Source organism: Sphaerisporangium dianthi, assembly GCF_042654065.1.
GTDB lineage: Bacteria > Actinomycetota > Actinomycetes > Streptosporangiales > Streptosporangiaceae > Sphaerisporangium > Sphaerisporangium dianthi.
Genome location: NZ_JBHSFP010000011.1, coordinates 113,424 through 227,256, shown reverse-complemented (window position 1 = coordinate 227,256; position 113,833 = coordinate 113,424). Strand labels below are relative to the sequence as shown.

Below are 113,833 nucleotides of genomic sequence, written 5' to 3'. Positions count from 1 at the left end.
GCCATCGGCATCGTGCTCGGCAGCACAGTGCTGAACGCGCCGCTGGTCGCGTCCACCGAGGCGATCACCGCGCAGTTGCGCGCCCGCAACAACGAACTGCAGGCGCAGGTGACCGGGGTGCAGGCGCAAGAGGGCGCCGGCGACTCCTTCATCGCCGACCGGCTCCCGCAGCTCGTCCAGGGCGCCCTGACCGGCGAGCGGGTCCTGATCGTCGAGGCGCCCGGCGCCGACTCCAAACTCCGCGACCCGATCGAGCACGTCGTCACGGCGGCCGGGGCCGTGGTCACCGGCCGTGTCACGCTCAGCGAGAAGTACCTCAACGCCGAGCAGGCAGGCGTGCTCGACGAACTGGCGACCACGTCCAAGCCCGCCGCCGTGGAGTACTCCCTCAACGCCACGCCCTACGACAAGGCGGCCGCGGTGCTGGCGAACGCCCTGATGACCTCGGACAAGACGCAGGCCGGGAAGGAAGAGCCCGCGGCGGCCGGCGTGCTCGACTCCTTCCAGAGCGACGGCCTGCTGACGGTGGAGGGCGACCCCGCCAAGCGGGCGACGCTGGCGCTGGTCATGGCCCCCGCCGTCCCGTCCGAGGGCGACGGAGCCGAGGCGCAGAACACCGCCATCGTGTCGCTGGTCACCGGGCTCGACGAGCGCGGCGAAGGCGCCGTCGTCGTGGGCGCGGTGCCCGCTTCGACCGCCGCGGGCGTCGTCGCGACGCTCCGCGCCGACAGCGACGCGGCGGCGAAGGTCTCCACCGTCGACAATCCCGATATGGCCTTCGGGCAGGCCGTCGTGGTCTACGCTCTGCGGGAGCAGGCGGCCGGGGAGGCCGGGCATTACGGTCTCGGCTCCGACGCCACGGCCCTCGAGCCGACTCCCACTGCCGCCTCCACGCCCACCCCCTCGGCGGGCGCGGGCGGCTGACAGGCCGTCCCGCCCGGCTCGCCGGCCCGCCGCTCCACGCGGCGGCCGTCCGCCACACGGCGGGCGGGGAGCGGCCACGCGCCGCCGGCAGGGGCGGCCGACCGGCCCTGACGACCATGCTCTCCGGCGTTCGCGCCGGGTGCTCCTGACGAAGAGGGATCTGCTGTGGCCCATCGCACCTGGCTCGGCGCCCTGGCCGGCGCGGCCCTCGGCGCCGTCGCCGCCCGCGTCGCCTACTCGGCGTTCACCCGCCGCCCGCCGATCGGCGAGGAGAAGACCTGGACGCGCACCAACCACCGGGGCGAGCCGATCACCCTGCTTGAGGGCCCGGCGTTCGTGGCGGGCGCGGGCGCCGCGGCCGCTCTGGCGCCGGGCCTGCCGGCGCGGGCCCGCGCGGCGGCCGTGCTGGCCACCGTGGGCAGCGGCGCCCTCGGCGCGTACGACGACCTGTGGGGGGCCACCACCTCCAAGGGGTTCAAGGGGCACCTGACCGCCCTGGCGCGCGGTGAGGTGACCAGCGGCGCGGTGAAGATCCTCGGCATCGGCGCGGCGGGCCTGGCCGCCGCCGCGCTCCTGCCCCGCCACCCCGCCGCGGCGCGGCGCGGCGCGTTCTCCTCCACCGTGGGCACGCTGGCCGACGGCGCGCTGATCGCCGGCAGCGCCAACCTGGCCAACCTGTTCGACCTGCGCCCCGGGCGCGCCATCAAAGTCGGGCTGCTGACCGGCGGGCCCCTGCTGGCGGCGTCGCTGGCGAGAGGCACGACCGCCGGGACGGGCGCCGCCCTCGCCGCGGTGCCCCTCGGCGCGGGCCTCGCCCTGCTGCCGGAGGACCTGGGCGAGCGGGCCATGCTCGGCGACGCCGGGGCCAACGCCCTCGGGGCACTGCTCGGCGTCGCCGCGGTCGCCGGGCTGCCCCCCCGGTCGCGGCTGGTGCTGCTCGGCGCGGTCGCCGCGCTCACCGCCGCTTCGGAGAAGGTCAGCTTCACCAAGGTCATCGCCGCGAACCCGGTGCTCAACCGGCTCGACATGCTGGGCCGCCGTCCCGCATGACCGCACGGGCAGGCCGGGGCCTCGCCGCCGCGGCGGTCCTCATCGCGGCCGTCACGATCCTGGCGCGGGTGGTCGGCTTCGCCAAGCAGGTCGTCCTGGCCCGCACGGTCGGCGCCGACTGCCTGGCCACGGCCTACTTCACGGCCAACCAGGTGCCCAACATCGTCTTCGAGGTCGTCGTGGGCGGTGCGCTGGCCGGGATGATCGTCCCGGTGCTCGCCGGCGCGGCCTCCCGCTCATCGGCGCCGGTCCCCGCCGGCCCGCGCGCCCCCGCGCCGCCTTCCCCGGCGGCCGGCGCGCACGAGACGGGGCCGGCCGAGACGGCCGAGCAGGCCCGCGCACGGGTGGGGTGGATCACCTCGGCGCTGCTGAGCTGGGTGCTGGTGCTCCTGGTGCCGCTCGGCGTCCTCACCGCCCTCGCGGCCCGCCCGGTGATCGGGCTGTTCGCCGGGCAGGTGCGAGGATGCGCCACCGGAGACCTGCTGGACACCGCCACCCGGATGCTCGTCGTCTTCGCCCCGCAGATTCCCCTGTACGGGGTGGCGGTGGTGCTGTACGGGGTGCTGCAGGCCCACCGGCGCTTCACCGGCCCCGCGCTGGCCCCCCTGGTGTCCAGTCTCGTGGTCATCGTCGCCTATCTGCTGTTCGTGCCGTTCAGCCACGGCGTCACCACGCCACTGCCGGCGGTGCCGCGCCCGGCCGAGCTGGCCCTGTCCGTGGGCACCACTCTCGGCGTCCTCGCCCTGGTGGTCACCGTGATCGGCCCGTCCTCGCGGCTGGGTCTGCGGCTGCGGCCGACTCTGCGCTTCCCCGAAGGCGTAGCCGCGCGGGTGCGCCACCTGGCGGCGGCCGGGCTCAGCGCGCTGATCGCCCAGCAGGCGGCCACGGCGCTGGTGGTGTGGCTCGCCAACCGTCACGCCGGCGCCGGAGGGCTGGCCGGGTACAACTACGCCTGGGCGATCTACCAGGTGCCCTATGCCGTCCTTGCGGTGCCCATCGCCACCAGCGCCTTCCCGGCGCTGTCCGCGCGGGCCGAAGGCGGTGATGGCGCCGGGTTCGCCGCCCTGTCGGCGCAGACGACCCGCGCGGTCGTGCTGGTGTCCGGGCTGGCCGCCGGCGCGCTCGCGGCCGTGGCGGCGCCGCTGGCCGTGGTGTTCGTCGGCGGCATGCCCGGCCAGGTGGACGCGTCCGAGCTGGCCCGGGCCATCGCCCTGTTCGCACCCGGCCTGGTGGGATACGGCCTGATCGCGCACCTCGGCCGCGTCCTCTACGCGCGAGGGAGGGGACGGGCGGCCGCGGCGGGCACGGTGGCCGGCTGGCTGGTGGTCATGGTGGCGCAGACGGCGTTCGCCGTGGCCTTCCCCGCCGGATGGAAGCTCGGCGGCCTCGCGCTCGGCAGCGCCGCCGGCATGACGGCGGGCGGCGCGCTGCTGATGGCGGCCGTGGTCCGCGGCAGCGGCGCCGCGGCTCTGGTGGGCGTGGCGCGCGCGTCGCTCACCGCGGTGCTCGGCGGCGGGGCGGGTTTCCTCGCCGGCTCGTGGATCGGCTCGCTGCTGCCCGTCCAGGGCCCGGTGGCCGGTGCGGGCGTCACGGCGCTGGCGGGGGCGGCGGCACTCGCGGTGTCCCTGGCCATCGCGCTGGCCGTGGACAGGCGTGATCTGATGTCGGCGCTGTCTCGCGCGCGGGGCGGCGGTGGAGGGGGAGGGACCGGTGGAGATGGCTGAGACGGCGCGGCGGGTGATCCTCGTGCTCGGGACGAGCACCGGCGGGGTGGGACGGCACGTGCGCATGCTCGCCGCCGGGCTCGCCCGGGAAGGGCGCCAGGTCGTGGTGGCCGGACCGGCGAGCACCGACGCGGCGTTCGGCTTCTCCGGCGTGGCGCGTTTCGCGCAGGTGCCCATCGCCGTCCGGCCCCGCCCGGCGGCCGACGCGCGCGCCGTGGCGCGCCTGCGGAGGCTGGTGTCGGGCGCGGACGTGGTGCACGCGCACGGCCTGCGCGCGGGGGCGCTGGCGGCGCTGGCGCTGACCGGCCGCCGTACGGCCCTGGTGGTCACCCTGCACAACGCGCTGACCACCGGAGGGGCGATCGGGGCGGTGTTCGGGCTCTTGGAGCGCATCGTCGCCAGGAGGGCCGATCAGGTGCTGGTCGTGGCCCCCGATCTGGGCGAGCGGATGGCCGCCCTCGGCGCGCGCGGCATCGCCCCGGCGGTCGTGCCGGCGCCGCCGGTGCCGCCCGCCGCCAGGACGGCCGCCGAGGTCCGCGCCGAACTGGCCGGTGCCGCCGCGGCCTTGCTCCACGAGGCCGCCGCCGGGGCCGGGCCGGCCGGGACCGCCGGGGCCGGGCCGGGGGCGGCCGGCGGGGCCGCCGAGGAGGACTGGAAGGGCGACCGGCCGATCTTGCTGACCATCGCCCGCCTGGCGCAGCAGAAGGGTCTTGAGACGCTCCTGGACGCCGCCCGCGGGCCGTACGCGAACGGAGCCGCCCCGCTGTTCGTGATCGCGGGGGACGGGCCGCTGCGCGGCGAACTGCAGGCGCGCGTCGACGCCGAAAGGCTCCCCGTCCTGCTCCTCGGGCACCGGGAGGACGTGGCCGACCTGTTGCGGGCGGCCGACGCCGTGGTGGTGCCGAGCCGCTGGGAGGGGCAGCCGCTGAACGTGCACGAGGCGCTCAGGGCCGCCAGGCCGATCGTCGCGACGGCCGTCGGGGGGATCCCTTCGATGGTCGGCGACGCCGCCCTGCTCGTCCCCGCGGGGGACGCGGCGGCCCTGCGAGCCCAGATCGCCCGGCTGCTCGGCGACCGGGCGCTGGCGGCCCGCCTGTCCGCCGCCGCGGCGGCACTCTCGCTGCCGGACGAGCAGGCCGCGCTGCGCTCCGCCGCCGCGGCGTACGAGGCCGCCCAGAGGTCCGCGCGCGACCACGCCTGACCGCCTCCCTCGTTCGAGCGGGTCTCGCGTGGCCCGGGGACGGCCGTGACGGACGGCGTCGGCCGGCGCGGGACGAACCGGTCCCGAACACGGCCGTCACCCCGTTGATCAGCGGCTTCTGCGGCACCCGGCGGCCGTGACGGCCACGCCAGCGTAAACGTTGATTAGGTGAGGCTTATCCCCTCGCCTATACTCCTCGGCGAGGGGGGGAGTATCCCTTCGCGACAGCCTCGTCATCACGGAACGTCCCTTACGGCGCGCCCGGGGCTGCCGGTTCGCGCCACCGCGCGGGCGGGAGAGACCTCCGGCACTTTGACGCGGGCCGGAGGTTTGTCTTGGAGATTTCCGTGTGGGCATGGGCTGCGGTCATCGGCGGGCTGCTGGTGGTCCTGGCGTTCGATCTGTGGATCGTCGACAGAGGTGAGCCACGCGAGTTCTCGCTTCGGCAAGCGGGCTTCTGGGTCGGTTTCTACGTCACGCTGGCCGTCTTGTTCGGCATCGGCATGTGGATCTTCGCGGGAGTCGACAAGGCGGGGGAGTTCTTCGCCGGCTATCTCACCGAGTACAGCCTGAGCGTCGACAACCTGTTCGTCTTCTACATCATCATGGGCCGTTTCGCGGTGCCCAAGATCTACCAGCACAAGGTGCTCCTGGTAGGCGTGCTGATGGCGCTGGCGATGCGCGGGGTGTTCATCCTGGTCGGCTCGGCGGCCCTTGAGCGTTTCAGCTGGCTGTTCTACGTGTTCGGCGCGTTCCTGCTGTACACCGCCGTGAACATACTGCGCGGCCACGACGAGGAGGAGTTCAAGGAGAACCTCCTCCTGCGCTGGGTGCGCCGCATCTTCCCGACCACCGACGGCTTCGTCGGCTCGAAGATCACCACCCGGGTGGACGGGCGCCGCATGGTCACCCCCATGCTGATCGTCATGGTCGCGATCGGCACCACCGACCTGCTGTTCGCCCTGGACTCCATCCCGGCCATCTTCGGCCTCACCAAGGATGCCTTCGTCGTCTTCACCGCCAACGCGTTCGCCCTGATGGGCCTGCGTCAGCTGTACTTCCTCCTCGGCGGTCTGCTGCAACGGTTGGTGTACATCAGCTACGGTCTGTCGTTCATTCTGGGCTTCATCGGAGTTAAGCTCATCATGGAGGCCTTGCACAACAGTGGCGTCTCCTGGGCGCCGGAAGTGCCGATCTCGGTCTCCCTTGCGGTCATCGGCGTCACGATGGTGGTCACCACCGTGGCCAGTCTCATCAAGGCCAGGCGCGACAAGCGATCCGGTGACTCCACCGCCCCGGCGAAGGTGTCCCAGGGGTAGCTAATTGGTGCATGAGGCGATTTGCTTGTCTCGTATCGCTATGCAATGGCGATGGGATGGGTAACATTCGGCGACAAGTCACGAACCGGTCTCTGGCCGCAAACATCACAAAAGGTTCCCCGTGTCCAACGATTCGCCAAGCCACAGTCGCCGCCGCGTGCGGCTGGCACGTGGCGTCTCCCCCTGGCTGGCCCCCACCGCCATCGCGGCCGCCGCCTCGGTGGCCCTGGCCCGGCGGTCCCGTCCGTGGATGCTCGCGGCGGCTCCGCTGACCGCTCTCACCGGCGCCATGCTGTGGTTCTTCCGCGATCCCGACCGAGAGCCGGGCGCCGGGCTGGTGCTGAGCCCCGCCGACGGCGTCGTCCAGAGCATCGATCCGCAGCCGGACGGGCGCACCCGTGTGGCGATCTTCATGAGCCCGCTGGACGTCCACGTGAACCGGGCGCCGCTCGACGGCACCGTCACCTCGATCCAGCACGTGGCCGGAGGCTTCCGGCCCGCGTTCAACAAGGACAGCGACCAGAACGAACGGGTCGTGTGGCACTTCGACACCGAGATCGGCGAACTGGAGCTCGTGCAGATCGCCGGGGCCGTGGCGCGCCGCATCGTGCCGTACGTCGGCACTGGGGCGAAGGTCACGCGAGGAGAGCGCATCGGGCTGATCCGGTTCGGCTCGCGCGTGGACATCTACCTTCCAGAAGGGATCGCCCCTGCGGTCGGCGTGGGGGAGCGGACGACGGCAGGAGTGACTCGCATTGACCGCGGCTGACGCAGGCTGGTCCATAGAGGGCGTGGACGAAGACGAAGAACCCCGGGGGCCGGTCGGCAAGGCCTTCCGGCTGTCGGCGGCCGACTCGCTCTCCATCGGCAACGCGGTGTGCGGGTTCCTCGCGGTGTGCGTGCTGGCGTGGTCGGCGATCAACCAGCTGCAGACCCAGAGCGAGTTCCAGTCCGACCCGCGCTACTTCGCCACCGCCGTGGTGCTGCTGCTCATCGGCGCCACGTGCGACCTGTTCGACGGCCTGGTCGCCAGGAAGTTCCGCGCCTCGGCCATGGGCGCCGAGCTGGACAACCTCGCCGATGTGATCAGCTTCGGCTTCGCGCCGGCGTTCATGGTGGTGGCCTGGGCGGGCTTCTCCCACAAGCTCCCGCTGTGGCTGGTGCTCTGCGCGGCCGTCTCGGTGCTGGTGGCCGGTGTCGTCCGGCTCGCGCGCTTCGCCTGCGTCAAGACCAAGAGCGGCGACTTCATGGGCCTGCCCATCCCGATGGGCGCCATGACGGTGGTGTCCATCGTGCTGCTCTTCCAGCCTTCGTACGCCACCCTGCTCGGCATCTTCGCGGTGGCCTGGCTCATGGTCAGCCGCATCGAGTACCCCAAGCCCAAGGGCAACCTCGCGGCCGTCGTGCTCGGCTGGGTCATGATCAACGTGGTCTGCCTCATCGTCTGGGCGGCCGATCTGTCCGGCGGCGACCTGCTCATCCAGATCGGCGCCTGCATGCAGATCGCCCTGGTCTCGGCGATCCCGCTGCGTGTGCTCATGTTCAAGCGCGAACAGCGCAAAGAGCGCAAAGAGGCCGACTCCTCCGTCCGGTAGCCTCCGGCGGCCCCCGTGAACGTCCGGACGGCCCGGTCCCTCGAACGCCGAGGGACCGGGCCGTCTCGCGTGCGAGGCCGCCGGCTACCAGCCGCGGGCGCGCCACTCGGGCAGGGACGGGCGCTCGGCGCCGAGCGTGGTGTCCTTGCCGTGGCCCGGGTAGACCCACGCCTCGTCGGGCAGCCGGTCGAAGACGCGCCGCACCACATCGGTGTAGAGCTGCTCGAACCGGGCCGGGTCGCGCTCGGTGTTGCCGACCCCGCCGGGGAACAGCGAATCGCCGGTGAACAGATGGCCGTCCTGGAACAGCAGCGCGATCGACCCGGGCGTGTGGCCGCGCAGGTGGATCACATCGAGGGTGACCACGCCGACGGTGACCTTGTCGCCGTGCTCCACGGGCAGGGTCACCGGCACCGGCAGGTGCGGGGCGTCCAGCGGGTGGGCGACGGTCTCGGCTCCGGTGGCCTTGGCGACCTCGGCCAGCGCCATCCAGTGGTCCTGGTGGCGGTGCGTGGTGACGATCTTGCTGATGGGCCGGTCGCCGATCAGCTCCAGCAGCCTGCCGGGCTCGGCGGCGGCGTCGACGAGCACGCCGTCGCCGGTCTCCCGGCAGCGCAGCAGGTAGGCGTTGTTGCCGAAGTCGCCCACCTCGACCTTGCTGATCGTCAGGTCGGGCAGTTCGCGTACTTCGGCGGGGCCGCCGGCGGTCACATCACCGGTGTAGCTCATGGATACTCCTCAGGTGGCGTCGCCGGCAGGCCTGGCGGAACCGTCGTCGGCCACCGCGGCGCGGCCGGAGGCTTTGCCGTCAGCCTAAGCCCCTCGGGCGCCGGCTGATCGTTCCCCTCCGCCTGTCCCGCCCGCCCGTCGCGCAGGCGCACCGGCACCCCTGCCTCGCCGGGTGCCAGGCGGCCGGTCACCCAGGCGAGGACGGCCGCGGGCGCGCCCTCCACCTCGGGACCCTCACCGAGGCCGGCCCAGCTCCGGTCGCCGGCGTGGACGGCCGCGACCGGGCTCTGGTCGCGCGGCCAGGTGGCCAAGGCGTCGTGCAGCTCGCGCCACACGAAGGCCTCGGGCCAGCCGGCCCATGTGCGGCCGGCGTCGAGGTCGACGTGGTGGATCTCCACCTCCCTGATCCTGCGCACCAGGATGTACCAGGCGGGGTGCTCGCCGCCGCTCATGTCGCGCACGGAGGCGGCCCAGGCCTCTTCGGGCATCGCCGCGATGGCGGCCTCCAGCCGTGCCGCGCTCTCGGCGATGTCCGCGTGCTGCTCTTCGGCGCTCCTGCCCGCTCCTTGGGCTATCTCGGTCTCTCTGGCCTCACGCGTTGGGTACTGTGGTGTGTACACACCCGTCTTGGCCCACGTCACGAGGTTGACGTGGCTGTCGGCGTTGCGCGCGATGTGGGTCAGCACGTGGCCGCGCGTCCAGCCCGAGAGCAGGGAGGGAGCCGTGATGTCCGAGCCGGGCAAGGCGGCCGTGGTGGCGAGCAGACGGTTCGTGGCCGCGGTGAGTTCGGTCCGCAGTGCGTCCAAAACGGTCATGCATCACATCATTTCTCCGAAATCCTTCGCCTGCGCGATCTTCCACGGGTTCCGGACGCCCATCGTCTCGTACGTCCTTCGCCGGGGAGCGGGGAAACTGTCGGACCCCGTCGTTACAGTGGCGGCGACTAGTCAGAGGTGGCCCTTTCCGGCCGCCGTGGATCGCAACCCCAACATGAGAGATCTGCTGTGGCCGACCGCTTGATCGTTCGTGGCGCGCGCGAACACAACCTCAAAGACGTCTCGCTCGACCTGCCGCGAGACGCCCTTATCGTCTTCACCGGGCTGTCCGGCTCGGGCAAGTCCAGCCTGGCCTTCGACACCATCTTCGCCGAGGGCCAGCGGCGCTACGTCGAGTCGCTCTCGGCGTACGCCAGGCAGTTCCTCGGGCAGATGGACAAGCCCGACGTCGACTTCATCGAGGGCCTGTCTCCGGCCGTCTCGATCGACCAGAAGTCCACCTCCCGCAACCCCCGGTCCACGGTCGGCACCATCACCGAGGTCTACGACTACCTGCGCCTGCTCTGGGCCCGCATCGGCAAGCCCCACTGCCCCTCCTGCGGCCGTCCCATCGCCCGGCAGACCCCGCAGCAGATCGTCGACCGCGTGCTCGAGCTGCCCGAGGGCACGCGCTTCCAGGTCATGGCCCCGGTCGTCCGCGGGCGCAAGGGCGAGTACGGCGAGCTGTTCCGCGAGCTGCAGACCAAGGGCTTCGCCCGGGCCCGGGTCGACGGCACGATCATCCGGCTCGAAGAGCCGCCGGTCCTGAAGAAGTACGAAAAGCACGACATCGAAGTGATCGTCGACCGCCTCTCGGTGAAAGACGGCGCGCGCCGCCGCCTCACCGACTCGGTGGAGACCGCGCTGCAGTTGTCCGGCGGCACGATCACCCTCGACTTCGTCGACCTTCCCGAGGGCGATCCCGGGCGTGAGCGGTTCTACTCCGAGCACCTCTACTGCCCCTACGACGACCTGTCGTTCGAGGAGCTGGAGCCCCGGTCGTTCTCGTTCAACTCGCCGTTCGGCGCCTGCCCTGACTGCACCGGCCTCGGCACGCGCATGGAGGTCGACCCCGACCTGGTGGTGCCCGACCCTGAGAAGTCCCTGGGCGACGGCGCGCTGTCCCCGTGGGCGGGCGGCCACACCAGCGACTACTTCATCCGGCTGGTCGAGGCGCTCGGCCACGCCATGGGCTTCGATCTCGACACCGCCTGGGAGCGGCTGCCCAAGCAGGCGCAGAAGGCCCTGCTGCGCGGCCACGAAGAGCAGGTCCACGTCCGCTACAGCAACCGCTACGGCCGGCAGCGCTCCTACTACACCACTTTCGAGGGCGTGATCCCCTGGGTGCAGCGGCGGCACGCCGAGGCCGAGAGCGACTCCTCGCGCGAGCGCTACGAGGGCTTCATGCGCGAGATCCCCTGTCCCACGTGCAAGGGGGCCCGCCTCAAGCCCGTCTCGCTGGCGGTGACGGTCAGCGACCACTCCATCGCCCAGGTGTCGTCCATGTCCATCGGCGAATGCGCCAAGTTCCTCGGCGGGTTCGCCCTCTCCGAGCGCGACATGCACATAGCCGAGCGGGTCGTCAAAGAGATCAACGCCCGGCTGGGCTTCCTGCTCGACGTCGGCCTCGACTACCTCACCCTCGACCGCGCGGCCGGCACCCTCGCCGGCGGCGAGGCGCAGCGCATCCGCCTGGCCACCCAGATCGGCTCAGGTCTCGTCGGTGTGCTCTACGTCCTTGACGAGCCGTCGATCGGCCTGCACCAGCGCGACAACCAGCGCCTGCTCGACACGCTGATCCGCCTGCGCGACATGGGCAACACGCTGATCGTCGTCGAGCACGACGAGGACACCATCGCCGCCGCCGACTGGGTCGTCGACATCGGGCCGGGCGCCGGAGAGCACGGCGGCCAGGTCGTCGTGTCCGGCACCGTGCAGGACCTGCTCGCCAGCGAGCACTCCCTGACCGGCGCCTACCTGTCCGGCCGCAGGAGCATCGACGTGCCCGGCACCCGGCGCAAGCGCGACACCAAGCGCAAGCTGGTGGTCAAGGGGGCCCGCGAGCACAACCTCAAGGGCGTCGACGTCGAGTTCCCGCTCGGGGTGTTCACCGCGGTGACCGGCGTGTCGGGATCGGGCAAGTCCACCCTGGTCAACGACATCCTGTACAATGCCCTGGCCAAAGAGCTCAACGGCGCCAAGACCGTGCCGGGCAGGCACTCGCGGGTCACCGGCACCGACCTGGTCGACAAGGTCGTGCACGTCGACCAGAGCCCGATCGGCCGCACCCCGCGGTCCAACCCCGCCACCTATACCGGGGTCTTCGACCACGTCCGCAAGCTGTTCGCCCAGACCACCGAGGCGAAGATCCGCGGTTACCAGCCGGGCAGGTTCAGCTTCAACGTCAAGGGCGGGCGCTGCGAGGCGTGCTCGGGCGACGGCACCATCAAGATCGAGATGAACTTCCTGCCGGACGTCTACGTCCCGTGCGAGGTCTGCCACGGCGCCCGCTACAACCGCGAGACCCTCGAGGTCCACTACAAGGGAAAGACGATCTCCGAGGTCCTCGACATGCCGATCGAGGAGGCCCTGGAGTTCTTCGACGCCATCCCCCCGATCAAGCGGCACCTCAAGACGCTCAACGACGTCGGCCTCGGGTACGTCCGGCTCGGCCAGCCCGCCACCACGCTGTCCGGCGGCGAGGCCCAGCGCGTGAAGCTCGCCTCCGAGCTGCAGCGCCGCTCCACCGGCCGCACGGTCTACGTGCTCGACGAGCCCACCACCGGCCTGCACTTCGAGGACATCCGCAAGCTGCTCGGCGTCCTCGGCCGGCTGGTCGACGGCGGCAACACCGTCGTCGTGATCGAGCACAACCTCGACGTCATCAAGACCGCCGACTGGATCATCGACATGGGCCCCGAGGGCGGGTCCAGGGGCGGCGTGGTGCTGGCCACCGGCACCCCCGAGCAGGTCGCGCGCATCGAGGACAGCCACACCGGCCGCTTCCTCAGCAAGGTCCTGGGCGACTGAGCCCTCCGCGAGGGCCGGCGAAGGCCGCGCACGACCGAGGGTGAGGTCGTGGGCGGCCGGGTGGGCTCCGGGCGTTCGAGGCGGGGGCGATCACGGCCGGCGGGGACCGTTCGCCCGCCACGGACGTACGGGGCGGGCGGAAGCTGACCCGCCTCTTACATGTAATTCTTCATACTCTCTGTGTCGCGTACGGCCCATGCTGAACCACGTCGAGGCGCGAGCCGTAGCAGAGATGACGGAACTTGAGGAAGGCAAATATGACCGAGACGGATACGACACGGCGTGCGGCGATGCTCGGCGCGAGCGGCGCGGGGCTGGCCGTCGTGCTGACCGCGTGCGGCGGATATGGGACGCCGGCCACCTCCGGCGGCGACTCCTCTTCTTCTGAGCCCGCTCCGGCGTCCTCGTCGGGCGAGGCCGGCGGCGACGCCGGCTCCGAGGGCGGCGGTGGCGACGCGCTGGCCAAGACCAGTGACATCCCCAAGGGCGGTGGCAAGATCTTCAAGGACGAGAAGATCGTCATCACTCAGCCGAGCGACGGTGAGTTCGTGGCGTTCAGCGCCATCTGCACCCACCAGGGATGCCCGGTCGGCTCGGTATCGGGCGGAACGATCAACTGCCCGTGCCACGGCAGCAAGTTCAAGATCGCCGATGGTTCCGTGGCCGACGGCCCGGCGAGCCGGCCGCTGGAGAAGAAGGAGATCACGGTCAAGGACGGTTCCATCAGCCTCGCCTGACACCACGGCGAGGCCGGCGCGAGCGGGCGGGGACGGAGGCATCACCTCCGCCCCCGCCCGCGGCGTGTGCGCCACGGCCCGTCGCCAGAACGGCTCACGCGTGAGCCGGCCCGGAGGCGATCTGGGCGGTTATGCCGTCGAGGAGGTAGCGCAGGCCGTGAGTGAACGCCTCGTCCCAGTCTTCGCCGACCAGGTGGCCGCGTGCCGCGAGCGTCGGATAGCGCTCGCGCTCGGCCCGCAGGCGCTCGTCGGCGGCCCGCCGAGCCCCGGCCTCGTCGCGTGACCGCCAGGCGGCCTGCATCATGGCCGAACCGATGACGAAGTTGGCCAGACCGTAGGCCGCCGCGGTCAGATGGGGGTCGCGGAGGCCCGCGCCGACCAGCGCCGCGTGCAGGAACTCCGTGCGCGCAAGGACGTTCGGCCCCATGAGGGGGCGGCCGAGCACGGTGGCGGACCACGGGTGCCTCAGCAGCGCGGCGCGCCATTCGCCGGCCAGCGCGGCGGCGTCCGCCCGCCAGTCGCCCGAATGCTCAACCGGCAGCGCGACTTCTCCGAACACGGCGTCGAGGGCGAGGTCGAGCACGTCGTCCTTGGTCTCGACGTGCCAGTACAGCGTGGTGGAGCCCGTGCCGAGGCGCTCGGCCAGACGGCGCATGGTCAGCCGGGCCTCGCCCTCCTCGTCCAGCAACGCCACCGCCGCGGCGACGATGCGGTCGCGGGTCAGCGGCGGCGTCTGGCGGTGCGCCCGCTGGGGCCGCAGCCACACCTCTCCGCCGCTCCCACCGCTCCGTGACGCCTTCCCGCCCGTTCCCGCCCCATCCGCCGCGCTCGCTCCCATGGGTCCGATCCTAGTATGGTGAGCGAGTACCGGATCGTTGGTCCAGTACTCGACCGACGATCCGGCAGTCGAGGACAGGGGAGGCGGGCGATGGGCCACATCGAGGTGAGCGAGCTGACCTACGCCCTGCCGGACGGGCGGCCGCTGCTGGACGGGGTGTCCTTCCGCGTCGGCGAGGGCGCCAAGGCGGCCCTGGTCGGCCCGAACGGGGCCGGCAAGACGACGCTGCTCAGGTTGATCGCCGGGGACATCGCCCCGGCCGGGGGCCGGGTGGCCCGCTCCGGCGGCCTCGGCGTCATGAGGCAGTTCATCGGCGGGGTGCGTGACGGCCGCACCGTGCACGACCTGCTGCTGTCCGTCGCCCCCGAACGCGTGCGCGCCGCGGCCGCCGCGGTCACCCGTGCCGAGACCGCCCTGGTGCGCGCGGACGACGAGCCGGCGCAACTGGCCTACGCCCAGGCCCTGGCCGACTACGCCGACGCCGGCGGCTACGAGGCGGAGGTCGTCTGGGACACCTGCGCGACCGCCGCCCTCGGCCTGCCCTATGACCGCGTCAGGGAGCGGCCGGTGAACACCCTGTCAGGGGGTGAGCAGAAGCGTCTGGTACTGGAGGCCCTCCTGCGCGGGCCGGACGAACTGCTGCTGCTGGACGAGCCGGACAACTACCTGGACGTGCCCGCCAAGCAGTGGCTGGAGGAACGCTTGCGCGCCGCGGGGAAGACCGTCCTGCTGGTCTCGCATGATCGCCGGCTGCTGGCGAACACCGCCGACCGCATCCTCACCGTGGAGGACCGGGGGGTATGGGGCCACGGCGGCGGCTTCGCCTCCTACGCCCAGGCCCGGCACGACCGCGTCGAGCGCCTGGACGAGCTGAAGCGCCGCTGGGAGGAGGAGCACGCCCGGCTCAGGCACCTGGTGACCACGCTGCGCCAGACCGCCGCGAACAACGACGCGGTGGCGTCCTCCTACCGCGCCGCCCGCACGCGGCTGCAGAGGTTCGAGGAGGCCGGCCCGCCGGAGCGGGCGCCGCGACGGCAGAACGTGCGCATGCGGCTGCGCGGTGGCCGCACCGGCAAGCGGGTGGTCGTCTGCGAGTCGGTGGAGCTGCCCGGTCTGGTGCGGCCGTTCGACCTGGAGATATGGCACGGCGAGCGCGTTGCCGTCCTCGGCTCGAACGGATCCGGCAAATCCCATTTCCTCCGCCTGCTCGCCGACGCGGCACCCAGTTCGGCGTCCGGTTCAGGCTCCGGCGCGGATCCCGGTTCGGTGCCCGACCCGGGTCCGGGCGCCAGACCCGGCTCACGGGCCGGTGCGGATCCGCGCTCGGCGTCCGGGCCGGGGGCCGGCGCGCATCCCGGCTCAGGGCGCGGCTCCGGAGGCGGCGGGTATCCAGGTGCGGAACCCCGCCCGGAGGCCGGTCGCCCGCACAATGGCGTGGTCCGGCTCGGCGCCCGGGTGGCGCCCGGGCACTTCGTGCAGACGCACGCACGTCCCGAACTGCACGGGCGCACCGCCGCCGACCTGGTCACGGAAGGTCATGCGCTGACGCTGAACGAGGCCATGGCGGCGCTCGCGCGCTACGAACTCGCGCCTGCCGCCCGCCGGCCGTTCGACACGCTGTCCGGCGGCCAGCAGGCGCGCCTGCAGATCCTGCTGCTCGAACTGTCGGGCGCCACTCTGCTCCTCCTGGACGAACCCACCGACAATCTCGACCTGGCCAGTGCCGAGGCCCTGCAGCAAGGGCTCTCGGCGTTCGAGGGCACGGTCGTCGCCGTCACGCACGACCGCTGGTTCGCCGCCGACTTCGACCGCTTCCTGATCTTCGGCGCGGACGGCCGCGTGCGGGAGTCCGCCGAGCCGGAATGGACCGCTTGATCGAACGTCCTGACGTGCGCCCGGCGGCGGGCGGCCGGCCGCCGGCGCGGGACCGAGGTGGCGCGGGCGGCCGATGGCCCAGGGCGGGGACGGAGGGTGAACGGGCGGCGGCCGCCCGACAAGGAGCCCCTGCGCGTGGTCGGATAGCCCTGTTCTGTCGGCGGGGCCGGATAGGCTTTTCCTTGTGGCGAGACCCGCGAACAGCCCCCTGAGTTTCCGTCCCGAGCCGGGGGCGATCCCTGAGTCACCAGGGGTGTATCGCTTCAGGGACGCCCAGAGCAGGGTGATCTACGTCGGCAAGGCCAAGAGCCTCCGGCAGCGGCTCAACTCCTACTTCGCCGACTTCGCGGGGCTCCATCCGCGCACGCAGACCATGCTCACCACGGCCGCGAGCGTCGACTGGACCGTCGTCGGCACCGAGGTCGAGGCGCTCCAGCTCGAATACTCCTGGATCAAAGAGTTCGACCCCCGGTTCAACGTCAAGTACCGCGACGACAAGTCCTACCCGTTCCTCGCCGTGACCATGGGCGAGGACTTCCCCCGGGTGCAGGTGCTGCGCGGCGCCAAGCGCAAGGGCACCCGGTACTTCGGTCCCTACTCCCACGCATGGGCCATCAGAGAGACCGTCGACCTGCTGCTGCGCGTGTTCCCCGTGCGCACCTGCTCGGCGGGGGTGTTCAAGCGGGCCGGGCAGATCGGCCGGCCCTGCCTGCTCGGCTACATCGACAAGTGCTCGGCTCCGTGCGTCGGCAACGTCACCCCCGACCAGCATCGCGAGCTGGCCGAGGATTTCTGCGACTTCATGGCCGGCAACACCGGCCGGTTCATCAAGCGGCTCGAGCGGGCCATGCGCGAGGCCGCCGCCGCCGAGGAGTACGAGAGGGCGGCCCGCCTCCGCGACGACGTCCAGGCCCTGCAGCGGGCCCTGGAGAAGCAGGCCGTGGTGCTCGGCGAGAGCATCGACTGCGACGTGATCGCCATGTCCGAGGATCCGCTGGAGGCCGCGCTCCAGGTGTTCTACGTCCGCGCCGGCCGCATCCGCGGCCAGCGGGGCTGGGTCGTCGACAAGGTGGAGGAGTCCTCGACGGGTGAGCTGGTCGAGCACTTCCTGCTCCAGATGTACGGCGAGGCCGCGCCTGAGGCGATCCCGCGCGAGGTGCTGGTGCCGGCCCTGCCGCCGGAGGCCGAGGCGGTCGCCGAGCTGCTCACCGAGCAGCGCGGCGCCAGGGTCGAGGTGCGCGTGCCGCAGCGCGGCGACAAGAGGGCCCTCATGGAGACCGTCGAGCGCAACGCCAAAGAGTCGCTCGCCCAGCACAAGCTGCGCAGGGCCAGCGACCTGACCACGCGCAGCCGCGCGCTTCAAGAGATCGCCGACGCGCTCGACCTCGACCAGGCCCCGCTGCGCATCGAGTGCTACGACGTCTCCCACCTGCAAGGTGACGACGTCGTGGCCTCGATGGTCGTCTTCGAGGACGGTTTGGCCCGCAAGAGCGAGTACCGCCGGTTCGCCATCCGCGGCACGGCGGGGCAGGGCGACGTCGCCTCCATCTACGAGGTGATCCACCGCCGCTTCAAGCGGCATGTGGAAGAACGCGCCGAGAGCGGCGAGCTCGACCCCGAGCCGATCGACCCCGAGACCGGCAGGCCGCGCAGGTTCGCCTACCCGCCCAACCTGGTGGTGGTCGACGGCGGCCCCGCCCAGGTGGCCGCGGCCCGGCGGGCGCTGGACGAGCTGGGCGTCGACGACGTGTCGGTGAGCGGGCTGGCCAAGCGGCTGGAGGAGGTCTGGCTCCCCGGCGACGACCAGCCGGTGATCCTTCCCAGAACCAGCGAGGGCCTTTATCTCCTCCAAAGGGTGCGTGACGAGGCACACCGCTTCGCCATCACCTACCATCGGTCGAAACGTTCGAAGTCTGTCAAGGAAAGCGTTCTGGACGAGATTCGTGGGCTCGGTTCAGCGCGCAAGCAGGCTTTGCTGAAGCGCTTCGGCTCCGTCAAACGGTTGCAGGGGGCGACCATCGACGAGATCCGCGAGGTTCCCGGCATCGGTCTTTCGACCGCCGAGGCGATCGTTGCGGCGCTGAAGGGGGAGAGCACATGACCGAGCAGACCGGCGGCGGCGAGCGCGACACCTCGCGTTCGCCGCGGAGAGAGGCCCGAGGCCGCGGCGGCGCGGTGGGCGACACCGCGTTCGTCATCGTCACCGGCATGTCCGGAGCGGGGCGCAGCACGGCGGCCAAGGCTCTGGAGGATCTCGGCTGGTTCGTGATCGACAACCTGCCGCCGGGCATGCTCTTCGCCATGGCGGAGGAGGCCGGGCGGGTCAAGCTGGACACCGACAAGGTCGCCGCCGTCGTCGATGTGCGCAGCCTGGCGTTCACCACCGATCTGAACACCGCCATCGAAGAGCTCGAGGCACGCGGTGTCGGGGTCCGCGTGGTGTTCCTGGAGGCCAGCGACGAAGAGCTCGTCCGCCGCTTCGAGAACGTCCGCCGCCCGCATCCGCTGCAGGGCGAGGGGCGGCTGGTCGACGGCATCGCCCGCGAGCGGGGCATTCTGCGCGAGGTGCGTGCCAACGCCGACCTGGTCATCGACACCTCCTCGCACAACGTGCACGAGCTGCGCGGCAAGATCGCCTCGTTCTTCGGCGGCGAAGACCGCCCGGGCCTGCGCGTCAACGTGGTCTCCTTCGGGTTCAAGTACGGCCTGCCGGTGGACGCCGACCTGGTCGTCGACTGCAGGTTCCTCCCCAACCCCCACTGGGTGCCCGAGCTGCGCCCGATGAGCGGCCTGGACACCCCGGTGCGCGAGTACGTCCTCAGCCAGCCGGGCGCCAAGGAGTTCCTGGACGCCTACGAGGAGGTCCTCGGCGTCGTGGCCGCCGGCTACGTCCGCGAGGGCAAGGGGTACGCCACCCTGGCGGTCGGCTGCACCGGTGGCAAGCACCGCAGCGTGGCCATGTCCGAGCAGATCGGCGCCCGGCTGCGCGATCGGGGCATGGAGGTTCAGGTCAGTCACCGGGATGTGGGCCGCGAGTGAGCGTAGAAGACGGGGATTCCGCGGGCGGCGCCCGCTCCGAGACCCCGGCGGGCCGTCCGGCGGCCCGCGGCACCGAAGAAGGCGATCGTCCCGGCCCTGCCGGGGCCGGCCACGAGGGGGGAGGGACGCCGGCGCGCGTGGTGGCCCTGGGCGGCGGGCACGGCCTGTACGCGTCCCTGTCGGCTCTGCGCAGGGTGACCGGCGAGCTGACGGCCGTGGTGACCGTGGCCGACGACGGTGGCTCCAGCGGCCGTCTCAGGCGTGAGCTGGGCGTGCTGCCGCCCGGCGACCTGCGCATGGCCCTGGCGGCCCTGTGCGGCGACGACGACTGGGGCGAGACCTGGAGCAAGGTCGTCCAGCACCGCTTCCGCAGCGAGGGCGAGTTACACGGTCACGCCGTCGGAAACCTCCTGATCGTGGCGTTGTGGGAGCTGCTCGGCGACCCCGTCGCAGGGCTCGACTGGGTGGGCCGGCTGCTCGGCGCGCACGGGCGGGTGCTGCCGATGGCCTCGGTCCCCCTCGACATCGAGGCCGAGGTCGAGCTCGACGGCATGGTGACCGTGGTGCGGGGCCAGGTGGCCTGCGCGCTCACGCCGGGCAGCGTCCAGGCCATCTCCCTGGTGCCCGCCGACCCTCCGGCCTGCCCTGAGGCGGTCGAGGCGGTGCGCGAGGCCGACTGGGTGGTGTTCGGCCCCGGGTCGTGGTTCACCAGCGTGCTGCCGCACCTGAAGGTGCCCCAGCTCGCCGCGGCCCTGCACGACACCCGCGCCAGGCGGCTGGTCGCACTCAACCTGGCTCCGCAGCCAGGGGAGACCGACGGGTTCTCCGCCGAGAAGCACCTGCACGTCCTGCGCGAGCACGCGCCCGGTCTCACGGTCGACGTGGTGCTCGCCGACCACCAGGTGGTGGGCGAGCGCGACGAGCTCGAGAAGGCCGCCGACGCGCTCGGCGGGCGCCTGGTGCTCGCCGACGTGGCCGCCGCGGACGGCTCGCCCAGGCATGATGCACGACGACTTGCCTCGGTCCTGGACGAGATTTTCCGTGGGAAGCGTTGATCCTGGTCAGCGCGCCCACGGGGTGCGAGAGACTTGCCGGGGGCCGATGGAGCCGCGCCGGGCGCGGGAGACGTCCGCGTGGCGCGACGAGGCCGGCTCGACCGTGAGAGGCGTCTGTATGGGGGAGGACACAGGCACATGGCCATGACGGGTGTGGTGAAGGACGAGCTGAGCCGGCTCTCGGTGCTGAAGCCTTGCTGCCGCAAGGCCGAGGTGTCGACGTTGCTGCGGTTCGCGAGCGGGCTGCACCTTGTGGGCGGCCGCATCGTGATCGAGGCGGAGCTGGACACCAACGTCACCGCCCGGCGCCTGATCAGGGACATCGGCGAGGTGTTCGGGCACAAGGCCGAGGTGCTGGTCCTGGCGCCCGCGGGCCTGCGCAAGGGGTCGAGGTACGTCGTGCGGGTGTACCGCGACGGCGAGGCGCTCGCCCGCCAGACCGGGCTCATCGACAACCACGGGCGCCCGGTGCGGGGGCTGCCGCGGCAGGTCGTCTCCGGCGCCACCTGCGACGCCGAGGCGGCCTGGCGGGGCGCGTTCCTCGCCCACGGCTCGCTGACCGAGCCGGGCCGCTCGATGTCGCTGGAGGTCACCTGCCCCGGTCCGGAGGCGGCGCTGGCCCTGGTGGGCTCCGCCCGGCGGCTCAAGATCCACGCCAAGGCGCGGGAGGTGCGCGGGGTCGACCGCGTCGTGGTCAGGGACGGCGACGCGATCAGCGCCCTGCTGACCCGGCTGGGCGCCCACGACAGCGTCCTGGCGTGGGAGGAGCGCCGCATGCGCCGCGAGGTGCGCGCCACCGCTCACCGCCTGGCCAACTTCGACGACGCCAACCTGCGCCGCTCGGCGCGGGCCGCGGTGGCCGCCGGGGCCAGGGTCCAGCGGGCGCTCGAGATCCTGGGCGAGGAGGCCCCCGAGCACCTGGTCGTCGCCGGACGCCTGCGCGTCGAGCACAAGCAGGCGTCGCTCGAGGAGCTCGGCCAGATCGCCGACCCCCCGCTGACCAAGGACGCCATCGCCGGCCGCATCAGGCGGCTGCTCGCGATGGCCGACAAGCGCGCCTCCGACCTCGGCATCGCCAGCACCGACGCCAATCTCACCGCCGAGATGCTCGCGCCCTAGTGCGCCCCTTCGCGAACGCCCGCCGGCCGGGCGGGCCCGGCCGCACCGGCGGGGCGCGTGGCGTCCGACGATGACCAAGGCTTGCGGACGGGATGGGCCTGATCGAGGGCGGGAGGCCTCTCCCGCGCGAGACGGGCCGGCGCGACGGCCCTGCGGGCCGTCGAGAACGGGCCCCCTCCCGGGCGGGAGGGCCGGCCCGGCGGGGCACGTGGCCGCCCGTCATCGGTGGAAGAAGGCGGTCGCGATGGCGTGGAGTGGCCCTGAGCTGCGGGGTTTCCCGGGGCGCGTGACGGCGGCCGCAAAGGGGACGGCCACGTGGTCTACACCAATTGCAACCCGGTAGGGTTGTCTGAGGTTTCAGCCCGCCACGACGCCGGCACGAGCCGGCGCACGACGTTCGAGGAGATCAGGTTCCGTGAGCATCCGCGTAGGCATCAACGGCTTCGGCCGTATCGGCCGCAACTTCTGGCGAGCCGTGGCGGCCGGCGGGAAGGACATCGAGATTGTCGCCGTCAACGACCTGACCGACAATGCCACCCTCGCCCACCTGCTCAAGTACGACAGCATCCTGGGCCGGTTGCCGTACGAGGTGAAGAGCACGGCCGACGAGATCATCGTTGACGGCAAGTCCATCAAGGTCTTCGCCGAGCGCGACCCCGCCAAGCTGCCCTGGGGCGACCTGGGCGTGGACGTCGTCGTCGAGTCCACCGGCCTGTTCACCGACGCCGCCAAGGCCAAGGTGCACGCCGACAACGGCGCCAAGAAGGTCATCATCTCCGCCCCGGCCAAGGGCGAGGACATCACCATCGTCATGGGCGTCAACCACGAGCAGTACGACCCGGCGGCGCACACGATCATCTCCAACGCCTCCTGCACGACCAACTGCCTGGCCCCCATGGCCAAGGTCATCAACGACACCTTCGGCATCGAGAAGGGTCTGATGACCACGATCCATGCCTACACCCAGGACCAGAACCTCCAGGACGGCCCGCACAAGGACCTGCGCCGCGCCCGCGCCGCCGCCCTGAACATCGTGCCGACCTCCACCGGCGCCGCCAAGGCCATCGGCCTGGTGCTGCCCGAGCTGAAGGGCAGGCTCGACGGCTTCGCGCTGCGCGTGCCGATCCCCACCGGCTCGGCCACCGACCTGACCGTCGACCTCAAGCGCGAGACCACGGCCGAAGAGATCAACGCCGCCATCAAGGCGGCCGCCGAGGGCCCGCTGCGCGGCATCCTCAGCTACACCGAGGACGACATCGTCTCCTCCGACATCGTCACCGACCCCGCCTCCTGCATCTTCGACTCCGGCCTGACCAAGGTCATCGGCAACCAGGCCAAGGTCGTCGGCTGGTACGACAACGAGTGGGGCTACTCCAACCGCCTCGGCGACCTCATCGAGCTGGTTGGTTCGCAGTTCTGATGCAGACCATCGATTCCCTCGACGTGAAGGGCCGGCGCGTTCTGGTGCGCGCCGACCTGAACGTCCCCCTCGACGGGGACGTCATCACCGACGACGGGCGCATCCGCGCCTCGGTGCCCACGATCGCCGCGCTCGCCGAGCGCGGCGCGCGGGTGGTCGTCTGCGCCCACCTGGGCCGGCCCAAGGGCAAGGTGGCGCCGCAGTTCTCGCTGACCCCCGTGGCCGCGCGGCTCGGTGAGCTGCTCGGCCACCCGGTGGCCTTCGCCTCCGACGTCGTGGGCGACTCCGCGCGCACCACCGTCGACGGCCTGGCCGACGGCGAGGTGGCCCTGCTGGAGAACCTCCGCTTCGAGCCGGGCGAGGAGTCCAAGGACGACGAGGTGCGCGGCGCCTTCGCCGACAGGCTCGCCGCCCTGGCCGAGCTGTACGTCGGCGACGGTTTCGGCGCGGTGCACCGCAAGCACGCCAGCGTGTACGACGTGCCCAAGCGTCTCCCGCACGCCGCCGGCGGTCTGGTCGTGGCCGAGGTCGAGGTGCTCAAGAAGCTCACCGAGCAGCCCGCCCGGCCGTACGTCGTCGTGCTCGGCGGCGCCAAGGTCTCCGACAAGCTCGGCGTGATCGCCAACCTGCTCGGCAAGGTCGACCGGCTCGTCGTCGGCGGTGGCATGGCCTACACCTTCCTCAAGGCCCAGGGCCACGAGGTCGGCAACTCGCTGCTGCAGGAAGACCAGCTCGACCAGGTGCGCGGCTTCATCGCCGAGGCCGACAAGCGCGGCGTGGAGCTCGTGCTGCCGGTCGACGTCCTGGCCGCGACGACCTTCGCCGAGGACGCGCCGTTCGAGGTGGTCGAGGCCACCGCGATCCCCGCCGACCGCGAGGGCCTGGACATCGGCCCGAAGACCCGCGAGCTGTTCGCCGGCAAGCTGGCCGACGCCGCGACCGTCTTCTGGAACGGCCCGATGGGCGTGTTCGAGTTCGACGCGTTCTCGGGCGGCACCCGTGCCGTGGCCGAGGCGCTGATCGCCTCCGGCGCCTTCACCGTGGTCGGCGGCGGCGACTCGGCGGCCGCCGTGCGCAAGCTCGGCCTCCCCGAGGACGGCTTCTCCCACATCTCGACCGGCGGAGGGGCGAGCCTCGAATATCTCGAGGGCAAGACCCTGCCCGGCCTCGCCGCGCTGGAGGACTGAGCACCCCATGAGCACAGCCCGCAAGCCGCTCTTCGCCGGCAACTGGAAGATGAACCTCAACCACCTCGAGGCCATCGCTCTCGTCCAGAAGCTGGCGTTCACGCTGACCGACAAGGACTTCGACCGTGCCGAGGTCGCGGTGCTGCCGCCGTTCACCGACCTGCGCAGTGTGCAGACCCTGGTGGACGGCGACAAGCTCCGCATCGTGTACGGTGCGCAGGACCTGTCGACGCACGACGCCGGCGCCTACACCGGTGAGATCTCCGGCGCCATGCTCGCCAAGCTGGGCTGCACGTACGTGCTGGCCGGCCACTCCGAGCGGCGGCAGTACCACGGCGAGGACGACCAGCTCGTCAACGCCAAGGTGCAGGCGGCCTACCGGCACTCCCTCACGCCGATCCTGTGCGTGGGCGAGGGCCTCCCGATCCGCCAGGCGGGCGGCCACGTCGCCTACACCGTGTCGCAGCTGGACGCGGCGCTGAACGGCGTGAAGCACGACCAGGCCAAGTCGATCGTCGTCGCCTACGAACCCGTCTGGGCGATCGGCACCGGCGAGGTCGCCACGCCCGAGGACGCGCAGGAGGTCTGCGGCGCCATCCGGGTGCGACTCGCCGAGCTGTACGACGAGGATGTGGCCACGGCCGTCCGTATCCTTTACGGTGGGTCGGTCAAGGGCGGCAACACCGCCGGCATCATGGCACAGCCCGATATCGACGGGGCTCTGGTCGGTGGTGCGTCCCTCGACCCGGCCGACTTCGTTAAGATTAGTCGTTTCGGCGAAATGTCGGGCTAGGTGAGCTGTTCGGGAGGTACAAGTTGATTTTACGACGTACCCTCGAAGAGACACTTCGAATCGTCACCCCGGCGGTCGCCGGGCAGGTCAGGTCGCGCTTCGGCGCGCATAACAGGGAAACAGGTCAACGGTGATTATCGGCATCTCCATCGCCCTCATCCTGTCGAGCGCACTCATGGTGCTGCTCGTGCTGCTCCACAAGGGCAAGGGTGGCGGCCTTTCGGATCTCTTCGGTGGCGGCTTGCAATCGTCCTTCGGCGGATCCTCGGTGGTGGAGCGGAACCTCGACCGACTCACGATCATCACCGGCTCGGTCTGGTTCGTCTGCATCATCGCGCTCGGGCTGCTGCTCCGGCCGGCGTAGACGCCCGTCCCTGAAGCCTGACAGAGATTCTTTTCCCCGCCGCGCGGTGGGGCGATCAAGCGAGGAGTTCATCCGTGGGTAGTGGCAACGCCATCCGTGGTAGTCGTGTCGGCGCCGGTCCGATGGGAGAGGCCGAGCGTGGCGAGGCGGCCCCTCGCGTCCGGGTCTCGTTCTGGTGCGCCAACATGCACGAGACGCGTCCGAGTTTCGCCAGCGACGCGGCCGTCCCGGAGTACTGGGACTGCCCCCGGTGCGGTCTTCCCGCCGGTCAGGACGAGTCGGCCCCGCCCGCGCCGCCGCGCAACGAGCCGTACAAGACCCACCTGGCGTACGTGAAGGAGCGGCGCAGCGACACCGACGGCGCGGCGATCCTCGCCGAGGCCCTCGAGCGGCTCCGCAACAACCGTTCGCCCTGGTAGGTCCACGGCCACAGCGTCATCGACGCGAGAAGGCCCCCGCGGTGATCCGCGGGGGCCTTCTCCTACCCTGTCGCTCTGCCGCCGGTCAGCCCCGGTGTTCGTACACCAGGTCGCCGGCGGCGAAGGTCATGGCGACCCGCGTGGTCCAGATCTCCTCGGCGGGCAGCGCGTACGGGTCGCGGTCGAGCACGACCAGGTCGGCGCGGTTGCCGGTGGCGATGACGCCGGCCTCGTCGTCGTGGTTGATCCACGCCGACCCGGCGGTGTAGGCGGCCATGACCGTGGCCAGATCGAGGCTCTGGTGCGGCAGGAACGGCGTCTGCGCCGTCGGATAGCCGGCGTGCACCGAACCGCCCGGCTCGGTGCGGTTGACGGCGACGTGCATCCCCTGCAGGGGGTCGGCCGAGGAGACCGGCCAGTCGCTGCCCGCGCAGAGCCGGGCCCCGGTGCGCACCAGGTCGGCGAACGGGTACTGCCAGGAGGAGCGTCGCTCGCCCAGGTAGGGGATGCACAGCTCGTCCATCTGCAGGTGGTGGGTGGCCCACAGCGGCTGCAGGTTGGCGGCGACGCCGAGGCGGGCGAAGCGCGGCACGTCCGAGGGCTCGACGATCTGCAGGTGGGCGATGTGGTGCCGGTTGCGCGGCGAGGTGCCTTCGAGCGCGTCCAGCGACTCGCGCACGGCCCGCTCGCCGATGGCGTGGAAGTGCACCTGGAAGCCGCGGCGGTCGAGTTCGGCGACGTGGCCCTTCAGCAACTCGGGGTCGACGTAGGACAGGCCGCGCTGGTCGGGGCCGCAGTTGCAGTAGGGCTCGATGACCGCGGCGGTGAAGTTCTCGGCGATGCCGTCCTGCATGATCTTCACCGAGCCCGCGGAGAACAGGCCGCCTGCCTGCGCCCGGCGCTCGGCCATCTCGTCGATCTGCTCGGCGCCGCGCGCCCTGTCCCACCAGAGCGCCCCGACCACCCGTGCTCTCAGGCGCCCCGAGGCGGCCGCGGACAGGTAGGCGGGGAAGTTGTCGTCGGAACCGGCGTAGGAGCCGACGATGGCGTCCTGCCAGCCGGTGATGCCCAGCGAGAACAGGTGGGACTGGGCGTCCATCAGCGCGTCGTCGAGGTCGGCGGCGGTCGGCCGGGGCGTGAGCAGGCCGGCCAGGTCCATGGCGCCCTCGTGCAGGACGCCGCTCGGGGTGCCGTCCGGGTCGCGTTCGATGCGGCCGTCGGGGGGGTCGGGCGTCTCGGCGGTGACCCCGGCGAGCTCCAGCGCCCTGGTGTTCACCCAGGCCGCGTGGTGGTCGCGCTGGATGAGGTAGACGGGGCGGTCGACGAAGTCGATCTGGGTGCGGTGCGGGAGCCCGCCGGGGAAGGCTGCCATGTCCCAGCCTCCGCCGTCGATCCACGCCTTTCCGGGATGCTTCCCGGCGTAGACGGCGATCTTCTGCACGTACGCCGCCAGGCCGAACACCTCTGACAGGTCGCACTTGGCGCGCTCGAGACCGGCCTGGATCGGGTGGACGTGGGCGTCGGTGAACGCGGGGGTCAGCAGGCGCCCGGCCAGGTCCACCGTCTCGTGGCCGGGGCGCGCCCGGGCGGCGACGTCGGATTCGGCGCCGAGGGCCGCGATGCGCCCGTCGCGTACGAGCACCGCCTGTGAGACGGGCGGGCGCGCGGCGCCGGTGAACACGCGGCCGCCGCGGAAGAGCAGATCGGTCATCGGGCACGATGCTATATCCGCCGCGCTCGCGCGGCACACCAGGGGAAACCGGCCGCCATAGGTGACGCGGCACGCGAAATCAGTGATCTGGCAGCAAACCTGATGAATGGAAACCCCAGGCTCACGTCTATGTAGCAGTTCCGTAACAGCTCGGCGGCATGCTGCTGTTCGGACGACAGGGAGTTTTGATGGGATTTCTGCGGATCCGCACCACGGTGGACGAACGACCGGGCCGTCTCGCCTCACTCGCCGCCGCGCTGGCGGCCAAGGGCGGCAACATCCTCGGGCTGAGTGTTCAACCCGACACCGACGGCACCGTGGACGAGTTCGTCGCCGACATCCCCGCCTCGGCGGAGAGCGTGCGCGAGGCCCTGGAGGCGGCGGGCGGCCGGCGCGTCCAGGTCGTCCCCGCCACCGCCCACGAGTTGACCGACGAGCCCACTCGCGCCCTGCTGCTCGCCGCCCGCCTGCGGGCCATGCCGTGGCGGCTGCCGGAGGTGCTGTGCGAACTGCTGCGCGCGGACGACGCGCGCTGGGTCTACGGCGTGGACCTGTCCTCCGACCTGCCCGATCCCACCCTCCTCACCGTTCCCGTGGCGCCGCGCCGCGCCGTCCGGCTGCGCCGCACCGGGCTGCCGTTCACGCTGACCGAGGCCGCCCGGGCGGCGGCGCTGGTGCGGCTCGCGCAGCCGCCGGCGGAGGCACCCGCCGCGGAGCGGCCCGTGCTGCTGGACGACGGCGTCGAGGTGCAGGTGCGCGCGCTGACCCTGCTCTACCGCGAGGCCGTGCGCGACCTGCACGACCGCTGCTCCCCGGACTCGCGCAGGTTCCGTTACTTCACCTCCATGCCGGCCCTGCCCCCGCGCATGTTCGACCGGCTCTGCGACCGCGACCGCGGCCACTCGCTCGTCGCGGGATACGACGGCCAGGTCGTGGCGCTCGCCAACCTGATCTTCACTCCGGATCCGGGCATCGCCGAGATGGCGTTCCTGGTCGAGGACCGCTGGCAGGGACGGGGACTCGGCGGCGCGCTGGCGCGGATGCTGCTGCAGGAGGCACGCGATCTCGGCTTCGCCGAGGTGAAGGCCGGTCTGCTGTCGGACAACATGCGCATGCGCCGCCTGCTGCTCTCCCTCGGCGCCACGCTCGCCTACACCGACGACCCGGGCGTGCTGGAGGCGAGGATCGCCACCGGCGCCCTGGTGCCCGCGCCGCGCGGCTGAGCACCGGCCGGCCGCCGTGCTCCGGGAGCGCTCGGGGATCGCGGATCACGACGGCCGGCCCGCACTCCCTTACTCCGCGCCGCCATGCCTGCCGGCGTCTTCGGCTTTCTCCCCGGCGGCGGCCGGGGGGACGCCCATGGCGTCCAGCCGCCTCTCTATGCGGTCCAGGCTCTCCTGCATCCGTTCCAGACGCGCCATGAACGACATCTGGGGCGGCAGCGGGATCGGGTCCTCGGCGGGCGGGCCGAGGGGCCGGCTCACCCTGCGGGTCGTCGCTCCTTCGATGAGCCGTCCGCGCATCAGCGTCAGGTCGATCTCGTGCGACTCCAGCACCTTGACGCCGACGCCCCGCCGCTCCTGGATGAGTCCCAGGAGGATGTGCTCGGTGCTGATGTAGTTGTGGTGGAGTTGCAGCGCCTCGCGCAGGGACAGTTCGAGCACCTTCTTCGCCCTGGGGGTGAACGGGATGTGCATCCCGGGGGAACTGTCGCCGCGCCCGACCATCTCCTCGACGTCGGCCCTGGCGCCGTCCAGGCTGATGCCCGACCTGGCGAGCATGGTGGCGGCCAGTCCCCTGCCCTCGCCCAGCAGGCCGAGCAGCAGGTGCTCGGTGCCGATGTGGCCGTGGTCGAGGCGCCTCGCCTCCTCCTGGGCGGCGACCACGGCTCGTCGGGCCGAATCGGTGAAGCGCTCGAACACAGGGAGCCTCCGCATGCGTCGGTGAAGTCGGCCTTTACGTTCTCGCGGAGCCGACTGGGTGCGGCTTCTTCCACTATGCGGCAATTACCCCCTGGGTGAGGGTGCATCCGTCCGAGGGCGCTTCCAATCCGCACGGCGACAAGACGGATGTTCTGGTCTAGGCTGAGTCTGCATATCGAACTCAACCCTGGCCTGGAGGAGGCGACGTGGACACCGAATGGCGGCCTTCGGCGTGCGTGCTCTGCGCGTCCAACTGCGGCATCGAGATCAAGCTCGACGGCCGTCGCTTCGAGCGGATCCGCGGAGACAAGGCCCACCCGTCCTCCCAGGGATACGCCTGCGAGAAGCCGCTGCGCCTCGACCACTACCAGAACGGCGTGGACCGGCTGACCCACCCGCTGCGGCGGCGGCCCGACGGCACGTTCGAGCGCGTCGACTGGGACACCGCCATCGCCGAGATCGCCGCGCGGTTCTCCGCGGTCCGCGACGCCCACGGCGGCGAGTCGATCTTCTACTACGGCGGCGGAGGGCAGGGCAACCACCTCGGCGGTTCCTATTCCGGCGCCTTCATGCGCGCGCTCGGCGCCAGATACCGCTCCAACGCCCTCGCCCAGGAGAAGACCGGCCTGTTCTGGGTGTCGGACCGCATGCTGGGCAACATGGCCACCGGAGACTTCGAGCACTGCGAGGTCGCACTGTTCGTCGGGAAGAATCCGTGGCAGTCCCACGGTCTGCCGCGCGCCCGGCCCACGCTGCGTGAGATCGCCCGAGACCCGGCCCGGTGCATGATCGTCATCGATCCCCGGCGCACCGAGACCGCCGAACTGGCCGACATCCACCTGCGGGTGCGCCCCGGCGCCGACGCCTGGCTGCTCGCCGCCATGGCCGCGGTGCTCGTCCAGGAGGACCTCATCGCCCACGAGTGGCTGGCCGCCCACGCGGTCGGCCTGGAGGAGGTCCGCGAGGCCCTGCGGCCGGTGCCGGTCGCGGCGTACTGCGAGACCGCGGGCGTGCCGGAGGAACTGGTGCGGACGGCGGCGCGCCGCGTCGCCGCCGCCTCGAGCGTGGCCGTGTTCGAGGACCTCGGCGTCCAGATGACGCTGCACTCCACGCTCAACAGCTATCTGGACAACCTGCTGTGGCTGCTGACCGGGAACTTCGGGCGGCCGGGCACCAACAATCCGCCGATCCTGTTCGCGCCGTTCGTCACCTTCAGCCACCACGGGCCCAAACGCGACCGGGTCAGCCCGGTGGCCGGAGCGCGCATCATCTCGGGCCTGGTCCCCTCCAACGTGGTCGCCGAGGAGATCCTCACCGACCATCCGCGCCGCTACCGCGCCATGCTCGTCGAGACGGCCAACCCCGCGCACTCGGTCGCCGACTCCAAGCGGATGCGCGCGGCGATGGAGGCGCTCGACCTGCTCGTGGTGATCGACATCGCGATGACCGAGACGGCACGGCTGGCCGACTACGTGCTGCCCGCGCCCTCCCAGTTCGAGAAGTGGGAGGCCACCTTCTTCAACCTGGAGGCCCCGGCCAACCACTTCCACCTGCGCCGCCCGGTGCTCGACCCGCCGGAGGGCGCCGACCTGCTGCCCGAGCCCGAGATCCACGCCCGGTTGTGCGAGGCCGTCGGCGCCCTCCCCGCCGACCGCGTCCGGCCTCTGCGCGAGGCGGCCGAGCGGGGCCGCGCGGCCTTCGCCGAGGCGTTCATGGCCGCCATGGCCGACCCGCGGCTGGCCAGGGTGGCACCCGCGCTGCTCTATCGCACCCTCGGCCCGACCCTGCCCGGCGGCGCCGCGGCCGCCGCCTCGCTGTGGGCGCAGGCCGTCCGGGTCGCGATGGCCCACCCGGACGCGGTCCGGCGGGCCGGCATCGACGGCGAGGGCGTCGAACTGGGCGACCGGCTGTTCGACGCGATCCTCGACAGCCCTTCGGGCCTGGTGTTCACCGTCGACGAGCCCTCGGACGGCTGGGATCGGCTCGGCACCCCCGACAAGAAGATCCATCTAGCGCTGCCCGACCTGCTGGAAGAACTCGCCGGCCTCGGGGCCGGCCCGGACGAGCACCCGGAGTACCCCTTCGTCCTGTCGGCGGGGGAGCGGCGCGCCTTCACCGCCAACACGATCTTCCGTGACCCCTCCTGGCGCAGGCGCGACGTGGACGGCATGCTGCGGATCAGCCCCAAGGACGCCGCCGAACTCGGCCTGTCCGGCGGATCCCGGGCGCGGGTGACGACCAGACGCGGCTCGGTCGAGGCGACCGTCGAGATCACCGACACCCTCCAGGCGGGGCACATCTCGCTGCCCAACGGTCTCGGCCTGTCCTATCCGGGCGAGGCGGGCGAGGTCACCACGGGCGCCCCGCCGAACGAGCTGACCGCCTCGGAAGACCGCGACCCCTACGCCGGCACCCCCTGGCACAAACACGTCCCCGCCCGCGTCGAAGCCCTCCCGGCCTAGCGCCGCGCCCAGCCGAGCGTCGCCGTGGCCCGGGCGTGAGCCTGCCCGACGAGGTCGCCGAGCATGGGAGGAGTACAGGCGCGGGCCGTCGGGGGCGGGTCCGGGGACGGCTATGCGGGGGTGAGCATCTCGACGGAGATCCGCCACAGCCGGGCGGCCTTCTCGGGGTCCAGCGCGTGGGCGGCGACGCCGCGGCGGACGCCCGGCCGGTACGGCCCGGCCTCCTGGCAGTCCTCGAAGTAGCGGCCGGTGACCCCTTCGACCAGCGGCGAGGCGGCGAGCAGCACCGAGGTCGCCGCGCCCTGCTCGACGTCCTTCCACGACACGTTCGTGCTGCCCGGCTCGAACGAGGCGGGGGCGTCGGCGATGCCGCCCATGTGGCGGCCGAGGTTCGTGGCGGTGATACGGCCCGGGTTCAGCGCGTTCACCGCGATGCGGTCGGCGGCCCAGCGCCTGGCGGCCTCGACGGCGAACAGCACATTGGCGATCTTGGACTGGCTGTAGGCGGCCCAGGGGTCGTAAGGGTGGCGCTCGAAGTTGACGTCGTCGAAGAGCACCCCGCCGTTGACGTGCCCGACCGAGCTCACCACGACCACACGCGCGCCGCCGGCGGCCGCGAGCGCGTCGCGCAGGCCGGTGGTCAGGGCGAGGTGGCCGAGGTGGTTGACGGCGAACTGCAGTTCCCAGCCCTGCGGAGTGCGCGTCTCGGGCGTGGCCATGATGCCGGCGTTGTCGACCAGGATGTGCAGCGGCCCCTCCCAGCCGGCCACGAAGGCCCTGACCGAATCCTGGTCGGCGAGGTCGAGCGGGGCGACCAGGACGTTCTTGTTCCCGGTGGTGGCGATGAGGTCCTCGGCGGTGCGCCGGCCGGCCCCGGCGTCGCGCACGGCCAGGGTCACCTCCGCGCCCGCGGAGGCCAGGGCGCGGGCGGTCTCGACGCCGATGCCGGAGGAGGCGCCGGTGACGACGGCACGCCTGCCGCCGAGGTCGATGCCCGCGACGACCTCGGCGGCGGTGGATCGCGCGCCGAACGGCGTGGTGATGCGCTGAGTGCTCAAGGCGGTGACTCTTTCGGGAATGGACGGTCGCTGGGTGCGTGGCGGACGCGCATGGCGGACATGGCCCTAGACTCCTATGCGGAGCAGGGTCCGCTTAGTTCGACTGTAAGCGGACGCGGCTCCATATAGCAACTCATGCCGGCCATCCGCACGGGCAAGGAGAGAACGTGCCGACCGAGCGAGCCCGACCGCTGCGCGCCGACGCGCGGCACAACCGCGACCGCCTGCTCGACGCCGCCGCGGAGGCCTTCGCCGGCGAAGGAGCCGACGCGTCGCTCAAGGGCATCGCCAAGGCCGCCGGGGTCGGCATCGGGACCTTGTACCGCCGCTTCCCCACCCGCGAGGACCTCATCGAGGCGACCTACCGAAACCAGACGGCGAAGCTCTGCGCGGCGGCGCACGATCTTTTGGAGACATCGGCCGCCGCGCAGGCGCTTCGTGCCTGGATGGACCTGTTCGTCGACTACATGGCGACCAAGCACGGCATGGCGGAGGCCCTGCACGCGGTCCTCGTCCGGGACGGCGAACTGCGCATGCGAACCCGCGATCTGCTCACCGACGCACTGGCGACCCTCCTGGCGGCGGGCGTGGCGGACGGCACGATCCGCTCGGACGTGGAGCCGGACGTCGTCCTCATGAGCCTGGGCGGTACGACGCTCATCGCGGGAACCCCTGAGCAGAGCGATCTCACGGCCGGCCTCCTCGACCTGCTCATCGACGGGTTGACCCCCCGCGCCACCCCGGCGTCCATCCCGCCCGCCTCCTGACGGCCTCGCCCCCGCCGGTCGGGCGGTCGGGCGGGTGCCGATGGTCGGGCGCGGGGACGATTCGCTCGGCAGGCTCGCCGGTCGGTGGTCTCGGGTCGTGGTCGGGGATGCCCGGTCGCCAAGGTCTCGTGGACGGCGTCTGGGCATGAGGGGACGCGATGGGGGTGGTTCGCGGAGGTTCTGGCGGGCCGCGGGCGGGGTGTGCGGCGGCGGGCCGGGGAGGGATCGGTGGGTGCGTCGGCCGGTGCTGCTCACGATGGTCGCCGTCTCAGATTCCGGCGTTCGGTTATTCGTGGCTTCGACGCTGATGTTGCCGTTGAGCGGATTGTTCGATTCGATCCGGGGTGCTGGGTTCGGCGGGCGGGCGGTGTCGTTTTCGTGATGTGCGGTGGTGGTGCCGTGTTTCGCGGGTCAGGTGGCGGGAAGGTTTCTCCTTTCTCTGGTCGTTGGGTTTGTGTCGCTGTTCTGTGTTTTAGTCCCAGGTGGTTCCGGCGGCGCGGGAGTAGCCGTCCCAGGTGGTTCCGGCGGTGCGGGTGAAGGAGTCCCAGGTGGTGCCGGCGGAACGGGCGGTGATGGCGGCGGAGTAAGCGTTGGCGGTCATTTTGTTTCTCTTTTCTTGAGGGCTTGTTGTTTCGTCCTTGTGAGAACAACTCTCCGGCATTGCAAGCCTTTGGAACAGAGAATTCGGCGGCAGCAAGCTGCATGCCCTTGACCGCTTCCTGCCATCAGGAGGGTGGCGTTGGCGCCCGACGGGTCACCGTTCGAGTCGTCGCAGGTCACCGGCGTTTCCGCCGGGCTGTGTGAGCGCCCTGCGGGCGTGCTGCGGGTGGGTTCTCGGGGGTGTGGCGCAGTGCGGACAGCGCGACTTGGTGTGCCGGGTGTCCGGGTTTTCGCGCCGGGTCGTGGGCCGTCGCCTGTGAGGGCCCGCCTGTCGTTCGCGTTCTGGGACGCGTGGCGGTCGCGGCGGTGGCGGATGAGCGTTGGCGTGGGTGGATGGGGCCTGGTGGGTTGGTCGCGTCCAGGTGGTGGAGTGGTGGGTGGCCGGATCGTGGCAAGGAGGTGCCCTGGTGTGAGGGTGTCCGGGAGGGCTGGGTGCCGGGGTGCGGCGGGACCGGGGGAGCGGTGGTTCGCTCGCGTCGCCGGGGCGCCGGTTCGGCAGTGGCCGGTCGGGCGTTGATCGTCCCTGTTTCACGGGTGCCGGGCCGGGGGCGTGCTGTTTCCGCTGTCGTGGCGAAATCGTGGGTTTCGTTTCGCTCGGCGGGGTGGAGCTTTTGTTGCCGTCGTCGGGAGGGTGGGCAGGTGTTCTGGTGTGCGGGTGTTATTGGTCGGCTGTGCGGGTTTTCATGGTCGGGTGGTAGTTCTCAGTGGTTATGTCTTTCGGGGTTTTGGAGATTTAGTCCCAGGTGGTGCCGGCGGCGCGGGAGTGGCCGTCCCAGGTGGTTCCGGCGGTGCGGGTGAAGGAGTCCCAGGTGGTGCCGGCGGAACGGGCGGCGGTGGCGGCGGAGTAAGCGGTGGAGGTCATTTCTTGTCTCTTTTCTTGAGGGCTTGTTGTTTCGTCCTTGTGAGAACAACTCTCCGCCATTGCGGACCCTCGGAACAGACAATTCGGCGGCAGCAAACTGCACGCCACTGACCACTTCCTGCCACTCGGTGGAGCGAGATTCCCTCCCGCGCCTCGGACCGGCGTCACCGCAGGTCAACGCACCTCATCCGCCCCGCCGTCCGCCCCGCGCGGCGCGGGTGGGGCGGGCACGCAGGGGCCAGGATCGGCCACTCACCGGGCCGCCTCCCGCAAGGCCGCCGTCAGCGACTGTTCGTGCTGCTCGCGCAGGTGCGCGAGCGAGGGGTCGAGGCGGGCGTTGACCAGTTCGGCGTGGATGAAGGTCACGTCCTCGACCCTGAAGTGGCCCTTGAAGAAGTCGCGCAGGTAGCGCTCCTGGTGGTCGTACGGCTCGCGGGGGGTGCCGGGGCCGTAGGCGCCACCGCGCGCGCTGGTCACCACGAACGAGCGGCCTTGGAGCGACATCTTGGGGAAGGTGATCTGGTCGAGCCAGGCCTTCAGCGCCGACGGAATCGAGTAGTTGTACATCGGCGTGCCGATGAGGACCACCTCGGCGGCCACCACCTCGTCGAGCAAGGGCTCCACGATGGCCCAGGCCCGGCCCTGGGCAGGGGTGCGGACCGCCTCCCGGTAGCGCGAGATGTCGGTGATCTCGTGTTCCAGGATGTGGTCGCACAGTTCGGTCCATGCCTCGCCGATGTGCGGCACGGGTCGCGCGGCCAGGTCGCGGTAGATGTAGCCGGCCTCAGGATGGGCGGCCCGCCAGGTCTCGGCGTACACGCTCGACAGTCTCCGCGAGAACGACGTGCGGCGGGCGCTGGCGTCCAGGTGCAACAGCATGAGCTCCCTCATCACAGATATGTGGACACGGTGTCCGGATGACTATAACCGGACGGTGTGTCCACATACAATCGGACGCATGGAGAGAGCCGACGCCGCACGCAACCGCGCACGCATTCTCGAGGCGGCCGCGCAGCTGTTCGCGGAGCGGTCCCCGCAGGACGTGACGATGGACGACATCGCCAGGAGGGCCGGGGTCGGCCGGGGCACCCTTTACCGCCGTTACCCCGACCGGGCGTCGATCGCCGTGGCGCTGCTCGATGAGCACGAACGGGGTCTACAAGAACGCCTGCTGCGCGGTGAGCCGCCTCTGGGTCCGGGAGCGCCGCCCGCCGAGCGACTGGCCGCCTTCTACGCCGCCATGGTGCGCCTGCTGGAGAACCACTCTCACCTGGTGCTCGGCTCGGAAGTGGGCCGCTCTCGCTTCGAGACGGGTGCGTACGGCTTCTGGCGCGCCCATGTGCGCGCGCTCCTGACCGCCGCGGGCACACCCGGTCCGGACGCGCTGGTCGAGGTCCTGCTCGCACCCTTGGCCCCCGAGGTGTACGGCTACCAGCGCATGGCGCTCGGCCTGACCCCGGAGCAGATCGTCCAGGCGCTGGTCAGGCTCACGGCGATTCTGGGCCGGTGACAGGCGGGGAGGGGCCGGTGGTCGACTTCGGTCACCTCCGCCTGCCCCATCGGCCGCCATGACGCGCCGAATCGACTCGTTCGGGGGAGGGTCCTGGCGAGGCCGCGGACGGGGATCGGGGCGGCGGGCCGGGAGGGGTGTTCGTGTGCGTCGGTCCGGGCTCACGATGGTCGCCGGCTCAGATCACGGCGTTCTCCGTTATTCGTGGCTTGGACCCGCTGTTGCCGCCGGCCGTGATTGCTGTTCGTTCCGGATGGCGCTGGGCTTGTCGGCGAGGTGGTTCTGCGGGTGCTTTTCCGGCGGTGTCCGGCGGGGTGCCGGGTCGTCCGCGAATTCGGTCGGGGAGTCTCTTCTTTCCTCGGGAGTTCGCTGTCGTCTGGATTGTTTTGCCGATTTGTTACGTCAGTCCCAGGTGGTGCCGGCGGCGCGGGAGTGGCCGTCCCAGGTGGTTCCGGCGGTGCGGGTGAAGGAGTCCCAGGTGGTGCCGGCGGAACGGGTGGCGGTGGCGGCGGAGAAAGTGGTGGAGGTCATTTCTTGTCTCTTTTCTTGAGGGCTTGTTGTTTCGTCCTTGTGAGAACAACTCTCCGGCATTGCAAGCCCTTGGGACAGAGAATTCGGCGGCAGCAAACTGCACCCCCCTGACCACTTCCTGCCACCGCGAGGGCGGCGTTGGCGCCGGGGGGTTTTCGTTCATGTCGTCGCAGGTCACGGGTATCGCGTCCGGGCCGTGTGAGCGTGACCCGCGGGGCGGGTCGCGGGTGCGGCGAGGGCGGGTCGGAGGGGGTAGGGCGCCGTGCGGGCGCGGCGACTTCGTGTGCCGGGTGTCGGACTCCCTTCTTGCCTGGTCTCGGGTCGTCGTCTGTGTGAGAGGCCTGCCGGGATGGGCCGGTCCTCGCCGGAGGGGGGCAGGTGCGGGTGCGGGGGAGGGTGCGGGGGTTCGTCGCGTCATGCGGGGGACGGGGTGCCGTCGGCATGGCGGCTTGCCGGGATGGGGCAAGGGGGTGGCCCGGTGCGGGGAGGGTGTCTCCGTGAGGTGCCGTGTGCGGCGGGCCGGGGGCGGGGGAGCGGTGGTGGGCTCGCGTCGCCGGGCGCCGGTTCGGTGGGGCCGGCCGAGTGTCGATGCTTCCGGTCGCACGGATGCCGGGCCGGTGGGTGTTTCGTCTTCCGCTGTCGTGGCGAAACGGTGTTCTCGTTCGCTCGGCGGGGGTGGTGCTCTTGTCTTCTCGTCGGCCTGTTGCGCGGCCGGTGTTCTGGTGTGCGGAGCCCGATGGTCAGATTTGTTCTTCTATTGGTTTATTCTGTTCGAGTTTTGATCCGTTGATTCATGTTTCAGTCCCAGGTGGTGCCGGCGGCGCGGGAGTGGCCGTCCCAGGTGGTTCCGGCGGTGCGGGTGAAGGAGTCCCAGGTGGTGCCGGCGGAACGGGTGGCGGTGGCGGCGGAGAAAGTGGTGGAGGTCATTTCTTGTCTCTTTTCTTGAGGGCTTGTTGTTTCGTCCTTGTGAGAACAACTCTCCGGCATTGCAAGCCCTTGGGACAGAGAATTCGGCGGCAGCAAACTGCACCCCCGTGACCGCTTCCTGCCACTCGATGGAGCGACATTCCCCTCCCGCGCCCCGGGCCGGCGTCACCGCAGGTCGACGCGCTGTTCCAGGCCCTCGGAAGGCGGCCGTGCCGCGACACCGGGCCGGGCTGAGAGGTGACACCGAAGCGGCCGGTGCCTCACTGAGGAGCGCCACGCGTCAGGATGGGGGACATGAGCGCCGACCGCCGGCTTCGTGTCACCTTCGACAGCGCGGCCCCCATCTATCAGCGGGCCCGCCCCGACTACCCGGCCGAGCTGTACTCCGACCTGCTCGCCATCACGGGCGTCCGGCCGCCCGGCCGCCTCCTCGAAGTCGGATGCGGCCCGGGGAAGGCCACGCTGCCGCTGGCCCGCATGGGGTTCCACATCACGGCGATCGAACTCGGTGACGCTCTGGCCGCGGAGGCCCGCCGCAATCTCGCCGAGTTCCCAGGCGTCTCGCTGATCACCTCGTCGTTCGAGGAATGGGCGCCGCCGGCGGACGCCTCCTTCGCCCTCGTCTACGCGGCCACGGCCTGGAAATGGGTGGACGCGGAAGTGAAGTACGCGAAGGCGGCGGCCGTCCTTCCCCCCGGCGGTCACCTGGCCGTGTGGAACGCCGACCACGCGTTCCCCGTCGGCTTCGACCCGTTCTTCACCGAGATCCAGAAGGTCTACGACGCGATGGGTGAAGGCGACGGCAGTGCGTGGCCACCCGCACGGCCCGAGGACCGGCCGGAGCCCACCGCGGCCGAGTTCGAGTCATCCGGCCTCTTCGACGTCGTGGGGACACGTCGTCACGTGTGGGCCCTGAGCTACACGGCCGAGGAGTACATCGCCCTCCTCGACACCTTCTCCGGCCACATAGCCATGGAGCCCGCCAAGCGCGAACACCTGTACGGCCAGGTCCGCCGCCTCCTCGCCTCACGTGAGGACGGGCGGCTGACCCGCCACTGGTGGGCGGTGCTGACGCTGGGCCGCCGCCGATGACCACCCTGGCGGCGAGCCGTCCGAACCGTGGCCGGCCCGCCGGGCAGGGGAGGGTCCCCCGGTACACGACGCGGTAGTCCCGGTCGCCGGACTCGCTCATGGCGTCAGCTTCGGTGGCGCCTCTTGTGAACGACCCGGGTCCTGGTCGACGGGCATCCCCCATCGCCTCCCGATGCCGGCCGGTCGGTGCCGACCGGCACGGCGGGCCGGCCCGCCGACGCACGTCCGGCGCCGGGGCGGGTGACGAGCCAGCTCGCGGTGACGGCGGCCGCGAGGATCGCGGCGACCACGGCCAGCGACAGCCAGGTCGGGATCTTGTAGACGTCCAGCAGGAGCATCTTCACCCCCACCCACGCCAGCACCACCGCGAGTCCGAGCTTGAGGTAGACGAACCGGTGCATCAGCCCGGCCAGCAGGAAGTACATCGCGCGCAGGCCGAGGATGGCGAAGGCGTTGGAGGTGAAGACCAGGAACGGCTCGGAGGTGACGGCGAAGATCGCGGGGATGGAGTCGACGGCGAAGATGATGTCGGTGACCTCGACCAGCACCAGGACCGCGAGCAGCGGGGTGGCGGTCAGCCTGCCCGCCTGCCGGACCAGGAACCGCTGCCCGTGGTAGTCGTCGGTGACCGGCACGAGGCGGCGGAACAGCCGCAGCGTCCTGCTGCGCGCCGGGTCGACGGTCTCGCCGCGGTGCAGGGCCATGCGCACGCCGGTCAACACCAGGAACGCGCCGAACACGTACAGGATCCAGGCGAAGCTCGCGATCAGCACCGACCCCGCGGCGATGAAGACGCCGCGGAAGACCAGCGCGCCCAGCACGCCGTAGAACAGCACGTGGTGCTGGTAGCGCGGGGGCACGGCGAAGTGGCCGAAGATGATGGCGAAGACGAAGATGTTGTCGACGGCGAGCGATTTCTCGATCAGGTAGCCGGCGTAGTACTGGCCGGCGAACTCCGCGCCCCACGACCACCAGACGGCGGCCCCGAACGCCAGCCCGAGGCACACCCAGATCACCGACCACAAGGCGGCCTCGCGCATGCCGATCGCGTGGGCGTGGCGATGGGTGAACAGGTCGATGGCGAGCATGGCGGCGATGACGCCGAGCACCGCCGGCCAGGCCCATAGGGCGACATTCACAGGGAAACACTCCTCCGGTCCGTCGAAACGCCCGCAGGTCTCCCCGCCGTCCAGGCGTGTACGGCTCCGGGACGGCGCCAGGACCGGGCGGGCATCGGGCCCGCCGTACTGACGACTCTGGCGTCTTCGGGTACTCCCCTCCGCACTGACAGGATACGAAACCTCAGCAAAAGAGCTGGTCAGTGGGCTGGAGACGGTCAGCTCGCCAGGGCCCGGAGGGCGGCGGCGAGCAGCCCGGCGCGCCGGGCGGGGGCCACCAGTACGCCGTCGCCCGAGGTCTGGGTCACCGCAATGAGCCGGCGCTGAGGCCGCCCCGGGGCTACGGCTGTTGCGCGCGGGCGCGGAAGGCGGCGGTCTTGGCGCGGTTCTGGCAGGCGGTGGAGCAGAAGCGGCGGGTGCCGTTGCGCGAGGTGTCGACGAAGACGCGGTCGCAGTGGGAGGCCGTGCACACCCCGAGCCGGTCGTGGAGCTCGCTGCCGAGGACGACGGCCAGGCCGGTGGCGCACGCCGCCGCGTAGTCGTCCCCCACGGTGCCGGCGGTGCCGTGGAAGTGCAGGTGCCACGGCTCGCCGTCGTGCCGTTCCAGATAGGGGCGCGCCTGCGTGCGGTCCAGGACGCCGTTCACCCGGCGGGCCGCCGAGTCGAGGTCGCCGGCCTCGGCCGCGTGGAAGACCGCGCGCAGCTCGGCCGCCACCCTGGACAGCTCGGCCGCCTCCGCGTCGGTCACCTCGCGGGTGCGCCGTCCGCCGGCCCCAAGGGCCTCGGTGACCGCGGCGCGCCGCGCCGGGCCCGGCGGGGGGACGGTGTACTCCCGTCCGCGGGCCTCGCCCGCGGTCAGCGTGTTGACCAGTGCGGCGGCGATGGACACCACAGCGTCGCTGTGACTGTTGAAGTTCACTTGACCAGTTACATCCTCGCGTCCTACGGTGTGACTGCCGAAAGCGTATACGACAGTCACAAGGAGTCTTCGTGTCCATTGTCCCCCGTGAACGGGCCCAGGACTGGATCGCCCGGTGGGATCGCCAGCAGGAGGGCTACCTGCCCGACCGGGAGACCCGGTTCACCGCGCTGATCGACGCGGTGGAGGCGGGGTCCGGGCGTCCCGACCCGCTGGTGCTCGACCTCGGCTGCGGGCCGGGGTCGCTCGCCACCCGCCTGCTCGACCGTCTGCCCGAGGCCACCGTCGTGGCGATCGACGCCGACCCGCTGCTGCTGGCGCTCGCCCGCGCCGCCCACGAGGGCAGGCCGGGGCTGCGTTTCGCGGACGTGGATCTGCGCACCCCCGGGTGGACCTCCGCTCTCGGGCTGGACCGGCCGGTGGACGCGGCGGTGAGCACGACCGCGCTGCACTGGCTGGACGAGCCGGAACTGCGCGTGATGTACGCCGAGCTGGCGGGCGTGACGAGGTCCGGCGGACTGCTCCTCAACGGCGACCACATGGAGGTCGCGGACGTCGCGCCCGCCCTGGCCGAGCTCGAGCGGGCGGTGCACGAGCGCGCGACCCGGCGGCGGTTCGGCGCCGGCATGCCAGAAGACTGGCGCCAGTGGTGGGACGCCGCCGGCGCCGACCCCGTGCTGGCGGCGCTCAGGGACGAGCGTGAGCGCAGGGTGGCCGGCGCCGGGCACCGGGGGTCGGAGTCGCTGGAGCTGTCCACGCACGTCACCGCGCTGCGCGAGGCCGGCTTCACCGAGGTCGGCACCCTGTGGCAGAACGGCCACGACCGCCTGCTCTGCGCCGTTCGCGGCTGACCGCCGAAATCTGACACATTCACGGTAGATTCCCGGCAGAGTGCTTTCGCTTGCCAGGGCGGGCTCCTAAAGTCGGGCGCTATGACGGAGACCACCCCCTCGATCGAGGCGTTCATCGCCGCCCTGCCCAAGGTGGAACTGCACCTGCATCTGGTCGGGGCCGCCTCACCGTCCACGGTGCTCGAGCTCGCCCGGCGGCACCCCGGCGGCCCGGTCCCCTCCGGTGAGGAGGAACTGCGCGCCTTCTACGCCTTTCGCGACTTCCCCCACTTCGCGGAGATCTACGAAAGCGTCAACAGCCTCGTGCGCGAGCCCGAGGACATCGTCACCCTGGTCACCGGCACGGCGCGCGACCTGGCCGCGCAGAACGTCCGGTACGCCGAGCTGACGGTCACCGCGCACTCCCACCAGCGGATGGGAATGTCCAAGGCGGCGATCACCGAGGCGCTGGACGTGGCCGCCCGCGCCTCGGTGGCCGACCACGGCGTGCGCGTCGGCTACGTGTTCGACATCCCCGGCGAGTACGGCGCCGAGGCCGCGCGGACGACGCTCGACCACGCGCTGTCCGCCCCGCCGGAGGCGCTGGTCGGCTTCGGCCTGGCCGGCATCGAGCAGGAGCGCCCGAAGTACCGCGACGCCTTCCGGGACGCCTTCCGCGCGGCCACCGCCGCCGGCCTGCACAGCGTGCCGCACGGCGGCGAGATGACCGGGCCCGAGACCATCTGGGAGGCCATCGAAGGGCTCGGCGCCGAGCGCGTCGGCCACGGCATCAGCTGCGTGCGCGACGCCCGCCTCATGGCCCACCTCAAGGAGACCCAGATCCCGTTGGAGGTGTGCCCCACCTCCAACGTGCGCACTGGGCAGGTGCCCGCCATCGCCTCCCACCCGCTGCCCCGCCTGCTGGAGGAGGGCCTGTTCGTCACCCTCAACAGCGACGACCCGCCGATGTTCGCCACCACGCTCAACGCCGAGTACGGCGTCGCCGCCCACGTCTTCGGGCTGGGGGAGGCGGAGCTGGCCGCGCTGGCCCGCAACGCGGTGCGGGCGTCCTTCCTGGACGAGCGGGCCAAGCGCGAGATCATCGGCGAGATCGACCAGGTGTGCGCCGCGCCCGGCCGCTGAACCGCCGGGCCGGCCGCTGAACCGCCGGGCCGGGGGATCAGCCGCAGACGGGCAGGGCGGGGTTGTCGTGCGTGCGCACGGCCGGGAGCCAGCCGTGGCCTTGCGGGACGTCGTCCAGCCGGACGCGGAACCATCGCGTGGTGCCCACCCCCGTCTCGTCCTCCACCCGGTCGCCCTCGAACAGCACGCAGTCGGCGACCAGGACGTCGCCGTGCCATACGCGGTGGGCGACCACGTTCCCCGCGGCGTACTTCTTGCGCGGATCGATCGCCAGCCCCATGCTGCACGCCGGGACCCGGTCACGCGTCCTGCAGTCGCCCTCGATGTTGAAGACCCGTACCGGAGCCGCGGTCACCGAGGTGCCGGTCGAGGCCACGATCGTGGGCCGCCCGGGCTCGCCGCCTCCCGGCCGCAGGATGACGAACGCCGTCACACCGATCGCCACCAGCACCATGGCGAGGACGACCGCCCAGAGCGGCCGGCGGGTCACACGTCGCCCCCGCGACGCCGTCTCCCGCCCGCCCGGCGGGGCGGACGCCTCCTCCTCCCGATCGGCCTCCTGCTCTTCCTCCCGCTGCTGCTCCTCCTCGGGGGCCTGCGGAGAGGAGCTACGGGCGGAGTCGGCCACCGCCCATAAGCGGTGCAGCTCGCGTAACTCCTCGTTGCTCGCCCCGCACGCCTTGCCGAAGGCGTGGACCACGCCGTAGCCGGCGGGCAGCTTGGTGCCCGAACAGTAGCGATGCAGGCTCGACCGGCTGATGCCGGTGCGGGTGGCGAGAACCTCGAAGCTCATGCCACTGCGATCTTTCAGCACGCGGAGCCGGGCTGCGAACTGCTCGTACTCCCCCGTCTGCGACAACGTGCCTCCTTTACGACGAGGAGCTGCCGCACGTGCGCGGTGTGAGAGGCGGCGGCATCCCACCCGTGTCTCAACAGGCGGCGAACGGCGCAGCTCATGGTGGCCAGGGCATCCCAGCATCCCATCTGACGCCAATTTCTTGCCATAAGTTGATTTATCTAGCTATTTCACCCGTCATCTCCGCATCTGGGGCGGGGAACGCTTCCAAGGGTGACCGGACGCGCAAGGGCGCGCGTACGAAAGCGCCCGGCCGTGTCGTCACGGCCGGGCGCCACCCGGGTCGTCCTGAGCGCGGCGGGCCGTCCCGCCGCGCGCCCTCACGGCGAGGCGCGGCGGGTGAGCCCCGGAGGGATCTTGGATGCGGCGGCCCGGTCCAGCAGGAACAGGGTGCGCAGGCGGCCCCTGGCGCCGGCACCGGGCACCTGGATGGGGCCGGACTCCTGCAGCGCCAGCCGCACCGCCCCCGCCTTGTCCTCGCCCGCCACGATGACCCACACCTCGCGGGCCGCCCTGATGGTGGAGTGCGTCATCGAGATGCGGGTGGGCGGCGGCTTGGGCGCCCCGTGGACCGCCACCACCGGGCGCTCGTCGTAGACGGCGGGCATCTCGGGAAACAGCGAGGCGACATGGCCGTCCGGGCCGAGGCCGAGCATCAGGACGTCGAACGACGGCACGGGACCGTGGTCCTCGTGCCTGGCGGCCTTGCGCAGCTCGTCGGCGTACCGCTCGGCGGACTCCTCGGCGGAGATGCCCGAGTCGGGCCCGAGCATCGGGTGGACCCGGGCCGGGTCGAGGTCCACCCGGTCGAGGAGCGCCTCCCTCGCGCCGGTCTCGTTGCGCTCGGGGTCGCCGGTGGGCAGGAAGCGCTCGTCGCCCCACCAGATGTCCAGGCGCGGCCACTCGACGGCGTCGCGCGCCGGGGTGGCGGCGACCTCCCTGAGCGCGGCGATGCCCATGCCGCCGCCGGTGAGCACCAGGTGGGCCGACCCCTTGGCGGACTGGGCGTCGGCCAGCCCGGTGATCAGGCGGGCGGCGACGGCCTTGGCGAGCACGTCGGCGTCCCGGTGGATCAGGACCGAGGGAACACTCACGAGAACAACCCTCCATCTATATGCAGCGGCGCCCGGCACCACCGCGCGCACCCGGGGAATGCGGGTGCGCGGTGGTGCCGGGCCGCCAGGGCGAGAGCCGGCGTCACCGGCCCGAGATCGGGAACCGGCGCCGCCGGCCAGGGTCAGGAGCCGTGGTAGTCGGCGACGCGTGCGATCGCCGAGGCGTACACCTCGTCGGGGTCCAGCCGCCGCAGCTCCTCGGCGAGCAGGTCGGACGTCGGCCTGCGGGCCAGGGCCACGTGCCGGTCGGGCTGGCCCGGCCGGATGAGGGTGGCGGTGCGCGAGTCCTGCCGCTGGACCACGACCTCGCCGTCCTCCAGCCGCAGCAGCACCTTGGTCAGGCCGGGCCCCTTGGACTCGGTGACCTTGATCGGCGCGTCCAGCTTCTCCGACAGCCACACCGCCAGCAGCGCGGCGCTCGGGTGGTTCGGCTCGGCCTCGACGTAACCGTCAAGGATCTTGCCCACGGGCTGGTCGAACGCCGCCGCCAGCAGGCTGCGCCACGGCGTGATGCGCGTCCAGGACAGATCGGTGTCGCCCGGCGAGTAGCCGCCGGCACGGCGCCGGATCGCCGCCACCGGGTCGGGCGCCGAGCGGGCGTCGCTCACCCGGCGCTGCCCGAAGTGGCCCACAGGGTCCTTCGCCGGAGCCTCGGGGGCGTCGCCCGGCCACCACACCACCACCGGGATGTCGGGCAGCAGCAGCGGCGAGAGCACCGAGTCGGCGTGCTCGGTCAGCTCACCGTACAGACGCAGCAGCACCACCTCGCCGGTCGTCAGCTCGCCCACCCGGATCTCGGCGTCCAGCCGGGTCGCCTCGCCGCGCTCCCTGGGGATCACCGCGAGGATGCGCGACGGATGCTCGCGCGCGGCCTCCGAGGCCGCCCGCACCGCGTCGTACTGGTGACTCTCGTCGCACACCACCACCAGCGTCAGCACCATGCCGACCGCCGGCGCGCCGACCTGGTGGCGCAGGCGGGTGAGCTGCGAGGAGATGTCGGAGGCCGTGGTCGACCCCATCAGGAAAGTGGTCACAGCGACTCCAGCGTTCCGTTGTCGATCACAACCGCCTCCACACGCGGCCGTCCCTGGCCATCATCTCGTCGGCCGAGGCCGGCCCGCCGGTGCCGGCGGGGTACCCCTCGGGCTGCTCCTCCAAGGAGGCCCAGTAGTCCTCGATCGGGTCCATGATCTTCCAGGAGAGCTCGACCTCCCGCTGGTGCGGGAACAGCGGCGGGTCGCCGATGAGCACGTCCAGCAGCAGCCGCTCGTAGGCCTCCGGCGAGGACTCGAGGAACGCCTCGCCGTAGGCGAAGTCCATGTTGACGTCCCTGACCTCCATCGCCGTGCCCGGCACCTTGGAGCCGAACCGCACGGTGATGCCCTCGTCGGGCTGGATGCGGATCACCAGGGCGTTGTGCCCGAGGATCTCGGTGTCGGTCTTGCTGAACGGAAGGTGCGGCGCCCGCTGGAACACCACGGCCACCTCGGTCATCCGCCGGCCGAGCCGCTTGCCGGTGCGCAGGTAGAACGGCACGCCCGCCCAGCGCCGGTTGGCGATCTCGACCTTGATCGCGGCGTAGGTCTCGGTCGTGGAGTCCTGCGGTATGCCGTCCTCCTCCAAGAAGCCCTTGACCGGCACGCCGCCCTGCCAGCCCTCGGTGTAGCGGCCGCGCGCGGTGGCGAGGCCGAGGTCCTCGGGCAGGGTGACGGCCTCCAGGACCTTCTCCTTCTCCCTGCGCAGCGACGAGGCGCCGAAGGCGGTCGGGTCCTCCATGGCCACCAGGGCCAGCAGCTGGAGCAGGTGGTTCTGGATGACGTCCCTGGCGGCGCCGATGCCGTCGTAGTAGCCGGCCCGGCCGCCGACGCCGATGTCCTCGGCCATCGTGATCTGCACGTGGTCGACGTAGCCGCGGTTCCAGATCGGCTCGAACAGCGTGTTGGCGAACCGCAGCGCCAGGATGTTCTGGACGGTCTCCTTGCCCAGGTAGTGGTCGATGCGGAACACCGAATCGGGCTTGAAGGCCGCGTCGACGACGTCGTTGAGCGCGCGGGCGCTCTTCAGGTCGTGCCCGAAGGGCTTCTCGATGACGATGCGCCGCCATGCGCCCTCGGGCGGCTTGGCCAGGCCGGTGCGCTTGAGCTGCTCGACGACGACCGGGAAGGCCTTCGGCGGCACCGACAGGTAGAAGGCGTAGTTGCCGCCGGTGCCGCGGGTCTCGTCGATCTCCTTCAGCGCCATGGCCAGCGCGTCGAAGGCGCCGTCGTCGTCGAAGGAGCCCGGCACGAAGTGCAGGCCCTCGCAGATCTGCTTCCAGACCTCCTCCCGGAAGGGAGTGCGCGCGTTCTCCTTCACGGCGTCGTGGGTGATCTGGGCGAAGTCCTGGTGTGCCCAGTCGCGGCGGGCGAAGCCGACCAGGGAGAACCCCGGAGGCAGCAGCCCCCGGTTGCCCAGGTCGTAGATCGCCGGCAGCAGCTTGCGCCTCGCCAGGTCGCCGGTCACGCCGAACAGCACCAGCACGGACGGCCCGGCGACCTTCGGCAGCCGCCGGTCGCGGGGGTCGCGGAGCGGGTTGGCCTCGATCACCTCGATCGTCGTCGCGGTGCTGGCGACGGCCTGGGCCACCGCCCGCGACTCGTCGGGAGCCACATTCGGTGACTGCTCCCCGGCGTGGTTGGCGAATTCGGTCTCGTGGATCTCTGGCGCGGGCACGTTCGCCGGACCCGTGTCATCGGCGTCCGCCGAGCCCGGCTGCTCGCTGTCGTTCATCAAACCTCCCGTGCTGCGGTGAGCAGGTGCCTGACTCCGGCCTCGCGATCGGTCAGGTGCAGGCGGACGACCGGACGCCCCCGCTTGCGCAACGCGTCCAGGTCGCCGAGCGCCTGGGCGAGCTCCAGCCTGCCCAGGGTGTACGGCTGACCCGGCACCTCGAGGTCGTTGTCCACGGCACCGGTGATCTGCAGGAAGACGCCGTTCTGCGGGCCCCCCTTGTGATACTGCCCGGTGGAGTGCAGGTAGCGCGGGCCCCACCCGAAGGTGACGGGCCGGTCGGTCCTGATCGACAGAAGTCCCTGCAGGCTGGCCGGGTCGTGCGCCGCCCAGATGTCGGTGATCACCTCGAAGGAGGCGTCCTCGGGAACCGGCACGTCGAAGGCGGCCTCGCGGTCGAGGAACGACAGGATCGACAGATAGCCCTGGGCGGGGATGCCCTCCAGCAGCATGGTGAGCACGCCCGGCAGGTCCTTCACGTGCTCGGGGATCTCCCCGTACACCTCGACGGGGCCGTCGACCAGCGAGGGGACGCCGGTCGGCAGCGGGCCGTCGCCGGCCTCGGCCAGGATGCGGGCGGTGCTCTCCTTGGACTCGGCCACGTTCGGCTGGTCGAAGGGGTTGACGCCGAGCAGCCGGCCGGCGACGGCGGTGGCGTACTCCCAGATCAGGAACTGGGCGCCGAGCGGCCCGTTCACCTCGGCGTCGCCTTCGGTGTCGATGCCCGCGACGAACTCGTCGGCCGCGCCGGTCGGGTCGATGCCGACGACCGGCAGGACCCCCCGGCCCTGCTTGCCCGTCGACTCGGCGATGAGCTGCTCGGCCCAGTCGGGCAGCCCGTTGATCGGCGAGAGGCTGTCGTCCAGCAGCAGCTTGTCGCGGCCGGACAGGGCCGCCGCGCCGATCGCCGCGCCGAGCGCAAGGCCCGGGTTGGCCTCGCCGTCCAGGGCGGCGCGGGCCTCCTCGGCCTGGTCCAGCAGCCGCGCCACGTCGGCGCCCGCCAGGGCGCTCGGCACCAGGCCGAACGCCGACAGCGCGCTGTAGCGGCCGCCGACGGCCGGGTCGGCGAGCACGACGGTGTAACCGGCCTCGGCCGCGGCCCGCTCCAGCGGCGAGCCGGGGTCGGTGACGACGACGATGCGGCCCGCCGGGTCGATGCCTGCGTCGCGGAACGCCTGCTCGTAGATGCGGCGGTGGCTGTCGGTCTCGATCGTCGAGCCGCTCTTGCTGGACACCACCACGACCGTCCGGTCCAGCCGGTCGGCGAGCGCCCGGCGGACCTGGCCGGGGTCTGTGGTGTCAAGGACGGTCAGCGGCACGTCGAAGGTGGCGCAGATGACCTCGGGGGCCAGCGAGGAGCCGCCCATGCCGGCGAGGACCACGTGCTCGAGGCCCTCGGCCCGCACGCGCTCGGCCAGCGCGGTGATCTGGGGGAGCAGCTCGCGTGAGGTCACGGGCAGGTTCAGCCAGCCGAGGCGGATCTTCGCCTCCTCCTCGGCCTCCGGCCCCCACAAGGCGGGGTCGCCGGCGGCCAGCGCCCGCGGCACCCCGTCTTCGACGAGCTTCCGCACGGCCTCCTCGGCCTGCGCGGATACCTCCTCGTCACCGAACGTTACGGAAATGTCCATTCTGAAGTCTTCTCCTCGCGTGGCCGGCCGGGCCTGTGCCCCGGCTCCCGGGCGTCCGCCCGGGACCCGTGCCGGCCGTCGGGCGGACCCGGCCGGCGCGATGCGCGGCCGGCCCGCCCAGGCTGCAGGGGGCGGGCCCTAGAGGGCCTTTTCCAGCTCCGACTTAAGCGTCCCGAGCAACTCGGTCCACGAGGCGACGAACTTCTCGACGCCCTCGTCCTCCAGCGCCCGGACCACGTCGTCGTAGTCGATGCCGACCTGCTTCAGCGCCGCCATGGTGTCCCACGCCTCGGCGTAGCCCGGCCGCACGGTGTCGCCGTCGATCGAGCCGTGGTCGGCCACGGCGTCCAGCGTCTTCTCGGGCATCGTGTTGACCGTGTCGGACGTCACGAGCTGGTCGACGTACATCGTGTCGGCGTAGTCGGGGTTCTTGACGCCGGTGGACGCCCACAGCGGGCGCTGGGGGTGCGCCCCGGCGGCCTTGAGCGCCTGCCAGCGCTCGCTCGCCGTGACCTCCTCGTAGGCCGCGAAGGCCAGGCGGGCGTTGGCGATGGCGGCCTTGCCGCGCAGAGCCAGCGCCTCGGGCGTGCCGATCTTCTCCAGGCGCTTGTCGATCTCGGTGTCGAACCGGCTGACGAAGAAGGACGCCACCGACTCGATCTTCGACAGGTCCAGCCCCGCGGCCTTGGCCTGCTCCAGGCCGGCGAGCCAGGCGTCCAGCACCGCGCGGTAGCGCTCGAGCGAGAAGATCAGCGTGACGTTGACGCTGATGCCCTCGGCGAGCGCCTGCGTGATCGCCGGCAGGCTCTCGACGGTCGCCGGGATCTTGATGTGCACGTTCGGGCGGTCCACCAGCCACCACAGCGCACGGGCCTCGGCGAGGGTCTTCTCCGCGGTGTCGGTGGCGAGACGCGGGTCGACCTCGATGGACACCCGGCCGTCCACGCCGCCGGTGGCGTCGAACACCGGCCGCAGCACGTCGGCGGCCCACCGGATGTCATAGGTGGTGATGGCGCGCACGGCCTCGCCCACGTCCACCCCGCGCACCGTCAGGTCGCGCAGCTGGACGTCGTAGGCGTCGCCCTTGCTCATCGCGGAGGCGAAGATGGTGGGGTTGGACGTGACGCCGGTGACCAGCTTGTCGCGCACCAGCGCCTCGAGGTTGCCGCTGCGCAGCCGCTCGCGGCTGATGTCGTCCAGCCAGATCGACACGCCCTGGCCGGTCAGGCGCTTCAGATTCTCACTCATGGCTCGTTCCTCAGTTTCCGGTCGTCTGGCCCTTGTCGGCCCCGGTCTTGGCGAGGCTGCCCTTGGCTGCGGCGGCCACACGCTCGGCGGTCAGGCCGAACTGCTCGTACAGCGTCTTGTACGGTGCGGAGGCGCCGAAGTGTTCAAGGCTGACGACCTCGCCATCCTCCCCTACGAACTGCCGCCAGCCCAGGGCGATTCCCGCTTCGACGGCCACGCGCGCGCGGACCGCGGGCGGCAGGACCGCCTGCTTGTAGGCGTCGTCCTGCTCCTGGAACCACTCGACGCACGGCATGGACACCACGCGGGCGGGAATGCCCTGCTCCTCCAGCAGCTTGCGCGCCCCGACGGCGAGCTCCACCTCGCTGCCGGTGCCGATGAGGATCACCGCGGGCTGCCCGTTGGAGGCCTCCTGGAGGACGTAGCCGCCCTTGGCGACCTTGTCGAAGTCGGCCGTGCCCTCGTACACCGGCAGGTTCTGCCGGGTCAGAGCCAGGGCGGCCGGGCGGTCGGTGTGCTCGAGGACGGTCTTCCACGCGGCCGAGGTCTCGTTGGCGTCGGCCGGGCGGACCACGTCCAGGCCCGGAATGGCGCGCAGCGCCCACAGGTGCTCGACGGGCTGGTGCGTCGGGCCGTCCTCGCCGAGGCCGATGGAGTCGTGCGTCCAGACGTAGGTGACCGGCAGGCCCATCAGGGCGGCCAGGCGCACCGCCGGGCGCATGTAGTCGCTGAAGACCAGGAAGGTGCCGCCGTAGGGACGGGTGCCGTCGTGCAGGGCGATGCCGTTCAGGATCGAGCCCATGCCGTGCTCGCGGATGCCGAAGTGCAGCGTGCGGCCGTAGCGGTTGCCGGGGAACGCCTTGGTCTGGTGCTCCTCGGGGATGAAGGACGGCTCGCCCTCCATCGTGGTGTTGTTGGACTCGGCCAGGTCGGCCGAGCCGCCCCACAGCTCGGGCAGCACCGGCGCCAGCGCGTTCAGCACCTCGCCGGAGGCCTTGCGGGTGGCGACCGACTTGCCGGTCTCGAAGGTGGGCAGGGCCTCGTCCCAGCCGGCGGGGAGCTTGCGGGCGCTCATGCGGTCGAACAGGGCGACGCGCTCGGGGTTGGCGGCCCGCCAGCTCTCGTACCCCTTGTTCCACTCGGCGTGCAGCTCACGGCCGCGCTCGAGCACCTGGCGGGTGTGCGCGAGCACATCGTCGGGCACCTCGAAGTCCTTGGCCGGGTCCAGGCCGAGGACCTCCTTGGTGGCGGCCACCTCGGCGGCGCCCAGCGCCGAGCCGTGGATCTTGCCGGTGTTCTGCTTGTTCGGCGCGGGCCAGCCGATGATGGTGCGCAGCCGGATCAGCGTCGGCCGCTCGGTCTCCTCGACCGCCGCCCGGTAGGCGGCGTACAGCTCCTCGACGTTCTCGACGTAGTCGCCCGTGGCGGTCCAGTCGACCTTGATCACGTGCCAGCCGTACGCCTCGTAGCGCGCGGCGACGTCCTCCGACAGGGCGATGTTGGTGTCGTCCTCGATGGAGATGTGGTTGGCGTCGTAGATGACGTTGAGGTTGCCCAGCTTCTGGTGGCCCGCGATGGAGCTCACCTCGTGGCTGATGCCCTCTTCGATGTCGCCGTCGGAGGCGATGGCCCAGATGCGGTGGTCGAAGGGGCTGGCGCCGGCCTCGGTGTCGGGGTCGAACAGGCCCCGCTCGCGCCGGGCGGCCATGGCCATGCCCACCGCGTTGCCGAGACCCTGGCCCAGCGGGCCGGTGGTGGTCTCCACGCCGAGCGTGTGACCGTGCTCGGGGTGGCCGGGGGTGAGGCTGCCCCACTGGCGCAGCGACTTGAGGTCGTCCAGCGTCAGCCCGTAGCCCGACAGGTACAGCTGGATGTAAAGAGTGAGGCTGGAGTGTCCGGCCGACAGGACGAAACGGTCACGCCCCGTCCAGGCGGCGTCCGAGGGGTCGTGACGCAGAACACGCTGGAACAGAAGGTAGGCGGCCGGCGCCAGGCTCATCGCGGTGCCCGGGTGCCCCGACCCGGACTTCTCCACCGCGTCCATGGCGAGCGCGCGTACGACGTCGACGGCGCGCCGATCGAGGTCACTCCACTCAAGGTTTGGCACGAGTTCGCTGCTCAACTGCTCGATCTCCTATAGGTCGTTGGCGCCGGTTCGGCTCGCGCGCCCGTCCGGTCGTGGGCCTTCGCTCCCAACACCGGACCTTAATGGGTCGATTCCCCCCACCGTAGATGCAACGTTGTTGTGACATGCGGCCGGGGAACAATGGTGCTCGCGTTCATACAACCTTGCCCTTAGAACGCGGGCTGGAACACGAAGAGCTCCACCGCCCGCGAACCTGGCCGCCGCCGCGAAGACCGGCGGTCACCAGCGCGGACGGGCCCCTCGCCGGGGCGCCCGCGCGAGGGGCATTCGCCCCCGATGCCGGGACCGAGGCCCCCCCGCACTACAGTGAGTCTTCGAAAGCGCTGGCTCATGCCCGCAATCACGGATCCGCTCTAATCAGAGGTTACGCGTTGACCCCGCACCCGCTGGAAGCGCCATGACGGTGCTGACCACAAAGCCGCCCACGGCCTCGCTCTCGGCCGCGCGCCGATCGACGCTCGCCACCGTGCGGGCATATGTGGCGCTGACCAAGCCGCGGATCATCGAGCTGCTGCTGATCACGACGCTTCCGGTGATGTTCCTGGCCGCCCGTGGTCTCCCGCCGCTCTGGACCGCCGTCGCCGTCCTGGTCTTCGGCACCCTGTCCGCGGGCAGCGCCAACGTGCTCAACTGCTACATCGACCGCGACATCGACGCGCGCATGCGCCGCACCCGCCGCCGCCCGCTGGCGATGGCGGAGGTCACGCCCCGCAACGCCCTGGTCTTCGGCGTCGTGCTCGGCGTCCTTTCCACCCTCGGGCTCGGCCTCGCCGTCAACTGGGTGGCGGCCGGGCTGTCGGTCGCCGCGATCTTGTTCTACGTCTTCGTCTATTCGATGCTGCTCAAGCGGCGCACCTCGCAGAACGTGGTGTGGGGCGGCATCGCCGGCTGCATGCCCGTGCTCATCGGGTGGGCCGGCATCACCGGGCGGGTCGACTGGGCGCCGGTGGTGCTGTTCGGCGTGGTGTTCTTCTGGACGCCGCCGCACACCTGGACCCTGGCCATGCGCTATCGCGAGGACTACGCCGCCGCCAAGGTGCCCATGCTGCCGGTGGTGGCCGGCGAGCGCCGCGTGGTGCTCGAGAGCGTGGCCTACACCTGGGCGACCGTGCTGTGCTCGCTGCTGCTGTGGCCGGTCGCCGGCACCACCCCGTTCTACGCGGTGGCGGCGGCGGTCCTCGGGGCCGTGTGCCTGTGGGAGGTCTACCGGCTGCTCGGCCGCCTGAACTCCGGCAAGACGGGTGTGGCGCTGCGTCCGATGCGCTTCTTCCACTGGTCCAACGCCTACCTGGCGCTGCTCTTCCTCGCCGTGGCCGTCGACTCCCTCCTCTGAGACGACCCTGCCTTCAAAGACGACCTTCCTCCCGGACGAGCTCGCTGACGTCGAGGAGTTCCGCGCGTCCGGTCCCGCGTCCATCGCGCCTTCCGAATTCGACTATTACGGTCATCCGTTGTGGGATCGTCCGGCAGAATGATCAGCCGGCCGCCGCCCGGCAGGCGGGTGGGGGCTCGGAAAGGATCACTGGATGCGAAGGTCCACCAAGACGGTTCTCCTCGCCGCGGCGCTGTCCCTCGGCGGTGTCATGGCCAACCCCGCGCAGGCGCTGGCCTCGGTCCGCAGCCCCGAGGGCGTCTGCGGCGCGGGGTTCCACCGGGTCGCCGACAGCAAGCGCGTGGTGAAGACGAGTTCCGGAGACGTGTTCGGCTACGTCTACCTGCTCTACAACAGCAGGACCGGCTACAACTGCGTCACCACCATCAAGACGGCGTACGTCGGCACGGCGACCTACACCGCCGCCACCCTGACCACTCAGACGCGGCGGGTCAAGGACGAGCCCGTGCGGACCAACAAGAAGACCGACGGGCGCAAGTACAAGTACTACGCGGGCCCGGTGAAGCTGTACGCCAAGGGCTTCTGCGTCAAGTACTCCGGCACCATCTGGGACACCCGTCGCGACGCCGCGATCGCCACCGGCGGCCGCAACTCCTGGGGCAACTGCGGCTGAGGGGTGCCGAGGGCGGCCGCGGCCGCCCTCGGGCCTTCCTCAGCGGCCGGAGATGAGGCCGGCCAGGCGGGCGTAGGCGGAGGTGCGCGACATCTGGGCGTTCTCGTGGCGGTCGGCGGTGCGGAAGAGCGCGTAGATGGCCTGCACGCCGAGCCAGCGCAGCGGCTCGGGCTCCCACTGGCGCACCTGCCGGCCCACCCACGGCAGGCGGGTCAGCTCGGTCTCGCGCCGCAGGACGAGGTCGCGCAGCGTGCGCCCGGCGAGGTTGGTCGTGGTGACGCCGCTGCCGACGTAGCCGCCCGCCCAGCCGAGGCCTGTCGCGTGGTCCAGATGGACGGTGGAGCACCAGTCGCGGGGCACGCCGAGCACGCCGCACCAGGAGTGCTGCACCCGCGCGCCGGCCGTCGCGGGGAACAGCGTGGTCAAGATCCGGTACAGCGCCGCGACGGTCTGCGGCTGGGTGGCGCCGCGCACGTCGGTGCGCGAGCCGAAACGGTAGGGCACGCCCCGCCCGCCGATGGCGATGCGGCCGTCGGCGGTCCGCTGCGCGTAGCAGTAGGCGTGCGCCTGGTCGCCCAGCAGTTCCTGGTCCCGCCAGCCGATGCGCTCCCACACCTGCTCGCCGAGCGGCTCGGTGACGATCATGGAGCTGTTCATGGGGAGCCATTGGCGGCGCTGCCCGCGGATGCTCGCGGTGAAGCCCTCGGTGGCGCGGATCACGTACTCGGCGGTGACCGTGCCGCGGTCGGTGACCGCGGCCGCCCTGCCCTCCTTGCCGGCGCCGGTCCGCGGCCGGATCTCGGTGACCGTGGTGCCCTCGAAGAGGTCCACGCCGAGGGCGGCCACCGTCCGGGCGAGGCCCACCGCGAGCTTGGCGGGCTGGATGCGCGCGCAGTGCGGGCTGTAGGCGGCCGACAGGGCCCCGGCCACGTGGACGCGCTCCTCACGTTCCCGGACGCCGAGCGGCCGCATGTCCTCCTCGTCGAAGCCCCACGCGCGCAGGTCGGCGAGCTCGGCGCGCAGGCGGCGGTCCTGGGCCGGGTTGGTGGCCACGTGCACCAGGCCGCCCTTGTGGACGTCGGCGTCGATGCCCTCGGCACGGGTGATCTCGATCACCTCGTCCACCGCCGCGAACATCGCGTGCTGCAGGTCGATCATCGCCTGGCGCCCGCGGGCGGCGGCGTGCCGCGCGCGGGACCCGGCGAACTCGGCCGACAGCCAGCCGCCGTTGCGCCCCGAGGCGCCGAACCCGGCGAACTCCCGCTCCAAGATCGCGATGCGCAGGTCCGGCTGCGCCTTCTTCAGGTAGTAGGCGGTCCACATGCCGGTGTACCCGCCGCCCACGATCGCCACGTCGTAGTCGCGCGCCCCCGGCAGGGCGGCCCGGTGCGCCGGGACGCCGATCTGCCGGTACCAGAACGAGACCCCGCCGTTGGCGAAGTCGTCGGTCAACGGCGTGCCGTTCAAGCGGGTCATACTCGTTCCTTACCGCCTCGTCTCGTACGGACATACAGCCCAAAGACGGATATTAGGGCTCAGGTGGTCCGATCGTGTCATCCGTGGCGGGGAATGACCTCAGGGTCTCACTTCTCCCATCCCACCTTGGTGAAGTTGTCGGAGGACAGGCCGCTCGCACCGAAGTTGGCCAGGCCCTTGCGCACGGCCAGCACCTGGGGCCGCTGGTACAGCTCGATGGTGTGGCCGAGCCGCCAGACCAGGGCGTCGGCCTGGTTGTACAGCTTGATGGCCTCGGCCCGGTCGGTGGTGGTCTGCGCCTTGGTGAGCAGGCCGACCAGTTCCGGCGAGGTGATCCGGCCGTAGTTCTGGTAGACGTTCTCGCCCTCGGGCCTCTGGTACTGGGGGAACGCCTGCGACAGGAAGAGCTGGTCGACGTTGCGGAAGGAGACCAGGTCGAAGTCGCCGCGATTGACGTACTTCTCGAAGAAGTCGTTGCCGGGCACCTTGTCGATCGTGATCTGGATGCCCGCCTGGGCGAGCATGTTCTGCAGCAGCGTGGCCTGGTCGACCTGCTGGGAGGTGGAGTCCGCGCTGATCACGAACGACAGCTTCAGTGGCGCGCCGTCCTTGGTGCGGGGCTGTCCCGCGCCGTTGTCCTTCCAGCCCGCCTCCTCCAGCAGCTTCTTCGCGCCCTCCAGGTCGTACGTGCCGTACTCGCCGGAGTTGTCCTGGTAGCCCTCCTGGTTCGGCATGAAGAAGTGGTTGCCGAGCGGCCGGGCCTTGAACGGCAGGTCCTTGAAGGCCACCTCGGTGAGGGCGCCGCGGTTGACCGCCTTCTCCACGGCGTTGCGCACCTTGAGGTCCCGCAGTGGCCCCCGCCCGCCGTTGAGGGTGATGTGCACCTCGTCCCAGCGGGCGCCGACGCGGATGGCCGTGTCCGGGTCGTCCTTGACGCGGCCGTAGGCCTCCGGGCGGATGGCCGCGACGTAGTCGATCTCCTTGTTGAGGTAGGCGTCGAGAGCGGCGGCCGGGTCAAGGGCGCGGAAGACGACGGAGTCGAGCTTGGGCTTGGCGCCCCACCAGTTGGGGTCGCGGACGGCGGTGATGGTCTGCGCCGTCTTGTCGTAGGAGCCGATCTTCCACGCCGCGGCGGTGATCGGCACCTTCTCCAGCCAGCCCTTGTTGAACTTCTCCGGGGTGTCGTAGGCGGCCGCGGGGAACAGCGGGTCGAACGTCTGCCGCCAGTCGGCGAACGGCTTGTCGAAGGTCACCTTGACCTCCTGCGGGCCTGAGCCCTGCTCCACCTTGCCGATCAGGTCGTACCCGGGCCATCCGGCGGACAGGTAGGACTTGTCCTTGCCGTTCAGCGCCTTCCACTGGGCCTGGAAGTCCCTGTAGCTCAGCGGGGTGCCGTCGGACCACTTGGCCTTGGGGTTGAGCTTGTAGGTGACCACCTGGGGCGAGGTGGAGGTCACCTCGGCCGACTCCAGGTAGTCGGGCACCGGGTGGGGGACGCCCTTGGCGTCGTAGGTGAACAGGTCGGGCTCGACGAGGGACACGATCGCGGCGCCGTCGCCCTGCGTGCCGTCGACCTGCTGGCTGTTGTACTGCGTGATCCACTGCTGGATGCTCATCCGCAGCGTGCCGCCGTCCTTGAGACGGTCCAGGGGCTGGGGGTTGATGTCGGCCGCGTCGACGGCCGGGCCGTCGCCGGCCGCGCCCGGCGAGCCCGTCGCCGGCGCGCCGGAGCCGGGGGAGGAGGCGTTCCCTCCGCAGGCCGCGAGCGCGAGCATCGCCGCGGCGGCCACCGCCCATAGCCGGGTACCTGTCGTCACGTCTTCTCCCATAAGGTGCTGTTTGCGAACAAAACAGACTTTAACGGTAGGGTTACACAAGATTTACCACCGGGGTCGGATCAGAGGGGAAAAGGAACGCGGCGTGACAGGCTTCCTCGTCAGGCGGGCCGGGTACTACCTGGCGCTGCTCACCGTCGCGGTCTTCCTCTCCTACGCCGTGGCCGCCACCGCGCTGAACCCCCGCGCGTACTTCGAGGGCCGCCAGCCGAGGCCCCCGGCCGCGGCCGTGGAGGCCCAGCTCACCCACCTGGGCATCAACGACCACGACCCGCTCCTTGTGAGATTCGGCACCTGGTCCGGGCACGTGCTCACCGGCGACCTCGGACGGACGATCTTCGACACCTCGGTGGGCGAGGAGTTCGGCCGGCGCGTCGGCGTGAGCCTGCGGCTCCTGCTCGTCGGCACCCTGCTCGGCACCGTGATCGGCATCCTGGCCGGCGTGTGGAGCGCGGTACGGCAGTACCGGCCCTCGGACCGGGTGATGACGGTCACCTCGTTCGTCCTGATGTCCACCCCGGTCTTCCTGCTCGCCGTGCTGCTCAAGACCGGCGCGCGCTGGATCAACGAGACCTTCGGCCAGGTCATCAACTACACCGGTGAGAAGACGCCCGGCCTCACCGGCGGCCTGTTCGCCCAGGCGGGCGACCGCGCCGTGCACCTGCTGCTGCCGACCCTGTCCATCGCCCTCGGCGCGATCGCCACCTACAGCCGCTACCAGCGCGCGAGCACGCTCGACGTCCTCGGCTCCGACTACCTGCGCACCGCGGTCGCCAAGGGGCTCTCGCCGCGAACGGCCCTGCTCAAGCACGGGCTGCGCGTCGCGCTGATCCCGCTGTCGACCTTCTTCGCCTATGGCTTCCTCGCCATCTTCACGGGCGCCACCCTCACCGAGACGATCTTCGGCTGGCACGGCATGGGGGAGTGGTTCGTGGACGCGGTCAGCAAGAACGACGTCAACGCGGTCGTCGCCGTCAACCTCTTCGCCGCGGTCGTCGTCCTGGCCTCCGGCCTGGCCGCCGACCTGCTGCACGCCGTACTGGACCCCCGCGTCCGCGACGCCTAGGCCGAGAAAGACCCCAGTGATCCGTATCACCTTGCGAAGGCTCGCCGCGGCCAAGGGCGCCGCGGCCGGCTTCACCGTCATCCTGCTGCTGTTCGCCCTCGCCTTCGCGGGCCCGCTGCTGAGCCGGTGGCGGTTCGGCGACATCGACTTCACCGCCATCCGGGAGCCTCCGTCGGCCGGGCACTGGTGGGGCACCAACGGCATCGGGCAGGACGTCTTCGCCCTGGTGACCCACGGCCTGCAGAAGTCGCTCGTCATCGGCCTGGTGGTGGCGCTGTTCTCCACCGTCCTCGCCACCCTCGCCGGCGCCGTGGCGGGCTACTTCGGCGGCTGGACGGACCGGGCCGTCCGCTTCGTGATCGACCTGTTCCTCGTCTTCCCCGGTTTCCTGGTGATCTCGATGATCTCGCCCGCCCTGCGCGGGGCAGGGTGGCCGGTGTTCGCCTTGCTGCTCGGGGTTCTCGGCTGGATGGTCAGCGCGAGGATCGTCCGCTCGATGACGCTGTCGCTCAAGGAACGCGAGTTCGTCCGGGCGGCCGAGTTCATGGGCGTCGGCGGGGCGCGGGTGATCGGGCGGCACATCCTGCCCAACGTGGCCTCGTTCCTGATCATCGACACCACGATCGCGGTGGGCGGCGCGGTCATGAGCGAGACGACGCTGTCCTACTTCGGATTCGGCGTGCAGCCGCCCGACGTCTCCCTCGGCACGCTCATCGCCGAGGCCACCGGCGGCGCCACCACCTACCCGTGGATGTTCTTCTTCCCGGCGACCCTGCTCATCGTGTTCGTCCTGGCCGTCAGCATGGTCGGCGACGGGCTGCGCGACGCGGTCGACCCCACCCCCCGGCCCGCCCGCCGCGCCCGCCGTGCCCGCCGGCCGGGTTCCGCCGCGCCGTCCGCCGCGCTCACCCCCGGGGAGCCGGCGCCGGACGACGTCGTGCTGTCGGTATGGGACCTTCGCGTCGCCTTCGGCAAGGAGGAGGCGGTCAAGGGGGTGAGCTGGGACCTGCGCCGCGGAGAGGTGCTCGGCATCGTGGGCGAGTCCGGATCGGGCAAGTCGGTCACCGCACTGGCCGCGATGGGTCTGCTCCCGCCCTCGGCCTCGGTGCGCGGCTCGGTCAGGCTGGCCGGCACGGAGATCATCGGCGCGCCGGTGTCCACGCTCATGGCGCTGCGCGGCAGGCGGGTCGCCATGGTGTTCCAGGACCCGCTGTCGGCCTTCACGCCCGTGATGCGGGTCGGCGACCAGCTCGCCGAGGCCGTCCGCGTCCACCGCGAGGTGTCCAGGGCCGAGGCGGGGCGGCGCGCGGTCGAGCTGCTGCGCATGGTCGGCATTCCCGACCCGGCACTGCGCGCCGGCTCCTACCCGCACGAGTTCTCCGGCGGCATGCGGCAGCGGGCCATGATCGCGATGGCGATGGCCAACGACCCCGAGGTCATCGTGGCCGACGAGCCCACCACCGCCCTCGACGTGACCGTCCAGGCGCAGATCCTGGACCTGCTGGGCGAGGCCCGCCGCCGGACCGGGGCGGCCCTGGTCTTCGTGAGCCACGACCTCGGCGTCATCGCCGGGCTGGCCGACCGCGTCGTGGTCATGCGCGACGGCCTGGTGGTCGAGCAGGGATCCGTCGAGGACGTCTTCGCCCGGCCCAAGGAGGACTACACGCGCGACCTGCTGGCCGCCGTGCCCCGGCTGGACCAGGCGCCGCCGCCGCGCGAGCTGTCCGGCCGGCCCCCGGTGCTGGAGGTCTCCGGCCTGTCCAGGACCTTCCCGCTGCTCAAGGGCACGGTGTTCAGGCGCGAGGTCGGCTCCCTCCGCGCGGTCGACGGCGCGGACCTGCTCGTGCGCCGCGGTGAGACGCTCGGCCTGGTCGGGGAGTCGGGCTCGGGCAAGAGCACGACCCTGTTCGAGATCATGTCGCTGGCCCGCCCCGCCGAGGGCACGATCAAGGTGCTCGGGTCCGACACGGCCGCGCTCACCCGCAAGGAGGCGACGCGGCTGCGCGGCGAGGTCCAGATCGTCTTCCAGGACCCCATGGCCAGCCTCGACCCGCGCATGACGGCCGGCCACATCATCGCCGAGCCGCTGCTCACGCTCGGCGTCCCCCGCCGGGAGGCACTCGCGCGGGTGCCGGCCCTGCTGGAACAGGTGGGCCTGCCCGCCGCCCACGCCGAGCGCTACCCCCACGAGTTCTCCGGCGGGCAGCGCCAGCGCGTCGCCATCGCGCGGGCCCTGTCGGTGCGGCCGAAGCTCGTCGTCCTGGACGAGCCGGTGTCGGCGCTGGACGTCACCGTGCAGGCCGGGATCCTCGCGCTGCTCGCGCGGCTGCGCGACGAGCTGGGGCTGGCCTACCTGTTCGTCTCGCACGACCTGGCGGTGACCCGGCGCATCGCCGACCGGGTCAGCGTGATGTACCTCGGCAGGACCGTCGAGACCGGCGACGCCGCCGCGGTCTTCGAGACGCCCCTGCATCCCTACACGCGCGCGCTGATCTCGGCGGTCCCCATCCCCGACCCGTCCCTGGAGCGCCGCCGGCGGCGGATCCTGCTGGCGGGCGACCCTCCCGGCGCCACCGCCCGGCCGGCCGGGTGCCGCTTTCGCGGCCGGTGCCCGGTGTACGCGGAACTTTCGGCCGACCGGCGCGTCCCCTGCGAGACGGTCGACCCGGAGCCGTCGGCCCACGGCGGGGGGCACGTCGTCGCCTGCCACCATCCCGGTGTCGCCTGAGGAGGCTCACCGGCCGGGCGAGTCGGAAGATGTAGCATTTGCCGCAGGTGTGGGGGGTCTTGTCGACGGGAATACCTGATTGCTCGGAAGCGGGTCGTGTGCGGGGTGGTGCAGTGATCACGAGGGGCGGGCCATACGGGCGCGCGGAACGCGTGCCGTGCGGGCGCGGGCCGGGCGCGCGACGCGAGCACAGAGCGGACAGGTCGTGCCCGGTCGATTACGCTCGCGCGCATGACGAACCATGATCCCCGCTGGGTGCTGAGGGAGCGTCCCTCCGTCGGGCTGATCATCGGCCTCGTCGTGGCCGGCATCTGCGCCCTGGTGTCGTTCTCGTTCGACATCTTCAACGGCGAGCCGGTGCAGTTCTTCATCGCGCTCGTCCTGGCGCTGGCCCCGGTGCCGCTGCTGCTGGCGGCGCTGCTCGGGCTCGACCGCATGGAACCCGAGCCCCGCAAGGACCTGGTCTTCGCGTTCATGTGGGGCGCGGGCGTCGCGGTGCTGGTGGCGGGCGTGCTCAACGGCCTGAACCTCAGGTACGTGACCATCGCCACCCACGACCCGGCGAGCGCCCACAACCTGGTGGCGACCTTCGTGGCCCCGGTGGTCGAGGAGACGATGAAGGGCCTGGTGCTGCTCGGCCTGCTGCGGTGGCGGCGGCAGGAGCTGGACGGCCCGACCGACGGCATCATCTACGCCGGCATGGTGGGCCTCGGCTTCGCGATGAGCGAGAACGTCAGCTACTACATCATGGCGCAGGACCAGCACGGCTTCCAGGGCCTCGCGGTGACCGTGGTGCTGCGCGGGGTGCTGTCGCCGTTCGCCCACCCGCTGTTCACCTCGATGATCGGCATCGCGGTGGCCTACGCGGCGCAGCGCCAGGGCCCGGTGCGCGGGGGAGTGGTGCTGCTCGGCTGGGTCGCCGCCATCAGCCTGCACGGCATCTGGAACGGCTTCACCTCCTACGTCGGGTTCCAGGGGCTGGCCCTGGCCTACCTGCTGCTGATGATCCTGTTCTTCGTCGAGTTGAGCGTGGTCGTCAAAGACCGCAAGCGCATCGTCGGCCTCATCCAGTTCTACCTGCCGCCCTACGGCGGGCTCGGGCTGGTCACCGACTACGACGTCTACATGCTGTCGTCGCTGCAAGGGCGGCGGCAGGCCCGTCAGTGGGCGAAGGCCTACGGGGGGCAGGCCGGTCTGCACGCCATGCGCGACTACCAGGCCGCCGCGACCGAGCTGGGCCTGCTTCACGAGCGCGGCGTGCGCGGCGTGATCGACCGGGACGCCTTCGAGACCCAGCGGGAGGCCCTGCTGGCCTGCATGAGCGCGGCCAAGGCGGCGTTCCCCGTCCCCGAGAGGCACCAGGCCGCGATCGCCAAGGGCATGGCCCCGCCCGGTTACGCCCCCGGGCACGACACCTGGCATTCCGCGTCGCCCTACCCGCCACGCGACGGATACCCCCGCGATCCGTATCCGGCGGACGGCGCCCCCGGCCCGGAGCACCGGCCGGGCCCGCCCGGGGCCGCGGGCCCCACCTCCGGCGGCGGCCACCGGCCGTAGTGACCGCGAGCGGCCCCTCGCCCGGCCTTGCCGTGCGAGGGGCCTCGTGTTTCAATCTCGTTACGCGGATGTTCGTGGCCACGTCCGACGCCTTTCCGGGTGGCCAGGCCGAAGAGAGCGCATGGCCGGCGCCGTCGCCGCGCGCGCCCTGAGCACGACATCAGAGCGGCGACCCCCTGCGCGTGCTCGTCCTACCGCCGACCCGCATGGCGGCATCCGCGAACGTGAAGAGGAAACACGTGAGAACCAAGGCAAAGGTGGCGATACTCGCCGCTGTGGCGGTCGTGGCCGCCGGGCTGACGACGTTGGGCCTCCAGCGTTCGGCCCTGGCGCACGGCGCCCTCCAAGCGCCCGCGAGCAGGACGTACGCCTGCTACACCGACGGGCTGACCGCGAGCCACGAGATCAAACCCAAGAACCCCGCCTGCGCTCAGGCCGTCGCCGCCGGAGGGACCCAGCCGCTGTACGACTGGTACGGAGTGCTGCGCTCGGACGGCGCCGGCCGTACCCGTGGCTTCATCCCCGACGGCAAGCTCTGCAGCGGCGGGTTCGACAAGTACGCCGCCTACGACGCCCCGAGGGCCGACTGGCCGTCGACGGTGGTGCGGCCCGGCGCGACGTTCGACTTCGTCTACGGAGCCTGGGTGCCGCACCCCGGCGGGTTCAAGCTGTACATCACCAAGGACGGCTACAACCCCACCATGCCGTTGACCTGGGCCGACATGGAGGAACAGCCGTTCTTGACGGCCGATCCCGAGCCCGAGGTGAGCAACGGCGCCTACCGGTTCTCCGGACGGCTGCCCAGCAAGAGCGGCCGGCACGTCATCTACTCGGTGTGGTACCGGTCGGACAGCAAGGAGACCTTCTACGGCTGCTCGGACGTCATTTTCGACGGTTCCTCGACGCCGCCTCCGAGTTCACCGCCCCCGAGTTCGCCCCCGCCGAATTCGCCGCCGCCCAGCTCGCCTCCCCCGGATTCGCCGCCGCCGGTGACGCCCACGCCGTCTCCGTCCTTGCCGGGGGCGATCGCCTGCTCGGGCACCGTGACGCTGGCCAACAGCTGGCAGGGCGGGTTCCAGGCCTCGGTGACGATCAAGAACACCGGCACGACGCCGATCAACCAGTGGTACGTCCAATGGATGATGCCGCTCGGCATCACCATGACGCAGGCGTGGAACGGGACCCTGATGCAGAGCGGCCCGAGCGGCATGATCCACGCTCCTCAGTGGGCGCCCAAGCTCGACCCCGGGGCCACGGCGACCGCCGGGTTCCTCGCGACCATGAGCGGGGCCACGCCGCCGACGTTCACCGACGTCAGCTGCGGATAGCCCTCGGGTGAGGGAGCGCGCCGGCCGCCGGCGCGCTCCTTGCGCCCCGGGGGGCGCGTCCAGCGCGTCCGGCGGGCGTGGGTCCGGTGCGTCCGCCGCGTCGGGGCGGGTCGGGGGGCCGGCGCGTCCGGCCGCGAGCGCGGGCCGGTTCGGCGGATCGGGACGCGGGCATGCGAAAACCCGGCCGCCGGACCGTGAGGCGGAGAGGCACTTCCGCCTCACGGTTTGCAGCGTCCGAGTTCAGGACGGGATACGCGGTTGTCGTGGCACCTGCCGAGAGGCGTCACCTTCCTTGGCCGGACGGATGAGGTCAGAGATTATGGGAGCGCTCCCATGCGCGCGAAGGGACCATACACCGGCGGCCCGCCGGATCCGAAGAGCCGATCCACCTGCCGTGGACCTCGATCGAGAAGCCGCAGCTCTCGAACGTCGCCGCGAGGCCTGCCGATGAAACTTTCGCGCCGGCGCCGAAAACAAAGCCGCGGCGGGCGTGTTCAGGAGCCGGAGTCGAGGGCGCGTTCGAGCGAGCTCTCGCGCGGTCCGGGGAAGACCGGCGCCGACCTCAGCACGACCGCGTCCAGGAAGCCCTTGGCGGTCGCGCCGAACTCCCGCACCGCGTAGACATAGGTGCGGGCGGGGAAACGGGCGGCGGAGTCGTCACCCACCCCGAAGGTTCCCAGGCCTGCGGCCCGGCACAGGGCGACGGCGCGCGGCAGGTGGAAGTTCTGCGTGACGACGATCAGGTCGCGGGCCCCGAACACGTCGCGAGCCCGCACACAGGAGTCCCAGGTGTCGAAGCCGGCGTAGTCGAGCACCAGCACCCTCCCCGGCACCCCGCGCGCGATCAGATAGTCGCGCATGACCGACGGCTCGTCGTACCCGGCGCGGCCGTTGTCACCCGACAGCAGCAGAGCCCGCACCTTGCCCGCGCGGACCAGCTGCGCGGCGATGTCCAGCCGGGAGGCGAGCATCGCCGTGGGGGAGCGGCCGTACAGCCCGGCGCCGAGCACCAGGCCCACCGGGGCCGCCGGGACCTCGCGCGTCCACCCCGGCACGGCGCCGGCGGTGAGACGGTAAGGCGCGCTGGACAGCCACGCCCAGGTCATCGGCGCCACGCCGAGCAGGCTGAGGACCACGGCGCAGAGATACGCGCGGCGCTGGACGGAGCGCGAGCGCAGTGACGTCCGGGCGGCGCGGGACCACCGCGCGACGGGAATGCGGATCACGAAGGCTCAGACGCCGGCGGCGTCCAGCCGGTTCTCCCCTGACGCGAGCGGCTCCGCCGGGCCGCGCGACCGCATGAGATAGACCACGCGCAGCGTGGCGATCCACACCAGCGTCGAGCCGAGCACGTGCAGGCCCACCAGCAGCGCGGGGACGGCCAGGAAGTACTGCACATACCCGATGACGCCCTGGGCCAGCTCGACGCCGAACAAGATGAGCGCGCCGCGGCGGGCCCGGCCCGGCGAGTCGGTGACGTGCAGCGCGAACAGCAGGGCGAAGGTCATGCCGACCACGATCCACACGATGTCGGCGTGCAGCCGGGCCACCGACTGGATGTCGAAGCCGAACCGCGAGGCGGCCTCGTCGCCGGAGTGCGGCCCGGTGCCGGTGACCACGACACCCGCGATCAGCAGCACCAGGACCGCGGCGACCAGCACGAAGCCCAGGGTGCGGATGTCGCGGTGCACCAGCCGCCGGGGCGGCGCGTCCCCCTCGCCCGACCGCGCGTACAGCGCGAACGCCGCCGCGATCATGCCGATGGAGAACAGGAAGTGCACGCTCACCGTGACCGGGTTGAGCAGCGTGCGCACGACCAGGCCGCCCCACAGCGCCTGGACGGCGACGCCGACCGGCTGGATCCACGCCAGCAGCACCAGGCCGGAACGGCGCGGCGCCACCCGCGTCACGGCGACCACGCAGGCCACTGCTACCGCCAGGACCAGGAAGGTCAGCAGGCGGTTGCCGAACTCGATGGCCATGTTGACGGGCGAGTGGGCGTCGTGCGCGGCCGGGACGAAGCTGCCGGGCGTGCAGCGCGGCCAGGTCGGGCACCCGAGCCCGGAGCCGGTGAGCCGGACGGCCGCGCCGGTCACCGCGATGCCGGCGTTGACGATCACGGCGACCAGCGCCCACCGCCTGACGGTTGCGGGAGTGGGCGACCACGCGGAATGAAAGAGGTCAAGGGCCCGGCCCTGGACCCGGTCGCGGAAGGCGCCGGACCCGGCGTCCCGTACACCGGCCGGGGTCTGGTCTGCTGCGGTCACGGCACACATCGTAGGCGGCGCGACCACCGGTCCCGCCCCGAGGCCTGTGCTTGCTTGGCCTGTTCGCTTGGCCTCGCTTCGCTCGGCGGGCTCGGGCGCCTTTGAGGCGGCGCCGTTCGTCGTCGTTCACGAGCGCTCGTCCCTCGCACTCGCTCTCTCCTCCTCACGACACCGCCGCGCCCCGAGCTGTGCCGGCTTGGCCTCGCTTCGCTCGGCGGCTTGGCCTCGCTTCGCTCGGCGGGTTGGCTTCTGGGGAGGGTTCGGGGTGGGAGGGGGCATTGATTAGGTTGGTGGATATGTGACATATTACTGAATCGTTCGGAGGGGCTGGGGGTGGAGATGTCCGACGTGGTGGTGATCGGCGCCGGGGTCGTCGGAGCGGCCTGCGCCTACTTCGCCGCCCGCGCCGGTCTGAGCGTCACCGTGGTCGACCGCGGGTCCGTCGCCTCCGGCACCACCGGGGCCGGCGAGGGCAACATCCTGGTCTCCGACAAGGAGCCCGGTCCCGAACTGGAGCTGGCCCTGCTGTCCAACCGCCTCTGGCGCGAGCTGGCCGACATCGGCGGGTTCGAGTTCGAGGCCAAAGGCGGCCTGGTCGTCGCCGAGTCCGGCGAGGTGCTCGACGCGCTCACCGATCTCGCCGAGGCTCAGGACCGCCGCGGCGTGCGGCGGACGCCCGTGAGCGCGGACGAGCTGCGCGGATACGAGCCGCACATCTCGGCGGGTCTCGCGGGGGGCGTCTTCTACCCGCAGGACGCGCAGGTCCAGCCGATGCTGGCCGCCGCCGTGCTCCTGCGGCACGCCCCCGGCGCGCGGCTGCGGACGCGGGTCACCGTCACCGGCCTCCTACGCGACGGTGACCGGGTGACCGGGGTCCGCACCGACAAGGGGGACATCCCCGCGGGCGCGGTCGTCAACGCGGCCGGCACCTGGAGCGGCGAGGTGGCCGCGCTCGCCGGCGTTCCGCTGCCGGTGTTGCCGCGCCGGGGCTTCATCCTGGTCACCGAACCCGTCGCCGGGCGTCTCGGCGTCCCGCTGATCCGCCACAAGGTGTACACCGCCGCGTACGTCACCGACGTGGCGAGCGACGACGAGGGCCTTGCGACCAGCGCCGTGATCGAGGGCACGCCCGCCGGGACGGTGCTGATCGGCGCGAGCCGCGAGCGGGTCGGGTTCGACCGCACCCTCTCGATCCCGGTGCTCGAGACGCTGGCGCGCCAGGCCGTCGCGCTGTTCCCCGTCCTGGCCGGGCGCCGGGTCATCAGGACCTACTGCGGCTTCCGGCCGTACTGCCCCGACCACCTGCCGGTGATCGGCGCCGACCCTCGCGCCCCGGGGCTGTACCACGCCTGCGGGCACGAGGGGGCGGGCATCGGCCTGGCCCCGGCCACCGGGCGCCTGATCGCGGGGCAGCTCACCGGGGCCGCCCCGGACCTCGACCTGGCGCCCTTCCGCCCGGAAAGGTTCGCGGCGTGACCGATTCGCACGACTCCCGCACCTCCCCTTCCGGCGCCCGCCACCCGGAGGCGGCCCCGCCGCACGCCGGGCACCTGGTGGGCGCGCGGCCGGAGCCCGCGTTCGAGATCACCGTGGACGGGCGCACGGTCACGGCCGTGCCCGGCCAGACGGTCGGGGCCGTCCTGTACGCGGGCGGCGTCCGGTCCTGGCGCACCACCCGCTTCGGAGGGCGTCCGCGCGGCCTGTTCTGCGGCATCGGCGTGTGCTTCGACTGCCTGGTGACGGTCAACGGCGAGGCGTCTCTGCGCGCCTGCCAGACCGAGGCGCGCCCGGGAGACCAGGTGACGACAGGATGAGGGACCTCGCGATCGTGGGAGCCGGTCCCGCGGGGATGGCCGCGGCCGTCGCCGCCGCCGGAGCCGGCCTCGGCGTCGTGCTGATCGACGCGGGGGCGCGGCTCGGCGGCCAGTACTACCGGCACGCGCCCGAGGGCTTCCACGCGCGGCGCCCCGGAGCGCTCCACCACGGGTTCGGGCGCTTCCAGTCACTGGCGGCCGAGCTGGCCCGGCGTGGCGTCGAGGTCCGCCTCCGCCACCGCGTCTGGGCGGTCGAGGCCGGAGACGGCGAGATGGTGGCGCACTGCCTGGCGGGCGACCGTGATGAGCGGCGGGAGTCCGTCACGGCCCGGCGGCTGCTGATCGCCACCGGTGCGCACGACCGGCCGCTGCCGTTCCCGGGCTGGGACCTGCCCGGAGTGTTCACGGCCGGAGGCGCACAGGCGCTGCTCAAGGGCGACCTGGTGGTGGCCGGGCGCGACGTGGTCGTGGCCGGCACCGGCCCGTTCCTGCTGCCGGTCGCGGCCGGGCTGGCCGCCGCCGGAGCCCGGGTCGCCGGGGTGTTCGAGGCCAACGGCCGCCTCGGCCCCGCCGCGGCCCTCGCGGCTCATCCCGGCAAGCTCGCCGAGGCCGCCGGGTACGGCCGCCGCCTTGCCAGGCACCGCATCCCCTACTTCGGCCGGCACGCCGTCATCGCCGCCCACGGGCACGACGAGCTCACCCACGTCACGGTCGCCGACCTGGACCGCGACTGGGCGCCGCGCCGCCGCCGCACGATCGCCTGCGACGCGCTCGCCGTCGGCTACGGCTTCGTCCCGCAGATCGAGCTCGCCACCCAGCTCGGATGCGCGACCCGCGCGGACGCCGAAGGCACCCCCGTCGTCGCGGTGGACGCGGGCATGCGCACCAGCGTGCCCGGCGTGTACGCGGCCGGGGAGCCGACCGGCGTCGGCGGGGCGGAGCTGGCCGAGGTGGAGGGCTGGATCGCCGGGCGCGCCGCCGCCGCCGACCTCGGCCGCAGGGTGCCGCCCGTGCCGGGGCTGCCGGCCAGGCGCGACCGGCTGTCGGCCTTCGCCGCGGCGCTGCAGGCGGCCTATCCCGTCCGCGACGGGTGGAAGGGCTGGCTTGAGGACGACACGCTGATCTGCCGCTGCGAGGAGGTCACCTACGCCCGCGTCAGGCAGGCGGCCGATCTCGGAGCCGACGACGCCCGCTCGATGAGACTGCTGGCCCGCCCCGGGATGGGCTGGTGCCAGGGCCGCGTCTGCGGCTACGCCGTGGCGCGCCTGGCGGGGGAGGACCCGGAGGCGCCGCGGCGGCCGATCGCCCAGCCCGTGCGGCTGGGCGATCTCGCAGGACACCCAGGAGGAGAGGACCCCCGATGACGACCCGTGAGAAGCCCTGGCACGGAGTGATGGTGGCGACCGCGCTCCCGCTCCACGACGACCTGAGCGTCGACTTCGACGGCTACGCCGGGCACTGCCGCCGGCTGGTCGAGCATGGATGTGACGGGGTGGTGCCCAACGGCTCGCTCGGGGAGTACCAGACGCTCACCCCGCAGGAGCGCGCCCGCGTCGTCGAGACCGCGGTGGCGGCGATCGGCGGCGACCGCGTGATGCCGGGCGTGGCGGCCTACGGCGCGGCCGAGGCGCGCCGCTGGGCCGAGCAGGCCAGGGACGCCGGGTGCCAGGTCGTGATGCTGCTGCCCCCGAACGCCTACCGCGCCGACGAGCGCGCCGTGCTCGCGCACTACCGGGAGGTCGCCAAGGCGGGCCTGCCCATCGTGGCCTACAACAACCCCTTCGACACCAAGGTGGACCTGGTCCCCTCGCTGCTGGCGGAACTGTACGCCGAGGGGCTCATCGCGGGGGTCAAGGAGTTCACCGGGGACGTGCGGCGGGCCTACGAGATCGCCGAGCTGGCCCCGGGCCTCGACCTGCTGATCGGCTCCGACGACGTGGTGCTGGAACTGGCGCTCGCCGGGGCGAGAGGCTGGGTGGCCGGATACCCGAACGCGCTGCCGTCCTCCTGCGTGGCGCTGTACAAGGCCGCCGTCGCCGGTGACCTGGCCACCGCGCTGCCGCTCTACCGCACGCTGCACCCGCTGCTGCGCTGGGACGCGAAGACCGAGTTCGTCCAGGCCATCAAGCTGTCGATGGACCTGGCCGGACGGCACGGAGGCCCGTGCAGGCAGCCGCGCGTGCCACTGACGGCCGAGCAGGACGCCGTCGTCCGCGCCGCGACCGAGAAGGCGCTCGCCGAAGGGCTGCGGTGACGTCGTGGCCAGGACCAAGAAGATCTTCCACGTGGTCGACTCGCACACCGAGGGCATGCCGACCCGCGTCGTCACCGGGGGAGTGGGCGTCATCCCCGGCGCGAGCATGGCCGAGCGCCGCGAGTACTTCATGGCGCATCTGGACCACATCCGCAAACTGCTGATGTACGAGCCGCACGGGCATTCGGCGATGAGCGGCGCGATCCTGCAACCGCCCACCCGGCCGGACGCCGACTACGGCGTGCTGTTCATCGAGGTGTCGGGGTGCCTGCCGATGTGCGGGCACGGCACCATCGGCGTCGCGACGGTGCTGGTGGAGACCGGCATGGTCGAGGTGACCGAGCCGGTCACCACCGTGCGGCTGGACACCCCGGCCGGGCCGGTCGTCGCCTCCGTGCAGGTGGAGGACGGCGCCGCCAGGGCGGTGACCATCCAGAACGTGCCGTCGTTCAGCGTCGCGCTGGACGCCACGGTCAAGGTGCCCGGCATCGGCGAGCTCACCTACGACCTCGCCTACGGCGGCAACTTCTACGCCATCGTGCCGATCGAGTCGGTGGGGCTGCCGTTCGACCGCGCCCATGGGCAGCGCATCCTGGACGCCGGCCTCGCCGTCTCCGCGGCGATCAACGAGGCCGCCGAACCGGTTCACCCGCTGGACGCGGGGATCAGGGGCTGCCACCACGTCCAGTTCGTCGCCCCCGGCTCCGACGCCCGGCTGTCCCGCCACGCGATGGCCATCCACCCCGGCTGGTTCGACCGCTCGCCGTGCGGGACGGGGACCAGCGCCCGCATGGCGCAGCTCCACGCGCGCGGCGAGCTGCCGCTCGGGGAGGACTTCGTCAACGAGTCGTTCATCGGCACCCGGTTCACCGGGCGGCTGGTCGGGGAGACCCAGGTGGCGGGCCTGCCGGCGGTCGTCCCCACCATCACGGGCCGTGCCTGGCTGACGGGCACCGCCCAGCACTTCCTCGACCCCGCCGACCCCTTCCCCGAAGGCTTCCTCCTGTGACGGCGGGGACACGGGTGAGCGCCTCCAGCGGGGGCCGCGGCCCGGATCGGCTCGGTCGGTGACGTGGACTAGGTTTCCGTAGAGCGGGATACCACCCGCTGACGTTGAGAGGGATTCACGATGGGTGTTGTCGAAAGCCGGTCCCCCCAGAACCCGGCCGACGTGGTCGCGAGCGTCGCGGCCGCCGGGGGCGAGGGCGTCGCCGAGGCGGTGCGCCGGGCGATGGCCGCGTAGAGACGCTGGGCCGGGGCCGGGGCGGCCGGGCGCAGCGGCGCGCTGGCCGCCGCCGCCGAGGCCGGCGCCGGCGCCGCCGCCGAGCTGGCCGCGCTCGCCGTCCGCGAGGTCGGCAAGCCGATCACCGAGGCGAGGGGCGAGGTGGCCCGCGCGGTGGCCATCCTGCGCTACTACTCCCAGCAGGTCTTCGACCCGGTGGGCGCCCTGCACGAGCCGTCCGGCGCGGGGCTGTCCTACACCCGAAGGCGCCCGCGCGGCGTCGCCGGGCTGATCACGCCGTGGAACTTCCCGCTGGCCATCCCCTTGTGGAAGGCCGCGCCGGCCCTGGCGTTCGGCAACGCCGTCGTGCTCAAGCCCGCCCCGCAGGCGCTCGGCACCGCGCTGCGGCTGGCCGAGCTCCTGGGCCTGCCCGACGAGGTGTTCCAGGTCGTCCCCGGGGACGCCGAGGAGGGCGCGGCGCTGATCGAGGCGGCCGACGTGATCTCCTTCACCGGGTCGGCCGCCGTGGGCCGCAAGGTCGCCATGGCCGCGGTGAGCCGGGGCGTCCCGGTGCAGGCCGAGATGGGCGGCCAGAACCCGAGCATCGTGCTGGACGACGCCAACCTTGAGGCCGCCGCCGCCCAGATCGCCGCCGCCGCGTTCGGGTACGCCGGGCAGAAGTGCACCGCCACCAAGCGAGTGATCACCGTGGGCAACGCCGAGGAGGTCCGCGAGGCGCTGGTCGCCGCCGTCGCCAAGCTCGGCGTCGGCGACCCGGCCGACCCGGGCACCGCCGTCGGGCCGGTCATCGACGAGGCCGCCCGCGATCGGGTCGTGGCCTCCGCCGCGGGCGGCCGGGTGCTCACCGGCGGGCAGGCGCTCGACCGCGACGGGTGGTTCGCCGCCCCCACGCTGGTCGACGGGGTGGACGCCGGTCACGTGCTCGCCTGCGACGAGGTGTTCGGGCCGATCTGCCTGGTGCAGGACGCCGGCTCGGTGGACGAGGCGGTGGCGCTGGCCAACGGGGTGCCCTACGGCCTGGCCTCCGCGGTCTACACCCGCGACCTGGACCGGGCGCTGGAGGTCTCCTCCCGGCTGGAGAGCGGGCTGGTCAAGGTGAACAACCCGACGAGCGGCGTCGACTTCTACCTGCCGTTCGGCGGTGAGAAGGACTCCAGCTACGGCCCGCGTGAGCAGGGCAAGGCGGCGCAGGAGTTCTACACCTCCACCCACACCGTCGCCCTGGGCCCCGCCGGGAACTGACCACGTCCCGCCGTCCCACCCCTGTCGCCGGCCGCGGCAGGGGTGGGACGGACGCGCCCGTCCGGGAGTGGGCGGACGCCTCCGGACGAGGGCGGGGCGGGTGCCCGGGAGAGCCTTTCTCACCGGGCGGCACGGGCTTTCGCCAGGCTTGCAACGGTCTGGTCTCGGAGCCTTGACGGAGACTGACGGCGCATGTGCAATGTCACACATCATCTGAGCCGTGCAGTTTTCGCGAGGAGATAGACAATGGGCAAATCGCGCTTGGCGCTGATCGGGTCGCTGGCGGCGGCCGTGACCATGCTGACGGCCGGATGCGGCCAGGGACTCCTCGGCGGCGGCTCGGAGGGCGACGGGGAAGAGGGGCCCATCGCGCTCGGGATGCTCATCCCCCAGTCCGGCAGCGAGGCGGCCGTCGGCCCGTACATGAAGAACGCCGCCCAGCTCGCGGTGGACGAGGTCAACGCCAAGGGCGGCGTCCTCGGCCGCAAGCTGGAGCTCAAGGTCGCCGACGACGCGTGCGACGCCCAGACCGCCGTCGCCGGCGCCAACAAGCTCGTCGCCGAGGGCGTCGACGTCTCGGTCGGCGGTTACTGCTCGGGGGCCACGCTGCCCACCCTGCCGGTGTTCGGCAAGACGAACATCCCGATGATCATCCCCGCGGCGAACTCGCAGGAGCTGGTCGACCAGCGCCTCAAGCACGTGTTCATGATCAATGGAACCGGAACGCAGCAGGCGACGGCCGCGATGGCGTGGATCGTCAAGCAGGGGGCGAAGAGCGCCGCGCTGGTGCACGACAACACCAGCTACTCCAAGGACATCGCCGTGCGCACCCAGAAGCTGCTGGACGAGTCCGGCGGGCCGGAGACGGCCATCCTGGAGGCCGTCACGCCCAAGGAGAGCGACTACAGCGCCAACATCCACAACATCATGGCCAAGAACCCCGACTTCGTGTACTGGACCGGCTACTTCCAGGAGGGCGGCCTGATCATCCGGCAGCTGCGGCAGGCCGGGTACAAGGGCGCCATCATGGTCGGCGACGGCTCGGTGTCGGAGAAGCTCGCCGAGATCGCCGGCCCGGAGGCCGCCGAGGGCGTCTACGCCACGATGACCCAGACCCCCGACACCCTCCAGGGCGCCGAAACCTGGATCGCCGACTACAACAAGAAGTTCGGCTCCAACCCCGGCCCGTACTCCAACCAGTCCTACGACGCCGTGCGGCTCGCCGCCGAGGCGGTGAAGAAGGCCGGGTCCACCGACGGGGCCAAGGTCATCGCCGCGCTCGAGGGCATCGACGGCTTCCCGATGTTCTCCGGCCCGCTGAAGTTCACCCCCGACCACACGCTGTCCAGCGGCGGCTTCCAGATCCTGGTCGTCAAGTCCGGCAAGTTCGCCCTCCAGGACGCGCTCAAGTGACCTCGCGTCCCACACCGTCCCGGGACGGCCGGCGGCCCCGCGCCGGCCGTCTCCGGTCCGAAGGAAACATGAAATGTCACAGCTGATCTGGAACGGCCTGTTCGTCGGGTCGTTCTACGCGCTGGTGGCGCTGGGCTACAGCATGGTCTACGGGATCATGAAACTGCTCAACTTCGCCCACGGCGACATCTACATGCTGGGCGCCTTCACCGGCTTCGCCATCCTCGGCGCCGTCGGCGGAGTCTCGCCCGGCATGGCGCTGCCCGTCCTGCTCGGCGTGCTCGTCGTCACGATGGCGGTCACCGGCCTGTCCGGCGTCGTGCTCGAACGCGTCGCCTACCGCCCGCTGCGCGGCGCGCCCAAGCTGTCGCTGCTCATCACCGCGGTCGGCGCCTCGTTCGCCCTTGAGTACGGCATGCGGGCCGCCGCGGGAGCCGACCCGCAGGTCTACCCGCTGAGGCTCGGCGGGACGGCGGTCCAGGTGCTGGGCGCCCGCATCACGCTGCAGCAGATCGCGCTCATCGTCGTCGCCGTCGCCCTCATGATCGGGCTCAACCTCCTGGTCACCCGCACCCGCGAGGGCCGCGCCATGCGCGCCATCGCCCAGGACCCGCGCACGAGCGCCCTGATGGGCATCGACGTCAACGCCGTCATCTCCCGCACCTTCTTCATCGGCTCCGCCCTCGCCGGCGCGGCCGGGGTCATGGCCGGCGCCTACTACGGCAAGATCGACTTCCTGATGGGGTTCCTCATCGGGCTCAAGGCCTTCACCTCCGCCGTGATCGGCGGCATCGGCAACATCCCGGGCACCATGCTCGGCGGCCTGCTGCTCGGCCTGCTGGAGTCCTTCGGCACCTACTGGCTGGGCGGCGAGTGGCGCGACGTGTTCGCCTTCGGCGTCCTCATCCTGTTCCTGTCCGTGCGGCCGACCGGCCTGCTCGGCGAGCGCGTGACGGAGCGGGTATGACGTCCGGCGCCAAGGCGCGCGGGCGCGGCACGCCCCTCGGCCGCGCCGCCTCGCGGCTGCTGGACAGCAAGTGGGCCGGGCTCGGCGGCCTGGCCGTCGCCGCGCTCGTCCCCTTCGTGAACGCGGGCCAGTATGTGATGTCCATCATGGCCAGTACGGCGATCTTCGTGATGCTGGCCTCGGGGCTGAACATCGTCGTCGGCTTCTGCGGCCTGCTCGACCTCGGCTACGTCGCCTTCTTCGCCGTCGGCGCCTACACCAGCGGCGTGCTCACCACGCGGTTCGGCCTGCCGCTCCTCGCCACCGTCCCCGCCGTCATCGTGGTCACGGTGATCGCCGGCGTCGTGATCGGCGCGCCGACCCTGCGGCTGCGCAGCGACTACCTGGCCATCGTCACCCTCGGCTTCGGCGAGATCATCCGCATCACGGCCAACAACCTGGAGGTCACCGGCGGCCCGTCGGGCATCTACGGCATCCCCGGCCTCACGGGCGACCTGGTCGTCTTCTACTACCTGACCGTGGTGATCGCCTCCCTCGCCGTGATCGGCGCGTCACGGCTCGGCCGCTCCCGGCTCGGGCGGGCCTGGCGCTTCGTCCGCGAGGACGAGGACGCCGCCGAGGCCATGGGCGTGCACACCTACCGCGTCAAGCTGGCCGCCTACATCGCCGGCGCCGTCTGGGGCGGGCTGGCCGGCGTGCTGTTCGCCGCGCAGCTGTCGGCGATCTCCCCGGGCAGCTTCACCTTCCTGCGCTCGGCCCTCGTGCTCATGGCCGTGGTGCTCGGCGGCATGGGCTCGACGCCGGGCGTCGTCATCGGCGCCATCGTCATCAGCCTGCTCCCGGAGGTGCTGCGCGACTTCGCCGAGTACCAGTTCTTCGCCTTCGGGGTGCTGCTCATCATCGTCATGCTGGTCCGCCCGCAGGGGTTGTGGCCGCACCGGTCGAGAGAGGCGAGCTCGTGACGCTGCTGTCGGTCGAGGAACTGCGGCTCTCCTTCGGCGGCCTGCTGGCCATCGACGGCCTGTCGTTCACGGTCGGCGAGGCCGAGATCGTCTCGGTGATCGGGCCCAACGGCGCGGGGAAGACCTCCGCGTTCAACTGCGTCACCGGGTTCTACAAGCCCACCGCAGGGCGTGTGGTCCTGTCGGGACGGGAGATCACCGGCCTGCGGCCGTCCCGCATCGCGGGCCTCGGGGTGGCGCGGACCTTCCAGAACCTGCGGCTGTTCGGCGAGATGTCGGTTCTGGACAACGTCCGTGCCGGGGCCCACCTGTGGCTTCGGCAGAACTTCATCGACGCGCTGCTGCACACTCCCCGCTACCGCCGCGGCGAGCGCAAGGCCACCGAGCGGGCCAACCACTGGCTCGACTTCGTGGGCCTGCGCGGCGACCGGTTCGGCGAGGCGCGCCACCTGCCCTACGGGGAGCAGCGCAGGGTCGAGATCGCCCGGGCGCTGGCCCGCGAGCCCGGGCTGCTGCTGCTCGACGAGCCCGCGGCCGGGCTCAACCACGGCGAGAAGGCCGAGATGCTCGACCTCATCCGCAGGATCCGCGGGCTCGGCATCGCCATCGTGCTGATCGAGCACGACATGGGCCTGGTCATGGAGGTGTCCGAGCGGGTGGTCGTGCTCAACTTCGGCCGCGAGATCGCCGACGGCCGGCCCGAGGACGTGCGCCGCGACCCCGCCGTCATCGAGGCGTATCTGGGCAGGGACGAAGACGACGGCCGGGACGGCGGCACGGGCCCCGCCGCGGACGCCCCACCGGAGGGGCCGCCGGTGGCCGATGCCCCCGGCGCCGGCGGCGGCAGGGGGGAGGGAGGCCACGATGGCGGCGCTTGAGATCGACGGGCTGGAGGTCCGCTACGGCGGCGTCCACGCCCTGCGCGGGCTGTCGCTCACCGTCGAGGAGGGCGAGGTGGTCGCCCTGCTCGGCAACAACGGCGCCGGCAAGACCACCACGCTGTCCGCGGCCTCGGGGCTGGTGCGCCCGGCCGCCGGCAAGGTGCTCTTCCGCGGCGAGGACGTCACCCGCGCGAAGCCGGAGGCCATCGTCCGCGCCGGGCTGGTGCACGTGCCCGAGGGACGCCGCGTCTTCAGCACGCTCACCGTGCATGAGAACCTCCAGGTGGGCGGCTACCTCGTCCGCGACCACGCCGAGATCCGCCGGCGCATCGAGCGGGTGTACGCGCTGCTGCCGCGCCTGGCCGAGCGACGCTCCCAGCAGGGCGGCACGCTGTCCGGCGGCGAGCAGCAGATGCTCGCCATCGGCCGCGCGATGGTCACCGGGCCGCGCATGCTGCTGCTGGACGAGCCGTCGATGGGCCTGGCCCCGCTCGTGGTCGCCTCGGTCATGAAGCTGGTCGCCGAGGTCAACGCCGAAGGGGTGTCGGTGCTGCTGGTCGAGCAGAACGCCAAGGCCGCCCTCAAGATCGCCCACCGCGGCTATGTGATCGAGAACGGGCGGTGCGTGCTCGGCGGCTCCGCGGCCGAACTGGCCGGCGACTCCCGCGTCGTCGAGGCCTACCTCGGAGGTGTCTGACCGTGGAAGCCCGCAGAACGCCCGGCACGGCGACGGGAGGCGCCCGCGCGGCGTCCGGCCCAGGGGAGAACCGCACGTCCGGCACGGCGGCGGTCGCCGGTGCGGCGTCCGGTCCAGGGGAGATCCGCACGGTCGACTACCACACCGGCGGCGAGCCGTTCCGCGTCGTCACGGCCGGGATCCCGGACATCCCCGGCGCCACGGTCCTGGACCGCAGGGACAACGCCTCGGCTCCTGAGATCGACCGGGTGCGGCGGCTGCTGTGCCACGAGCCGCGCGGGCACGCCGACATGTACGGCTGCTTCCTGGTCCCGCCGGACGACCCCGGCGCCCACCTGGGCGCGCTGTTCTGGCACAAGGACGGCTACTCCACCGCCTGCGGCCACGGCACGATCGCGCTCGGCGTGCACGCCGTGGAGTCGGGGCTGGTGGAGGCCGCCCCCGACGGCGAGACCGACGTGGTCGTCGACGTGCCCTCGGGACGGGTCACCGCCCGCGTCCGCCGCTCGGGCGGGCTGATCGAGTCGGTGACCTTCCGCAGTGTCGCCTCCCGCGTCGCCGCCCGCGACGTGCGGGTGATCGCCGTCACCGCCGGCGGCGTCGCCGCCGAGGCCGCGGTCGACATCGCCTACGGCGGCGCCCTGTACGCCTCGGTGCCCGCCGCCGCGTTCGGGCTGGCCGTGGAGCCGCACCACCTGACCGAGCTGATCGTCCTCGGCCGCTCCATCAAGGCGTTCCTGGCCGACCACCCGGCCGCGCGGCACCCCACCGACGACCGGCTGTCGGGCATCTACGGGGTGATCTTCTACGACGAGCTCGGGCCGGGCCGCCAGCGCAACGTCACGGTGTTCGCCGACGGCGAGGTGGACCGCTCTCCCTGCGGCTCGGGGACCGCCGCGCGGCTGGCGCTGCTGCACGCCGGCGGCTTCACCGGCGAGCTCGTCCACGAGAGCATCGTGGGCAGCGTGTTCACCGGGCGGGTGGCCGGGGAACACGGCGACGCGGTCATCCCCGAGATCACCGGCATGGCCTACCGCACGGGCGTGCACCGCTTCACCTTCGACCCCCGCGACCCCGTCGGCCTGGGGTTCACGCTGCGATGACCGCGCTGCCGTACATCGACGGGGACACCTTGCGGGCCCTGCTGCCCATGGAGCGGGCCGTGCGCGTGCTGGGCGACGCGCTGTCGGAGGGGCTCGACCCCGGCGGCGGCCCGCCCCGCCCGGTCGTCGAGGTGCCGGCCGGCCAGTTCCTGCTGATGCCCGCCGCGCACGGCCGCCACGCGGGGATCAAGGTCGCGACCGTGGCCCCCGGCAACCCGGCCAAAGGGCTGCCGCGCATCCAGGGCACCTACCTGCTGTTCGACGGGGACACGCTCACGCCCCTGGCGGCGATGGACGGCGCCGCGCTCACCGCGCTGCGTACTCCCGCCGTCTCGGCTCTGGCCGCGGCCCACCTGGCGCGTCCGGACGCGCGCTCGCTGATGGTCTTCGGCACCGGGCCGCAGGCGTGGGGCCACGTCGAGGCGCTGTGCGCCGTCCGCCCCATCGAGCGGGTCACCGTCGCCGGCCGCGACGCCGCCCGCGCCCGCGCGTTCGCCGGGCGGTGCGCCGGCCTCGGCCTCCACGCGACCGCGCTCACCACCGCCGGGCCCGCCGGGCCTGCCGGACCCGTGGCGGACGTCGCGGACGCGGAGGCACCGGTGTCCGCGGAGCGGGCCGCGGCGGCCGTCCGGACCGGCGGGGTGGCGGTGTCCCCCGAGGTGGCGTCCGCCGTGGCGTCCGCCGACGTGATCGCGTGCTGCACCGGCGCCAGGGAGCCGCTGTTCCCCGGCGCGCTCGTCGCCGACGGCGCCACCGTCGTCGCGGTCGGCTCCCACGAGCCGGACGCCCGCGAGGTCGACGGCGAGCTGGTCGCCCGGGCGACCGTGGTCGTCGAGTCGCGCGCCGCCGCGCTCGCGGAGGCCGGCGACCTGGTCATCCCCATCGAGCAGGGCCTGGTCGGGCCCGATCACCTCGCCGGCGACCTCGCGCTGCTCGTGCGGGGCGGCCTGCGGCCCGGCCCCGGTCCCCGCCTGTTCAAGAGCGTGGGCATGGCCTGGGAGGATCTGGTCGTGGCGGCCGCCGTCCACGAGGCGTGGGCGGGCCGATGAGCCTGGGGAGGGGTACCGGAATGGCGAGCGGGTCCGAGCGGGGTGGCCGGGCGTGAGCGAGGACGGCAGGCTCGACCTGCCCGTCATGAGCGGGCGCCAGAGCCTGCGCGAGCAGGTGGCCCAGGCGCTGCGCGACGCGCTGGTGGCCGCCGAGATGCGGCCCGGCGTCGTGTACTCCGCCCCGGTGCTGGCCGCGCAGTTCGGCGTGTCGGCCACGCCGGTGCGCGAGGCGATGCTCGACCTGGCCAAGGAGGGCCTGGTCGAGGCGGTGCGCAACAAGGGGTTCAGGGTCACCGAGCTGTCCGAGCGCGACCTGGACGAGCTCACCGAGATCCGCAGGCTGCTCGAGGTCCCCACGGTCGCCCGGCTGGCCGGCACCGCCGTCGCCGGCGACGCCGAGCGGCTGCGGCCCGTGGCCGAGGAGATCGTCTCGGCCGCCGAGCGCGGCGACCTGCTGGCCTACGTCAACGCCGACCTGCGCTTCCACATGGACCTGCTGGCCCTGGCCGGCAACGCCCACCTGGTCGAGATCGCGCGCGACCTGCGCTACCGCGCCCGGCTGTACGGCCTGAAGACCATGTCGGAACGGGGCACCCTGGCCGACTCCGCCCGCGAGCACCTGGACATCCTGGACGCCCTCGCGCGCGGTGACGCCGACGCCACCCGCACCCTCATGGACCACCACATCCAGCACGTGCGAGGCATCTGGGCCGACCGCCCGGAGTGACCGGTGGCCGCGCCCCGCTCGCGGCGCGGGGTCCCGCCCGCCGGGCTCGCGATCGCCTATTCGGCGAGCCGCCGCTCGAACCCCGACACCATGGCGCGCAGGCCGCTGTCGAACCACTCGTCGTAGAAGGCGGTGACGGCGGGGTCGGCGACCGGCGCGGGCGCGTCCGTCCCGGGCGGCGTGCCGACCTGGGCCAAGGCGTGGCCGAGGACGTAGACGCCGACCGACTGGATCGCGGTCAGGGCGTCCGGCCGCGCGACGCCCGAGGCCGCGAAGCGGTCCAGCAGGCCGGCCAGCAGGGTGAGGCCGGTGTCGACGTCGACGGGATGGGTGGCCAGGAGCGGCACGGCGTGCGGGTGGGCGAGCAGTGTCCGCCGGTAGGCGGCGCCGAAACCGGTCAGCGCCTCGGTCCACGGGACGGCCGGGACGGGGTCGACGACGGTCTCGGCGAACAGGTGGCCGACCACCGCGCTCAGCAGGGCGTCGCGATTGGGGACGTGCCGGTACAGCGACATGGCCGCGACGCCGAGGCGGGTGCCGAGGTGGCGCATGGTCAGGGCGTCCAGGCCTTCGGCGTCCAGGATCTCGACGGCGGCGGCGACGATGCGCTCGGGACTGAGCACCGCCGGCCGCCCGCCGCGCCCGGCTCCGCGGCCCCGGGCCGGTTGCTTCATGCGGTCAGGGTAGCGGTGAGGGTCGTCGCCAGCATCACCAGGGAGAGCGCGCCCACGATCATGTGCTGCACGTCGATGACGACGTCGTGGCCCTCGACGGGAAGGATCTTCAGGGTGCGGGCGTAGTCCCGCTGGTACGTCTCACGCTGGGACGCGGAGGCGGTGCCGAAGTAGGGCAGCCACCAGTTCCCCAGGTGACCCGCCATGACCGGGAAGCACAGCATGGTGGCCGTGATCAGCGACCAGCTCTGGTGGACGGCGACGCCCGCGGCGATGAGCAGGGGGAACGGGTAGTTGATGGCCGCGGCCAGCAGGCGCCGGCCGATGTTGCCGGGGGACAGGTCGTTGAGGGGGAACATGGGGACCCACTCGGTGAGGGCCAGCCAGGCCAGCCAGACGAGCGGAACGATGATCGCGATGGTGGTCATGACGCCTCCTGGTTTGTGTACGAAGTAAGCTTACGTCGTACACAAACCGAAGGGCAAGAGGCCCGCCGGGGGAATCGCCGCCCGGGCGCGGGCGGCGGGATCCGGCCGGGCGAACGGGCCGGTGGCGGGAGGCCTGTCCGCCGGGGGTGACGGAGAGTTAAAGACTGTTGACGGAGTAGGTAATGTAGGGAAGGCTGGCCGGGACACCGGGCCGCGTCCCGGGCCCGACGACTTCGGAGGTCTGCATGAGCGTCACCGACGAACTCCTCGCCAACGCCGAACGCTACGCGGCGGACTTCGACAAGGGGCACCTGCCGCTCCCGCCGGCCCGGCACGTCGCGGTGCTGGCCTGCATGGACGCCCGCCTCAACGTGTACGGGCTCCTCGGGCTCACCGAAGGGGACGCGCACGTCATCCGCAACGCCGGGGGCGTGGTCACCGCCGACGAGCGCCGCAGCCTGGCCATCAGCCAGCGCCTGCTCGGCACCCGCGAGATCATCCTCATCCACCACACCGGCTGCGGCATGCTCACCTTCACCGACGACGCCTTCAAGACCGCCATCGCCGACGAGACCGGCCTCAAGCCCGACTGGGCGGCCGAGGCGTTCACCGACCTGGACGAGGACGTCCGCCAGTCCATCGCCCGCATCCAGGCCGACCCGTTCATCCCCGTCAAGGACTCGGTCCGCGGCTTCGTCTACGAGGTCGAGACCGGCCGCCTCCGCGAGGTCAAGGCCTGACCGGTGGTCAGGTGGTGCGGGTCGCCCCGACGGAGGCGATGACGACGCAGCCGATGGCCGCCCATTCGCGCAGGTGGAGCACCTCGCCGAGCACCACGAGCCCGACCAGGGCGGCCACGGCGGGCTCCAGGCTCATCAGGATGCCGAACACCCGCTTGGGCATCCGCCGCAGAGCCTCCAGCTCCAGGCTGTAGGGGATCACCGACGAGAGCAGGCCGACGCCCGCACCGAGCAGCAGCAAGCCGGGGTGCAGCAGGTCGGCCCCGCCGGTCGTCACCCCGATCGGCGCGATCACGACGACCGCGACCAGCATGGCGAAGGACAGGCCGGTGGTGCCGGGGAACCGGCTCCCCACGGAGGCCGAGAGCAGGATGTAGGCGGCCCAGCAGACGGCCGCCAGGGCCGAGAACCCGATGCCCACCCAGCTCAGCCCCCCGGCCTGCCCCCAAGGTGCGAGCAGCGCGATGCCGGTCGCCGCCAGCGCCACCCACAGCAGGTCGGTCCGGCGCCGCGAGGCCGCCACCGCGACTCCGAGCGGCCCGAGGAACTCGATGGTGACGCAGATGCCCATCGGCAGCCGGGCGAGCGCCTCGTAGAACGACAGGTTCATCAGGCCGAGCGTCACGCCGAAGGCGACCCCCGCCGCCAGGTCGCGCCGGTTCAGCCCGCGCAGCCGGGGCCGGGCGGCGACGGCGAGCATCGCCGCCCCCGCCGCGATGCGCAGGAACACCACGGCGCTCGGAGGCAGGGCCGCGAACAGGTTCTTGGCCAGTCCCGCGCCGATCTGCACCGAAAGGATCGCCAGCATGACCAGCCCGGACGGCGGCACCGCGCCGGCCGCGGCCCGCATGAAGGCGCCCGGCCGGACGCGGCCGGAGGGGAAGGAGCCGGCGGCCGAGGAGGAGGAGAGGGAGGGCGAGGTCATGGGGAGGGTTCTCTCGTTCCTCGCACGTGCGCGTGCGGTCGAAAGGAGGGGAGGTCATTCCCAGCGGAAGGCGCGGGAGGCGGCGGCCAGGGCCACGACGGCCCACGCGAGCAGGACGAGCGCGTCTCGCACGGGGAAACCGCTCGCATGGGTCAGCACCGCGCGCAGCCCTTCGGTCAGCGCCGTGATCGGCAGCAGCTCGACGACGGTGCGAAGGGTGTGCGGGAACGCGCTCACCGGCACCACGACCCCGCCGAGGCCCAGCAGCACCAGGTAGACGAGGTTGGCGGCGGCCAGGGTCGCCTCCGCGCGCAGGGTGCCGGCCATCAGCAGGGCGAGCCCGCTGAACGCCGCCGTGCCCAGCAGGAGCAGCGCGGCGGCCCACAGCGGATTGCCCCGCGGATGCCAGCCCATCGCGAGCGCCACGGCCGCGATGACCACGACCTGCAACGCCTCCACGGCGATCACGGCCAGGGTCTTGGCGAGCATCAGGCCCGAGCGGGACAGGGGAGTGGCGCCCAGGCGCTTGAGCACCCCGTACCGCCGTTCGAAGCCGGTGCCGATCGCCTGCCCGGTGAAGGCCGTGGACATGATCGCCAGCGCCAGCACGCCGGGGGTGACGAAGTCGATGCGCCGGCCGGGCACCTCCAGCAGCGGGATCGCGGAGAAGCCCACCAGCACCAGAATCGGGATGATCAACGTGAGCAGGAGCTGCTCCCCGTTGCGCAGCACGGCCCTGATCTCGGCGCCGGCCTGCGCCCGCACCATCTGGCGCAGCGGCGCAGCGCCCGGGGCGGGCGTGAAGTCGAGAGCGGCGGTCACCAGGGTCGTTCCCTTCGGATGCGTGCGGAGGGGTTCGCGGGGACGAGCGCCGCCGGGAAGCCGGTCATCGCAGTTCTCTCCCGGTCAGCTCAAGGAAGACGTCTTCGAGTGTGCGGCGCTCGACGCTCAGGTCGTCGGTGGTGACGCCCTCGGAGGCGCACCAGGCGGTGACCGTGCCCAGCAGCTCGGGGCCCACGTGGCCCTCGATGACGTAGTGGCCGCTCGGCGACTCCTTGGCCGTGCTGCCGGCGGGAAGCGCGTTGAGCAGCTCGTCCAGGTCGAGCCCGGGCCTCGCCCGGAAGCGGAGCTGCCGCTCGGCGCCGGTCAGGGACTGCGGGCTGCCCTCGGCCACGACCGTCCCCCGGTCGATGATGACGACCTTGTCGGCGAGCTTCTCGGCCTCGTCCATGTGGTGGGTGGTCAGCACCGTGGACACCCCGCGGGCGCGCAGCTCGGCGACGACCTCCCAGCAGGCGTGCCGCGCCTGGGGGTCCAGGCCGGCGGTCGGCTCGTCGAGGAAGACCAGCTCGGGACGGCCGATGATCGCGGCGGCGAGCGACAGGCGCTGCTGCTGGCCGCCGGACAGGCGGCGGTAGGGGGTGCGGGCGTGCTCGGTCAGGCCGAGCCTCGCCAGCAGGGCGTCCGGGTCGAGAGGGCGGGCGTGGAAGCGGGCCACCAGTCGCAGCCACTCCGCGGCGCGCACGGCCGGCGGCACGCCGCCGGACTGGAGCATCACGCCGACCCGGGGCTTGAGCGCCGCCCCGTCGCGGGCCGGGTCGAGCCCGAGCACCCGCACGGCGCCGCCGTCGGCGCGCCGGAACCCCTCGCAGATCTCGATGGTGGAGGTCTTGCCCGCGCCGTTCGGGCCGAGGATGGCGGTGACCGCGCCGCGTTCGGCCGTGAGGCTCAGACCGTCGACCGCGAGGGTGCGGCCGTATCGCTTGACCAGTTCGGTGAGCGCGACGGCTGGGGCGTTCATGAGTCGAGTCTAGGGACCGCGGGCCGTGGTCCCCGCGCCGACCGGGGCGTCCCGGCCCGCGTGACGGTAAAGCTTCGCGGTACTTCCCATCAAGGCGGGAGGTCGCGGGACATGTCGGCCGGGCCGCCGTGTGACGCTGGGCCACGTCCCCTGCCGTGCCCGCGCGATCGCGGGCGGCCGGCTCGGGCGCGCACATCCGCCGTCAAGGAGGTCCGGATGCCCACGCGTACCGGTTACAAGCCCGGAGTGCCCTGCTGGGTGGACCTGGCCAGCACCGACCTCACCGCGTCGGTCGCCTTCTACGAGGCGCTGTTCGGCTGGCGGGCCACCTTCGACGCCTACGGGGACGCGGGGGTGTACGGCCGTTTCACGCAGGGCGGCAAGCTCGTGGCGGGCATCGGCCCGACGTTCGCCCCGGACCGGCCGTCGGCCTGGAACACCTACTTCGCCACCGGCGACGCCGAGTCGACGGCCGAGAAGGTCAAGGAAGCGGGGGGACGGGTCGCCGTCGGGCCGGTCCAGGTCTTCGACGAGTGCGCCATGGCGGCCTTCGAGGACCCCGCGGGAGCCTCGTTCCTGGTCTGGGAGCCGGTGCGGCATCACGGCGCCCAGCTGGTGGACGAGCCGGTCGCGCTCTGCTGGAGCGAGCTGGCCTGCCGCGACCCAGAGGAGGCGAGGACCTTCTACGGAGAGGTCTTCGGCTGGAGCGCCCGGAGCCTGACGGGCCCCGGGTGGGGGGACCGCGCCGAATGGCTGCTGGACGGCAGGCCCGTGGCCGGCCTGCGGGCCATGAACGAAGCGCCCTCCCCGCCCGGCCGCCGGATGCCGTCCCCGGGTGGAGCCGGGTCATCGGAGGAGCGGGTGGCGGGGCCTCCGGGAGGTACGCCGTCCTTGCCGGAGGGAGGCACGCCGTCCGGGCCGGACCGCGGGGCTCCGTCCTCGCCGGACGCGCCGCACTGGCTGGCGGTCTTCGCCGTGGCCGACTGCGAGGCCACCGCCCTCCTCGCCGAACGGTGCGGCGGCGCGATCGTGAGCCCGCCGCGGGACCTGCCCGCCGGACGGCACGCGGTGCTCACCGACGCGCGCGGCGCCGTCTTCGGCGTCATGGCTCCGAGCCCTCCCGGCGGGGCCTGGCCGGCGCTCCCCCCGTCCGGGGAGAGCGGGCCTCCCCTCAACGGGCAGGTCACGCCCCGAGGGTAGAATCGCCTGGTAGCGGTGCTACCAGCAAGGCCTGACATGAGCGCAACCCCATCGGGACGGAGTGTCGGAAGAGGGCTGACACCCCTCATGCTCATCGCGAGCAGCGTGCTCGCGATGCTGATCGGGCTCGTCTTCGGGGCGCCGTTCTGGGCGGTCACCGACCTGCTCCGCGCGACGGACGCGCGAGAGCACACCCGCGTGACGCTCGTCGAGGTGAACGGCCTCGAAAAGCTCGTCCTGGACCTCGAGACGGGAGCGCGCGGCTACCTCATCACCCGGCAGCAGCGCTTCCTCCAGCCGTGGGAGGCCGCCAGGGAGGCCTTCCCCGTGGAGGCGCGGAAGGTGGTCGGGCTCGCCCGCACGACCGAGCTGCGGCGCCAGGCCGTCGAGATCGCCCGTGACGGGGATTCCTTCCTCCGCGACTATTCGATCCCGCTGGTCGAGGCGGCGAAGCAGGGGGATCCCTCCGCGTGGAGCGTGGCGACGACGGTGGAGGGCAAACGACGCGTCGACCACTTCAGAGCTCAGTTCGACCGGTTCGACCGCGAGGCGCGGACCATACTGGCGGCGCAGGAACAGGCCGCCGAGACCAAGGTTCGCTGGGCGACCGCGGCGGCGGCCGGCGGGCTGGTGGCATCGGTCCTCCTCATCGCCGGTTACAACGGGTATCTGACACGGGCGATCGTCCGGCCGGTGCGCCGGGCGGCCGCCGTCGCCACAAGGCTCGCCGGCGGAGACCTCTCGGCGCGCATGCCCGGAACCGGGACCGGCGAGATCGGCGAGCTCGAAGACGCGTTCAACGGCATGGGAAGCTCACTGGAGGAGAGCCGCAGGCTTGCGGACGAGGCGCACATGCGCCTCAAGCTGCTGTACGAGGCCGGCACGGCGGTGGGCACCACGCTCGACGTGGGGCGGACGGCGGAAGAACTGGTGCGGGTGGTGGTCCCCGAGTTCGCCGACTTCGTCACCATCGACCTGGCGGTGACCGTCCAGCGAGGTGAGGAGCACCCTCCGGCCGAGTCGGAGGAACTGTGCCGGGTGGCAGGGGGAGGCATCGGGGAGCTCGTTCCCTTCCAGCCGGCGGGCAGCCTGATCACCTGGCGGCCGTCCACCCCTCAGGCGAGCAGTCTCCGCCACGGGATCACCATGGTCGAGCCCGATCTGCGAAGTTCCACCGCATGGCGGTCCCAGGACGGAGAGGAGGCCGGGCGGATCCTGGATCGCGGCTGCCATTCGCTGATCACGACCCCGCTGTCCGCTCATGGGACGCGGATGGGCGTGGTCAGCTTCTGGCGCTCCCAGCCGCACGGGGAGTTCGACGACGAGGATCTGTCCTACGCGGCGGAGCTGGTCGCCAAGGCCGGCGTCGCCATCGACAACGCCCGCCGCTACACCCAAGAGCGCGACACGGCGCTGACCCTGCAGCGCAGCCTGCTGCCCCAGCGGCTGTCCGACCGGCCGGCGGTGGAGGTCGCCTCCCGTTACCTGCCCGCGGGCGTGCAGGCAGGGGTGGGGGGCGACTGGTTCGACGTGATCCCGCTGTCCGGCTGCCGGGTCGCCCTGGTCATCGGGGACGTCGTCGGCCACGGCATCCACGCCTCGGCCACCATGGGGCGCCTGCGCACCGCCGTGCGCACCCTGGCCGACGTCGACCTGCCGCCCGACGAGCTTCTCACCCATCTGGACGACCTGGTCATCCACCTCCTCAACGAGCAGCAGTCCGGCACGGCCGAAGGCGATGCGGCGGTCTTCGGGGAGCTGGGAGCCACGTGCGTGTACGCCGTCTACGATCCGGTCTCACGGTGTTGCACCATGGCCACCGCCGGTCACCTCCTGCCCGTCCTGGTCACGCCGGACGGCGCCACGGAGGTCGTGAGCGGGCCCGTCGGCCCTCCCCTCGGCATCGGCGGCCTGCCCTTCGAGACCACCGAGCTGTACCTGGCCCCGGGCAGCGTGATCGCCCTGTTCACCGACGGCCTGGTCGAGGTCCGCGACCGCGACATCGAGCAGGGGCTGGCCGAGCTGCGCCGCGCCCTGGCGATGCCGGCGGCGTCGCTCGAAGACGCCTGCGACGTCGTGACCGGTGCGTTGCTCGACGGGCGTCGCGCGGCCGACGACGCCGCCCTTCTCCTCGCCCGCACCGGAGCCCTCTCTGCCGACCGGTTCGCCACGTGGGACGTCCCTGCCGACCCGGCCCGGGTCTCGCGCGCCCGCCGGCTGGCGATGGACCAGCTCCACGCGTGGGGCCTGGACGAGTTGGGGTTCATCACCGAACTCGTGGTCAGCGAGCTGGTCACCAACGCCATCCGCCACGCGGCTTCCCCGATCCGGCTGCGGCTGATCCGCGGCAACACGCTGATCTGCGAGGTCTCCGACGGCAGCAGCACCGCGCCGCACCTGCGCCGGGCCCGCGTCTTCGACGAAGGGGGCCGTGGGCTGCTGCTGGTCGCACAGATGACCCAGGGCTGGGGGACCAGGCAGACCACCTCTGGCAAGACCATCTGGTGCGAACAGGCCCTGCCGGAGCCCGTGCCGGGCGATGGGGCAGGCGAGGGGTTCCCCGACGTCGCATGAGCGGGGCGTCACGGACGCCGGGCTCCCGCGCCCGCTCCTGCGGGAAGGCGGCAGGGAGGTCGTCCATGAAGACGGGGAGCGGAGAACTTCAGCGAACCGGGAATTAGGTGGGCTTTGGGGAAGTTGGGGATCCCTTGCCCCCCTGTGGGCTGTTTCATACCTCAGCTCACGAAAGGGGTCGCATGCGCGCGACCGCTGTGCAGGAAGACGCCCCGGCGGAACGATCCGCAGGGCAGAGGCGCCGGCGCGGAGTGCTCGTGCTCATCCTGGGCGCGTTGTCGGCGATCGGCCCGCTGTCCATCGACATGTACCTGCCTGCTCTGCCGGCCATCCGCGGGGAGATGCTGACCGGGGCCGCCCAGGTCCAGCTCACCCTGACCGCGTGCCTGGTCGGGGTGTCGGTGGGCCAGCTGGTCGCCGGGCCGGTGAGCGACATGCGGGGACGGCGCCTCCCCCTGATCGCCGGGGTCGCCTCCTACGCGGTGGCCTCGCTGCTGTGCGCCTTCGCGCCGTCGGTCGAGGCCCTCGCCGGGCTGCGCCTGGCGCAGGGCCTGGCCGGAGGCGCGGCGCTGGTGATCGTGCGGGCGATCGTGCGCGACCTGTACGACGGCCCGGCCATCGCGCGCATCTTCGCCACGCTGATGCTGGTGAGCGGCCTGGCGCCCATCCTCGCCCCGATCGCCGGGGCACAGCTGCTGCGATTCACCTCCTGGCGCGGGGTGTTCGTCGCGCTCGGCGCCGCCGGGCTGGTGCTGCTGCTCGCCGTGCTCGCCGGCGTGCGCGAGACGCTGCCGGCCGGCGAGCGGGGCGGCGGCGGGCTGCGGCAGACCCTGGCCACATTCGCCCTGCTGCTGCGCGACCGGTCGTTCATGGCGTCGGCGATGGCGGGCGGGCTGGGCTTCGCCGGCATGTTCGCCTACATCTCCGGGTCGCCCTTCGTGCTCCAGGAGATCTACGGGGTGTCCCCGACCGGCTTCTCGGTCATTTTCGCCGCCAACGCGCTCGGCCTGACCCTCATGGCCCAGGTGGGCGGGCGGGCCGCGGGCCGGGTCCCGCCCGCGCGGCTGGTGCTGATCGGCCTGCTGCTGGGCGTGGCCGGAGCCGCGGGCCTGGCCGGATCCGTGCTCGCCGGCCTCGGCCTGCCCCTGGTGGTCGCCTCGCTGTTCACGCTGATGTGCGGCGCGGGCCTGTCGCTGCCCGGCACGGGGGCGCTGGCGCTGGCGGAACAGGCGCCGCAGGTCGCGGGCAGCGCCTCGGCGCTGCTCGGCCTGCTGCAGTTCGGCTTCGGCGGGGTGGCCGCGCCGCTCGTGGGGCTGGGGGGCACCGGCTCGGCACTCCCCATGGCGCTGGCCATGCTCGTGCTGACCGCGGCGGCCCTTGCGACCTTCCTCGGACTGCACCGCCGTGCGCCTTCCCCGGCGGTTTCCGCAGCTTAGGTAAGGCTTACCTGCGTGATGCAACCCACGATCGTCGGGTTGTACGCCGGGAAGGAATTACGGCACACTGATGTTGTGAAAAACGTGACCGGGATGACGAACGCCGAGAAGGGCGCCGAGCGCGGCACGCGCGCGCGCGTCGCTCGGCTGATCCTGGAGCACGGCCCGATCAACGCCGCCGCCCTGGGCGAGCGGCTCGGGCTCACACCGGCGGGGGTGCGCAGGCACCTCGACGCGTTGCTCGCAGAAGGCATGATAGAGCCACGCGCGGTGCGTCCCCGCGGTCAGCGAGGACGCGGGCGGCCCGCCAAGCTGTTCGTGATCACCGACCCCGGGCGCGGCGCCTTCGTGCACGCCTACGACGACCTGGCCGGCAGCGCGCTGCGCTTCCTGGCCGAGCGCGTGGGCGAGCAGGCCGTGGCCGAGTTCGCCAGATCCCAGGTCGAGGGCCTGGTCAAGCGGCTGTCGCCGGCGATGCGCGAGGTTCCCGCCGACCAGCGGGTGCGCGTGCTGGCCGAGGCCCTGACCGCCGACGGCTACGCCGCCTCGGCCAGCCAGGCCAAGTCGGGCGGCGAGCAGCTGTGCCAGCACCACTGCCCGGTGGCGCACGTGGCGGCGGAGTTCCCGCAGCTGTGCGAGGCCGAGACCGAGGCGTTCGGGCAGCTGCTCGGCACTCCCGTCCAGCGCCTCGCGACCATCGCCCACGGCGACGGCGTGTGCACCACCCATGTGAGCCCGAGGGCGCTGGCCGAACAGCGCAACCAATCTGTGAACCCCCGGCGGAGCGCGACCGTGGACACTTCAGACGGCTCCGGCGACGTGACCATAAGCACTTCGCGCAACGCGATCGAGAGCAAGGAGACCGGAAGGTGACTGTCACCGACCGCCCGGAGCTTGAAGGCCTCGGGAATTACAAGTTCGGCTGGTCCGACACCGACGCGGCCGGCGCCACCGCGCGCCGTGGCCTGTCCGAAGAGGTCGTGCGCAACATCTCCGCACTGAAGAGCGAACCCGAGTGGATGCTCGACCTGCGCCTGAAGGGCCTTCGGCTGTTCGGCAAGAAGCCCATGCCGAGCTGGGGCTCCGACCTCTCCGGCATCGACTTCGACAACATCAAGTACTTCGTCCGCTCCACCGAGAAGCAGGCCGCCTCCTGGGACGAGCTGCCGGCGGACATCAAGAACACCTATGACAAGCTCGGCATCCCCGAGGCCGAGAAGCAGCGCCTCGTGGCCGGCGTCGCCGCCCAGTACGAGTCCGAGGTCGTCTACCACAAGATCCGTGAGGACCTCGAGGAGAAGGGCGTCATCTTCCTCGACACCGACACCGGCCTCAAGGAGCACCCCGAGATCTTCAAGGAGTACTTCGGGTCGGTCATCCCGGTCGGCGACAACAAGTTCGCCTCGCTGAACAGCGCGGTGTGGTCGGGCGGCTCGTTCATCTACGTGCCGCCGAACATCCAGGTCGAGATCCCGCTCCAGGCCTACTTCCGGATCAACACCGAGAACATGGGCCAGTTCGAGCGCACGCTGATCATCGTCGACGAGGGCTCCTACGTCCACTACGTCGAGGGCTGCACGGCGCCGATCTACTCCTCCGACTCGCTGCACAGCGCGGTCGTCGAGATCATCGTGAAGAAGAACGCCCGCTGCCGCTACACGACCATCCAGAACTGGTCGAACAACGTCTACAACCTGGTCACCAAGCGCGCCGTCGCCTACGAGGGCGCCACCATGGAGTGGATCGACGGCAACATCGGCTCCAAGGTCACGATGAAGTACCCCGCCGTCTACCTCATGGGCGAGCACGCCAAGGGCGAGACGCTGAGCGTCGCCTTCGCCGGCGAGGGCCAGCACCAGGACGCCGGCGCCAAGATGGTGCACCTGGCGCCCAAGACCTCCTCGACGATCGTCTCCAAGTCGGTCGCCCGGGGCGGCGGCCGCACCTCCTACCGCGGCCTGGTGCAGATCGAAGAGGGCGCGGCCGGGTCGGCCTCCACCGTCAAGTGCGACGCCCTGCTGATCGACCAGATCAGCCGGTCCGACACCTACCCCTACGTCGACGTCCGCGAGGACGACGTCTCCATGGGGCACGAGGCGACGGTCTCCAAGGTCTCCGACGACCAGCTCTTCTACCTCATGAGCCGCGGGCTCAGCGAGGACGAGGCCATGGCGATGATCGTGCGCGGCTTCGTCGAGCCGATCGCCCGCGAGCTGCCCATGGAGTACGCCCTCGAGCTCAACCGGCTGATCGAGCTGCAGATGGAAGGAGCGGTGGGCTGACCATGGGCCTGGACTCCAAACCACTGTCTACCCTGTACGGCAAGTCCTCCTACAAGCTGGAGGACTTCCCCGTCCCCACCGGCCGTGAGGAGGCCTGGCGCTTCACCCCGCTGTCGCGGCTGCGCGGGCTGCACGACGGCACCGCCGCCGGCTCCGGCACGGTCGTGGTGAACGTGGACGCCGCGCCGGAGGTCTCCGTCGAGACCGTCGGCCGTGAGGACTCCCGCATCGGCAAGGCGTACGCGCCGACCGACCGGGTCAGCGTCCAGGCGTTCACCTCCTTCGAGAAGGCCACCGTGATCACGGTGCCGAAGGAGGCCGTCGCCTCCACGCCCACCGTGATCAGCCTGCGCGGCGAGGGCGGCGGGGCGGTGTACGGCCACATCGTGGTCGCCGTCGAGCCGCTCGCCGAGGCCGTGGTCGTGCTCGACCACCAGGGCAGCGCGGTGTACGCCGACAACGTCGAGTTCGTCGTCGGCGACGGCGCCACGCTGAAGGTCGTCAGCCTGCAAGACTGGGCCGACGACGCCGTGCACGTCTCGCAGCACCACGCCCACCTGGGCAAGGACGCCACGTTCAAGAGCTTCGTCGTCACCCTCGGCGGCGACTTGGTGCGCCTGTCGCCGTCGGTGTCCTACAGCGCCCGCGGCGGCGACGCCGAGCTGAACGGCCTGTACTTCGTGGACGCCGGCCAGCACATCGAGCACCGCCTGCTGGTCGACCACACCGTGGCCGACTGCCGCAGCAACGTCGACTACCGCGGCGCCCTGCAGGGCGATGACGCGCACGCCGTGTGGATCGGCGACGTGATCATCCGCGTCGAGGCGACCGGCACCGACACCTACGAGCTCAACCGCAACCTCATCCTCACCGATGGGGCCCGGGCCGACTCGGTGCCGAACCTGGAGATCCTCACCGGAGAGGTCGCGGGGGCCGGCCACGCCTCGGCGTCCGGCCGCCTCGACGACGAGCACCTGTTCTACCTGCAGGCGCGGGGCATCCCCTTCGACCAGGCACGCCGCCTGGTCATCCGCGGGTTCTTCGCCCAGCTGCTTCAGAAGATCGAGGTCGGCGAGATCCGTGAGCGCGTTCTCGCCGCAGTGGAGGCGGAGCTCGGGTCATGACGTTCATCAAGGCCTGTTCGATCTCCGACATCCCCGACGGAGGGGTCGTCGGTATCGAGGTGGAGGGCACGCCGGTCGCGCTGGTCCGCAAGGACAGCGAGGTGTTCGCCCTGTACGACGTCTGCTCGCACGCCGAGGTGCGCCTCAGCGAGGGCGACGTCTACGACGACACCCTTGAATGCTGGCTGCACGGGTCGTGCTTCGACGTGCGCAGCGGCAAGCCGACCGGGCCGCCCGCGGTGCGGCCCGTCCCTGTCTACCGAGTGAAGCTCGAAGGCGACGACGTGCTCGTCTCGCTCGACGGCGCCGACCATGTTGAAAATGGGGAGTCTTAAGTGTCCACCCTGGAAATTCGTGACCTGCATGTCGCCGTGGAGGACAAGGAGATCCTGCGCGGCGTCAATCTCACCGTCCGCGCGGGTGAGACCCACGCCCTCATGGGCCCCAACGGATCGGGCAAGTCGACGCTCGCCTACGCCATCGCCGGCCACCCGAAGTACACCATCACCTCCGGCACGGTTACCCTCGACGGCGAGGACGTGCTGTCGCTGACGGTGGACGAGCGCGCCCGCGCCGGCCTGTTCCTGGCCATGCAGTATCCCGTCGAGGTGCCCGGCGTCTCGGTGTCGAACTTCCTGCGCAGCGCCGTCACCGCCGTCCGCGGCGAGGCGCCCAAGCTGCGGGTGTTCACCAAGGAGCTCAAGGAGGGCATGGACGCCCTGGCCATCGACCCCTCCTTCGCCCAGCGCAATCTCAACGAGGGCTTCTCCGGCGGCGAGAAGAAGCGCCACGAGATCCTCCAGCTCGAGCTGCTCAAGCCGAAGATCGCCATCCTCGACGAGACCGACTCGGGCCTGGACGTCGACGCCCTGCGCGTCGTCTCCGAGGGCGTCAACCGCTTCGGCGCGGCCGGCGACACCGGCGTGCTGCTCATCACCCACTACACCCGCATCCTTCGCTACGTGAAGCCGGACTTCGTCCACGTCTTCGCGGGCGGCCGGGTCGTCGAAGAGGGCGGGCCGGAGCTGGCCGACAAGCTCGAGGCCGAGGGCTACGAGCGCTACACGAAGGCGACCACCGCATGACAAACGGCATGTTCGACGTGGACAGGATCCGGAAGGACTTCCCGATCCTGTCGCGCGAGCTGCCCGGGGGGAGGCCGCTGGTCTACCTCGACTCGGGCAACTCCTCCCAGAAGCCGGCGCAGGTCATCTCGACCATGCGCGAGCACATGGAACAGCACTACAGCAACGTCGGCCGCGCCCTGCACACGCTGGGCGGCGAGTCGACCGAGGCCTACGAGGGCGCGCGCGACAAGGTGGCCGCCTTCATCGGCGCGCCGGGCCGCGACGAGGTGGTCTTCACCAAGAACGCCTCCGAGGCGCTCAACCTGGTGGCGTACTCCTTCGGCAACCCCACCTGCGACGACGACCGGTTCCGCATGGGCCCGGGCGACGAGATCGTCATCTCCGAGATGGAGCACCACTCCAACATCGTGCCCTGGCAGCTGCTCGCGCAGCGCACCGGCGCCACGCTGCGGTGGTTCCCGGTGACCGACGAGGGCCGCCTGGACCTGTCGGGGCTGGAGGAGCTCGTCAACGAGCGCACCAAGATCGTGTCGATCGCGCACCAGTCCAACGTCCTCGGCACCGTCAACCCGGTGGACGGCATTCTGGCCAGGGTCCGCGAGGTCGGCGCGCTGATGTTGCTCGACGCCTCGCAGTCGGTGCCGCACCGCGCGGTCGACGTGGCGGCGCTCGGCGTCGACTTCGTCGCGTTCACCGGGCACAAGATGGCCGGCCCTTCCGGCATCGGCGTGCTGTGGGGGCGGTACGAACTGCTTTCCGCCATGCCGCCGTTCCTGGGCGGCGGAGAGATGATCGAGGCGGTCTGGATGGACCACTCGACCTTCGCTCCGGTACCCCACAAATTCGAGGCCGGTACCCCACCTATTGTCGAGGCCATCGGGCTCGGCGCGGCCGTCGACTACCTCACGGCGGTCGGCATGGACGACATCCGCAGCCACGAGCACGAGCTCACGGTGTACGGTCTGAAGGCGTTGTCCGAGGTCCCGGGCCTGCGCATCATCGGGCCCTCCACCGCGGAAGATCGCGGAGGCCTGCTGTCGTTCACAGTTCCGGGCATTCACCCCCATGATGTGGGGCAGATATTGGACGACCAATTCGGTGTCGCCGTGCGCGTCGGGCATCATTGCGCCCGCCCGCTGCATTTGCGCTTCGGAATACCTGCGACGACTCGCGCGTCTTTCTATCTGTACAACACCACGGACGAGATCGACGCACTGGTCCGGGGCATCCATTACGTACAGAAGGTGTTCGGATAAAAGATGATCGCCGAGTCGCTGTACCAAGAGTTGATCCTGGAGCACTACAAGCATCCGCAGGGCCGTGGCCTGCGCGATCCCTACGACGCTGAGGTGCACCACGTGAACCCTACGTGTGGTGACGAGGTGACGATGCGGGTGAAGCTGGGCGACGGCGGCAAGGTCGAGGACGTCTCCTACGACGGCCAAGGATGTTCGATCAGCCAGGCCGCCGCCTCCGTCCTGCACGAGCTGGCCACCGGTTCGACCGTTGACGACTCCTTGGCGGTGGTCGACGAGTTCACCCGGCTCATGCAGGGCCGCGGCCAGATCGAACCCGACGAGGACGTTCTGGGCGACGCCGTGGCGTTCGCGGGTGTGGCGAAGTTCCCGGCCAGGGTGAAGTGCGCCCTGCTCGCCTGGATGGCCTACAAGGACGCGGTGGCGAGGAGCTCGGCATGAGCGGCGTCGTGCGATCGTTCTGTTTCGACGGCCCCGCGTGTGGGGCAGCATGTATGCGGCAAGGCGAGGAGGCGGAGTGAGCAAGCCCGTGGAGACCCCGACCGGCGTGAGCGTGACCGGGTTCGACGGTGAGGCGACCCTGGACGAGGTGCTCGAAGCCCTCAAGGACGTCGTCGACCCCGAGCTGGGGATCAACGTGGTCGACCTCGGCCTGATCTACGGCGTGAACCTCGACGAGGGCGCGGCCGGCGCGCTGCCCGTCGCGACCATCGACATGACGCTCACCAGCGCGGCCTGTCCGCTCACCGACGTCATCGAGGAGCAGGCGCACTCCGCTCTCGACGGCATGGTCTCCGACGTGAAGATCAACTGGGTCTGGCTGCCCCCGTGGGGGCCGGACAAGATCACCGACGAGGGCCGCGACCAGCTCCGCATGCTCGGTTTCAACGTCTGACAACTACGTCCCGATCGTCATCGGGATCGCGTTCACCCCGCCGGGATCTGCGTGTGACCTCCACCTGGACGTCTCTCCCGGCTCGTGTGCGACCCTGGTACGGCCCCGCCCCGCGCCCTGTCGCGGAGCGGCGGCCGTACCCGTTTGATCGCCGCCGGACGAGGATGGGCTAGACTTCAGGTCGCCCACTGTTTTGAGTGGTGCTCGCGTGTCGCGATGAGCGCACCGCTTCGGCATCCTTCCGGATGCCCTGTGTTCGAGTGCGGCGCAGGCCGCACGCCCCCGGCTCGTCCTTTCGCAGAAGTGACGCGCCATGTTTCTTCGATCGAAAGGCACGACCAATCGTGACCATCATCAACACCGCCATGCCCGCCGACGCCTTCACCGGCGCGGGGCACGACCAGGACGCGCCGACCGCGCGATCCGCGCAGGCGGTGTCCACCCCGAAGCGCTCCGCGTCGCCGGCTCCCGCCGAGGCCCACGCGGAGTCCGCCTCCGGTGAGGCTTCCGTCGCGCCGCAGGAGTTCTCCCTGCTCGGCCTGCCCAAGCCGCTGATCACCGCGCTGGCCCGGCAGGGCATCAACAGCCCGTTCCCCATCCAGCGGGCCACCATCCCCGACATCCTCGCCGGCCGCCACGTGCTCGGCCGCGGCCAGACCGGCTCGGGCAAGACCCTGGCCTTCGGCCTGCCGACCATGACCCTGGTCTCCGGCGTCAAGGCGGCGCCGCGCCGCCCGCTCGCCGTCGTCCTCGTCCCCACCCGCGAGCTGGCCATGCAGGTGACCGACGCTCTCGAGCCGCTCGGCCGGGGCCTGTCCCTGCGGATGAAGACCGTCGTCGGCGGCATGTCCATGGGCCGCCAGATCGAGGCGCTGCGGCGCGGCGTCGAGATCGTCGTCGCCACTCCCGGGCGGCTCACCGACCTGATCCAGCAGGGCGAGTGCTCGCTGCAGGACGTGCGGGTGACGGTCATCGACGAGGCCGACCACATGTGCGACCTCGGCTTCTTCCCCGTGGTCAGCGCCCTGCTCGAGCAGACCCCCGCGGACGGCCAGCGGCTGCTGTTCTCCGCGACGCTCGACGGAGACGTCGACAAGCTCGTCCGCCGGTTCCTGCACGACCCGGTGACGCACTCCCTGGCCCCGGCCACCTCGTCGGTGGAGACCATGGAGCACCACGTGCTCCAGGTCACGCGGGACGACAAGTTCGCCGTCACCGCCGAGATCGCCAACCGCGAGGGCCGGACGATCATGTTCGTGCGCACCCAGCACGGCGTCGACCGGCTGGTCAAGCAGCTCGCCCGGGTCGGCGTCCGCGCCGGCGGCCTGCACGGCGGCAAGCGGCAGAACCAGCGCACCCGCATCCTCGCCGAGTTCCGCGAGGGCACCATCGGCGTGCTCGTCTGCACCGACGTCGCCGCGCGCGGCATCCACGTGGACGACGTCAGCCTCGTCCTGCACGTGGACCCGCCGATGGACCACAAGAGCTACCTGCACCGCGGCGGCCGCACGGCCCGCGCCGGCGAGCGCGGCACGGTCATGACCCTCGTGCTGCCGAACGAGCGCCGTTCCACCGAGACGATGACCCGCCGCGCCGGCGTCCAGCCGTTCCGCCTGAAGGTCACGCCGGGACACCCCCGCCTGGCCGAGGTGGCCGGCGCTCAGCAGCCGAGCGGCGTCGAGATCCCGGTGTGGGAGCCGGCGGCCGTGGCCGCCAAGCGCCCGCGCCGCGAGGGCGGCCACGGCGGCGGCGACCGCCGCCCGCGCCGCTTCCACGACCGTTCCCGCGAGGACGGCGAGCACCGCGACGGCGGCCCCCGCGGCGAGCGCCCGGGCGCGGGCGACCGTCCCGCCCGCGGCTACCAGGGCGAGCGCCCCGCGCGCGACGCCCGCGGCGGCCCCCGCCGCTCCACCTCCGACCGCACCCCCGGCCGCCACGGCCGCTGACGTCCTTCGTCGAAGGCGCGCCCGCTTCCCGCGGGTGCGCCTTCGGCATGAGGACCGGCAGGAACAGGTGCACCGGACGGTGGGCCGCCCTTCGCGCGGTATGTGCGTGAGCACGGCGGCCACGCCGCCTGAACCTGCCACGGCGCGACGAAGGCTTGGGACGGCATGCGGTGTCCTGGGCCTTTGTTGTTGGGCGTTATGTCAGGACAAGAGATGATCTAGGCCGGTGGGGGAGCGGTGCTGCCGCGAGAGGTGAGGCGGGCGGCCTGGTCCTCGAAGGCGGTCACGTGCTCGCCGGCGATGAGCGAGAGCAGTCGGCGGGCGGCGTGCGCGCCGTAGGCGGGGATGTCGCGGGTGAGCGCGGTGAGCGGAGGCCGGACCACCTGGGAGAGCGGGGAGTCGTCCCAGGCGACGATCGACAGGTCGCGCGGGACGTCCAGGCGCATCTCCTGGGCCACCGACAGCCCGGCCACGGCCATGATGTCGTTGTCGTACACCAGGGCGGTCGGCCGTGCGGCGGAGCTGAGCAGCCTGCGGGTGGCGCGGGCCCCCTCCTCGCCGGTGTAGTCGGTGTGCACGGTGATGGCCTCGGTCAGGCCGAGGTCCGCGCAGACGGCGCCGAACGCCTCGTCGCGCAGCACGGTGTGCAGCAGCCGGGGGAGCCCGGCGACCCGGGCGATGCGGCGGTGACCGAGCGCCGTGAGGTACTCGACGGTCTCGCGGACGGGGGAGCCCTCGTCGGACCACACGGGCAGCAGCGATCCCGCCCCGGAGGGGTGGCCGAGCACCACGACCGGCATGCCCATCGCCTCCATCTCGCCGACGCGCGGGTCGCCGGAGTGCAGGTCGACCAGGATCGCGCCGTCGACGCGGCCCTCGCCCCACCAGCGGCGGTAGATCGCCATCTCCTCGTCGTGGTCGGTGACCACCTGGAGCATGAGCGCGTACGACCGGGCCGACAACTCGCCCTCGATGCCGCTGATGAGCTCCATGAAGAACGGCTCCACGCCGAGGAAGCGCGCCGGGCGGCACAGGGCGAGGCCGACGGTGTTGGCCCGGGCGCCGTTCAGCGCGCGGGCGGCGCTGTTGGGGAGCCAGCCGATCTCGTCGGCGATGGCGAGGATGCGCGCCCGCGTGGAGGCCGAGACGCCCGGCTGGCCGTTCAGAGCGTAGGACACCGCTCCCTTGGAGACTCCGGCCTGCCGCGCGATGTCGGCGATCGTCGGGCGTTTCACATCGGCTCCCTTGCTGAACCGGTCTAGACCGACCGCGTCAGCTCGTACCCTACTACGCGCCCCTCCTGGCGTAATGGCACGACAAGAGGGCTGATCGTCCGATGACGCAGGCGTCATGCTCATCGGCACCGGCGGGCCGGCGCCGAAGATCGGGCAGCGGTCCGACCACCCGTTGACACGCATGACGCGCGCGCCCCGGTCGCCCATGACTGATCCGGTTCAGCATCTCCGCCCGTCCCCGGGGGATCCGGCGTGAACGGAAGACCACCTGTTCCTGGCACGTGACTGAACCGATTGATAAATGAAGGTCTCACTATGTTGACCAGATCTGTGGAAATCGCGATCCTCAACGCTCCACGGCCCGGTCCCCTCCCTCCCGGTTTGACGCGCCGGCGCCTGAACGGGTGGTTAGCACGTCCCGCGCCCGTCGCCGACTACTCTTGACGAGCAGGCACACCGACGTGAGAGAGACCATGAAGACCTTCGAAGAGCTGTTCGCCGAGCTTTCGGACAAGGCGCGCACCCGTCCCGCCGGGTCGGGCACCGTCGCGGCCCTGGACGCCGGTGTCCATGCCATCGGCAAGAAGGTCGTGGAGGAGGCCGCCGAGAGCTGGATGGCCGCCGAGCACGAGTCCACCGACCGGGCCGCCGAAGAGATCTCCCAGCTGCTCTACCACGTCCAGGTTCTCATGATCGCCAAGGGCATCGGGCTCGACGAGGTCTACAAGCATCTTTAGGCCGGTCCATCCGGCCGCAGCCGACCGACCTCGTCCTTGACCCGATGCCTCTCCGATCCGAAGGGACCACGCGAAAGCCATGCTCCGTCTCGCCGTACCGAACAAGGGCGCGCTCACCGAGGCCGCCCAGACCATCCTGAAAGAAGCGGGCTACCGCTCGCGCAAGGACTCCAAGGAGCTCGTGGTCGTCGACCCCGACAACTCCTGCGAGCTGTTCTTCCTGCGCCCGCGCGACATCGCCGTCTACGTCGGCGAGGGCACCCTCGACGCCGGCATCACCGGCATGGACATGCTCGCCGACTCCGGGGCCCCCGCCGAGGAGATCATGCCGCTCGGCTTCGGCGTCTCCACCTTCCGCTTCGCCGCCAAGCCCGGCGCGTTCTCCTCGGTCAAAGACCTGCAGGGCATGCGCATCGCCACCTCCTACGCGGGGCTGCTCGGCAAGCACCTGGCCGACGTCGGCGTCGACGCCCGGGTGATCAAGCTGGACGGCGCGGTCGAGACCGCGATCCGGCTCGGCGTCGCCGACGCCGTGGCCGACGTCGTCGAGACCGGCACCACCTTGCGCAACGTGGGCCTGGAGGTCTTCGGCGCCCCGATCGCCCACTCCCAGGCGGCGTTGATCAAGCAGGCCGGCGCCGAGGAGACGCCGGGGGTCAGGCAGCTCGCCCGGCGGCTGCAGGGCGTGCTGGTCGCCCGCGACTACGTCATGATCGACTATGACATCCGGGCCGAGCGCATCGACGAGGCCATCGCGATCACGCCCGGCATGGAAGGCCCCACGGTGTCCCCGCTGCACCGCGAGGGGTGGGTCGCCGTCCGGGCGATGGTCCCCCGCAAGGGGCACCAGCAGATCATGGACCAGCTGTGGGAGATCGGCGCCAAGGCCGTCCTGGTCACCGCCATCTTCGCCTGCCGCCTCTGACCCTGCCCCGCTCGCCCGAGCGTACCCCGGCCCGGCGGTCGATCTCGTCGCGTCCGCCGTCGCCGCGTCTTCGGCGGTGCGACGGCGGGCACGAGCCACGCCGGTGTCGGTGCCCGCGTACGGCGGAGACCCGGAGGGCGGCCCCGCGGCGTCCCTTCGCGCGGCTCCGCGCGGGTCTGACAAATGTCATCGCGAAGGCCGGATGGCCGGCACTGAGGATCTCCGGCGTTCACTCCTAGCGTTGTCCCCATGAACGCCATCTCCCTCGCCGGCGTGCGAAAGAGCTACGGTGAGGTCCGCGCCGTGGACGGCCTGGACCTCACCATGGAGGCCGGGCGCACGGTCGCCCTCCTCGGCCCGAACGGCGCCGGCAAGTCCACGACGATCAACATGCTGCTCGGCCTGGCCCGGCCCACCGCCGGGCAGGTCCGGGTCTTCGGCCGCACTCCCGACGAGGCGGTCGCCGCTGGGGACGTCGGCGCGATGCTCCAGGAGGGGACGCTGATCTCCGAGCTGACCGTCCGCGAGCTGGTCGACTTCGTCCGCCGCCTCTACCCCGACCCGCTGCCGCTCGCCGAGGTGCTGCGCATCGCCGACCTGACCGGCCTGGCCTCGCGCCGCGCCGACCGGCTGTCCGGCGGGCAGACCCAGCGGGTGCGCTTCGCCCTCGCGATCGCCGGATCGCCCAGGCTGCTGGTGCTCGACGAGCCCACCGCAGCCATGGACGTCGAGTCGCGGCGCGCCTTTTGGGAGGACATGCGGGCGTACGCCGCGCAGGGCCGCACGGTGCTGTTCGCCACCCACTATCTGGAGGAGGCCGACGAGAACTCCGACCGGGTGGTCGTCATCGCCCGCGGCAAGGTGGTGGCCGACGGCACGGCCGCGCAGATCAAGGCCGGCGCCGGCGGCAGCTCGGTGGAGTTCTCCCTCGGCGTCCAGCCGGCCGCCCGCCTGGACGCCCTGCCCGGCGTCACCGGCGTCACGATCCTGTCCGGAAAGGCGACGCTGCGCACCACCGACACCGACGCCACCGTGGCGGCGCTCTACCGGCAGACCACACTGGAGATAAGCGACCTGCAGATCCACGGGGCCGATCTGGAGGACGCCTTCCTCGCACTCACCCAGCCTTCGGAGGCATGACCATGCCGCACTACCTCAAGATCGAAGCCCTCCGGATGCTGCGCAACAAGCGCTACGTCATCTTCGTCGTGGCGTTTCCCCTCGCCTTCTACCTGCTGTACGCGAACCTCTACGGCGACCAGACCGACCAGGCGACCGGCACGCCCGCCGCCGTGATCCTGATGGTGTCGATGGGCGCCTACGGCGCTCTGGCCGCGTCCATCATGTCCACCGCCGTGCCCTGGGCCCAGGAGCGGCAGAGCGGCTGGCTGCGCCAGCTCCAGATCACCCCGCTGCCCGGCTGGATGATCATCGTGACGAAGCTCCTCGCCGCGCTGGTGCTGGTACTGCCCGCGCTGCTGCTGGTCGTGCTGGCCGCGGTGCTCACCCAGCACGTGTCGCTGTCCGTAGGGCAGTGGGCGGCGCTGATCCCGGCCATGTGGGCGGGGACGATCCCGTTCGCCGCGCTCGGCCTGGCCATCGGCTCGCTGGCGCGGCCGGACACCGCCCAGCCCGTCGCCATGATCAGCATGTTCGGCCTCGCGCTGCTCGGCGGCCTGTGGTTCCCTGTCGACATGCTCCCCGAGACCATGCGGACCATCGCCCACGCCCTGCCGTCCTACGACTACGCCTCCATCGGCTGGGAGATCGTCGCCGGCCACACCCCCTCGGGGTCGTCGGTCGCCGGCATCCTCGGCTGGGCCGTCGTGCTCGGCGGCCTGGCGATCTTCGCCTACCGCAGGGCGACGGTGCGGGCCTGAAGCCATGGTTCGCCTGAGCAGCGTGTTCAGCTTCGGCGGGGCGGAGGACAGGCCGTCCCGCTGGAGGCGCCTCATGGGCACCTCCTTCGGCCTGGTCTACCTGTTCTACCCGGTGACCGACGTCACCTCGGGCGCCGTCACCGGAGCCAAGGCGTACTGGGCGGTGGCGTCCCTGGTCGCCTTCGTCGCCTGCTACATCGCCACGGTGCTGAGCCCGAGGGACTACGGCGAGCCCGGACGGTGGACCTACCCGCTGCTGGCCCTGCTCGTCCTGATGGCCATCGTGTTCCCGCTCGTCTTCCGGGGCGGCTGGGTGACGCTGCCCATCTACGTCACCGTCGTGATCAGCATGGGCCTGCCCATGCGGGCGGCCCTGGCCGGCATCGCGGGCATGGCCGCCGTCGTGGCGGCCGACTGCCTCATCTCAGAGGCCGACGGCGGCACCATGGCGCTGCTGCTGATGCAGGTCGTCACGCTGGGCGTCCTGTTCATGAGCGTCCGCAACACCCGGGTGCTGGTGAACCGGCTGCACAAGGCGCAGAGCGAGGTGGCGCGGCTGGCTGCGAGCGAGGAACGCCTGCGCATCGCCCGCGACCTGCACGACCTGCTCGGCCACAGCCTGTCGCTCATCGTGCTCAAGAGCGAGCTGGCCGGCCGGCTCTCGGAGGCCGGCTCCCCGAAGGCCGCCGACGAGATCCGCGACGTGGAGTCGGTGGCCCGCTCGGCCCTGCGAGAGGTCCGCGAGGCGGTCACCGGCTACCGCCGGAGCGGGCTGTCGGAGGAACTCGACAGCGCCCGCGCCGCGCTGGACGCGGCCGGGGTGACCACCGCGGTGCGCACCACCGGCACACCGCTGCCGGACGTGCTGGACGGCCTGTTCGGCTGGGCCGTGCGCGAGGGGGTCACCAACGTCGTCCGCCACGCCCGCGCCGGACGATGCGACATCAGCGTCGCCTACCACAACGGGGAGGCCGACCTGGAGATCGCCGACGACGGCCGTCCTGCCGCGCCCTACCTGCCGGGAAGCGGCCTGACCGGCCTGGCGGAGCGCGTCCAGGCCGCGGGTGGCGTCCTTTCCGCGGGCCCGTCCCCCGAAGGCGGCTTCCGCCTGCGCGTCCTCGTCCCGGCCCCCGTCAGGTCGCCCGCATGACCGGGACGCACCGCCCGAAGCGGGACAGGACACGCATCCACCGTCGCCTCCGGAGCGTCCCCGTGTCCGGCCCTCGACCCGCCGGGAGCGGCAGATGATCAGAGTCGTGCTGGCCGAGGACCAGGCGATGGTCAGGGGCGCGCTGGCGACCCTGCTCGGCCTGGAGCCCGACATCGAGGTCGTCGGCGAGGCCTCCACCGGCGAGGAGGCCGTGGCCGTCGTCGGCGAGACCCGGCCCGACATAGCGCTCCTGGACATCGAGATGCCGGTGATGGACGGCATCACGGCGGCGGCGGAGATCGTCCGCGCGGTTCCGGACTGCCGCGTCATGATCCTCACGACCTTCGGCAGGCCCGGCTACCTGCGCAGGGCGATGGAGGCCGGCGCGGTCGCGTTCATGGTCAAGGACAGCCCCGCCCGCGAACTGGCCGCCGCCATCCGCCGGGTGCTGGCCGGCGAACGCGTGATCGACCCCGCCCTGGCCGCCGCCGCCCTCAGCGCGGGCCCGAACCCGCTGTCCTCGCGCGAACGCGACGTGCTCGCCGTCGCCGCCGACGGCTCCACCATCGGCGACATCGCCGTGCGCCTGCACCTGTCCGAGGGCACCGTCCGCAACTACCTGTCCTCGGCCATCCACAAGACCCACGCCCGCAACCGCATAGAAGCCGTCCAACGCGCCCAGACCCAGGGCTGGCTGTAACGCCGCCATGTCGCCAAGGTGCACGGTCCGAGCTTTTCGGCGCGCTTCGCGCATTCGCCGCTCGGGCCGTGTTGTCTCGCATCGAAGTGAGATCGGTGGATCCACCGGACCGTGGGCGCCTGCCCGGCTCACCGCGGCCGCCGGTGGGCCGGCGACCGCGACGAGCCGACTCCGAGCGCTACCCCGCGCTGGCCGGCATCGTCGAGCAGTTCCTTGACGCCGGTGTCCGAGCCCGGGCACGTGCCACCCTGCTACGCCGGGGTCTGGCGGTCACTCTGGCCATCCTGCCGGTGACCGCCGTCTCGGCGGCCGCGCTCGCCAAACGAGCCAGGAATGACGTCGCTCTCCAGCGTGATGCGGCCGTCTCCCGTCACCTCGTCGTCCACAGCGCGTCGATCAACGACGACCCCCGCCCTTGCCGCGCTGCTCGCGGCGGCGGCCTGGCGCATCAGTCCCACGGCTGAATCCCGCGTCGCCATGCCGGCTGCGCTCGGCAACCCCGCGCGCGATTCTTCCCGCCCCCGGCAACCCCCGCGGGCACGGTTCTGTTCACGCCCTCGTCTACACGACGGCCTTCAGCTCGGGTGGCCGGATCTTGGCCACCGGTACCAGCGACGGCATGGTCCGGTTATGGGACGTGCGGAGCCGCCGGCTCATCGGCGCCCCTCTCGACACCCGCCGGCCCACCGGTTCCCCCCATTCGACGGCCCCGGGTCGGCGGCGTTGGCCTTCAGCCCGGACGGGCGGACTCTCGCTGTCGGGAGCCGCGACGGCATGGCCCGGCTATGGGGGGCAGGGCTACCGAAGGATCTCCTCGGAGCCGTGTGCGCGATCTCCGGACGCTCTCTCACCCGTGCGGAATGGGCGCGGCTCGTACCGGAGGAGGACTTCCGGACGGTAGGTCCTTGACGTGGGGCGGCCGGGAATGTGAGCGCTTGTCGCACGATTCCACGACCTCTCGTATCGAACATGTGATCTAAAACTTCTAGGACCTGGGCTTCGGGCGAGGTTACGATCTTGCTGTTCGCCGGCCGTGTCGATCGGCCGGTTCTCCACGCTGACGGGGTGGGAAGCCGCCCCGATGACTGGACGGGAGATCGAGCTTGAGGCGTACGCTGATCGCGTTGGGTGTCGGTTTGAGCGTGTTGGGTTCCACCGTCGTCACCGCACCGGCACGGGCCGCGAGCCCGCTGGCGGTACCGCTGGCCCCCACGGTGACGGCGGCTCGGGAGGTCGCGGGCTTCTGGCTCGCCGACGGGGCCGCCAATCTGAGGAACGCCACGCCGTACAACGTGCGCACCGAGGTCGGCGGGGAACGCCTGTCCACCGGCATCGTCCCGGATGGCGCTCCGGCGTCCATCCCGCCGCTGGAGGGGCCGGTCCCGCCCGAGGAGGGCGGGATGTCGGCGACCTTCGGCAAGGTGTTCTTCATCGGCAGCGACCTGCAGCCCCACTGGTGCACGGGCACGGTCGTGCGCTCGAAGCTCTGGAACGTCGTCGCGACGGCGGGGCACTGCGTGCTGGACGTCGAGGCACCGATGGGCCCGCTCTTCAAGTGGGCCTTCGTCCCCGCCTACTCCGGCGGCACGCTGCCGTTCGGCCTCTATGTCGGGAAACAGGCCTACACGCACTACGACTTCGACGACATCCGGGACCACGACCGGGACTACGCCTTCGTCAACGTGTACAACGGGGTCGTCCCCGCGTCGCCGGACGTGCTGACCGATGCCGGGAAGCTGGGGCAGAACGTCGGCGGCCAGGGAATCGCGATCAACCAGCCGCTCGCGCCCACGGCCGACGTCCTCGGCTATCCCGCCGGCCCGCACCCCGACGGCAGTCGGCCCTACACGGGGGAGACCCTCGAACGGTCGACCGGGCCGACGTTCGCGACGAAGGTCACGCCCCTCCGCATGGACCGGCCCGTCGGCGTGGACTCCCCGTTCACCGGTGAGGGCTCTCTCGGGTCCTCGTGGCTGACCGAATACGACGGCGACAGCCGCACGGGCTATCTCAACGGTCTCACGATCAGCGTCTCCGACACCGACGGTGACGGCCGGTACGACACCGGCGTCTCGCCGTACTTCGACGGTGAGTTGTACGGGGTCTACAAGAAGGCCGCCGCCTACTGGACCGGTTCCATCGCTTAAGACGGCTTCCGTCCGCCCCGCCGCGTCCGCTCAGAGAAGCGGGCGCGGCGGAGCGCGTTCTGGGTCGTGCGCCGCCGCCGTCCATCGGGCCGCGGGCCGGCCACACGTGCGAAACTTCCGGTGATCTCGCATCGGTTCGCTCCCTCCGCCTCACAGGTGCGGCCCGCCCGCACCTTCGTCGCCGGGCTGCTCGGCGAGGAGCATCCCTGCCGGGACGACGCCATGCTCCTGACCAGCGAGTTCGCGGCCAACGTGGTCCGGCACGCCATCGAGCGCGACTTCCTTGTGTCGGTGGCGTTCCCCTGCACCGGCGTGCTGGTCACGGTCGCCCAGGGCCGCGGCCAGGACGCGCGGACGCATCGTGATCATCGGGAACTTCCCCTTCTTTTGTGAGAACGTTCCAGGACGACAAGGTGATCAGCGAGCCGCCTCGCCCGGTGGCGGGCCCCGGCGATCAACGGGCTCAGGCGGTCCGGCGAACGGATGACGACCGGCGGGCGGATACGCCAGCTCGACCTGGTTAATCCGCAGGACGAGTTCCTCGGCGCTCCCCGCCTCGACCAGGCCGACCACGCCCCGACCCCATCGCGGCGCGAGCGCCCACCACCGCCCGGTCGCGCCGCCGAACCAGACGCTCCACCCCTCGAACCGGCGATTGAGCATCCGGACCGTTCTCGCCGGGGCGTTCGCCGCGTCCTCGTGGCCGTGAGCCGCTGGGGCGGCGTTCGTGGCACTCACCTCCGGTCAGGACCGAATCCTTGATCACTTTCTCTGGACCGGCGCTGCCGACGCAACGCTGTGTGTACGATCCGTAACTGAAAGATGGCATGTCCCACACAGTTTTGGAGGCTCGATCGCATAGAAAGACAAATTTGTATTGACCTAAAAGGGGTGCGAGTGCATAAGTCGGACAAGGGGTATCGAGATCATGAATGCCAAGCGGGCGATGACGCTGCGGGCCCAGTGGCTCGGACGAGAACTGCGCGAGCTGCGTGAGATGAGTGGTCTCACGCTCAAAGAGGCCGGCGGCCATATCCAGCGCGATGGAGGCACCGTGAGCCGCATAGAAGCCGGGATCTATCCCGCGAGGACTCCAGATGTGCTCGCGATGCTGGATCTGTATGGAGTTACGGACGCCCGTCGTCGCGATGGATTGCTGAAGCTCGCAGGGGAGGTGTGGCAGAGCGGATGGTGGGATGGATATATGGAGGATCTGTCCAAAGTCATGGTCGACTACGCGTGGGTCGAGTCGCGCGCTCGTCGCATCAGTTCTTTCGATGCACTGGTGATCCCAGGGCTGTTGCAGACCCGCGCGTATATGGAAGCGGTCCAGGCGGCCATCGTCGACTCGTCTCCGATCCAGATCACCTCTGGGATCCGTTTTCGACTCACCCGCCAGCAGATTCTGACGGACCCTGAGCCGCCGCTCATTGAGGCGATCTTGGATGAGAGCGTCCTGCATCGCTGTCAAGGTGGGCGGGCGGTGCTCAAGGCACAGCTTGAGCATCTTCTGCTACTGGCCGAGCGGCCGCACGTGGAGATCCGAGTCTTGCCCTTCCACTCCGGCGCGCACGCAAGTCCGGAAGGGGCCTTCAGGGTCTTCGAAATGCCCGAGCCGTATCCTGACGTCGCCTACATGGACACGCCTGGGGGAGGCATCTATGTAGAGGCGGGTGAAGTGGGGCGGTTCGCGCTTAAGCTTGAACATATCCGACGGGATGCTCTGAAGCCGCCGGAGTCGCGCGAATTCGTGCGCGCGATTGTCGACCGCCTGCAATAGGCCTAGGTGGGGAACGGTGATGACCTCTCAGCGGCGACCATTAGCGGCGTGGCATATCAGTAGCTTCAGTCCCGACGGAGGACCGAACTGCGTCGAGGCCGGTCCGTTGCTCGACGGGAGTGGGCGGATCGCGGTGCGGCACAGTCGTCAGCCGGACGGTCCGATGATCGTTTATACGAGGGCCGAGTGGGACGCCTTCTTGGCCGGCGTCCGTGCCGACGAGTTCGATTTCCAGTAAGGCGGCGCCGCGGGGACCGGACGCAGTCGTCCGGGAGTGGATACCAGAGCAAGCGCTCCCGTGAGGGGTGGGCTGCGTCTGCCGTCAGGAGGTGGTCTGGGCGAGGCGGGCGGTGAGGAAGGCTCGCTCGGGGGTGTTGCCGGCGAGCGCGATCGCCCGCTCGTAGGCCGAGGCGGCGCCGGCCTCCCGGCCCATCCGGCGCAGCAGGTCGGCCTTGATCGCCGGCAGATAGCGGTAACCGGTGAGCCGCTCGTCACGTTCGAGCGCCTCTACCTCGGCCAGCGCGGCCGCGGGCCCGCTCACCATGGCGACCGCCACGGCCCGGTTGAGCGCGACCACCGGCGATGGCCACGCCTTCACCAGTTCGTCGTAGAGCACCAGGATCTGCTCCCAGTCGGTCTCCTCGTAGGTCGGCGCGGTGGCGTGGAGCGCGGCGATGGCCGCCTGCAGGGCGAACCGGCCGGGGTCGCCGCCGCGGAGCGCTCCCAGCACCAGGTCGTGCGCCTCGTCGATGGCCCCCCGGTCCCAGGCCGAACGGTCCTGCTCCTCCAGCGGAAGCAGACGCCCGTCCGCGGCGGTACGCGTGGCCCGGCGGGCGTGGTTTGCCAGCAGCAGCGCGAGCAGTCCCCGGACCTCACGCTCGCGCGGCATCAGGCCGAGGAGCAGGCGGGCCAGGTCCAGCGCGCGCTCGGCCAGGTCGTTCCTGGTGAGCTCGGGTCCCGCCGGCGCGGTGTGGCCGGTGGTGAAGAGCAGGTGGATCACGGTGAGGGCCGCGTCCAGGCGACCCGGCAGCTCGCCCGGGGCGGGCAGCCGGAAGGGGATCCGGGCCGCCGCGATCTTCTTTTTGGCCCGGGTGATGCGGGCGGCCATGGTCGTCTCGGAGACCAGGAACGCGGTGGCGATGTCCGGGGTCGTCACGCCGCAGACCAGCCGGAGCGTCAGGGCGATCTGCGCCTCCGCGGTCAGCGAGGGGTGGCAGCACAGGAAGACCAGGCGAAGCGGGTCGTCGTGGACGGCCGGATCATCGGCCGGGAGATCCGGGCCGGCCACCGCCGGTTCCACGAGCAGGTGCAGCTTCGAGCGCAGTGTCCGGGCCCTGCGCAGGGCGTCCAGCGCGTTGTGCCGGGCCGCGATGGTGAGCCAGGCGCCCGGGCTGGCGGGCACCCCACCGCTGCCCCAGGCGTCCAGCGCGTCGGCGAAGGCATCCTGGACGCACTCCTCGGCCAGGTCGAGGTCGCGGGTGACGCGCACGGTCGCGGCGAGCACCCGGGCCCACTCGCGACGGTGCGCGTCGGAGACCGCCTGCCGGATCGAGGTCACTGGGCGAGCAGCGGCCGCACCTCGACGGCGCCATCCATGATCGGGAGCAGCCTGCCGATGGCGATCGCCTGGTCGAGGTCGGCGGCCTCGACCACGAAGAACCCGGCGATCACTTCTTTGCTCTCGATGAACGGACCGTCGGTGACCAGGCCGTTCTTGTGGATCGTCCGGGTGGTGGAGCTGGGTTGCAGTGCCTGTTCGTGGACGACCCGCGCGCCCATCGCGGCGATCCGCTCCCCGGCACGCAGGTTGGCCTCCATCACCTCGGGCGGGATGTCGGCCACGCCTCCGGGCGTCTCCTTCTCGTAGATCAGAACCGCGTACTGTGGCATGGCCCCTCCCGTCTCCGTGCTTTCCCGATCAGCGGCTCCCGGTCTCGGGGCCCATCGAACCGTACTCGAGCTTGCCCTCCCGCGCGTAAGTGCAGGTGAGGACACCCGTGCCGGATGTCGTGGTCTCGGCCGGCCTGAGACCGGCGGGGGCCGTCCCCTCCGCGAAGAGCCGTTTGCCCGTGCCGATGAGCACCGGGAAGGTCAGCAGGTGGAACTCGTCGACCAGGTCGTGCGCGAGGAGCGTCTGGACCAGCCCGCCACTGCCGTGGACCTGGATCTCGCCGCCCCCGCCTCGCTTGAGCTCGCCGACCGCCCTGGCGACGTCGCCGGTGAGCAGCGTCGAGTTCCGCCAGGACACGGTGTCCAGCGTCCGTGACGCGACGTACTTCGGCAGGCCGTTCATCTGCGCCCCGATCGGGTCGTCCTCCCCGGCGAGCGGCCAGGTGGCGGCGAAGCCCTCGTAGGTCCTGCGCCCGAGCAGGAGCGCGCCGGCCCGGCCGATCAGCGCGGTCATGTGCTCGATCAGCGCCTGGTCGAAGTGCGGCACGGCCCAGCCGCCGTGCTCGAACCCGCCGTCGCGGTCCTCGTCGACGCCGCCCGGCGCCTGCACGACGCCGTCCACGGACATGAACGCCATCACCATCAGTTTCCGCATGTCGTTTCCTTCGCTCGCACGTGCCGCGGGGCGCCGGGGTGGCGCCCTCACCCACTACGGCGAACGGGGCCGCGCGGAATCGACAGCGCGAGACGGAATCCGCGCGCCGGACCGCCGGAACCGGCCCGGCGCGCGGCGGCGCCGACCCGCGCCGGGCCGGGGCGCATGGAAGTCCAGGTACAGATATATGCAGTTGCCAATTTACGCAATTAACCATATGGTCTTCTTGTAAAGAAGATCGCGTGCAGGGCGGAGGGACGGATGAGCGACTTCGCGGGCGGAGTGCGCCGCCGGGTGCGGGAGTCACGCGAGAGACTGGGCGCGGCCCTGGCGTCCGGGGACGAGTACGCCGTGCAGGCGTACGCCGCCGATCTGGAAGAGATGGTGCGCCTGGCCCGCGAGCACGGCGTCCCTCTCGATCGCGAGCCCGCCGCGGGCGCCGGATCTGGCGAGCAGCCGAAGGCCGAGGTGGCACTCCAGGCCGAGCCCGTCCTCCGGCCGCCGGCCGGGGAGGCGTGAGCGTGCCGGTTCCGCTGTACCAGGCGAAGGCCGATTTCTTTCGCACGTTGGGGCATCCAGTGCGCATCCGGGTGCTCGAACTGCTGCAAGGCGGGCCGCTCGCCGTACGCGACCTGCTGGCGGCCACAGATGTCGGGGCCCCGGGTCTGTCCCAGCAGCTCGCGGTGCTGCGTCGGGCCGGCATCGTCTCGGCCACCCGTGAGGGCTCCACCGTCGTGTACGCCCTCGGCAGCGCCGACGTGGCCGAATTGCTCGGCGCGGCACGGCGCATCCTGACCGACGTGATCGCAGGTCAGGGAGAACTGCTGGCCGAGTTGCGCGAGACGAGGCCGGAGCGGCTCACGTGAAACGGCCAGCGAGGCGTGGCCGCGTCCCCGCGGCCGCGAGCGGGCCGTCGCCCGCGATGGTCCGCGGGCGTCCCACATACGTTTCCAGGTGTCGAGGTGTCACCACGTCGTGATCAGTCTGTGGCGGAAGATCAGGAAGACCGGCCGCGTGGCCGAGCCTGCGCCCGAGCGCCCCCGCGGCGACGTCCTGCCGGCCGCCGCCGAGCTGGGCGGATCGGTGCAGATCCGGCACGTCGACGCCGGGTCGTGCAACGGCTGCGAGATCGAGATCGCCTCGGCCTTCGGGCCGGTGTACGACGCCGAGCGCTATGGGGCGCGCCTGGTCGCCTCGCCCCGTCACGCCGACGCGCTGCTGGTGACCGGCCCGGTGACCCGCA

General features: G+C 71.7%; 106 protein-coding genes and 2 pseudogenes (2 of these 108 only partly in view). 74 read left to right on the top strand and 34 right to left on the bottom strand.

Translation table 11 applies throughout. The features are described from left to right. The 7 genes from ACFO60_RS18750 to pssA all read left to right on the top strand — a co-directional run. On the top strand, positions 1-924 hold the 3' portion of the coding sequence (locus ACFO60_RS18750; protein WP_380841703.1) for a copper transporter. The gene continues 54 nt to the left of window position 1, outside the view; the window shows 924 of its 978 coding nt (coding positions 55-978); its start codon lies off the left edge, out of view; it ends in the stop codon at positions 922-924. Positions 925-1,089: 165 nt separating this feature from the next. After that, positions 1,090-1,974: a hypothetical protein gene (locus ACFO60_RS18745; protein WP_380841702.1), complete on the top strand. Its 885-nt coding sequence runs from the start codon at positions 1,090-1,092 to the stop codon at positions 1,972-1,974. Beyond that, on the top strand, positions 1,971-3,698 hold the full coding sequence (gene murJ / locus ACFO60_RS18740) for a murein biosynthesis integral membrane protein MurJ (protein ID WP_380841701.1): 1,728 nt from the start codon (positions 1,971-1,973) through the stop codon (positions 3,696-3,698). Before ACFO60_RS18745 ends, murJ begins: the two co-directional genes overlap by 4 nt. Continuing rightward, on the top strand, positions 3,691-4,899 hold the full coding sequence (locus ACFO60_RS18735) for a glycosyltransferase family 4 protein (RefSeq protein WP_380841700.1): 1,209 nt from the start codon (positions 3,691-3,693) through the stop codon (positions 4,897-4,899). Before murJ ends, ACFO60_RS18735 begins: the two co-directional genes overlap by 8 nt. Before the next feature lie 347 nt (positions 4,900-5,246). After that, entirely contained in the window at positions 5,247-6,218 is a 972-nt protein-coding gene (locus ACFO60_RS18730; protein ID WP_380841699.1) for a TerC family protein, read from the top strand. A 121-nt stretch (positions 6,219-6,339) separates the two neighbouring features. After that, the gene (locus ACFO60_RS18725) at positions 6,340-6,987 is read left to right on the top strand and encodes a phosphatidylserine decarboxylase (protein WP_380841698.1); all 648 of its coding nucleotides are present in this window, start codon (positions 6,340-6,342) and stop codon (positions 6,985-6,987) included. A 22-nt stretch (positions 6,988-7,009) separates the two neighbouring features. Continuing rightward, positions 7,010-7,813: a CDP-diacylglycerol--serine O-phosphatidyltransferase gene (pssA, locus tag ACFO60_RS18720; protein ID WP_380841697.1), complete on the top strand. Its 804-nt coding sequence runs from the start codon at positions 7,010-7,012 to the stop codon at positions 7,811-7,813. 84 nt (positions 7,814-7,897) lie between these two features. Here pssA and ACFO60_RS18715 read toward each other — a convergent pair whose 3' ends face one another. After that, positions 7,898-8,542: an MBL fold metallo-hydrolase gene (locus ACFO60_RS18715; RefSeq protein ID WP_380841696.1), complete on the bottom strand. Its 645-nt coding sequence runs from the start codon at positions 8,540-8,542 to the stop codon at positions 7,898-7,900. After that, positions 8,539-9,357, bottom strand: coding sequence for a maleylpyruvate isomerase N-terminal domain-containing protein (locus ACFO60_RS18710; RefSeq protein WP_380841694.1), 819 nt, complete (start codon positions 9,355-9,357; stop codon positions 8,539-8,541). The genes ACFO60_RS18715 and ACFO60_RS18710 overlap by 4 nt, the downstream gene beginning before the upstream one ends. A gap of 189 nt (positions 9,358-9,546) precedes the next feature. Here ACFO60_RS18710 and uvrA point away from each other — a divergent pair, with 189 nt between their 5' ends. Together uvrA and ACFO60_RS18700 are read left to right on the top strand one after the other, a co-directional pair. Beyond that, on the top strand, positions 9,547-12,387 hold the full coding sequence (gene uvrA / locus ACFO60_RS18705) for an excinuclease ABC subunit UvrA (RefSeq protein ID WP_380841692.1): 2,841 nt from the start codon (positions 9,547-9,549) through the stop codon (positions 12,385-12,387). A gap of 257 nt (positions 12,388-12,644) precedes the next feature. After that, on the top strand, positions 12,645-13,124 hold the full coding sequence (locus ACFO60_RS18700; protein WP_380841691.1) for a Rieske (2Fe-2S) protein: 480 nt from the start codon (positions 12,645-12,647) through the stop codon (positions 13,122-13,124). 94 nt (positions 13,125-13,218) lie between these two features. On the opposite strand, the gene ACFO60_RS18695 is transcribed toward ACFO60_RS18700, so the two are convergent. Next, complete coding sequence (locus ACFO60_RS18695; protein WP_380841690.1) at positions 13,219-13,962, bottom strand: TetR/AcrR family transcriptional regulator; 744 nt, start codon at positions 13,960-13,962, stop codon at positions 13,219-13,221. 90 nt (positions 13,963-14,052) lie between these two features. On the opposite strand from ACFO60_RS18695, the gene ACFO60_RS18690 reads away from it, so the two are divergent. The 10 genes from ACFO60_RS18690 (at position 14,053) to ACFO60_RS18645 (ending at position 25,233) form a co-directional block, all read left to right on the top strand. Further along, positions 14,053-15,837, top strand: a complete 1,785-nt coding sequence (locus tag ACFO60_RS18690) for an ABC-F family ATP-binding cassette domain-containing protein (protein WP_380841688.1) — start codon at positions 14,053-14,055, stop codon at positions 15,835-15,837. 208 nt (positions 15,838-16,045) lie between these two features. Continuing rightward, positions 16,046-17,938 carry an excinuclease ABC subunit UvrC gene (gene uvrC / locus ACFO60_RS18685; protein ID WP_380841736.1) on the top strand — a complete coding sequence of 631 codons (1,893 nt, stop codon included), beginning with the start codon at positions 16,046-16,048 and terminating at the stop codon, positions 17,936-17,938. Next, a complete protein-coding gene (gene rapZ / locus ACFO60_RS18680) occupies positions 17,935-18,876 on the top strand; it encodes an RNase adapter RapZ (protein ID WP_380841686.1) in 942 nt (313 codons plus the stop codon). The genes uvrC and rapZ overlap by 4 nt, the downstream gene beginning before the upstream one ends. Before the next feature lie 137 nt (positions 18,877-19,013). Beyond that, on the top strand, positions 19,014-19,931 hold the full coding sequence (locus ACFO60_RS18675; RefSeq protein ID WP_380841735.1) for a gluconeogenesis factor YvcK family protein: 918 nt from the start codon (positions 19,014-19,016) through the stop codon (positions 19,929-19,931). Between the two features lie 138 nt (positions 19,932-20,069). Continuing rightward, positions 20,070-21,050 (top strand): DNA-binding protein WhiA, encoded by a 981-nt coding sequence (gene whiA, locus ACFO60_RS18670; RefSeq protein WP_380841685.1) that lies wholly within the window; start codon positions 20,070-20,072, stop codon positions 21,048-21,050. Between the two features lie 415 nt (positions 21,051-21,465). Next, positions 21,466-22,470 carry a type I glyceraldehyde-3-phosphate dehydrogenase gene (gap, locus tag ACFO60_RS18665; RefSeq protein ID WP_380841684.1) on the top strand — a complete coding sequence of 335 codons (1,005 nt, stop codon included), beginning with the start codon at positions 21,466-21,468 and terminating at the stop codon, positions 22,468-22,470. Continuing rightward, on the top strand, positions 22,470-23,657 hold the full coding sequence (locus tag ACFO60_RS18660; protein ID WP_380841683.1) for a phosphoglycerate kinase: 1,188 nt from the start codon (positions 22,470-22,472) through the stop codon (positions 23,655-23,657). Before gap ends, ACFO60_RS18660 begins: the two co-directional genes overlap by 1 nt. Before the next feature lie 7 nt (positions 23,658-23,664). Next, positions 23,665-24,450: a triose-phosphate isomerase gene (gene tpiA, locus ACFO60_RS18655; RefSeq protein ID WP_380841682.1), complete on the top strand. Its 786-nt coding sequence runs from the start codon at positions 23,665-23,667 to the stop codon at positions 24,448-24,450. A 130-nt stretch (positions 24,451-24,580) separates the two neighbouring features. Further along, positions 24,581-24,814, top strand: a complete 234-nt coding sequence (gene secG, locus ACFO60_RS18650; RefSeq protein WP_380841681.1) for a preprotein translocase subunit SecG — start codon at positions 24,581-24,583, stop codon at positions 24,812-24,814. Positions 24,815-24,888: 74 nt separating this feature from the next. After that, a complete protein-coding gene (locus ACFO60_RS18645; RefSeq protein ID WP_189163482.1) occupies positions 24,889-25,233 on the top strand; it encodes an RNA polymerase-binding protein RbpA in 345 nt (114 codons plus the stop codon). An 85-nt stretch (positions 25,234-25,318) separates the two neighbouring features. On the opposite strand, the gene ACFO60_RS18640 is transcribed toward ACFO60_RS18645, so the two are convergent. Beyond that, complete coding sequence (locus ACFO60_RS18640; protein ID WP_380841680.1) at positions 25,319-26,944, bottom strand: amidohydrolase; 1,626 nt, start codon at positions 26,942-26,944, stop codon at positions 25,319-25,321. Positions 26,945-27,132: 188 nt separating this feature from the next. Between ACFO60_RS18640 and ACFO60_RS18635 the strand changes: the two genes are divergently transcribed. Continuing rightward, the gene (locus ACFO60_RS18635; RefSeq protein ID WP_380841679.1) at positions 27,133-28,167 is read left to right on the top strand and encodes a GNAT family N-acetyltransferase; all 1,035 of its coding nucleotides are present in this window, start codon (positions 27,133-27,135) and stop codon (positions 28,165-28,167) included. A gap of 279 nt (positions 28,168-28,446) precedes the next feature. Here ACFO60_RS18635 and ACFO60_RS18630 read toward each other — a convergent pair. Further along, positions 28,447-28,866: pseudogene (locus ACFO60_RS18630) on the bottom strand (Clp protease N-terminal domain-containing protein); the annotation flags it as partial. 206 nt (positions 28,867-29,072) lie between these two features. Here ACFO60_RS18630 and ACFO60_RS18625 point away from each other — a divergent pair. After that, a complete protein-coding gene (locus ACFO60_RS18625) occupies positions 29,073-31,328 on the top strand; it encodes a molybdopterin-dependent oxidoreductase (RefSeq protein WP_380841677.1) in 2,256 nt (751 codons plus the stop codon). A gap of 110 nt (positions 31,329-31,438) precedes the next feature. Here the strand turns inward: ACFO60_RS18625 and ACFO60_RS18620 are convergent, their stop codons facing one another. Beyond that, positions 31,439-32,386, bottom strand: coding sequence for an SDR family NAD(P)-dependent oxidoreductase (locus ACFO60_RS18620; RefSeq protein ID WP_380841676.1), 948 nt, complete (start codon positions 32,384-32,386; stop codon positions 31,439-31,441). A 167-nt stretch (positions 32,387-32,553) separates the two neighbouring features. Between ACFO60_RS18620 and ACFO60_RS18615 the strand changes: the two genes are divergently transcribed. Then, positions 32,554-33,153, top strand: coding sequence for a TetR/AcrR family transcriptional regulator (locus ACFO60_RS18615; RefSeq protein ID WP_380841674.1), 600 nt, complete (start codon positions 32,554-32,556; stop codon positions 33,151-33,153). A gap of 472 nt (positions 33,154-33,625) precedes the next feature. Here the strand turns inward: ACFO60_RS18615 and ACFO60_RS18610 are convergent, their stop codons facing one another. The 3 genes from ACFO60_RS18610 to ACFO60_RS18600 all read right to left on the bottom strand — a co-directional run bounded on the left by ACFO60_RS18610 (position 33,626) and on the right by ACFO60_RS18600 (position 35,554). Beyond that, positions 33,626-33,754 (bottom strand): hypothetical protein, encoded by a 129-nt coding sequence (locus ACFO60_RS18610; RefSeq protein WP_380841673.1) that lies wholly within the window; start codon positions 33,752-33,754, stop codon positions 33,626-33,628. A gap of 792 nt (positions 33,755-34,546) precedes the next feature. After that, positions 34,547-34,675 (bottom strand): hypothetical protein, encoded by a 129-nt coding sequence (locus ACFO60_RS18605; RefSeq protein ID WP_380841671.1) that lies wholly within the window; start codon positions 34,673-34,675, stop codon positions 34,547-34,549. A gap of 252 nt (positions 34,676-34,927) precedes the next feature. Next, a complete protein-coding gene (locus ACFO60_RS18600) occupies positions 34,928-35,554 on the bottom strand; it encodes an FMN-dependent NADH-azoreductase (protein ID WP_380841670.1) in 627 nt (208 codons plus the stop codon). Between the two features lie 79 nt (positions 35,555-35,633). Between ACFO60_RS18600 and ACFO60_RS18595 the strand changes: the two genes are divergently transcribed. Further along, complete coding sequence (locus tag ACFO60_RS18595) at positions 35,634-36,185, top strand: TetR/AcrR family transcriptional regulator (RefSeq protein WP_380841669.1); 552 nt, start codon at positions 35,634-35,636, stop codon at positions 36,183-36,185. 402 nt (positions 36,186-36,587) lie between these two features. Here ACFO60_RS18595 and ACFO60_RS18590 read toward each other — a convergent pair whose 3' ends face one another. Then, a complete protein-coding gene (locus ACFO60_RS18590; RefSeq protein ID WP_380841668.1) occupies positions 36,588-36,716 on the bottom strand; it encodes a hypothetical protein in 129 nt (42 codons plus the stop codon). A 798-nt stretch (positions 36,717-37,514) separates the two neighbouring features. After that, on the bottom strand, positions 37,515-37,643 hold the full coding sequence (locus ACFO60_RS18585) for a hypothetical protein (protein WP_380841668.1): 129 nt from the start codon (positions 37,641-37,643) through the stop codon (positions 37,515-37,517). A 294-nt stretch (positions 37,644-37,937) separates the two neighbouring features. Between ACFO60_RS18585 and ACFO60_RS18580 the strand changes: the two genes are divergently transcribed. Further along, on the top strand, positions 37,938-38,735 hold the full coding sequence (locus tag ACFO60_RS18580; RefSeq protein WP_380841667.1) for a class I SAM-dependent methyltransferase: 798 nt from the start codon (positions 37,938-37,940) through the stop codon (positions 38,733-38,735). 104 nt (positions 38,736-38,839) lie between these two features. Here the strand turns inward: ACFO60_RS18580 and ACFO60_RS18575 are convergent, their stop codons facing one another. Both ACFO60_RS18575 and ACFO60_RS18570 read right to left on the bottom strand, forming a co-directional pair. Beyond that, positions 38,840-39,874, bottom strand: a complete 1,035-nt coding sequence (locus ACFO60_RS18575) for a TerC family protein (RefSeq protein ID WP_380841666.1) — start codon at positions 39,872-39,874, stop codon at positions 38,840-38,842. 319 nt (positions 39,875-40,193) lie between these two features. Next, entirely contained in the window at positions 40,194-40,772 is a 579-nt protein-coding gene (locus tag ACFO60_RS18570; protein ID WP_380841665.1) for a CGNR zinc finger domain-containing protein, read from the bottom strand. 71 nt (positions 40,773-40,843) lie between these two features. On the opposite strand from ACFO60_RS18570, the gene ACFO60_RS18565 reads away from it, so the two are divergent. Together ACFO60_RS18565 and add are read left to right on the top strand one after the other, a co-directional pair. Further along, positions 40,844-41,623 carry a class I SAM-dependent methyltransferase gene (locus ACFO60_RS18565; RefSeq protein WP_380841664.1) on the top strand — a complete coding sequence of 260 codons (780 nt, stop codon included), beginning with the start codon at positions 40,844-40,846 and terminating at the stop codon, positions 41,621-41,623. A gap of 81 nt (positions 41,624-41,704) precedes the next feature. After that, on the top strand, positions 41,705-42,745 hold the full coding sequence (gene add, locus ACFO60_RS18560; protein ID WP_380841663.1) for an adenosine deaminase: 1,041 nt from the start codon (positions 41,705-41,707) through the stop codon (positions 42,743-42,745). Positions 42,746-42,782: 37 nt separating this feature from the next. On the opposite strand, the gene ACFO60_RS18555 is transcribed toward add, so the two are convergent. From ACFO60_RS18555 to tkt, 7 genes are all read right to left on the bottom strand, one after another. Beyond that, on the bottom strand, positions 42,783-43,604 hold the full coding sequence (locus ACFO60_RS18555) for a helix-turn-helix domain-containing protein (protein ID WP_380841662.1): 822 nt from the start codon (positions 43,602-43,604) through the stop codon (positions 42,783-42,785). A gap of 317 nt (positions 43,605-43,921) precedes the next feature. Further along, positions 43,922-44,695 (bottom strand): 6-phosphogluconolactonase, encoded by a 774-nt coding sequence (gene pgl, locus ACFO60_RS18550; protein WP_380841661.1) that lies wholly within the window; start codon positions 44,693-44,695, stop codon positions 43,922-43,924. A gap of 143 nt (positions 44,696-44,838) precedes the next feature. After that, positions 44,839-45,735: a glucose-6-phosphate dehydrogenase assembly protein OpcA gene (locus ACFO60_RS18545; protein ID WP_380841734.1), complete on the bottom strand. Its 897-nt coding sequence runs from the start codon at positions 45,733-45,735 to the stop codon at positions 44,839-44,841. 40 nt (positions 45,736-45,775) lie between these two features. After that, the gene (zwf, locus tag ACFO60_RS18540) at positions 45,776-47,485 is read right to left on the bottom strand and encodes a glucose-6-phosphate dehydrogenase (protein WP_380841660.1); all 1,710 of its coding nucleotides are present in this window, start codon (positions 47,483-47,485) and stop codon (positions 45,776-45,778) included. Beyond that, positions 47,485-49,113 (bottom strand): glucose-6-phosphate isomerase, encoded by a 1,629-nt coding sequence (locus ACFO60_RS18535; RefSeq protein WP_380841659.1) that lies wholly within the window; start codon positions 49,111-49,113, stop codon positions 47,485-47,487. Before ACFO60_RS18535 ends, zwf begins: the two co-directional genes overlap by 1 nt. 138 nt (positions 49,114-49,251) lie before the next feature. Continuing rightward, positions 49,252-50,361 (bottom strand): transaldolase, encoded by a 1,110-nt coding sequence (gene tal, locus ACFO60_RS18530; protein WP_380841658.1) that lies wholly within the window; start codon positions 50,359-50,361, stop codon positions 49,252-49,254. Between the two features lie 10 nt (positions 50,362-50,371). After that, a complete protein-coding gene (tkt, locus tag ACFO60_RS18525; protein ID WP_380841657.1) occupies positions 50,372-52,483 on the bottom strand; it encodes a transketolase in 2,112 nt (703 codons plus the stop codon). A gap of 421 nt (positions 52,484-52,904) precedes the next feature. On the opposite strand from tkt, the gene ACFO60_RS18520 reads away from it, so the two are divergent. Together ACFO60_RS18520 and ACFO60_RS18515 are read left to right on the top strand one after the other, a co-directional pair. Next, positions 52,905-53,840 carry a heme o synthase gene (locus tag ACFO60_RS18520; RefSeq protein ID WP_380841656.1) on the top strand — a complete coding sequence of 312 codons (936 nt, stop codon included), beginning with the start codon at positions 52,905-52,907 and terminating at the stop codon, positions 53,838-53,840. Positions 53,841-54,033: 193 nt separating this feature from the next. After that, complete coding sequence (locus ACFO60_RS18515; protein WP_380841655.1) at positions 54,034-54,513, top strand: hypothetical protein; 480 nt, start codon at positions 54,034-54,036, stop codon at positions 54,511-54,513. A 39-nt stretch (positions 54,514-54,552) separates the two neighbouring features. Here the strand turns inward: ACFO60_RS18515 and ACFO60_RS18510 are convergent, their stop codons facing one another. Together ACFO60_RS18510 and ACFO60_RS18505 are read right to left on the bottom strand one after the other, a co-directional pair. Then, positions 54,553-55,989, bottom strand: a complete 1,437-nt coding sequence (locus ACFO60_RS18510) for an NAD(P)/FAD-dependent oxidoreductase (protein ID WP_380841653.1) — start codon at positions 55,987-55,989, stop codon at positions 54,553-54,555. Positions 55,990-56,096: 107 nt separating this feature from the next. Further along, positions 56,097-57,806, bottom strand: a complete 1,710-nt coding sequence (locus ACFO60_RS18505) for an ABC transporter family substrate-binding protein (RefSeq protein WP_380841652.1) — start codon at positions 57,804-57,806, stop codon at positions 56,097-56,099. A 103-nt stretch (positions 57,807-57,909) separates the two neighbouring features. On the opposite strand from ACFO60_RS18505, the gene ACFO60_RS18500 reads away from it, so the two are divergent. From ACFO60_RS18500 to ACFO60_RS18480, 4 genes are all read left to right on the top strand, one after another. Further along, complete coding sequence (locus ACFO60_RS18500; RefSeq protein ID WP_380841650.1) at positions 57,910-58,890, top strand: ABC transporter permease; 981 nt, start codon at positions 57,910-57,912, stop codon at positions 58,888-58,890. Positions 58,891-58,906: 16 nt separating this feature from the next. Then, the gene (locus ACFO60_RS18490) at positions 58,907-61,618 is read left to right on the top strand and encodes a dipeptide ABC transporter ATP-binding protein (protein ID WP_417765083.1); all 2,712 of its coding nucleotides are present in this window, start codon (positions 58,907-58,909) and stop codon (positions 61,616-61,618) included. A 231-nt stretch (positions 61,619-61,849) separates the two neighbouring features. Further along, on the top strand, positions 61,850-63,175 hold the full coding sequence (locus ACFO60_RS18485; protein WP_380841649.1) for a PrsW family intramembrane metalloprotease: 1,326 nt from the start codon (positions 61,850-61,852) through the stop codon (positions 63,173-63,175). 239 nt (positions 63,176-63,414) lie between these two features. Next, complete coding sequence (locus ACFO60_RS18480) at positions 63,415-64,503, top strand: lytic polysaccharide monooxygenase auxiliary activity family 9 protein (protein WP_380841648.1); 1,089 nt, start codon at positions 63,415-63,417, stop codon at positions 64,501-64,503. A gap of 494 nt (positions 64,504-64,997) precedes the next feature. On the opposite strand, the gene ACFO60_RS18475 is transcribed toward ACFO60_RS18480, so the two are convergent. Together ACFO60_RS18475 and ACFO60_RS18470 are read right to left on the bottom strand one after the other, a co-directional pair. Next, positions 64,998-65,729 (bottom strand): SanA/YdcF family protein, encoded by a 732-nt coding sequence (locus ACFO60_RS18475; RefSeq protein WP_380841647.1) that lies wholly within the window; start codon positions 65,727-65,729, stop codon positions 64,998-65,000. Positions 65,730-65,735: 6 nt separating this feature from the next. Next, a complete protein-coding gene (locus ACFO60_RS18470; protein ID WP_380841646.1) occupies positions 65,736-66,770 on the bottom strand; it encodes a COX15/CtaA family protein in 1,035 nt (344 codons plus the stop codon). Positions 66,771-67,109: 339 nt separating this feature from the next. Between ACFO60_RS18470 and ACFO60_RS18465 the strand changes: the two genes are divergently transcribed. The 14 genes and pseudogenes from ACFO60_RS18465 (at position 67,110) to ACFO60_RS18400 (ending at position 81,122) form a co-directional block, all read left to right on the top strand. Next, positions 67,110-68,246 carry an NAD(P)/FAD-dependent oxidoreductase gene (locus tag ACFO60_RS18465; protein ID WP_380841731.1) on the top strand — a complete coding sequence of 379 codons (1,137 nt, stop codon included), beginning with the start codon at positions 67,110-67,112 and terminating at the stop codon, positions 68,244-68,246. After that, the gene (locus ACFO60_RS18460) at positions 68,243-68,584 is read left to right on the top strand and encodes a (2Fe-2S)-binding protein (protein ID WP_380841645.1); all 342 of its coding nucleotides are present in this window, start codon (positions 68,243-68,245) and stop codon (positions 68,582-68,584) included. Before ACFO60_RS18465 ends, ACFO60_RS18460 begins: the two co-directional genes overlap by 4 nt. Further along, entirely contained in the window at positions 68,581-69,948 is a 1,368-nt protein-coding gene (locus ACFO60_RS18455; RefSeq protein ID WP_380841644.1) for an FAD/NAD(P)-dependent oxidoreductase, read from the top strand. The genes ACFO60_RS18460 and ACFO60_RS18455 overlap by 4 nt, the downstream gene beginning before the upstream one ends. Next, positions 69,945-70,838: a dihydrodipicolinate synthase family protein gene (locus ACFO60_RS18450; protein ID WP_380841643.1), complete on the top strand. Its 894-nt coding sequence runs from the start codon at positions 69,945-69,947 to the stop codon at positions 70,836-70,838. The genes ACFO60_RS18455 and ACFO60_RS18450 overlap by 4 nt, the downstream gene beginning before the upstream one ends. 4 nt (positions 70,839-70,842) lie before the next feature. Continuing rightward, positions 70,843-71,847, top strand: a complete 1,005-nt coding sequence (locus ACFO60_RS18445) for a proline racemase family protein (RefSeq protein WP_380841642.1) — start codon at positions 70,843-70,845, stop codon at positions 71,845-71,847. 249 nt (positions 71,848-72,096) lie between these two features. Next, positions 72,097-73,323 (top strand): annotated as a pseudogene (locus ACFO60_RS18440) (aldehyde dehydrogenase family protein); the annotation flags it as partial. Positions 73,324-73,569: 246 nt separating this feature from the next. Beyond that, on the top strand, positions 73,570-74,736 hold the full coding sequence (locus tag ACFO60_RS18435; protein ID WP_380841640.1) for a branched-chain amino acid ABC transporter substrate-binding protein: 1,167 nt from the start codon (positions 73,570-73,572) through the stop codon (positions 74,734-74,736). Positions 74,737-74,809: 73 nt separating this feature from the next. Continuing rightward, positions 74,810-75,703: a branched-chain amino acid ABC transporter permease gene (locus tag ACFO60_RS18430; RefSeq protein WP_380841638.1), complete on the top strand. Its 894-nt coding sequence runs from the start codon at positions 74,810-74,812 to the stop codon at positions 75,701-75,703. Continuing rightward, entirely contained in the window at positions 75,700-76,665 is a 966-nt protein-coding gene (locus tag ACFO60_RS18425) for a branched-chain amino acid ABC transporter permease (protein WP_380841637.1), read from the top strand. Before ACFO60_RS18430 ends, ACFO60_RS18425 begins: the two co-directional genes overlap by 4 nt. Then, on the top strand, positions 76,662-77,543 hold the full coding sequence (locus tag ACFO60_RS18420) for an ABC transporter ATP-binding protein (RefSeq protein WP_380841635.1): 882 nt from the start codon (positions 76,662-76,664) through the stop codon (positions 77,541-77,543). Before ACFO60_RS18425 ends, ACFO60_RS18420 begins: the two co-directional genes overlap by 4 nt. Beyond that, positions 77,530-78,243: an ABC transporter ATP-binding protein gene (locus ACFO60_RS18415; RefSeq protein WP_380841633.1), complete on the top strand. Its 714-nt coding sequence runs from the start codon at positions 77,530-77,532 to the stop codon at positions 78,241-78,243. Before ACFO60_RS18420 ends, ACFO60_RS18415 begins: the two co-directional genes overlap by 14 nt. Before the next feature lie 2 nt (positions 78,244-78,245). Next, positions 78,246-79,346, top strand: a complete 1,101-nt coding sequence (locus tag ACFO60_RS18410; protein WP_380841631.1) for a proline racemase family protein — start codon at positions 78,246-78,248, stop codon at positions 79,344-79,346. Continuing rightward, the gene (locus tag ACFO60_RS18405) at positions 79,343-80,395 is read left to right on the top strand and encodes an ornithine cyclodeaminase family protein (RefSeq protein WP_380841630.1); all 1,053 of its coding nucleotides are present in this window, start codon (positions 79,343-79,345) and stop codon (positions 80,393-80,395) included. Before ACFO60_RS18410 ends, ACFO60_RS18405 begins: the two co-directional genes overlap by 4 nt. Positions 80,396-80,447: 52 nt before the next feature. Further along, positions 80,448-81,122, top strand: a complete 675-nt coding sequence (locus ACFO60_RS18400; RefSeq protein WP_380841629.1) for a GntR family transcriptional regulator — start codon at positions 80,448-80,450, stop codon at positions 81,120-81,122. Between the two features lie 56 nt (positions 81,123-81,178). On the opposite strand, the gene ACFO60_RS18395 is transcribed toward ACFO60_RS18400, so the two are convergent. Both ACFO60_RS18395 and ACFO60_RS18390 read right to left on the bottom strand, forming a co-directional pair. Continuing rightward, entirely contained in the window at positions 81,179-81,796 is a 618-nt protein-coding gene (locus ACFO60_RS18395; RefSeq protein ID WP_380841628.1) for a TetR/AcrR family transcriptional regulator C-terminal domain-containing protein, read from the bottom strand. After that, positions 81,793-82,224 (bottom strand): hypothetical protein, encoded by a 432-nt coding sequence (locus tag ACFO60_RS18390; protein WP_380841627.1) that lies wholly within the window; start codon positions 82,222-82,224, stop codon positions 81,793-81,795. Before ACFO60_RS18390 ends, ACFO60_RS18395 begins: the two co-directional genes overlap by 4 nt. A gap of 245 nt (positions 82,225-82,469) precedes the next feature. Between ACFO60_RS18390 and ACFO60_RS18385 the strand changes: the two genes are divergently transcribed. Continuing rightward, positions 82,470-82,964, top strand: coding sequence for a beta-class carbonic anhydrase (locus ACFO60_RS18385; protein ID WP_380841625.1), 495 nt, complete (start codon positions 82,470-82,472; stop codon positions 82,962-82,964). A 7-nt stretch (positions 82,965-82,971) separates the two neighbouring features. On the opposite strand, the gene ACFO60_RS18380 is transcribed toward ACFO60_RS18385, so the two are convergent. From ACFO60_RS18380 to ACFO60_RS18370, 3 genes are all read right to left on the bottom strand, one after another. Next, a complete protein-coding gene (locus ACFO60_RS18380; protein WP_380841624.1) occupies positions 82,972-83,889 on the bottom strand; it encodes an EamA family transporter in 918 nt (305 codons plus the stop codon). Positions 83,890-83,943: 54 nt separating this feature from the next. Next, positions 83,944-84,657, bottom strand: coding sequence for an ABC transporter permease (locus ACFO60_RS18375; RefSeq protein WP_380841729.1), 714 nt, complete (start codon positions 84,655-84,657; stop codon positions 83,944-83,946). Positions 84,658-84,775: 118 nt separating this feature from the next. After that, positions 84,776-85,690 (bottom strand): ABC transporter ATP-binding protein, encoded by a 915-nt coding sequence (locus ACFO60_RS18370; protein ID WP_380841623.1) that lies wholly within the window; start codon positions 85,688-85,690, stop codon positions 84,776-84,778. 216 nt (positions 85,691-85,906) lie between these two features. On the opposite strand from ACFO60_RS18370, the gene ACFO60_RS18365 reads away from it, so the two are divergent. The 12 genes from ACFO60_RS18365 (at position 85,907) to ACFO60_RS18310 (ending at position 99,491) form a co-directional block, all read left to right on the top strand. Beyond that, positions 85,907-86,890, top strand: a complete 984-nt coding sequence (locus tag ACFO60_RS18365) for a VOC family protein (RefSeq protein WP_380841621.1) — start codon at positions 85,907-85,909, stop codon at positions 86,888-86,890. 87 nt (positions 86,891-86,977) lie between these two features. Next, a complete protein-coding gene (locus ACFO60_RS18360; RefSeq protein ID WP_380841620.1) occupies positions 86,978-89,464 on the top strand; it encodes a SpoIIE family protein phosphatase in 2,487 nt (828 codons plus the stop codon). 182 nt (positions 89,465-89,646) lie between these two features. Beyond that, positions 89,647-90,900 carry a multidrug effflux MFS transporter gene (locus ACFO60_RS18355; RefSeq protein WP_380841619.1) on the top strand — a complete coding sequence of 418 codons (1,254 nt, stop codon included), beginning with the start codon at positions 89,647-89,649 and terminating at the stop codon, positions 90,898-90,900. A 93-nt stretch (positions 90,901-90,993) separates the two neighbouring features. Next, positions 90,994-91,773 carry a helix-turn-helix transcriptional regulator gene (locus tag ACFO60_RS18350; RefSeq protein ID WP_380841728.1) on the top strand — a complete coding sequence of 260 codons (780 nt, stop codon included), beginning with the start codon at positions 90,994-90,996 and terminating at the stop codon, positions 91,771-91,773. After that, positions 91,770-93,182 carry a Fe-S cluster assembly protein SufB gene (gene sufB / locus ACFO60_RS18345; RefSeq protein ID WP_380841618.1) on the top strand — a complete coding sequence of 471 codons (1,413 nt, stop codon included), beginning with the start codon at positions 91,770-91,772 and terminating at the stop codon, positions 93,180-93,182. Before ACFO60_RS18350 ends, sufB begins: the two co-directional genes overlap by 4 nt. Positions 93,183-93,184: 2 nt before the next feature. Next, positions 93,185-94,306 (top strand): Fe-S cluster assembly protein SufD, encoded by a 1,122-nt coding sequence (sufD, locus tag ACFO60_RS18340; RefSeq protein WP_380841617.1) that lies wholly within the window; start codon positions 93,185-93,187, stop codon positions 94,304-94,306. Next, on the top strand, positions 94,303-94,641 hold the full coding sequence (locus ACFO60_RS18335; protein ID WP_380841616.1) for a non-heme iron oxygenase ferredoxin subunit: 339 nt from the start codon (positions 94,303-94,305) through the stop codon (positions 94,639-94,641). Before sufD ends, ACFO60_RS18335 begins: the two co-directional genes overlap by 4 nt. Continuing rightward, positions 94,642-95,391: a Fe-S cluster assembly ATPase SufC gene (sufC, locus tag ACFO60_RS18330; protein ID WP_380841615.1), complete on the top strand. Its 750-nt coding sequence runs from the start codon at positions 94,642-94,644 to the stop codon at positions 95,389-95,391. Further along, a complete protein-coding gene (locus ACFO60_RS18325; RefSeq protein WP_380841614.1) occupies positions 95,388-96,650 on the top strand; it encodes a cysteine desulfurase in 1,263 nt (420 codons plus the stop codon). The genes sufC and ACFO60_RS18325 overlap by 4 nt, the downstream gene beginning before the upstream one ends. Positions 96,651-96,653: 3 nt before the next feature. Then, positions 96,654-97,091, top strand: a complete 438-nt coding sequence (gene sufU, locus ACFO60_RS18320; protein WP_380841612.1) for a Fe-S cluster assembly sulfur transfer protein SufU — start codon at positions 96,654-96,656, stop codon at positions 97,089-97,091. A 76-nt stretch (positions 97,092-97,167) separates the two neighbouring features. Continuing rightward, the gene (locus ACFO60_RS18315; RefSeq protein ID WP_380841611.1) at positions 97,168-97,545 is read left to right on the top strand and encodes a metal-sulfur cluster assembly factor; all 378 of its coding nucleotides are present in this window, start codon (positions 97,168-97,170) and stop codon (positions 97,543-97,545) included. A 344-nt stretch (positions 97,546-97,889) separates the two neighbouring features. Continuing rightward, complete coding sequence (locus ACFO60_RS18310) at positions 97,890-99,491, top strand: DEAD/DEAH box helicase (RefSeq protein ID WP_380841610.1); 1,602 nt, start codon at positions 97,890-97,892, stop codon at positions 99,489-99,491. Between the two features lie 218 nt (positions 99,492-99,709). Here ACFO60_RS18310 and ACFO60_RS18305 read toward each other — a convergent pair whose 3' ends face one another. Next, positions 99,710-100,726, bottom strand: a complete 1,017-nt coding sequence (locus ACFO60_RS18305) for a LacI family DNA-binding transcriptional regulator (RefSeq protein ID WP_380841609.1) — start codon at positions 100,724-100,726, stop codon at positions 99,710-99,712. A gap of 473 nt (positions 100,727-101,199) precedes the next feature. Here ACFO60_RS18305 and ACFO60_RS18300 point away from each other — a divergent pair, with 473 nt between their 5' ends. The 10 genes from ACFO60_RS18300 (at position 101,200) to ACFO60_RS18255 (ending at position 108,658) form a co-directional block, all read left to right on the top strand. Beyond that, a complete protein-coding gene (locus tag ACFO60_RS18300; protein WP_380841726.1) occupies positions 101,200-101,463 on the top strand; it encodes a phosphoribosyl-ATP diphosphatase in 264 nt (87 codons plus the stop codon). Positions 101,464-101,542: 79 nt separating this feature from the next. After that, a complete protein-coding gene (gene hisG, locus ACFO60_RS18295; protein WP_380841608.1) occupies positions 101,543-102,388 on the top strand; it encodes an ATP phosphoribosyltransferase in 846 nt (281 codons plus the stop codon). A 249-nt stretch (positions 102,389-102,637) separates the two neighbouring features. Continuing rightward, complete coding sequence (locus ACFO60_RS18290; RefSeq protein WP_380841607.1) at positions 102,638-103,528, top strand: ABC transporter ATP-binding protein; 891 nt, start codon at positions 102,638-102,640, stop codon at positions 103,526-103,528. After that, positions 103,525-104,268 carry an ABC transporter permease gene (locus ACFO60_RS18285; RefSeq protein WP_380841606.1) on the top strand — a complete coding sequence of 248 codons (744 nt, stop codon included), beginning with the start codon at positions 103,525-103,527 and terminating at the stop codon, positions 104,266-104,268. Before ACFO60_RS18290 ends, ACFO60_RS18285 begins: the two co-directional genes overlap by 4 nt. A gap of 73 nt (positions 104,269-104,341) precedes the next feature. Then, positions 104,342-105,418, top strand: coding sequence for a sensor histidine kinase (locus ACFO60_RS18280; protein WP_380841604.1), 1,077 nt, complete (start codon positions 104,342-104,344; stop codon positions 105,416-105,418). A 94-nt stretch (positions 105,419-105,512) separates the two neighbouring features. After that, complete coding sequence (locus ACFO60_RS18275; RefSeq protein WP_380841602.1) at positions 105,513-106,118, top strand: response regulator transcription factor; 606 nt, start codon at positions 105,513-105,515, stop codon at positions 106,116-106,118. A gap of 143 nt (positions 106,119-106,261) precedes the next feature. Next, positions 106,262-106,582, top strand: a complete 321-nt coding sequence (locus ACFO60_RS18270; RefSeq protein WP_380841601.1) for a hypothetical protein — start codon at positions 106,262-106,264, stop codon at positions 106,580-106,582. Continuing rightward, complete coding sequence (locus ACFO60_RS18265) at positions 106,534-107,019, top strand: hypothetical protein (protein WP_380841600.1); 486 nt, start codon at positions 106,534-106,536, stop codon at positions 107,017-107,019. The genes ACFO60_RS18270 and ACFO60_RS18265 overlap by 49 nt, the downstream gene beginning before the upstream one ends. Positions 107,020-107,260: 241 nt before the next feature. Then, entirely contained in the window at positions 107,261-108,265 is a 1,005-nt protein-coding gene (locus ACFO60_RS18260) for a trypsin-like serine peptidase (protein ID WP_380841724.1), read from the top strand. 120 nt (positions 108,266-108,385) lie between these two features. Next, positions 108,386-108,658, top strand: a complete 273-nt coding sequence (locus ACFO60_RS18255) for a hypothetical protein (protein ID WP_380841599.1) — start codon at positions 108,386-108,388, stop codon at positions 108,656-108,658. Positions 108,659-108,682: 24 nt separating this feature from the next. Here ACFO60_RS18255 and ACFO60_RS18250 read toward each other — a convergent pair whose 3' ends face one another. Next, positions 108,683-108,928 (bottom strand): hypothetical protein, encoded by a 246-nt coding sequence (locus ACFO60_RS18250; protein WP_380841597.1) that lies wholly within the window; start codon positions 108,926-108,928, stop codon positions 108,683-108,685. Positions 108,929-109,193: 265 nt separating this feature from the next. Here ACFO60_RS18250 and ACFO60_RS18245 point away from each other — a divergent pair, with 265 nt between their 5' ends. Next, the gene (locus ACFO60_RS18245) at positions 109,194-110,045 is read left to right on the top strand and encodes a helix-turn-helix domain-containing protein (RefSeq protein WP_380841596.1); all 852 of its coding nucleotides are present in this window, start codon (positions 109,194-109,196) and stop codon (positions 110,043-110,045) included. A 19-nt stretch (positions 110,046-110,064) separates the two neighbouring features. Further along, the gene (locus ACFO60_RS18240) at positions 110,065-110,283 is read left to right on the top strand and encodes a DUF397 domain-containing protein (protein ID WP_380841723.1); all 219 of its coding nucleotides are present in this window, start codon (positions 110,065-110,067) and stop codon (positions 110,281-110,283) included. 84 nt (positions 110,284-110,367) lie between these two features. On the opposite strand, the gene ACFO60_RS18235 is transcribed toward ACFO60_RS18240, so the two are convergent. Genes ACFO60_RS18235 through ACFO60_RS18225 form a run of 3 tightly spaced genes read right to left on the bottom strand, consistent with a single transcriptional unit; the run spans position 110,368 to position 112,590 of the window. Further along, entirely contained in the window at positions 110,368-111,603 is a 1,236-nt protein-coding gene (locus tag ACFO60_RS18235) for an RNA polymerase sigma factor (protein ID WP_380841595.1), read from the bottom strand. Next, positions 111,600-111,935, bottom strand: a complete 336-nt coding sequence (locus ACFO60_RS18230) for a YciI family protein (protein ID WP_380841593.1) — start codon at positions 111,933-111,935, stop codon at positions 111,600-111,602. Before ACFO60_RS18230 ends, ACFO60_RS18235 begins: the two co-directional genes overlap by 4 nt. Positions 111,936-111,963: 28 nt before the next feature. Beyond that, positions 111,964-112,590, bottom strand: coding sequence for a dihydrofolate reductase family protein (locus ACFO60_RS18225; protein WP_380841592.1), 627 nt, complete (start codon positions 112,588-112,590; stop codon positions 111,964-111,966). A gap of 261 nt (positions 112,591-112,851) precedes the next feature. On the opposite strand from ACFO60_RS18225, the gene ACFO60_RS18220 reads away from it, so the two are divergent. The 3 genes from ACFO60_RS18220 to ACFO60_RS18210 all read left to right on the top strand — a co-directional run. Beyond that, positions 112,852-113,109 (top strand): hypothetical protein, encoded by a 258-nt coding sequence (locus ACFO60_RS18220; protein WP_380841590.1) that lies wholly within the window; start codon positions 112,852-112,854, stop codon positions 113,107-113,109. A gap of 2 nt (positions 113,110-113,111) precedes the next feature. After that, entirely contained in the window at positions 113,112-113,456 is a 345-nt protein-coding gene (locus ACFO60_RS18215; protein ID WP_380841722.1) for an ArsR/SmtB family transcription factor, read from the top strand. A 109-nt stretch (positions 113,457-113,565) separates the two neighbouring features. After that, positions 113,566-113,833 carry the 5' portion of an NADH-quinone oxidoreductase subunit B family protein gene (locus ACFO60_RS18210; protein WP_380841588.1) on the top strand. Its footprint extends 218 nt past the window's final position, so 268 of the gene's 486 nt are visible here — the first part of the coding sequence; its start codon is at positions 113,566-113,568; the stop codon falls past the right edge of the window.

Bases quoted from the DNA above. Each gene is read 5' to 3' on its own strand.
- murJ (WP_380841701.1), top strand. From the start codon at position 1,971: ATGACCGCACGGGCAGGCCGGGGCCTCGCCGCCGCGGCGGTCCTCATC.
- ACFO60_RS18735 (WP_380841700.1), top strand. From the start codon at position 3,691: ATGGCTGAGACGGCGCGGCGGGTGATCCTCGTGCTCGGGACGAGCACC.
- ACFO60_RS18715 (WP_380841696.1), bottom strand. From the start codon at position 8,542: ATGAGCTACACCGGTGATGTGACCGCCGGCGGCCCCGCCGAAGTACGC.
- ACFO60_RS18710 (WP_380841694.1), bottom strand. From the start codon at position 9,357: ATGACCGTTTTGGACGCACTGCGGACCGAACTCACCGCGGCCACGAAC.
- ACFO60_RS18700 (WP_380841691.1), top strand. From the start codon at position 12,645: ATGACCGAGACGGATACGACACGGCGTGCGGCGATGCTCGGCGCGAGC.
- ACFO60_RS18695 (WP_380841690.1), bottom strand. From the start codon at position 13,962: ATGGGAGCGAGCGCGGCGGATGGGGCGGGAACGGGCGGGAAGGCGTCA.
- ACFO60_RS18690 (WP_380841688.1), top strand. From the start codon at position 14,053: ATGGGCCACATCGAGGTGAGCGAGCTGACCTACGCCCTGCCGGACGGG.
- rapZ (WP_380841686.1), top strand. From the start codon at position 17,935: ATGACCGAGCAGACCGGCGGCGGCGAGCGCGACACCTCGCGTTCGCCG.
- whiA (WP_380841685.1), top strand. From the start codon at position 20,070: ATGGCCATGACGGGTGTGGTGAAGGACGAGCTGAGCCGGCTCTCGGTG.
- ACFO60_RS18660 (WP_380841683.1), top strand. From the start codon at position 22,470: ATGCAGACCATCGATTCCCTCGACGTGAAGGGCCGGCGCGTTCTGGTG.
- tpiA (WP_380841682.1), top strand. From the start codon at position 23,665: ATGAGCACAGCCCGCAAGCCGCTCTTCGCCGGCAACTGGAAGATGAAC.
- ACFO60_RS18640 (WP_380841680.1), bottom strand. From the start codon at position 26,944: ATGACCGATCTGCTCTTCCGCGGCGGCCGCGTGTTCACCGGCGCCGCG.
- ACFO60_RS18635 (WP_380841679.1), top strand. From the start codon at position 27,133: ATGGGATTTCTGCGGATCCGCACCACGGTGGACGAACGACCGGGCCGT.
- ACFO60_RS18610 (WP_380841673.1), bottom strand. From the start codon at position 33,754: ATGACCGCCAACGCTTACTCCGCCGCCATCACCGCCCGTTCCGCCGGC.
- ACFO60_RS18605 (WP_380841671.1), bottom strand. From the start codon at position 34,675: ATGACCTCCACCGCTTACTCCGCCGCCACCGCCGCCCGTTCCGCCGGC.
- ACFO60_RS18600 (WP_380841670.1), bottom strand. From the start codon at position 35,554: ATGCTGTTGCACCTGGACGCCAGCGCCCGCCGCACGTCGTTCTCGCGG.
- ACFO60_RS18595 (WP_380841669.1), top strand. From the start codon at position 35,634: ATGGAGAGAGCCGACGCCGCACGCAACCGCGCACGCATTCTCGAGGCG.
- ACFO60_RS18590 (WP_380841668.1), bottom strand. From the start codon at position 36,716: ATGACCTCCACCACTTTCTCCGCCGCCACCGCCACCCGTTCCGCCGGC.
- ACFO60_RS18585 (WP_380841668.1), bottom strand. From the start codon at position 37,643: ATGACCTCCACCACTTTCTCCGCCGCCACCGCCACCCGTTCCGCCGGC.
- ACFO60_RS18580 (WP_380841667.1), top strand. From the start codon at position 37,938: ATGAGCGCCGACCGCCGGCTTCGTGTCACCTTCGACAGCGCGGCCCCC.
- add (WP_380841663.1), top strand. From the start codon at position 41,705: ATGACGGAGACCACCCCCTCGATCGAGGCGTTCATCGCCGCCCTGCCC.
- ACFO60_RS18545 (WP_380841734.1), bottom strand. From the start codon at position 45,735: ATGGGGTCGACCACGGCCTCCGACATCTCCTCGCAGCTCACCCGCCTG.
- zwf (WP_380841660.1), bottom strand. From the start codon at position 47,485: ATGAACGACAGCGAGCAGCCGGGCTCGGCGGACGCCGATGACACGGGT.
- ACFO60_RS18535 (WP_380841659.1), bottom strand. From the start codon at position 49,113: ATGGACATTTCCGTAACGTTCGGTGACGAGGAGGTATCCGCGCAGGCC.
- tal (WP_380841658.1), bottom strand. From the start codon at position 50,361: ATGAGTGAGAATCTGAAGCGCCTGACCGGCCAGGGCGTGTCGATCTGG.
- ACFO60_RS18520 (WP_380841656.1), top strand. From the start codon at position 52,905: ATGACGGTGCTGACCACAAAGCCGCCCACGGCCTCGCTCTCGGCCGCG.
- ACFO60_RS18515 (WP_380841655.1), top strand. From the start codon at position 54,034: ATGCGAAGGTCCACCAAGACGGTTCTCCTCGCCGCGGCGCTGTCCCTC.
- ACFO60_RS18510 (WP_380841653.1), bottom strand. From the start codon at position 55,989: ATGACCCGCTTGAACGGCACGCCGTTGACCGACGACTTCGCCAACGGC.
- ACFO60_RS18485 (WP_380841649.1), top strand. From the start codon at position 61,850: ATGACGAACCATGATCCCCGCTGGGTGCTGAGGGAGCGTCCCTCCGTC.
- ACFO60_RS18465 (WP_380841731.1), top strand. From the start codon at position 67,110: ATGTCCGACGTGGTGGTGATCGGCGCCGGGGTCGTCGGAGCGGCCTGC.
- ACFO60_RS18455 (WP_380841644.1), top strand. From the start codon at position 68,581: ATGAGGGACCTCGCGATCGTGGGAGCCGGTCCCGCGGGGATGGCCGCG.
- ACFO60_RS18450 (WP_380841643.1), top strand. From the start codon at position 69,945: ATGACGACCCGTGAGAAGCCCTGGCACGGAGTGATGGTGGCGACCGCG.
- ACFO60_RS18435 (WP_380841640.1), top strand. From the start codon at position 73,570: ATGGGCAAATCGCGCTTGGCGCTGATCGGGTCGCTGGCGGCGGCCGTG.
- ACFO60_RS18430 (WP_380841638.1), top strand. From the start codon at position 74,810: ATGTCACAGCTGATCTGGAACGGCCTGTTCGTCGGGTCGTTCTACGCG.
- ACFO60_RS18425 (WP_380841637.1), top strand. From the start codon at position 75,700: ATGACGTCCGGCGCCAAGGCGCGCGGGCGCGGCACGCCCCTCGGCCGC.
- ACFO60_RS18415 (WP_380841633.1), top strand. From the start codon at position 77,530: ATGGCGGCGCTTGAGATCGACGGGCTGGAGGTCCGCTACGGCGGCGTC.
- ACFO60_RS18405 (WP_380841630.1), top strand. From the start codon at position 79,343: ATGACCGCGCTGCCGTACATCGACGGGGACACCTTGCGGGCCCTGCTG.
- ACFO60_RS18395 (WP_380841628.1), bottom strand. From the start codon at position 81,796: ATGAAGCAACCGGCCCGGGGCCGCGGAGCCGGGCGCGGCGGGCGGCCG.
- ACFO60_RS18390 (WP_380841627.1), bottom strand. From the start codon at position 82,224: ATGACCACCATCGCGATCATCGTTCCGCTCGTCTGGCTGGCCTGGCTG.
- ACFO60_RS18385 (WP_380841625.1), top strand. From the start codon at position 82,470: ATGAGCGTCACCGACGAACTCCTCGCCAACGCCGAACGCTACGCGGCG.
- ACFO60_RS18380 (WP_380841624.1), bottom strand. From the start codon at position 83,889: ATGACCTCGCCCTCCCTCTCCTCCTCCTCGGCCGCCGGCTCCTTCCCC.
- ACFO60_RS18375 (WP_380841729.1), bottom strand. From the start codon at position 84,657: ATGGTGCGGGCGCAGGCCGGCGCCGAGATCAGGGCCGTGCTGCGCAAC.
- ACFO60_RS18370 (WP_380841623.1), bottom strand. From the start codon at position 85,690: ATGAACGCCCCAGCCGTCGCGCTCACCGAACTGGTCAAGCGATACGGC.
- ACFO60_RS18365 (WP_380841621.1), top strand. From the start codon at position 85,907: ATGCCCACGCGTACCGGTTACAAGCCCGGAGTGCCCTGCTGGGTGGAC.
- ACFO60_RS18360 (WP_380841620.1), top strand. From the start codon at position 86,978: ATGCTCATCGCGAGCAGCGTGCTCGCGATGCTGATCGGGCTCGTCTTC.
- ACFO60_RS18355 (WP_380841619.1), top strand. From the start codon at position 89,647: ATGCGCGCGACCGCTGTGCAGGAAGACGCCCCGGCGGAACGATCCGCA.
- ACFO60_RS18350 (WP_380841728.1), top strand. From the start codon at position 90,994: ATGACGAACGCCGAGAAGGGCGCCGAGCGCGGCACGCGCGCGCGCGTC.
- sufD (WP_380841617.1), top strand. From the start codon at position 93,185: ATGGGCCTGGACTCCAAACCACTGTCTACCCTGTACGGCAAGTCCTCC.
- ACFO60_RS18335 (WP_380841616.1), top strand. From the start codon at position 94,303: ATGACGTTCATCAAGGCCTGTTCGATCTCCGACATCCCCGACGGAGGG.
- ACFO60_RS18325 (WP_380841614.1), top strand. From the start codon at position 95,388: ATGACAAACGGCATGTTCGACGTGGACAGGATCCGGAAGGACTTCCCG.
- sufU (WP_380841612.1), top strand. From the start codon at position 96,654: ATGATCGCCGAGTCGCTGTACCAAGAGTTGATCCTGGAGCACTACAAG.
- ACFO60_RS18300 (WP_380841726.1), top strand. From the start codon at position 101,200: ATGAAGACCTTCGAAGAGCTGTTCGCCGAGCTTTCGGACAAGGCGCGC.
- hisG (WP_380841608.1), top strand. From the start codon at position 101,543: ATGCTCCGTCTCGCCGTACCGAACAAGGGCGCGCTCACCGAGGCCGCC.
- ACFO60_RS18290 (WP_380841607.1), top strand. From the start codon at position 102,638: ATGAACGCCATCTCCCTCGCCGGCGTGCGAAAGAGCTACGGTGAGGTC.
- ACFO60_RS18285 (WP_380841606.1), top strand. From the start codon at position 103,525: ATGACCATGCCGCACTACCTCAAGATCGAAGCCCTCCGGATGCTGCGC.
- ACFO60_RS18280 (WP_380841604.1), top strand. From the start codon at position 104,342: ATGGGCACCTCCTTCGGCCTGGTCTACCTGTTCTACCCGGTGACCGAC.
- ACFO60_RS18275 (WP_380841602.1), top strand. From the start codon at position 105,513: ATGATCAGAGTCGTGCTGGCCGAGGACCAGGCGATGGTCAGGGGCGCG.
- ACFO60_RS18250 (WP_380841597.1), bottom strand. From the start codon at position 108,928: ATGCTCAATCGCCGGTTCGAGGGGTGGAGCGTCTGGTTCGGCGGCGCG.
- ACFO60_RS18245 (WP_380841596.1), top strand. From the start codon at position 109,194: ATGAATGCCAAGCGGGCGATGACGCTGCGGGCCCAGTGGCTCGGACGA.
- ACFO60_RS18240 (WP_380841723.1), top strand. From the start codon at position 110,065: ATGACCTCTCAGCGGCGACCATTAGCGGCGTGGCATATCAGTAGCTTC.
- ACFO60_RS18230 (WP_380841593.1), bottom strand. From the start codon at position 111,935: ATGCCACAGTACGCGGTTCTGATCTACGAGAAGGAGACGCCCGGAGGC.
- ACFO60_RS18225 (WP_380841592.1), bottom strand. From the start codon at position 112,590: ATGCGGAAACTGATGGTGATGGCGTTCATGTCCGTGGACGGCGTCGTG.
- ACFO60_RS18220 (WP_380841590.1), top strand. From the start codon at position 112,852: ATGAGCGACTTCGCGGGCGGAGTGCGCCGCCGGGTGCGGGAGTCACGC.